At 38.2% G+C, this 115,343-nt stretch carries 106 protein-coding genes, 2 tRNA genes, 1 other RNA gene and 1 riboswitch (1 of these 110 running past the window's edge); of the genes, 56 read left to right on the top strand and 53 right to left on the bottom strand.

Annotated features, from left to right (window positions below; translation table 11 throughout):
- Positions 1-51: the 3' end of a histidine--tRNA ligase gene (hisS, locus tag FHS59_RS21805; protein WP_184498223.1), read on the top strand. 1,317 nt of this gene lie to the left of the window's left edge; only the last 51 of its 1,368 coding nucleotides appear in the window; its start codon lies off the left edge, out of view; its stop codon occupies positions 49-51.
- On the opposite strand, the gene FHS59_RS21800 is transcribed toward hisS, so the two are convergent.
- Complete coding sequence (locus FHS59_RS21800) at positions 48-329, bottom strand: hypothetical protein (RefSeq protein WP_184498221.1); 282 nt, start codon at positions 327-329, stop codon at positions 48-50. The genes hisS and FHS59_RS21800 overlap by 4 nt on opposite strands.
- A gap of 180 nt (positions 330-509) precedes the next feature.
- On the opposite strand from FHS59_RS21800, the gene FHS59_RS21795 reads away from it, so the two are divergent.
- Positions 510-845, top strand: a complete 336-nt coding sequence (locus FHS59_RS21795; protein WP_184498219.1) for a YbaB/EbfC family nucleoid-associated protein — start codon at positions 510-512, stop codon at positions 843-845.
- Positions 846-933: 88 nt separating this feature from the next.
- A complete protein-coding gene (locus FHS59_RS21790; protein WP_184498217.1) occupies positions 934-1,929 on the top strand; it encodes a glycosyltransferase family 2 protein in 996 nt (331 codons plus the stop codon).
- Here the strand turns inward: FHS59_RS21790 and FHS59_RS21785 are convergent.
- Entirely contained in the window at positions 1,926-2,144 is a 219-nt protein-coding gene (locus FHS59_RS21785) for a PspC domain-containing protein (RefSeq protein ID WP_184498215.1), read from the bottom strand. The two genes, FHS59_RS21790 and FHS59_RS21785, sit on opposite strands and share 4 nt — an antisense overlap.
- A gap of 158 nt (positions 2,145-2,302) precedes the next feature.
- Here FHS59_RS21785 and FHS59_RS21780 point away from each other — a divergent pair, with 158 nt between their 5' ends.
- From FHS59_RS21780 to FHS59_RS21765, 4 genes are all read left to right on the top strand, one after another.
- A complete protein-coding gene (locus tag FHS59_RS21780) occupies positions 2,303-3,982 on the top strand; it encodes a tetratricopeptide repeat protein (protein ID WP_184498213.1) in 1,680 nt (559 codons plus the stop codon).
- 483 nt (positions 3,983-4,465) lie between these two features.
- Complete coding sequence (locus tag FHS59_RS21775) at positions 4,466-7,720, top strand: SusC/RagA family TonB-linked outer membrane protein (RefSeq protein WP_184498211.1); 3,255 nt, start codon at positions 4,466-4,468, stop codon at positions 7,718-7,720.
- A gap of 51 nt (positions 7,721-7,771) precedes the next feature.
- Positions 7,772-9,496 (top strand): RagB/SusD family nutrient uptake outer membrane protein, encoded by a 1,725-nt coding sequence (locus FHS59_RS21770; protein ID WP_184498209.1) that lies wholly within the window; start codon positions 7,772-7,774, stop codon positions 9,494-9,496.
- Between the two features lie 139 nt (positions 9,497-9,635).
- Positions 9,636-13,157 carry an FG-GAP-like repeat-containing protein gene (locus FHS59_RS21765; protein ID WP_184498207.1) on the top strand — a complete coding sequence of 1,174 codons (3,522 nt, stop codon included), beginning with the start codon at positions 9,636-9,638 and terminating at the stop codon, positions 13,155-13,157.
- Position 13,158: 1 nt separating this feature from the next.
- Here the strand turns inward: FHS59_RS21765 and FHS59_RS21760 are convergent, their stop codons facing one another.
- Positions 13,159-13,920, bottom strand: coding sequence for a creatininase family protein (locus tag FHS59_RS21760; RefSeq protein ID WP_184498205.1), 762 nt, complete (start codon positions 13,918-13,920; stop codon positions 13,159-13,161).
- Positions 13,921-14,009: 89 nt separating this feature from the next.
- Between FHS59_RS21760 and FHS59_RS21755 the strand changes: the two genes are divergently transcribed.
- The 4 genes from FHS59_RS21755 to FHS59_RS21740 all read left to right on the top strand — a co-directional run bounded on the left by FHS59_RS21755 (position 14,010) and on the right by FHS59_RS21740 (position 17,859).
- Complete coding sequence (locus FHS59_RS21755) at positions 14,010-14,987, top strand: isoaspartyl peptidase/L-asparaginase family protein (RefSeq protein ID WP_184498203.1); 978 nt, start codon at positions 14,010-14,012, stop codon at positions 14,985-14,987.
- A 1-nt stretch (position 14,988) separates the two neighbouring features.
- Positions 14,989-15,735: a copper homeostasis protein CutC gene (locus tag FHS59_RS21750; protein ID WP_184498201.1), complete on the top strand. Its 747-nt coding sequence runs from the start codon at positions 14,989-14,991 to the stop codon at positions 15,733-15,735.
- Positions 15,732-17,276 (top strand): FG-GAP repeat domain-containing protein, encoded by a 1,545-nt coding sequence (locus FHS59_RS21745; protein ID WP_184498199.1) that lies wholly within the window; start codon positions 15,732-15,734, stop codon positions 17,274-17,276. The genes FHS59_RS21750 and FHS59_RS21745 overlap by 4 nt, the downstream gene beginning before the upstream one ends.
- A 121-nt stretch (positions 17,277-17,397) precedes the next feature.
- Positions 17,398-17,859, top strand: coding sequence for a CBS domain-containing protein (locus FHS59_RS21740; RefSeq protein ID WP_184498197.1), 462 nt, complete (start codon positions 17,398-17,400; stop codon positions 17,857-17,859).
- A 28-nt stretch (positions 17,860-17,887) separates the two neighbouring features.
- Here FHS59_RS21740 and FHS59_RS21735 read toward each other — a convergent pair whose 3' ends face one another.
- The 4 genes from FHS59_RS21735 to FHS59_RS21720 form a co-directional block, all read right to left on the bottom strand.
- Positions 17,888-19,060, bottom strand: coding sequence for a trans-sulfuration enzyme family protein (locus FHS59_RS21735; protein WP_184498195.1), 1,173 nt, complete (start codon positions 19,058-19,060; stop codon positions 17,888-17,890).
- Positions 19,061-19,170: 110 nt separating this feature from the next.
- Positions 19,171-19,274: riboswitch (SAM riboswitch) on the bottom strand.
- Positions 19,275-19,332: 58 nt separating this feature from the next.
- The gene (pth, locus tag FHS59_RS21730; protein ID WP_184498193.1) at positions 19,333-19,893 is read right to left on the bottom strand and encodes an aminoacyl-tRNA hydrolase; all 561 of its coding nucleotides are present in this window, start codon (positions 19,891-19,893) and stop codon (positions 19,333-19,335) included.
- A gap of 81 nt (positions 19,894-19,974) precedes the next feature.
- A complete protein-coding gene (locus FHS59_RS21725; protein ID WP_184498190.1) occupies positions 19,975-20,550 on the bottom strand; it encodes a 50S ribosomal protein L25/general stress protein Ctc in 576 nt (191 codons plus the stop codon).
- A 28-nt stretch (positions 20,551-20,578) separates the two neighbouring features.
- Complete coding sequence (locus FHS59_RS21720) at positions 20,579-21,505, bottom strand: ribose-phosphate pyrophosphokinase (RefSeq protein ID WP_184498189.1); 927 nt, start codon at positions 21,503-21,505, stop codon at positions 20,579-20,581.
- Between the two features lie 368 nt (positions 21,506-21,873).
- Between FHS59_RS21720 and FHS59_RS21715 the strand changes: the two genes are divergently transcribed.
- Positions 21,874-24,597, top strand: a complete 2,724-nt coding sequence (locus FHS59_RS21715; protein WP_184498187.1) for a M14 family metallopeptidase — start codon at positions 21,874-21,876, stop codon at positions 24,595-24,597.
- 154 nt (positions 24,598-24,751) lie between these two features.
- Positions 24,752-25,468: an EcsC family protein gene (locus FHS59_RS21710; protein ID WP_184498185.1), complete on the top strand. Its 717-nt coding sequence runs from the start codon at positions 24,752-24,754 to the stop codon at positions 25,466-25,468.
- A gap of 30 nt (positions 25,469-25,498) precedes the next feature.
- Here the strand turns inward: FHS59_RS21710 and FHS59_RS21705 are convergent.
- A tRNA-Gln gene (locus FHS59_RS21705) sits at positions 25,499-25,571 on the bottom strand.
- Positions 25,572-25,893: 322 nt separating this feature from the next.
- Here FHS59_RS21705 and FHS59_RS21700 point away from each other — a divergent pair.
- Positions 25,894-26,139 (top strand): hypothetical protein, encoded by a 246-nt coding sequence (locus tag FHS59_RS21700; RefSeq protein ID WP_184498183.1) that lies wholly within the window; start codon positions 25,894-25,896, stop codon positions 26,137-26,139.
- Positions 26,140-26,198: 59 nt separating this feature from the next.
- Here the strand turns inward: FHS59_RS21700 and rplI are convergent, their stop codons facing one another.
- The 4 genes from rplI to FHS59_RS21680 form a co-directional block, all read right to left on the bottom strand.
- Positions 26,199-26,642, bottom strand: a complete 444-nt coding sequence (gene rplI / locus FHS59_RS21695; protein ID WP_184498181.1) for a 50S ribosomal protein L9 — start codon at positions 26,640-26,642, stop codon at positions 26,199-26,201.
- Between the two features lie 39 nt (positions 26,643-26,681).
- Entirely contained in the window at positions 26,682-26,933 is a 252-nt protein-coding gene (gene rpsR, locus FHS59_RS21690) for a 30S ribosomal protein S18 (RefSeq protein ID WP_074226515.1), read from the bottom strand.
- On the bottom strand, positions 26,930-27,301 hold the full coding sequence (rpsF, locus tag FHS59_RS21685) for a 30S ribosomal protein S6 (protein WP_184498179.1): 372 nt from the start codon (positions 27,299-27,301) through the stop codon (positions 26,930-26,932). Before rpsF ends, rpsR begins: the two co-directional genes overlap by 4 nt.
- Before the next feature lie 129 nt (positions 27,302-27,430).
- A complete protein-coding gene (locus FHS59_RS21680; RefSeq protein WP_184498177.1) occupies positions 27,431-28,360 on the bottom strand; it encodes a hypothetical protein in 930 nt (309 codons plus the stop codon).
- Between the two features lie 23 nt (positions 28,361-28,383).
- On the opposite strand from FHS59_RS21680, the gene FHS59_RS21675 reads away from it, so the two are divergent.
- Entirely contained in the window at positions 28,384-28,974 is a 591-nt protein-coding gene (locus FHS59_RS21675) for a methyltransferase domain-containing protein (protein WP_184498175.1), read from the top strand.
- On the opposite strand, the gene FHS59_RS23410 is transcribed toward FHS59_RS21675, so the two are convergent.
- Together FHS59_RS23410 and apaG are read right to left on the bottom strand one after the other, a co-directional pair.
- On the bottom strand, positions 28,963-29,547 hold the full coding sequence (locus tag FHS59_RS23410) for an O-methyltransferase (protein ID WP_317168227.1): 585 nt from the start codon (positions 29,545-29,547) through the stop codon (positions 28,963-28,965). The genes FHS59_RS21675 and FHS59_RS23410 overlap by 12 nt on opposite strands.
- A gap of 196 nt (positions 29,548-29,743) precedes the next feature.
- Entirely contained in the window at positions 29,744-30,130 is a 387-nt protein-coding gene (gene apaG / locus FHS59_RS21665) for a Co2+/Mg2+ efflux protein ApaG (protein ID WP_184498171.1), read from the bottom strand.
- Positions 30,131-30,194: 64 nt separating this feature from the next.
- On the opposite strand from apaG, the gene ung reads away from it, so the two are divergent.
- Positions 30,195-30,857 (top strand): uracil-DNA glycosylase, encoded by a 663-nt coding sequence (gene ung, locus FHS59_RS21660; RefSeq protein WP_184498169.1) that lies wholly within the window; start codon positions 30,195-30,197, stop codon positions 30,855-30,857.
- Positions 30,858-30,895: 38 nt separating this feature from the next.
- On the opposite strand, the gene lepB is transcribed toward ung, so the two are convergent.
- The 7 genes from lepB to FHS59_RS21625 all read right to left on the bottom strand — a co-directional run bounded on the left by lepB (position 30,896) and on the right by FHS59_RS21625 (position 38,887).
- Positions 30,896-31,972 (bottom strand): signal peptidase I, encoded by a 1,077-nt coding sequence (gene lepB, locus FHS59_RS21655; RefSeq protein ID WP_184498167.1) that lies wholly within the window; start codon positions 31,970-31,972, stop codon positions 30,896-30,898.
- A 15-nt stretch (positions 31,973-31,987) separates the two neighbouring features.
- On the bottom strand, positions 31,988-32,710 hold the full coding sequence (gene dapB, locus FHS59_RS21650; protein WP_184498165.1) for a 4-hydroxy-tetrahydrodipicolinate reductase: 723 nt from the start codon (positions 32,708-32,710) through the stop codon (positions 31,988-31,990).
- A gap of 2 nt (positions 32,711-32,712) precedes the next feature.
- Complete coding sequence (locus FHS59_RS21645) at positions 32,713-33,318, bottom strand: DUF5683 domain-containing protein (protein WP_394353581.1); 606 nt, start codon at positions 33,316-33,318, stop codon at positions 32,713-32,715.
- Between the two features lie 3 nt (positions 33,319-33,321).
- Entirely contained in the window at positions 33,322-34,233 is a 912-nt protein-coding gene (locus FHS59_RS21640; protein ID WP_184498163.1) for a ParB/RepB/Spo0J family partition protein, read from the bottom strand.
- Between the two features lie 2 nt (positions 34,234-34,235).
- Positions 34,236-35,018, bottom strand: coding sequence for a ParA family protein (locus FHS59_RS21635; RefSeq protein ID WP_184498161.1), 783 nt, complete (start codon positions 35,016-35,018; stop codon positions 34,236-34,238).
- Positions 35,019-35,420: 402 nt separating this feature from the next.
- The gene (yidC, locus tag FHS59_RS21630) at positions 35,421-37,223 is read right to left on the bottom strand and encodes a membrane protein insertase YidC (protein WP_184498159.1); all 1,803 of its coding nucleotides are present in this window, start codon (positions 37,221-37,223) and stop codon (positions 35,421-35,423) included.
- A gap of 44 nt (positions 37,224-37,267) precedes the next feature.
- Positions 37,268-38,887: a CTP synthase gene (locus FHS59_RS21625; RefSeq protein WP_184498156.1), complete on the bottom strand. Its 1,620-nt coding sequence runs from the start codon at positions 38,885-38,887 to the stop codon at positions 37,268-37,270.
- 645 nt (positions 38,888-39,532) lie between these two features.
- On the opposite strand from FHS59_RS21625, the gene FHS59_RS21620 reads away from it, so the two are divergent.
- The gene (locus FHS59_RS21620; RefSeq protein ID WP_184498154.1) at positions 39,533-39,940 is read left to right on the top strand and encodes a hypothetical protein; all 408 of its coding nucleotides are present in this window, start codon (positions 39,533-39,535) and stop codon (positions 39,938-39,940) included.
- A 53-nt stretch (positions 39,941-39,993) separates the two neighbouring features.
- On the opposite strand, the gene FHS59_RS21615 is transcribed toward FHS59_RS21620, so the two are convergent.
- Complete coding sequence (locus tag FHS59_RS21615; RefSeq protein WP_184498152.1) at positions 39,994-40,401, bottom strand: hypothetical protein; 408 nt, start codon at positions 40,399-40,401, stop codon at positions 39,994-39,996.
- Positions 40,398-41,057 carry an RNA polymerase sigma factor gene (locus FHS59_RS21610; protein ID WP_184498150.1) on the bottom strand — a complete coding sequence of 220 codons (660 nt, stop codon included), beginning with the start codon at positions 41,055-41,057 and terminating at the stop codon, positions 40,398-40,400. The genes FHS59_RS21615 and FHS59_RS21610 overlap by 4 nt, the downstream gene beginning before the upstream one ends.
- Positions 41,058-41,088: 31 nt before the next feature.
- Between FHS59_RS21610 and FHS59_RS21605 the strand changes: the two genes are divergently transcribed.
- The 4 genes from FHS59_RS21605 (at position 41,089) to FHS59_RS21590 (ending at position 44,178) form a co-directional block, all read left to right on the top strand.
- A complete protein-coding gene (locus tag FHS59_RS21605) occupies positions 41,089-41,424 on the top strand; it encodes a DUF6249 domain-containing protein (protein ID WP_184498148.1) in 336 nt (111 codons plus the stop codon).
- Positions 41,425-41,545: 121 nt separating this feature from the next.
- Complete coding sequence (locus tag FHS59_RS21600; protein ID WP_184498146.1) at positions 41,546-42,016, top strand: hypothetical protein; 471 nt, start codon at positions 41,546-41,548, stop codon at positions 42,014-42,016.
- Positions 42,013-43,461, top strand: coding sequence for a CCA tRNA nucleotidyltransferase (locus tag FHS59_RS21595; RefSeq protein WP_184498144.1), 1,449 nt, complete (start codon positions 42,013-42,015; stop codon positions 43,459-43,461). The genes FHS59_RS21600 and FHS59_RS21595 overlap by 4 nt, the downstream gene beginning before the upstream one ends.
- A 12-nt stretch (positions 43,462-43,473) precedes the next feature.
- Positions 43,474-44,178 carry a tetratricopeptide repeat protein gene (locus tag FHS59_RS21590; protein WP_184498142.1) on the top strand — a complete coding sequence of 235 codons (705 nt, stop codon included), beginning with the start codon at positions 43,474-43,476 and terminating at the stop codon, positions 44,176-44,178.
- Positions 44,179-44,579: 401 nt separating this feature from the next.
- Here the strand turns inward: FHS59_RS21590 and FHS59_RS21585 are convergent, their stop codons facing one another.
- The 8 genes from FHS59_RS21585 to FHS59_RS21550 all read right to left on the bottom strand — a co-directional run bounded on the left by FHS59_RS21585 (position 44,580) and on the right by FHS59_RS21550 (position 50,338).
- Positions 44,580-45,806: a S8 family peptidase gene (locus FHS59_RS21585; protein ID WP_184498140.1), complete on the bottom strand. Its 1,227-nt coding sequence runs from the start codon at positions 45,804-45,806 to the stop codon at positions 44,580-44,582.
- A gap of 159 nt (positions 45,807-45,965) precedes the next feature.
- Entirely contained in the window at positions 45,966-47,360 is a 1,395-nt protein-coding gene (locus FHS59_RS21580) for a S41 family peptidase (RefSeq protein ID WP_184498138.1), read from the bottom strand.
- A 171-nt stretch (positions 47,361-47,531) separates the two neighbouring features.
- Positions 47,532-48,242, bottom strand: a complete 711-nt coding sequence (locus tag FHS59_RS21575; RefSeq protein ID WP_184498136.1) for a cell division ATP-binding protein FtsE — start codon at positions 48,240-48,242, stop codon at positions 47,532-47,534.
- Positions 48,243-48,446 carry a fructose-6-phosphate aldolase gene (locus tag FHS59_RS21570; RefSeq protein ID WP_184498130.1) on the bottom strand — a complete coding sequence of 68 codons (204 nt, stop codon included), beginning with the start codon at positions 48,444-48,446 and terminating at the stop codon, positions 48,243-48,245. It abuts the gene before it with no gap.
- Positions 48,447-48,492: 46 nt separating this feature from the next.
- Positions 48,493-49,152 (bottom strand): fructose-6-phosphate aldolase, encoded by a 660-nt coding sequence (gene fsa / locus FHS59_RS21565; RefSeq protein ID WP_184498127.1) that lies wholly within the window; start codon positions 49,150-49,152, stop codon positions 48,493-48,495.
- A gap of 180 nt (positions 49,153-49,332) precedes the next feature.
- An RNA gene (ffs, locus tag FHS59_RS21560) (signal recognition particle sRNA small type) lies at positions 49,333-49,419 on the bottom strand.
- Between the two features lie 124 nt (positions 49,420-49,543).
- Positions 49,544-49,771 (bottom strand): hypothetical protein, encoded by a 228-nt coding sequence (locus FHS59_RS21555; protein WP_184498125.1) that lies wholly within the window; start codon positions 49,769-49,771, stop codon positions 49,544-49,546.
- Positions 49,772-49,789: 18 nt separating this feature from the next.
- Positions 49,790-50,338: a hypothetical protein gene (locus FHS59_RS21550; RefSeq protein ID WP_184498123.1), complete on the bottom strand. Its 549-nt coding sequence runs from the start codon at positions 50,336-50,338 to the stop codon at positions 49,790-49,792.
- A 320-nt stretch (positions 50,339-50,658) separates the two neighbouring features.
- Here FHS59_RS21550 and FHS59_RS21545 point away from each other — a divergent pair, with 320 nt between their 5' ends.
- The 14 genes from FHS59_RS21545 to hisIE all read left to right on the top strand — a co-directional run bounded on the left by FHS59_RS21545 (position 50,659) and on the right by hisIE (position 63,093).
- Positions 50,659-52,071, top strand: coding sequence for an anthranilate synthase component I family protein (locus FHS59_RS21545; protein ID WP_184498121.1), 1,413 nt, complete (start codon positions 50,659-50,661; stop codon positions 52,069-52,071).
- A 34-nt stretch (positions 52,072-52,105) separates the two neighbouring features.
- A complete protein-coding gene (locus FHS59_RS21540) occupies positions 52,106-52,492 on the top strand; it encodes a four helix bundle protein (protein WP_184498119.1) in 387 nt (128 codons plus the stop codon).
- Between the two features lie 70 nt (positions 52,493-52,562).
- Entirely contained in the window at positions 52,563-53,132 is a 570-nt protein-coding gene (locus FHS59_RS21535; protein ID WP_184498117.1) for an anthranilate synthase component II, read from the top strand.
- Between the two features lie 30 nt (positions 53,133-53,162).
- Positions 53,163-54,173, top strand: a complete 1,011-nt coding sequence (gene trpD / locus FHS59_RS21530) for an anthranilate phosphoribosyltransferase (RefSeq protein WP_184498115.1) — start codon at positions 53,163-53,165, stop codon at positions 54,171-54,173.
- Between the two features lie 6 nt (positions 54,174-54,179).
- Positions 54,180-55,001 carry an indole-3-glycerol phosphate synthase TrpC gene (gene trpC, locus FHS59_RS21525; RefSeq protein ID WP_184498113.1) on the top strand — a complete coding sequence of 274 codons (822 nt, stop codon included), beginning with the start codon at positions 54,180-54,182 and terminating at the stop codon, positions 54,999-55,001.
- Positions 55,001-55,672, top strand: a complete 672-nt coding sequence (locus FHS59_RS21520) for a phosphoribosylanthranilate isomerase (RefSeq protein ID WP_184498111.1) — start codon at positions 55,001-55,003, stop codon at positions 55,670-55,672. Before trpC ends, FHS59_RS21520 begins: the two co-directional genes overlap by 1 nt.
- Entirely contained in the window at positions 55,659-56,837 is a 1,179-nt protein-coding gene (trpB, locus tag FHS59_RS21515) for a tryptophan synthase subunit beta (protein ID WP_184498109.1), read from the top strand. The genes FHS59_RS21520 and trpB overlap by 14 nt, the downstream gene beginning before the upstream one ends.
- 89 nt (positions 56,838-56,926) lie before the next feature.
- Positions 56,927-57,700 (top strand): tryptophan synthase subunit alpha, encoded by a 774-nt coding sequence (gene trpA, locus FHS59_RS21510; protein WP_184498107.1) that lies wholly within the window; start codon positions 56,927-56,929, stop codon positions 57,698-57,700.
- Between the two features lie 86 nt (positions 57,701-57,786).
- Complete coding sequence (locus FHS59_RS21505; protein ID WP_184498105.1) at positions 57,787-58,806, top strand: bifunctional 3-deoxy-7-phosphoheptulonate synthase/chorismate mutase; 1,020 nt, start codon at positions 57,787-57,789, stop codon at positions 58,804-58,806.
- Positions 58,807-59,101: 295 nt separating this feature from the next.
- A complete protein-coding gene (locus FHS59_RS21500) occupies positions 59,102-59,878 on the top strand; it encodes a phenylalanine 4-monooxygenase (protein WP_184498100.1) in 777 nt (258 codons plus the stop codon).
- A gap of 130 nt (positions 59,879-60,008) precedes the next feature.
- Positions 60,009-60,605 carry an imidazole glycerol phosphate synthase subunit HisH gene (hisH, locus tag FHS59_RS21495; protein WP_184498098.1) on the top strand — a complete coding sequence of 199 codons (597 nt, stop codon included), beginning with the start codon at positions 60,009-60,011 and terminating at the stop codon, positions 60,603-60,605.
- Positions 60,606-60,795: 190 nt separating this feature from the next.
- Positions 60,796-61,512 (top strand): 1-(5-phosphoribosyl)-5-[(5-phosphoribosylamino)methylideneamino]imidazole-4-carboxamide isomerase, encoded by a 717-nt coding sequence (gene hisA, locus FHS59_RS21490; RefSeq protein WP_184498096.1) that lies wholly within the window; start codon positions 60,796-60,798, stop codon positions 61,510-61,512.
- Positions 61,513-61,726: 214 nt separating this feature from the next.
- On the top strand, positions 61,727-62,482 hold the full coding sequence (gene hisF / locus FHS59_RS21485) for an imidazole glycerol phosphate synthase subunit HisF (RefSeq protein ID WP_184498094.1): 756 nt from the start codon (positions 61,727-61,729) through the stop codon (positions 62,480-62,482).
- A gap of 2 nt (positions 62,483-62,484) precedes the next feature.
- On the top strand, positions 62,485-63,093 hold the full coding sequence (gene hisIE, locus FHS59_RS21480) for a bifunctional phosphoribosyl-AMP cyclohydrolase/phosphoribosyl-ATP diphosphatase HisIE (protein WP_184498092.1): 609 nt from the start codon (positions 62,485-62,487) through the stop codon (positions 63,091-63,093).
- Between the two features lie 31 nt (positions 63,094-63,124).
- On the opposite strand, the gene FHS59_RS21475 is transcribed toward hisIE, so the two are convergent.
- Together FHS59_RS21475 and FHS59_RS21470 are read right to left on the bottom strand one after the other, a co-directional pair.
- A complete protein-coding gene (locus FHS59_RS21475; protein WP_184498091.1) occupies positions 63,125-64,441 on the bottom strand; it encodes a S41 family peptidase in 1,317 nt (438 codons plus the stop codon).
- 52 nt (positions 64,442-64,493) lie between these two features.
- Positions 64,494-64,886 carry a Dabb family protein gene (locus tag FHS59_RS21470; protein WP_184498089.1) on the bottom strand — a complete coding sequence of 131 codons (393 nt, stop codon included), beginning with the start codon at positions 64,884-64,886 and terminating at the stop codon, positions 64,494-64,496.
- Between the two features lie 155 nt (positions 64,887-65,041).
- Here FHS59_RS21470 and FHS59_RS21465 point away from each other — a divergent pair, with 155 nt between their 5' ends.
- Complete coding sequence (locus FHS59_RS21465) at positions 65,042-66,028, top strand: aldo/keto reductase (protein WP_184498087.1); 987 nt, start codon at positions 65,042-65,044, stop codon at positions 66,026-66,028.
- Between the two features lie 40 nt (positions 66,029-66,068).
- Here the strand turns inward: FHS59_RS21465 and FHS59_RS21460 are convergent, their stop codons facing one another.
- Both FHS59_RS21460 and typA read right to left on the bottom strand, forming a co-directional pair.
- On the bottom strand, positions 66,069-66,986 hold the full coding sequence (locus FHS59_RS21460; protein WP_184498085.1) for a hypothetical protein: 918 nt from the start codon (positions 66,984-66,986) through the stop codon (positions 66,069-66,071).
- 160 nt (positions 66,987-67,146) lie between these two features.
- Complete coding sequence (gene typA / locus FHS59_RS21455; protein ID WP_184498083.1) at positions 67,147-68,952, bottom strand: translational GTPase TypA; 1,806 nt, start codon at positions 68,950-68,952, stop codon at positions 67,147-67,149.
- A gap of 242 nt (positions 68,953-69,194) precedes the next feature.
- Between typA and FHS59_RS21450 the strand changes: the two genes are divergently transcribed.
- Positions 69,195-71,345 carry a GH92 family glycosyl hydrolase gene (locus FHS59_RS21450; protein ID WP_184498081.1) on the top strand — a complete coding sequence of 717 codons (2,151 nt, stop codon included), beginning with the start codon at positions 69,195-69,197 and terminating at the stop codon, positions 71,343-71,345.
- A 147-nt stretch (positions 71,346-71,492) separates the two neighbouring features.
- On the opposite strand, the gene FHS59_RS21445 is transcribed toward FHS59_RS21450, so the two are convergent.
- Genes FHS59_RS21445 through FHS59_RS21430 form a run of 4 tightly spaced genes read right to left on the bottom strand, consistent with a single transcriptional unit; the run spans position 71,493 to position 73,849 of the window.
- Entirely contained in the window at positions 71,493-72,191 is a 699-nt protein-coding gene (locus tag FHS59_RS21445) for a hypothetical protein (protein ID WP_184498079.1), read from the bottom strand.
- The gene (locus tag FHS59_RS21440) at positions 72,188-72,805 is read right to left on the bottom strand and encodes a hypothetical protein (protein WP_184498077.1); all 618 of its coding nucleotides are present in this window, start codon (positions 72,803-72,805) and stop codon (positions 72,188-72,190) included. The genes FHS59_RS21445 and FHS59_RS21440 overlap by 4 nt, the downstream gene beginning before the upstream one ends.
- Positions 72,802-73,482 carry a hypothetical protein gene (locus FHS59_RS21435; protein WP_184498075.1) on the bottom strand — a complete coding sequence of 227 codons (681 nt, stop codon included), beginning with the start codon at positions 73,480-73,482 and terminating at the stop codon, positions 72,802-72,804. The genes FHS59_RS21440 and FHS59_RS21435 overlap by 4 nt, the downstream gene beginning before the upstream one ends.
- A gap of 19 nt (positions 73,483-73,501) precedes the next feature.
- Positions 73,502-73,849 carry a PadR family transcriptional regulator gene (locus FHS59_RS21430; protein WP_146920531.1) on the bottom strand — a complete coding sequence of 116 codons (348 nt, stop codon included), beginning with the start codon at positions 73,847-73,849 and terminating at the stop codon, positions 73,502-73,504.
- Positions 73,850-74,162: 313 nt separating this feature from the next.
- On the opposite strand from FHS59_RS21430, the gene FHS59_RS21425 reads away from it, so the two are divergent.
- Positions 74,163-75,077: a glutaminase gene (locus tag FHS59_RS21425; RefSeq protein ID WP_184498073.1), complete on the top strand. Its 915-nt coding sequence runs from the start codon at positions 74,163-74,165 to the stop codon at positions 75,075-75,077.
- Between the two features lie 60 nt (positions 75,078-75,137).
- Positions 75,138-75,728: an outer membrane beta-barrel protein gene (locus FHS59_RS21420; protein ID WP_184498070.1), complete on the top strand. Its 591-nt coding sequence runs from the start codon at positions 75,138-75,140 to the stop codon at positions 75,726-75,728.
- A gap of 5 nt (positions 75,729-75,733) precedes the next feature.
- Here FHS59_RS21420 and FHS59_RS21415 read toward each other — a convergent pair whose 3' ends face one another.
- Positions 75,734-76,399 carry a GDSL-type esterase/lipase family protein gene (locus FHS59_RS21415; protein ID WP_184498068.1) on the bottom strand — a complete coding sequence of 222 codons (666 nt, stop codon included), beginning with the start codon at positions 76,397-76,399 and terminating at the stop codon, positions 75,734-75,736.
- A 241-nt stretch (positions 76,400-76,640) separates the two neighbouring features.
- On the opposite strand from FHS59_RS21415, the gene FHS59_RS21410 reads away from it, so the two are divergent.
- Entirely contained in the window at positions 76,641-77,762 is a 1,122-nt protein-coding gene (locus FHS59_RS21410) for a DUF4407 domain-containing protein (RefSeq protein ID WP_184498066.1), read from the top strand.
- Positions 77,763-77,978: 216 nt separating this feature from the next.
- Here FHS59_RS21410 and FHS59_RS21405 read toward each other — a convergent pair whose 3' ends face one another.
- The 5 genes from FHS59_RS21405 to FHS59_RS21385 all read right to left on the bottom strand — a co-directional run bounded on the left by FHS59_RS21405 (position 77,979) and on the right by FHS59_RS21385 (position 82,680).
- Positions 77,979-78,734 (bottom strand): DUF5995 family protein, encoded by a 756-nt coding sequence (locus FHS59_RS21405; RefSeq protein WP_184498064.1) that lies wholly within the window; start codon positions 78,732-78,734, stop codon positions 77,979-77,981.
- Between the two features lie 5 nt (positions 78,735-78,739).
- Positions 78,740-79,462, bottom strand: a complete 723-nt coding sequence (locus FHS59_RS21400; RefSeq protein WP_184498062.1) for a VIT1/CCC1 transporter family protein — start codon at positions 79,460-79,462, stop codon at positions 78,740-78,742.
- Positions 79,462-80,622, bottom strand: a complete 1,161-nt coding sequence (locus FHS59_RS21395) for a dipeptidase (RefSeq protein ID WP_184498060.1) — start codon at positions 80,620-80,622, stop codon at positions 79,462-79,464. The genes FHS59_RS21400 and FHS59_RS21395 overlap by 1 nt, the downstream gene beginning before the upstream one ends.
- 58 nt (positions 80,623-80,680) lie before the next feature.
- Positions 80,681-81,079 carry a DUF779 domain-containing protein gene (locus FHS59_RS21390; protein WP_184498058.1) on the bottom strand — a complete coding sequence of 133 codons (399 nt, stop codon included), beginning with the start codon at positions 81,077-81,079 and terminating at the stop codon, positions 80,681-80,683.
- 74 nt (positions 81,080-81,153) lie between these two features.
- Positions 81,154-82,680, bottom strand: a complete 1,527-nt coding sequence (locus FHS59_RS21385) for an aldehyde dehydrogenase family protein (RefSeq protein ID WP_184498056.1) — start codon at positions 82,678-82,680, stop codon at positions 81,154-81,156.
- 177 nt (positions 82,681-82,857) lie between these two features.
- Between FHS59_RS21385 and FHS59_RS21380 the strand changes: the two genes are divergently transcribed.
- Positions 82,858-83,781 carry an AraC family transcriptional regulator gene (locus tag FHS59_RS21380; RefSeq protein ID WP_184498054.1) on the top strand — a complete coding sequence of 308 codons (924 nt, stop codon included), beginning with the start codon at positions 82,858-82,860 and terminating at the stop codon, positions 83,779-83,781.
- A 491-nt stretch (positions 83,782-84,272) separates the two neighbouring features.
- On the opposite strand, the gene FHS59_RS21375 is transcribed toward FHS59_RS21380, so the two are convergent.
- From FHS59_RS21375 to FHS59_RS21360, 4 genes are all read right to left on the bottom strand, one after another.
- Positions 84,273-85,298 carry a glycosyltransferase family 4 protein gene (locus FHS59_RS21375; protein WP_184498052.1) on the bottom strand — a complete coding sequence of 342 codons (1,026 nt, stop codon included), beginning with the start codon at positions 85,296-85,298 and terminating at the stop codon, positions 84,273-84,275.
- Complete coding sequence (locus FHS59_RS21370; RefSeq protein ID WP_184498050.1) at positions 85,295-85,636, bottom strand: HepT-like ribonuclease domain-containing protein; 342 nt, start codon at positions 85,634-85,636, stop codon at positions 85,295-85,297. Before FHS59_RS21370 ends, FHS59_RS21375 begins: the two co-directional genes overlap by 4 nt.
- Complete coding sequence (locus tag FHS59_RS21365) at positions 85,620-85,928, bottom strand: nucleotidyltransferase family protein (RefSeq protein ID WP_184498048.1); 309 nt, start codon at positions 85,926-85,928, stop codon at positions 85,620-85,622. Before FHS59_RS21365 ends, FHS59_RS21370 begins: the two co-directional genes overlap by 17 nt.
- Positions 85,929-86,013: 85 nt before the next feature.
- Entirely contained in the window at positions 86,014-88,938 is a 2,925-nt protein-coding gene (locus FHS59_RS21360; RefSeq protein WP_184498046.1) for a leucine--tRNA ligase, read from the bottom strand.
- 173 nt (positions 88,939-89,111) lie between these two features.
- Between FHS59_RS21360 and FHS59_RS21355 the strand changes: the two genes are divergently transcribed.
- From FHS59_RS21355 to FHS59_RS21315, 9 genes are all read left to right on the top strand, one after another.
- Positions 89,112-90,713 (top strand): amidohydrolase, encoded by a 1,602-nt coding sequence (locus FHS59_RS21355; protein WP_184498044.1) that lies wholly within the window; start codon positions 89,112-89,114, stop codon positions 90,711-90,713.
- Positions 90,714-90,809: 96 nt separating this feature from the next.
- Positions 90,810-91,247 carry a GNAT family N-acetyltransferase gene (locus FHS59_RS21350; protein ID WP_184498042.1) on the top strand — a complete coding sequence of 146 codons (438 nt, stop codon included), beginning with the start codon at positions 90,810-90,812 and terminating at the stop codon, positions 91,245-91,247.
- A gap of 120 nt (positions 91,248-91,367) precedes the next feature.
- A complete protein-coding gene (locus tag FHS59_RS21345; RefSeq protein ID WP_184498040.1) occupies positions 91,368-91,994 on the top strand; it encodes a 7-carboxy-7-deazaguanine synthase QueE in 627 nt (208 codons plus the stop codon).
- Between the two features lie 4 nt (positions 91,995-91,998).
- Positions 91,999-93,921, top strand: coding sequence for an OmpA family protein (locus FHS59_RS21340; protein ID WP_184498038.1), 1,923 nt, complete (start codon positions 91,999-92,001; stop codon positions 93,919-93,921).
- Between the two features lie 1,044 nt (positions 93,922-94,965).
- Positions 94,966-98,154: a SusC/RagA family TonB-linked outer membrane protein gene (locus tag FHS59_RS21335; protein WP_184498036.1), complete on the top strand. Its 3,189-nt coding sequence runs from the start codon at positions 94,966-94,968 to the stop codon at positions 98,152-98,154.
- Positions 98,155-98,167: 13 nt separating this feature from the next.
- Positions 98,168-99,595 (top strand): SusD/RagB family nutrient-binding outer membrane lipoprotein, encoded by a 1,428-nt coding sequence (locus tag FHS59_RS21330; protein WP_184498034.1) that lies wholly within the window; start codon positions 98,168-98,170, stop codon positions 99,593-99,595.
- A 161-nt stretch (positions 99,596-99,756) separates the two neighbouring features.
- Positions 99,757-100,176, top strand: coding sequence for a 6-pyruvoyl trahydropterin synthase family protein (locus tag FHS59_RS21325; RefSeq protein ID WP_184498032.1), 420 nt, complete (start codon positions 99,757-99,759; stop codon positions 100,174-100,176).
- 81 nt (positions 100,177-100,257) lie between these two features.
- A complete protein-coding gene (gene lpxB / locus FHS59_RS21320) occupies positions 100,258-101,379 on the top strand; it encodes a lipid-A-disaccharide synthase (protein WP_184498030.1) in 1,122 nt (373 codons plus the stop codon).
- Between the two features lie 59 nt (positions 101,380-101,438).
- Positions 101,439-102,959 carry a glycoside hydrolase gene (locus FHS59_RS21315; protein ID WP_184498028.1) on the top strand — a complete coding sequence of 507 codons (1,521 nt, stop codon included), beginning with the start codon at positions 101,439-101,441 and terminating at the stop codon, positions 102,957-102,959.
- Positions 102,960-103,008: 49 nt separating this feature from the next.
- Here FHS59_RS21315 and clpX read toward each other — a convergent pair whose 3' ends face one another.
- From clpX to FHS59_RS21295, 4 genes are all read right to left on the bottom strand, one after another.
- On the bottom strand, positions 103,009-104,235 hold the full coding sequence (gene clpX, locus FHS59_RS21310; RefSeq protein ID WP_184498026.1) for an ATP-dependent Clp protease ATP-binding subunit ClpX: 1,227 nt from the start codon (positions 104,233-104,235) through the stop codon (positions 103,009-103,011).
- Between the two features lie 3 nt (positions 104,236-104,238).
- Positions 104,239-104,910 (bottom strand): ClpP family protease, encoded by a 672-nt coding sequence (locus FHS59_RS21305; protein WP_184498024.1) that lies wholly within the window; start codon positions 104,908-104,910, stop codon positions 104,239-104,241.
- 75 nt (positions 104,911-104,985) lie between these two features.
- On the bottom strand, positions 104,986-106,314 hold the full coding sequence (gene tig, locus FHS59_RS21300) for a trigger factor (RefSeq protein WP_184498022.1): 1,329 nt from the start codon (positions 106,312-106,314) through the stop codon (positions 104,986-104,988).
- An 86-nt stretch (positions 106,315-106,400) separates the two neighbouring features.
- Positions 106,401-106,485: transfer RNA gene (locus FHS59_RS21295), tRNA-Leu, on the bottom strand.
- A 163-nt stretch (positions 106,486-106,648) separates the two neighbouring features.
- On the opposite strand from FHS59_RS21295, the gene FHS59_RS21290 reads away from it, so the two are divergent.
- The 6 genes from FHS59_RS21290 to FHS59_RS21265 all read left to right on the top strand — a co-directional run bounded on the left by FHS59_RS21290 (position 106,649) and on the right by FHS59_RS21265 (position 114,719).
- Entirely contained in the window at positions 106,649-108,868 is a 2,220-nt protein-coding gene (locus FHS59_RS21290; RefSeq protein WP_184498020.1) for a RelA/SpoT family protein, read from the top strand.
- 54 nt (positions 108,869-108,922) lie between these two features.
- Entirely contained in the window at positions 108,923-109,390 is a 468-nt protein-coding gene (locus FHS59_RS21285; protein WP_184498018.1) for a Fur family transcriptional regulator, read from the top strand.
- Between the two features lie 88 nt (positions 109,391-109,478).
- Positions 109,479-109,820: an STAS domain-containing protein gene (locus tag FHS59_RS21280; protein WP_184498016.1), complete on the top strand. Its 342-nt coding sequence runs from the start codon at positions 109,479-109,481 to the stop codon at positions 109,818-109,820.
- A 185-nt stretch (positions 109,821-110,005) separates the two neighbouring features.
- On the top strand, positions 110,006-111,277 hold the full coding sequence (locus tag FHS59_RS21275) for an adenylosuccinate synthase (protein WP_184498014.1): 1,272 nt from the start codon (positions 110,006-110,008) through the stop codon (positions 111,275-111,277).
- A gap of 98 nt (positions 111,278-111,375) precedes the next feature.
- Positions 111,376-113,703, top strand: coding sequence for a PKD domain-containing protein (locus FHS59_RS21270; protein ID WP_184498012.1), 2,328 nt, complete (start codon positions 111,376-111,378; stop codon positions 113,701-113,703).
- Positions 113,700-114,719, top strand: a complete 1,020-nt coding sequence (locus FHS59_RS21265; RefSeq protein ID WP_317168226.1) for a PorP/SprF family type IX secretion system membrane protein — start codon at positions 113,700-113,702, stop codon at positions 114,717-114,719. The genes FHS59_RS21270 and FHS59_RS21265 overlap by 4 nt, the downstream gene beginning before the upstream one ends.
- Positions 114,720-115,343: the final 624 nt, after the last annotated feature.

Genomic DNA, 115,343 nt, shown 5'->3' with positions numbered 1-115,343 from the left:
CAGGAGATTTTAAAAATTGAAGAGGTGATTTCTTTTCTTCAAAACAATTAATCGATTTCAATAATCGAACAAATTGGTAAAGTAAGTCCTCCTTTTAAGGAGATGTAATCATTGCCAACAGCCCAGACAGTGGTATAGATTTGATAGATATGTCCGTCAGCTGTTTCAAAGGTCAAATGGACTTTTGTTTGGAGGAGGTTTCCAAGGGTTTGAGATCTGTAAAGTTTTGCCTGACGGATTTTCTGTGAATCAGTGTCAGGAAGCACCTCTTTTTTGCTGAAAAACAGCTGTGCAAGATGCTCTTTTTCAATGGTTTCAATTGGATTCATAGGAGGAAGGTTTGATTAAGTTTAAGACTTAATTTCGGAAGAAAAAGTTTTGGAATTGGGGAAGGATCAAAAAAAATATTGTGGTTCAGAAAAGAAAAAAACTTCTTTCTGTTCCTCCAAGTTTAATTGGGTAGCTAGAAGAGAGCTTTTAGAGAAAATTGAATAATAAATAACATACATATGTTTGATATCATGGGAATGATGGGCAAGGTAAAAGAGGCCCAAGCAAAAATTAAAGAAGCCCAAGCCAAATTGGTTCATTTGACTGCCGAAGGTGAATCTGGTGCAGGATTAGTGAAAGTGACTGTGAATGGAGACCGTAAAGTTCTTAAAGTGGAACTGGATGAATCTTTATTGACTCCAGCAGATAAAGAAATGCTAAGTGATTTAGTAGTGGCAGCAACTAATATTGCTATGGAAGCAATTGATGTAAAAATCAAATCTGCTATGAAATCTGCCACCGAAGGAGTTATGCCAAACATCCCTGGAATGGATCTAGGAAATATGTTTGGATGAGATTTTACGTGAAAGAATTGTCTAACAAAAGAATGGAGCACCATTCAAAGTTGTTTCATGGAAGCTTTGAATATTATAGCTTGATCAAATGAAACTCTGTGCAATTGTCATTCTCAATTATAATGGGGAAGGAATGCTTAAGAAATTCCTTCCTTCTGTTTTGGCTCACAGCCAATCGGATATCTGGGTAATTGACAATGCCAGTACTGACGATTCCCTCTCGTTGCTTTCAGAAAATTTCCCAAGCGTAAAAACGATCCTTTTAAAGGAGAATTTTGGCTATGCCGGTGGGTATAATTGGGGTTTATCCCAACTAGAAGGTCAATACCAATATTATATTTTATTGAATTCTGATGTGGAGGTAACTCCCGGTTGGGATGAAGGCCTTCTTCAAGAGGCTAGGCAAAAACTTGATTATGTCGCTTTTCAACCTAAAATTCTTTCTTATCAAAATCCGGCGCTATTTGATTATGCAGGAGCTGGAGGTGGATTTTTGGATTCACTTGGGTATCCTTATTGCAGAGGTAGGATTTGGGATAATGTGGAAGAGGACAAAGGACAATATGATGATTCTATTGAAGTAGATTGGGCTTCCGGAGCCTGTATGCTGGTGAAGGCGCAAGAATTTCACAGATTATCAGGATTTGACGCCCATTTCTTTGCGCACATGGAGGAAATCGATCTTTGCTGGAGGATGAGGAATGAGGGATTGAAGATAGGATATTGTGGTCGTGTAACTGTTTTTCACGTTGGCGGAGCTACCCTTCAACGCAGTAGCCCTAAAAAGCTGTTTTTGAATATTCGGAATAGTCTTTCTATGATTTATAAAAATGAGGGGAGATTCCTATTTATGTGGATTTTTGTCACAAAATTCTGCTTAGAAATGATGGCTAGTATTTCATTTTATTTAAAAGGCGAAAAAGAAAATGCTAAGGCAATTTGGAAAGGGTATAATGAATTTATTGCCAAAGAGAGTTTAAATAAGGATCAAGCAGGAAAAGGAATTGCGAAAGGAAATGGCCCAATAAATTTCCTGATTTTGCACACGGGAATTTTGAGAAAGAAAACCTTCCAGTCTCTTTAATCAAATAGAACTGGGTTATTACTTTTTCTGAAGTATTTCCTGATTTTCATCATCATGGCCATAGACACATAGATGATTACCGGCGAACCCATGGTGATAAACGAAGTGTAAATAAAAAATAATCTAATGCTATCGATCGGAAAATTTAATTTCTCTCCTAACCTGGAACAAACTCCAAAAGCTCTTTCTTCGAAGAATAATTTTAACCTTTCCATATTCATCTAGTGGTTTAGTGGTTTAAATTTAGAAAAAATGTTGATCCAAACTATAATGCATAATGTTTAATCGATTGTTTCTTAAAACAATATTAATTTTTTCATCAGCTCTAATTTTCTATTCTTGCGGATCAAGAATAGTGCCCGAAAGCAATTTTTTGGAGGAATCATCCATTCAGCCCGCCAAGCTTACCTACGTAAGAGATTCAATTTCATTTGAGGTGGAAGGAGAGGTGCCCATAATCTCTGCTTTGAGTCCTAAAAATCCAAAAATTGAAATTCAATTGAGAGGATCTAACATGGTTTTGGATTTGGGTGAGTTGAATCTCAATAAACTTGTGGGAAAATATGAATATAAGAAATCATTCAAACTAAAATATGAACCATGGATGGAAAGCTCCATGGTTGAGCTCTTGTTTTATCAAGGAAAAAATATTGGCAGTCCAACTGAAAAGAAGATTCTTGCAAAAGGTGTAATAACAACTCCTTTATTAGCTAAAGTTGGGAAAGTGAATCCAGATGAGCCTATTCCTCAAGTTGGACTTTTTATTCCAACGGGAAGTCTGAATAAAGACTTGTCCAGGTATGGGGAATTTTCATTGTTATTCTCTTCTGGTTCATCAAAAATCACTAATTCATCAGCTAACGAAAAAGTACTGGATTCACTTAAAAAATTCATACTAAAATACCCGTTGATTACTTCGATTAAAATAACTGGTACCCAATCACCAGAATCGGCAGAAGGTAAGAATAGTAAACTCGGTATGGATAGGGCAGAGGCAGCGGTGAAATATCTAACAGATTCCAATCTTCTCTTTTCAGATAGTTTATTGGAGGTTTCTTCCAGATGGAATGACTGGTTTGATTTTAGATTGCTACTAAGAGATTTTGAAAGTTTATCCACTCAAAGAAAGGATCAGTTTTATTCTATTTTATTAAATGGGCAAGATTATCAAACCCAGTCCATTGCATTGAGGAAAATAACGGGTTTCAATCAAGTTTCCCGAGACTTATTTCCTAAACTGCGAGCAGCAAAAATCGAAATTCAGGCCAAACCTTTATCTGGTTTAGATCAGCAGCAAACTGCAAAATTAAAGGCGGCATTGGAAGGTTCTGGGGTAAATTCAGGGCTCAGTCAACTGGAGTGGGCGATTGCAGGAGAATCTTCTCCAAGACTGGACGACAAAGAGGTGATCTATAGCAAGATGACAGAACTGTTTCGATCCGCTTTGCCTTACAATAATTTAGCGGTGGTCAAAATGCGACAAGCTCAAAGGACTTTAGATCCCAAAAAGCAGGCTGAATTTTGGGAAGAGGCAAATAGACTTTTAGATCAGGCAGCTAAAATTGAAAACAGTCCTTATGTTTTACATAATCAAGGTCAGATTTTGATTCTTCAGGATAAGACCTGGGATGCATATAAGAAATTATCGGATGCATCAGTCCTGACTAAAAATGAGGACTTCTTGAGGTTGAATGAAAGTTTGAGAGGAGCATTGGATATTATTAGAGGGGATTATAAATTGGCAACTTTGCGTTTTCAATATCAATATTCGACTTCGAAGGATTTTTTTAATAAAGGATTGGCTTATTTCATGAGTGGAGACTTTGCAAATGCCAGTCTTTCTTTTGAAGAGTCGGTCACAGCAGGACGGTCATATGGATATGGTTTTTATGGGCTTGCATTGATTGCAGCGGCCAGCGGACAGGAAGAAGTGGCTCTAATTCATTTAAAGCGCGCTATTGATAGTAGTGAGCTGCTTTATCAAAAGTCATTAATTGATCCAGAATTTGAAGAATTGAGACAAACTCAGGAGTTTTTCGAAATTTTTAAGTGAAAATTTTAAAAAAAAATCAATTTTCATTTTTCTAATAAAACGTATGCTTTTTTATAAACACAGAACGAATTAGGCTTAATAATTTCATCAAATACAATTTTTTGAGATAAAATTAAGTGATGCTTATTTTGAATAGGGTATTTATTTGGGAATTAGGCCAAATGCCAAATTTTATTTTTAGGGTTTGAATTTGAATTTTGTTTTAGAATCTTTAACATTGAAGATCAACTGAAACAATAAAACCCAAAAATATTGCCTATGACCTATCTTTTCTATTATTAGTGCCTACCCAAAGCATCACCCGATGCGCTCAAACCTAAGGGCTTAAACCCAATTGCAGGTATTTTACCACGGTATAACGCAAATTTCTGAATCCAATAATGGTAAATGAATAGGTGCGTTATTTTTGCGAACCTTCGCAATCGATTGCATTAACAATTGAAAAACAAGCATTTACAATTAATCTTGTTACCCAATCTATCTATGTTTATGAAAAATGTTTACAAAAGTCTAAGTGCTTTATTAATGCTCTTAGTTCTTTCCAGTGCGGCTGCTTTTGCACAGAAAACCGTAACTGGAACTGTTTTGGACGAGTATGATGTAGGACTTCCAGGAGTTTCTGTCCTAGTAAAAGGGACTACTACAGGTACTGCCACTGACATTGACGGGAAATTCTCCCTTAATGTACCTAATGACCAAGCTGTATTGGTCTTCTCTTTTATCGGTTACTCTGCTGTAGAGCAAGTAGTTGGTAATAGAAGTATTATTGATGTTAAATTGAGTCCAGATGAAACCACTCTTACTGAGTTGGTCGTAACTGGTTATACAATTGACAGCAGAAGGGAAACCACTGGTGCGATTGCCACTGTGGATCCTAAAGATTTGACCGTAATTCCTACTGGTAACGTGGAGCAGGCCCTGCAAGGACGTGTTTCTGGTGTGACAGTAATTACAAATGGTCAGCCTGGTACAACTTCCATTATTCGTGTTAGAGGTTTCGGTTCCTTCGGTGGAAATGAGCCTTTATATGTAGTTGATGGAGTTCCTGTTCAGTCTACTGACTTCTTGAATCCAGATGATATTGCATCTACAACAGTATTGAAAGATGCTGCTGCTGCTTCCATCTATGGTGCTAGAGCTTCTAACGGTGTAATTATTTATACTACTAAGAGAGGTCGTAAAGGCAACCAGAAATTGAGAGTTGATTACAATGGTATGTTTGGTGTGACTACTCCGGGTGATGGTTTGGATATGATGAATCCACAGGATTTTGCTAATACAACCTGGCTTGCTGAAACTAACCAAGCGATAATTGATGGTAGAGCTCCTAAATATGAGCATCCACAGTTTGGTACTGGTAGCACTCCAGTTCTTCCTTATTATATCAACGTAGGTGGTGCAGCTGGTGTAGCTGGTCCATTCTCCGCTGCTCAATTAGAAGAAGAAAGAGCTAAATACAATGTTGATAGAAATAAAGGTGGTGTTTATCAGGTAGTAAGAGCTGCTACAGGTGAAGGTACTGACTGGTACAGAGAGTTGACAAGAAATGCTCCTTTGACCCGTCATTCTATTGGATTGAACGGTGGATCTGAAACTAGCAGGTTCTTCATCGGTCTTGGATATCAAGATCAGGCAGGTATTATGAAATTCAACGACTTCAAAAGAATTTCTTTGAGAGCTAACTCTGAATTTGATGTTACTAAGAAATTTAGAATTGGTGAAAACTTCCAGGCTACTTACCGTCAAGTTTTAGGACAGACCGGTGGTAACGGAGGTAGAGGTGTATCAGCTGATGAAAATGACATTCTTCAGGCTTTCAGAATGCCTTCTATTATTCCTGTATATGATGAATTTGGTGGATATGCAGGTACTGCAGCAAGAGGTTTTAATAACCCAAGAAACCCAATCGCAAACAGAGATGGTTTAGAGAACAATAGAAACTTTAATGCTAATATCTTCGGTAACGTTTATGCTGAATATGACATTTTAGATGATTTGACTTTCAGAACTTCAATCGGTGGTCAGTATAATAATTATTACTACTGGAACTATTCAAGATTGCAGTACGAAAACTCTGAAAACAACTCTTCATTCGGTTATTCTGAAGGATCAGGATTTAATTTCCAGTGGGTATTTACTAATACTTTGAGCTGGAAAAAGACATTTGATAAGCATGCATTTGATGTGATCATCGGTCAGGAAGCATTGAATAATGGATCTGGAAGAAACATTGATGCTTCTGGTCAGAATCCATTCTCAACTGATATTGACTTTATCACAATTTCAAACCTTCCAGTTTCTTCTCGTCAAGTAAACTCAGGTCTATTTAGAGGTGTAAACTTTGCATCTTACTTCGGTAGATTAAACTATACATTCAACGACAAGTATCTATTCAGTGCTGTTGTGAGACGTGACGGTTCATCTGTATTCGGTGAAAATTCTAGATACGGTGTGTTCCCTGCATTCTCTGCAGCTTGGAGAATTTCTTCTGAATCTTTCTTGCAAAGCGCAACTTGGATTGACGAATTGAAAATCCGTGGTGGTTGGGGTCAAATGGGTAACTCTAACCCAGTTCCAGCTACTAACCAGTACTCTCTATTTGGTGGTGACGTAGGAGCTTCTTCTTATGACATCGGCGGTACAAACTCTTCAGCTCAAATTGGTTTTAGAAGGACTCGTATCGGTAACCCAAATACTCAGTGGGAAACTGCAGTGACTAAAAACATTGGTTTTGATGGTACTTTCTTCAACGGAAGAGTGGACGTCATCTTAGACTTATGGCAGAAAGATACAAAGGACTTGTTGTTCCAACTTCCTATTCCTCAGACAGCTGGTAGTAACGCAACTCCTCCTTTCATCAACATTGGTCAAATGAAAAATGCTGGTGTTGACTTATTGGTAGGTGTGAAAGGAAATCTTTCAAGTGCATTTACTTATGACTTGACAGTTACTGCTTCAACTTTGAAGAATGAGATTGTTGCTCTAGCTCCAGGTTTGGATGTAATTACTTCAATCAACCCAAGCTATAGAGGTATCCAGCCTATCAGAAACCAAGTAGGTCAGTCACTTTCTGCTTTCTTTGGTTATAAAGTAGAAGGATTGTTCAGAAATGCTGAAGATGTGGCTAATCACGCTATTCAGGATGGTGCTGCTCCAGGTCGTTTCAAATTCGAAGATTTGAACAATGACGGAGAAATCACTCCAGATGACAGAACTTTCATCGGTAGCCCAGTTCCTGATTTCACAGGTGGTGTAAACTTCACTTTAGGTTACAAAGGATTGGATTTGTCTGTTTACCTATATACTTCTATCGGAAACGAAATCTGGAATCAGTCTAGATGGTTTACTGACTTCTATCAGACATTTGAAGGCGCTGCAATTTCTGAGCGTTTGAAAGATGCCTGGACTCCTGAAAACTTAGATGCTGAGATCCCTGTTGTAGAGAAAACTGCAAACTTCTCGACTTCAAACGTGGGTAACTCATTCTATGTTGAAGATGGTTCTTACTTGAGATTACAAAACGTAACACTAGGTTACACGCTACCTGCTTCTTTGTTAGAAAGATGGAGATTGGAAAGAGTTAGAATGTTTGCTTCTGCAAACAACCTTTTCACAATAACTGGATATAGCGGTTTGGATCCTGCTGTAGGAGGAAATGCTGATACTACATTCGGTATTGACGTTGGTAACTATCCTGTTACTACAGGTTATACTTTCGGCTTGAATCTAAGCTTCTAAGTATCATATAAAGATAAATCGAGTTATAGAAACTATAATTGATTAAAAAAAATGAAGAATTATAAATTAAAAATCGGAGCACTTTTGTCCTCAGCAATCATGATGGTGGCAGTAAGCTGTAGCGATGATTTTCTAGATGTGCCGGCTACAGGCCAATTGGCGGAAGCTCAATTGACTACGCTTGCAGGTCTAGAGGCATCTTTGATTGCTGCTTATTCTCAGGTGAATGGTAGAGCGAATAGATTGGCATCTCCATCAAACTGGGTTTGGGGTAGTATCAGAGGGGGTGAAGCTAATAAAGGAACTGACCCTGGTGACTTTAGTACTATTAACCCAATCCAACGTTTTGAAGTGAATGCGGCTTCTGGAGATGTTGGTGCTAAGTGGAATGGTGCATATGAAGGTATCGCAAGATGTAACAACGTTTTAAGATTGATGTTGAATAGAGGAGAGGATGTAACAGATGCTGATGCTGCTGGAATCTCTGCTCAAGCTAGATTCTTAAGAGCACATTACTACTTCCAATTAAAAAGAGATTATGGTGATACTCCATACGTGGATGAAACCGTAGATTATGGCTCTGGTTTGGAAGAAGTAAGTAACAATCAGGATCTTTATCCATTTATCGAAGCTGATCTTCAGTATGCTGTTGAAAACTTACCTGCTACTCAATCTCAAGTAGGTAGAGTGAACTCTTGGGCAGCTAAGTCAATGCTTGCAAAAGTATATCTATACCAAGGTAAATTTTCTCAGGCGAAAGGTTTATTTGATGACATCATTGCAAATGGTGTGACAAGTAACGGATTGAAATATGGCTTGGTAGCGTATTATGATGATATGTTTAGAGGTGCTAATGATAACCATCAGGAATCTGTTTGGGCTTATCAAGCTGCTGCTAATACTGGTTCAGTAAACAATGCAAACCCTGAATTTGACTTGAACTTCCCATATAATGGTGGTCCAGGTGGATGTTGCGGTTTCTTCCAGCCAAGTTTCTCTTTTGTGAACGCATTTAGAACAGATGCTAATGGTCTTCCATACATCGATGGTTCATACAATGACGCTGGAAAGGCTGTAAAGTCTGATATGGGAATTCAAAGTGATGCAGCTTTTACTCCTGATGCAGGAAATCTTGATCCAAGATTGGATCACTCTGTAGGTAGAAGAGGTATTCCTTATTTGGATTGGCAAGACCATCCAGGTGCTGCTTGGATTAGAAACCAGCCAAATGGTGGACCATATGCTCCTAAGAAATATGTTTATCAAGTTGCTGAAATCGGATCTTATCAAGATGGATCTTCTTGGACTCCAGGTTACACTGGTATCAACTTCATGATCATCAGATTTGCAGATGTGCTATTGATGGCAGCTGAAGCAGAAATTGAAGCTGGTAGCCTTGAAAAAGCAAGAGAATATGTGAATATGGTAAGAACTAGAGCAATGAATTCTGAGCTTAAAAGAGACGATGGAACTGCTGCTGCTAATTATAAAGTAGGACTATATAACTCTGCTTGGACTGACGCTGCTACTGCTCGTAAAGCTGTTAGACTTGAGAGAATGCTTGAATTAGGTCAAGAAGGACATAGATTCTATGATTTAGTAAGATGGGATACAGTTCAAGAAGAACTTGACAGATATTTAGCTTACGATGGATCTATTCTAGTTGCTGCACTTGGTGGAGCTAAGTTTACCGATAAGCATAGATTTGTTCCGATCCCACAAGATCAAATTGACTTGGTTGGATCTGATGTTTTAATTCAAAATCCTGGTTTCTAATTAGGAATTGATTAAATATTAAAAGAGAAGGCCAAAAGCCTTCTCTTTTTGTTTTTTAGCCTATTTAAATAGTAAAATTCTTTTCTCTAATCTTTCAAAAGTGCTAATTTGAACCCTTCTATACCCAATTTAATTTACTATGAAATCCCAGTACCTTCTCTTTTGTGGAGCTTTGCTTTTTGCATTGACTTCTTGTCAAAAAGAGACAAAATTATTCGAATTAAAATCCCCAGAATCCACAGGAATTGACTTTGCAAATACCATCGTTGAAACCGATTCTTTCAATATTTTGACAGATGAGTATATTTTCAATGGAGGCGGGTTGGCAATAGCGGATTTTGACAATAATGGATTGCCTGACGTTTTCTTTACTGGTAACCAAGTCAGCAATAAACTCTATTTAAATCAAGGTAAATTTAAGTTTAAAGATGTCTCAGCTGAGGCAGGAATTGAGGCAGTAGTTAGATGGTGTACAGGTACTACAGCCGTGGATATCAATCAGGATGGCTTGATGGATATTTATGTGGCTGCAGCCATGATGAAGGGTGAGGGTGAAAGAGATAATTTGCTTTTTGTCAATCAAGGCGTGAATGCAGATGGAGTTGTAACATTTAAAGAAATGGCTGCGCAATACGGTATTGCTGATTCTGGAAATGGAATGGGTGCTGCATTTATTGACTATGACTTAGATGGTGATTTGGATTTATATGTTTTGAATAATGAGCAAAGCAAAGTAACTCCAAGTAATTACCGAGAGAAAATCACAGATGGTTCTGCGATTAATAATGATGCTTTTTATAGAAATAATGGAGATGGTACTTTTACCAATGTAACGGTAGAAACAGGAATAACCATTGAGGGATTTGGGTTGGGTTTGTTGATTGCTGACTTGAACAATGATGGATGGCCAGATATACATGTCAGCAATGATTATGTGACCAATGATATTCTTTATATCAACAATCAGGATGGTACTTTTAGTAATAAAATCGGTGAGAGTCTAAGGCATCAAAGCCAATTCTCAATGGGTTCTGATATTGCTGACTTTAACAATGACCAACTTCCGGATATTTTCACGCTGGATATGCTTGGCGAAGGTAATTATCGTAAAAAGACCACAATTGGGAATAACGCCTACCAAACTTATATCAACAATGAACAATGGGGTTATGAATATCAATATGTTAGAAACATGTTGCATATGAATAATGGCCCGGGTATACCTTTTAGTGAAGTTGGGATGATGGCTGGAGTTTATCAAACAGACTGGAGCTGGGCTCCTTTGTTCGGCGATGTCGACAATGATGGGATGAGAGATCTTTTGGTGACCAATGGTTTTCCAAGAGATATTACAGACAAAGATTTTGCTAATTATCGGGCAGATGTGGGAAGTGTTGCTACGATACGACAATTATTGGATTCAATTCCAATTGTAAAAATCCCGAATTATGCCTTTAGGAATTCTGGAAATCTCAGCTTTGAGGATTTCAGTTCTGATTGGGGATTGGATAAGCCTTCTTTTTCCAATGGAGCTGCTTTAGTCGACTTAGATCAGGATGGGGATTTGGATTACATCGTAAATAACATCAATGATCCAGCTTTTGTCTTTGAAAACACACTTTCTAATGGAAAATCCAAAGGAAGTTATCTAAGGTTAGATCTAAATGGGACCAAAGAAAATCCTAATGGACTTAGCGCAAAAGTAACTCTTCACCTGAGCAACGGCGAAAATTTATATCAAGAACAACAAATCGTGCGAGGGTATATGTCATCCATTGATCCTGTCATGCATTTTGGATTGGGAGAAGGTGTTACGGTAGAAAGTGTTTCGATAATTTGGCCTGATGGCAAAGAAAGTAAAATGGCCAATGTGGCTTCAAATCAGGTTTTGACAGTCAATTACTCAGAAGCAAAATCAGGGGCGAATAATAAAGCAATAATTGATTATCAGTTTGGTCCAAGATTATTTTCTGATGTGACGGAATCAAGTGGGTTGATTTATACTCACCAAGAGGATGATAAAATTGATTTTTATACCCAAAGAACGATTCCTCATAAGCTTTCCCAGTATGGGCCAAGCCTGGCAGTTGGAGATATAAATGGAGATGGGAATGAGGATTTGGTTGTAGGATCAGCAAGTGGGTATTTACCGACAGCTTTTCTTCAAAGCCCGGATGGGACTTTTTCCCAAAAGGATATTTTACAAGGTGAGAATCCAGCATTTGAGGAGATGGGGATATTGTTATTTGACATAGACAATGACAATGATTTAGACTTGTATTTGGTCAGTGGAAGTAATGAGTTTTTACCAGAATCTGCAGAATACACGGATCGGCTTTATTTAAATAATGGAGCAGGGGAATTTACATTGGATAAGAATTTTTCGGGAATAAAAGCAAGTGGATCGACAGTAAGAGGAGCCGATTTTGACGGTGACGGCTTCATGGATTTATTTGTAGGTGGTAGAACTCCAATGGCTAAATTTCCATTTCCTGATCAAAGTTTTATTCTCAAAAATCAGAACGGAATCCTTCAGGATGTGACAGATCAAATAGCACCAGGTTTGAAGGAAGTTGGTATGGTTACCGATGCATTATGGTCAGATGTCGACTTGGATGGTCAAGTTGATTTGGTGGTAGTGGGAGAACTAATGGAAGTAACTATTTTCAAAAATGATGGTGGCAAATTTGCAAAAATTGAACAGTCAGGCCTTGATACTTCTCTAGGTTGGTGGAATTCAATTGCTTCTGGTGATTTTGATCAGGATGGAGATGTGGACTTTATCGTTGGGAATTTGGGAGCAAATAATCCGCATAATCCGAGTGCTGAAAGACCAGTGAAAGTTTATGCCAAAGATTTTGATAAAAACGGAAGTGTAGACCCGGTAACTTTTGCTTATTACAAGGGGAAAGATGGAACCTACAATTCATTCCCAAGTCATTTCTGGGGAGATTTATATGGTCAAAGCACTTTGTTCAGAAGAAAATACGAGCGCTATAAGACCTATGCTCTAAGTACTGAGCAAGATTTGCTTACACAAGAAGAAAAGCAAGATGCTTTGATACTGACTGGAAATTATGATCAATCAGCATACATCGAGAACCTTGGTGGAGGTAAATTCTCAATTAAACCTTTGCCAAGAATAGCTCAGGTGGGACCTGTCAATGGTATTGTAGTTTCTGATTATGATCAGGACGGCTTTTTAGATGTAGCCTTGATCGGCAATGATTACGGAAATGAAATATTTATCGGAAAACTTGATGCCCATATTGGATTGATTTTGAAAGGAAATGGAGAGGGGAGTTTTGAACCGATGTCTGCAACAGAAAGCGGATTTATAGTGGCTGGAGACGGAAAAGCACTTGTTAAAATTGCTTCTTCTGAAGGAAACCCACTCTTAGTTGCTTCTCAAAATAGAGGGGAATTGAAAGCATTTCAAACCAAAAAATCTCCATCAAAAACCTTGAGCCTTGATAAAGATATCATGGCGGTGGTTTTAGATTTGGGAAATGGAAAAACCCAGCGTGTGGAAACAACTTTGGGTTCTGGGTTTTTGTCCCAATCCAGCCGAGAAGTTTTGATTCCTCAAAATGTAAAAGGAATCAAAACTATCAATTATAAGGGACAGGAAAACGAAATTAACCTGTCAGAACTAGACTGATTTATTTATAAAGATGGCCAGGTTTTGCTTGGCAGATTTCAACCATTAGATTAGCCACTTTGCTGGTAACATCTTCAAAATAAAGCCTTCCTTTCTCAGGGGAGGCTTTTTTTGGATTACCGATTCCTGTATCTTCTGTCACCTCTGACCATTTTCTTTCTGCCCAAGCCCATTTTTCCCGTAGGCCGGTTATTACTGATTTTTTTTCATCTCCATCTCCAGCTTCTTCCAGTGGAGTGACCAAATGTGGGTGAAGGTGCATGATTAGAGAAGTTTCCATTTCATCAGCATGATCTCCTTTCTCTTCAAAATATTTGTCTTTGTTCAAGGCCTGAAACCAGTTGCATGTGAAAAGTAACATGTCAGGAAAAGTTAGTCCCAGCTCGCGTAGCATGGTTTTAAAGTCATTGCCTCCATGGCTATTGACGATCAGTAGTTTTTTTAATCCTTGTCTGTCAAGTACAGTGATCAAATCCCTTAAAATTGCCATCTGAGTACTTGGATTTAGATTCATGTCTAAATAAATGTCAGATTGCCCGGTGTTTACTCCAAAAGGAATTGTAGGAAGTACAATTACTTTTGCACCTTTTTTCCAAGCTTTTTTGCCACTCTCTTCTGCCACGGCATCTGCTTCATAGACGTCAGTTCCATAAGGCATATGGTAATTATGAGCTTCAGTGGCACCCCAAGGTAAAACTGCAAGTTCAAATCGATCACTTTTTAGATTTTTCCAGTTTGCTTCTTTTAAAATATAAGGTCTCATTTTTAGGGGTTTTCGGAATCAATTGACAAATGGTTTATTTAATTAAAGGCAATTTTGATAATTTGAAGCCTCATTCGAAATTAATCCTTATGTCTGAAAGAAGAAAGTTTATTAAAAAGTCCCTTTTAGGATCTGCACTATTAGTCCCTGGAGTTTCTACCGCTTTTGCGGGTATTCAAAAAAATCAATTGATCGCTGAAAAGCCTTTGATTTTATCCACTTGGAATCATGGTTTGCCAGCGAATGCAGCAGCCATTGCGAAGCTAAAAGAGACAGGAAGTATTTTGGATGCAGTGGAAACTGGAGTGAAAGATACCGAGCTAGACCTTAGTAATTTATCAGTAGGACTTCAAGGTTTGCCAGATAGAGAAGGTATTACAACATTAGATGCTTCTATTATGACTGGAGATGGATCTTGTGGCTCAGTTGCTTTTGTAAGACAGGTAAAACACCCGATTTCTTTGGCTAGAGCTGTGATGGAAAAAACGCCTCATGTGATGCTTGCTGGTGAAGGTGCAAGACAATTTGCGATAGCGGAAGGATTTCCAATTGAAAAAGAGGAACTGAGCCCGAAAGCAAAAGAGGCTTATGAAAAGTGGAAAATCACTAGTAAATACAAGCCTGTCATCAATATTGAAAACCATGATACTATCGGAATGATAGGGATGGATAAAGACGGGAACCTAGCTGGAAGTTGTACTACCAGTGGGTTGGCTTATAAAATGCACGGAAGAGTAGGGGATAGTCCAATTATTGGGGCAGGTTTATACGTGGACAATGAAGTTGGAGCAGCTACCGCAACAGGACTAGGCGAGTCAATTATCAGGGTTTGTGGAAGCTTTTTGATTGTAGAATTGATGAGACAAGGCAGAAGCCCTCAAGAAGCTTGTGAAGAAGCAGTGAAAAGGTTGATCTCAAAAAATAAAAACATCAAAGATATACAGGCTGGATTTCTAGCAATGAATAAAGAAGGGCAAATTGGTGCTTATGCTGTTCACCCTGGATTTAATTTTGCTCAAGGGACACTGGGTTCTAATGTAATGGTGGATTCAAAAAGCCATTTCTAACATGCAACAAATCACTCTTGAAGCTCCGGTATTTAGTGTAGAAGCTGCATTGGAAGCAGCCGAATTTGGTGTGAACCGACTGGAGCTTTGCTCTAATTTTCCAGAAGGTGGTGAAACACCTTCTGCTGGAATGCTAAAGTTTTTAAAGTCTGAAATCGACATTCCGATTTTCGTTATGATTCGACCAAGGGGAGGTGATTTCGCTTATTCCCAAAAAGAGTTGATGGTGATGAAAAGAGATATCGAACTGCTAGGGGAAATAGGAGCTGATGGGTTTGTTTTTGGTCCTTTGGATTATGAAGGTAGAGTAAATGTAGAAGCTTGTGAGACATTGCTTAGAACAGCTTCAGGCAAGCCTTGCACCTTTCACAGGGCTTTTGATGCAGTTGAGGATTATTTTGATGCACTGGATAAAATCATGAGCCTGGGCTTTAAGCGAGTTTTGACATCTGGAGGAAAAAACACTGTTTCAGAAGGATCAGAGATGATATTAAGATTAATGGAAACAGCAAAAGATAGGATATCCATTATGCCAGGTGGAGGTACGAAACCTGAACATATTCGAATTTTTTCTGAGACTGGTTATTTGCAAGACATTCATGCTTCCTGTAAAATTTGGAAAACCAATCAAAACAAGTTTGTAAATCCAAATGTGTCTTTCTCGGATGATCCGGATGCATTTTTAAAACATCTCCGAGTAGATCAACAAACAGTAAATAATTTCATAGAGGCAATCGGAAACGTATGAGTTATTTTCGATTAATAGCCTTCATTTTCATTATTGGATTGTTTTCTTGTAATCCCATTTCCGAAAGAAAACAGCCTCCTCCGAGTCTTAACCAACTGGCCGCGGCGGATTTAAATCTAAATGGTGAACAACTGGCAAATGCTTACTGTGCGGCATGCCATGTCAAACCAGAGCCAGATTTACTGGACCAAGCAACTTGGGGTGAGAAAGTACTTCCAGAAATGAGAAAGCGAATGGGCTTGTTTCTGGATGAGGATTTCGGTACAACAATGCCTATTGACATGGATGTGCCAAAAGGGATTTATTCTGAATTTCCTTTGATCAAAAGAAAGGATTGGGAAAAATTAGAAGCGTATTATTTAGAAAATGCTCCTTCTAAACCTAACCCACAAGCTTCCAAGGCTAAAATTGAAATTGGGATTTCCGGGTTTGAATTGATTCGCCCAGAATATTCAGAAAATTATGCTGATTTGGTGACCATGTTACGTATTCATCCGCAGACAGGAGAATTATGGTTGGGGCACCGTTTTAAATCCTTATTCATTTTAGATCCAAAAAATGATTTTCAAGTAAAGGATTCCATTAGTACTGATACAGCTCCGATCGATCTTCATTGGAAAGGAAATAATGAATTCGAATTATTAACGATGGGCCTTATGGACCCTTCTAATGACTCTGTTGGGGTTCTTTCCACATTTAAGAAGTCTGATTCAGGTTGGGTCCCAAGTCCGTTGATAGGCGATCTAAAAAGGCCTGTCAATAATGAGTCATATGATTTCAATGGAGATGGAATTCCAGATCAAATCATAAGCGAGTTTGGAAATCATATAGGGGATTTGAGTCTCTTCCTCTCGAAATCCAATGGTTTTGAAAAGAAGGTTTTGAAAAATGCTCCCGGAGCTAGAAGAGTAGAAATAGATGATCTGGATGGCGATGGGGACATGGATATTTTGGCTTTGATGACTCAGGCAAATGAAGGTTTGTTTGCTTTTCTGAATGATGGTGAGGGTAATTTTAGAGAGAAAACCATTTTGAGATTTCAGCCAGCATTTGGCTCCAGTGATTTTAGATTTGAAGACATGAATGCCGATGGCAGAAAGGATTTGATAGTCGTCAATGGTGACAATGCTGATTTGTCACAGATTTTAAAAAATTACCATGGTGTGAGGGTTTTTACCAATCAGGATGATCTTGAATTCGAAGAGGAATGGTTCTATCCGATGTATGGCGCAAGTGGCTTAGAAGTAGGGGATTTTGACCAAGATGGAGATCAGGATTTATTTGTTTTGTCATTCTTTCCTGATGTAAACCAAAAGCCTAAACAGGATTTATTGTTTTTTAGGCAGGATAAAGAATTTCAGTTTTCCCCTTTTGCTCCAGAGCTGGGTTCGGATTCACATTGGTTGATCATGACAAAGGGTGATTTGGAGCTTGACGGAGACGAAGATCTGGTGGTTGGAGTTTTTGAATTTGATGATTTGTACTCAAAACCATCCGCTCCATGGTCACCAATTCTCATTTTGAAAAACACTTTGAAATAAAATTTTATAAATGAATTAATATTTGATATTATCTATGGATATATTTTAATAATTGCCTTAATGCTTTTATAAATGCAATTTTTTCGGTAATTTATTCTTTCACCTTTAAATTATTTCATCTATGGTTAAGAGTTTTCAAGGAGTAAGAGTGGTGGAACCAAAAAAATCTCCTACAACCCAAATTTTAGTAAAAGATCATATGAGCACTAATCTGGTGACTTTCAAACCAGATGATTCGATTGACGTGGTATTAGAAGTGCTTACAAAACGAAAAATTTCAGGTGCTCCCGTGGTAGATGAGTCTGGAAGTTTGGTTGGTATAATCTCTGAAGTCGATTGTTTAAAGGAGATTATCAAAGGTCAATACACCAATACACCAAAATTCCCCGGAAAGGTAAGTGAACATATGAGTATAGATGTGATTACACTAGGTCAGGAATTATCACTTTTTGATGCTGCCCAGAAGTTTTTAGAATATAAGATCAGGAGATTTCCAGTTTTAAAAGATGGTCGCCTCATTGGGCAAATAAGTCTGAGTGATGTCATTCGGGCTTTCCCTAAGCTAAAACAAACAACATGGTAAAAATAAAAGGCCCCAATCGGGGCCTTCTTTATTTTGATTGATGCAATGCTCGTTCTACATCTTCGATGATATCATCTACATGCTCAAGACCTACAGAGAGTCTAACCAAGCCATCCGTAATTCCTACACGAGCTCTTTCATCCACTGATAATTTACTATGAGTAGTAGATGCTGGATGAGTGACGATACTTCTACTATCACCAAGATTAGCTGTTACAGAAATCATTTGTAGCTGGTCAATGAATCTTTTGGCTCTTTCAAGTCCACCTTTTAGCGATAAAGTTATGATGCCGCCGCCAAGTTTCATTTGTTTAATGGCAAGATGGTATTGAGGGTGTGATTTCAGGAAAGGATATTTTACATGGTCCAATTCCGAGTTTCCTTCAAAGTAGGTGGCAACTTTAAGGGCATTCTCACAATGTCTATCCATCCTAACTGCCAAAGTTTCCATACTCTTAGAAAGAATCCATGCATTAAATGGAGAAATTGAAGGTCCGGTATGTCTAGTGAAAAACTGGACTTCTTTCATTAATTCTTCAGTTCCTAAGATCAATCCTCCAAGTACTCTTCCCTGTCCATCAATATATTTGGTAGCACTATGAGTGACGATATGAGCACCCCATTTTGCAGGTTGCTGTAAGTATGGCGTTGCAAAGCAATTATCCACCACCAAGATCAAATTATGAGCTTTTGCAAAATTCCCCGCCCACTCCAAGTCTATGATTTCAAGTCCTGGATTAGAGGGAGTTTCAATGAAAAGCATTTTGGTATTTGGCTGTATAAGCTTTTCCCAGTTTTCGATATCAGAAATATCACCATAAGTAGAGGTGATTCCCCATTTAGGAAATACTCGAGTCAAAAGCTGATGTGTAGAGCCGAATAGTGATCTAGATGCCAAGACGTGATCCCCTTGCTGTAGAAGTGAAGCAATACTTCCAAACATTGCGGCCATTCCCGATGCAGTTACTATTCCCGCATCTGTACCTTCTGCAGCACATATTTTCTCAATGAGATCTGTGGAATTAGGATTAGCATAGCGTGAATAGATATTGCCTTGGATTTCATCCGCAAACATCGCTCTTGCCTCTTCTGCTGAATCAAAGGTGAAACTTGAAGTCAGGTAAAGAGGAGCAGAATGCTCTCTTTGATTGGATTTGGATGAATTGATCCGGATAGAATTGGTTTCGAAATGCTTGCTCATAGCGTATTACCTAGAATAAAATTTTCACACATAAAGGCTCATTCGGTTTGAGAAAGTCAAACCACTAGCGGTGAAATCGAACTAAAAAGGGATTATTTCTATGTAAAGCCAATTTATAGTTCCCGCTAAGGGTAGGACTTGGCACCTTTCCCGTAATTCGGGATGGTTGCCAGAGGGTCAATGAGCCTATTCTCTCGCCTCTTCTTTATAAATCAGTTGCCTGAAGTGCTGCAAAGTAAAGCCCTTGTCAGGGTTTTTCCAAATCTATGGATTCAATTATTATGATGGTTCATCGTTCGCTCGATACCAATCGTACAAAAAGCAAGGATCATTTCTATGGCTCGGTCCATAATTAAAGGTAACTCAGCAAATTCATCTTGGGTAAACTTCCCTAAAACATAATCTACTTGTCGGCCTTTTGGATAATCATCTCCTATGCCCATTCGTAATCTCGGATAATTTTGCCCACCAGTCAGGTCTTCGATATTTTTTAATCCATTGTGACCTGCAGCGCTGCCTTTCGGCTTCATTCGTAATTTTCCAAATGGAATAGCCACGTCATCTACCAAAACCAAGACATTTTCTTTTGGGATTTGCAGCTCTTTCATCCAGTAGTTCATTGCTTTTCCACTTAAATTCATGTAAGTAGTTGGCTTGATCATATGGATGTTTCTTCCTTTAAATTTGAATTCCGTTTTGAAAGCCAGTCGGTCACTTTTCCAGCTGACGGACTCTTTATCCGCCAATCTGTCTACCGTTAAAAAACCAATATTGTGGCGGGTCAATTCGTATTCGGGCCCGATATTTCCCAAGCCTACGATGAGATATTTCATAAAGGGATTGATTTCAATGGGTAAAAATAAAAAATCCTGCCCAGTTTCGTAGGCAGGATTTCTTGGTTGATTATTTGAAGATTATTCTTCAGTTTTCTTACCTCTAAGCGCTCTTGGAATACCGATAGTAACCAAAGAAACGTTAGGGCTTGTAAGGATTTCAAAACCTTCAGCTTCCAATTCAGCAACTTTGAAAGACTTACCTAGATCTAGGTTAGAAATATTTGCTTCGATGAAGTCAGGAAGAGAAGATGCAAGACCTTTCACTTTCAACTTTCTAGTTTTGAATTCAAGCTTACCACCTTTTGCAATACCAGGAGAGCTACCAGTAACTTTCACAGGAATTTCAAATTTGATTGGCTTGTCTTCAGTATAAGCCATGAAGTCAGCATGCAGCAACATTTCGCTTACTGGGTGGAATTGAGCATCTTTCAAAACAGCCTTTACGATTGTTCCTTCAATGTTTAATTCTACCAAATGAACTTCAGGAGTATAAATCAAGTCTCTGAACAAAATGATCGGAGAAGAGAAATGGATTTGTTCTGGGATACCTGGTCCATAAACTACGCAGGGAACATTGCCGCTTTCTCTGATTTCGTTAAGAGAGGCACTGTCGAGATTTGCTCTTTTAAACCCTATAATCTCAAGTGTTTTCATAAGATATATATTTAATAAAATTGGTTCTTTAAATAAACAAAGAACTGATAGAGGTGTGTCCTGTCACTGCGTGAATTGCTTTCGCAAATAGGTCTGCCACTGTCAATACCTTGATTTTTGAAGATTTTTGTTTCAAAGGAATAGTGTCAGTGACAACTAATTCTTTTAAAACAGAATTCTCAATGTTTTCATAAGCTTTTCCGGAAAGTACACCATGTGTGACGATGGCTCTTACCGAAGTGGCTCCTTTTTCTGTGATAATCTGTGCTGCTTTACATAAAGTACCTGCAGTATCTACTAAATCGTCAACCAGAATTACATCTTTTCCTTCTACATCCCCAATGACCTGCATAGATGCAATCTCATTGGCTCTTTTTCTGTGCTTATCACAGACTACCATTTCTACTTCGAAATGCTTCGCATATGCCCTTGCTCTAGCTACTCCTCCCACGTCTGGTGCCGCGAAAATCATGTTGTCTAGATTGAGCGAGCTCAAATAGGGCACAAAGATAGCTGATCCATTTAAGTGATCCAAAGGGATGTCAAAAAAACCTTGAATTTGTCCGGCATGAAGGTCGCAAGTCATGATTCTGTCAGCTCCAGCTGAGGTGATCATGTTTGCAATTGCTTTTGCAGCGATAGAAACTCTTGGTCTGTCCTTTCTGTCTTGTCTTGCATATCCGAAATATGGGATAACCGCGCATACTTTGTAGGCACTGGCTCTTTTTGCCGCATCAATCATGAGGCATAATTCAAGAATATTGTCGCTAGGTGGGTTGGTACTCTGAATTAAAAAAACCGTACATCCACGAATGGATTCATCAAAACTAGGGGACATTTCACCATCGCTGAATTTTGACATGGTGAGTTCGCCTAATCTTTTACCGTAGTTTTTTGCGATTTTTTCTGCTAAAACAGTGCTGTTTCCGCCTGAGAAGATTTTGACTTCGGACATATTTGGTGGTTTATTCGGAGAAGAATTGAAAAGCAATTGAGAAACAAAAATAGTAAAATTTGATGGGAAGGCTAAATCAAATGGAATTCATTCAAAATTTATGTTTTTAGTATTTTTTCGGGTTAAATAATTGAAGCGTTACTGAGTCTTTATTAATTGAGAGTAAGAACTTTTTGAATTCTAATTTCACTAATGAAGCATGGAACTCATAAATCAGAATGAAGAGATTTTATTTGAATGCCATTTTTCATTGATGTAATTCTCCGATCCTGTAAAAAAAAAGTAGAAACTAGGACTGCTAAAATGGATACCTCTTTTTTCATGTTATTTTAGGAAAGGTTAATCAACCATCAACCAAATATTATCACATGAAAAAACGATTTACGCTCTTTATTTTAATGTTGAGTATCTGTTCTTTTGGACTGTTTGCTCAATCTATTCCTACACCGAAATCCCATTTCGGTTTTGATATCGGAGACGATTATAAGTTGGCGACATTTTCCCAGTCAGAAGCTTATTTCAAAAAAGTAGCCGATGCCAGTGATAGGGTAAAACTAGTAGAAATTGGAAAGACTGAATACGGAAGAACTCATCCAATGATGATTGTGACCGCACCAGCCAATTTTGAAAAATTGGATCGCTACAAAGAAATCTCCCAAACTCTTGCCCGTGCAGAGATTTCAAAAGAAGAAGCTGAAAAGCTAGTTATAGAAGGAAAACCAGTGGTTTGGATTGATGGTGGCTTACATGCCAATGAGGTTGTCGGACCACATCAGCTTATCGAAACACTTTACCAATTGGCTTCCAGGACGGATGAGGAAACCATGAAGATTTTGGATAATGTAATCATCCTTTTGGTACATGCAAATCCAGATGGTATGGAAATCATGTCTGATTGGTATATGAGAAAGGACAATCCTGAAGAGAGAGATCAGAATATTCCTATTCTTTATCAGAAGTATGTTGGTCATGATAATAACCGTGACTTTTACATGAATAACATGAGTGAAGCGGCAAACATGTCTCTTCAGCAATATGTGGAATGGATCCCTCAGATCATTTACAACCATCACCAATCAGGTCCAGCAGGAACTGTTGTGGCTGGTCCCCCATACAGAGATCCTTTCAATCATGTTTTTGATCCTTTGATCATTACAAGTCTGGATGCGGTAGGCGCTGCTATGATCAATAAGCTTCATCAGGAAGATAAGCCGGGGTATACCCGATTGGATGGCTCAGTTTTCTCGACTTGGTGGAATGGGGGTTTAAGGACTACTCCTTACTATCATAACATTATCGGTATCCTAACAGAGATCATTGGAAATCCAACTCCATCGACAGTCCCTTTGGTTCCTGATAGGTTGATTCCAAACAATGGGACGCCTTATCCTGTGACTCCTCAGGATTGGCACTTTAGAAGATCTATAGATTATTCAGTTTCATTGAATTACGGGATTTTAAACCATGCTGTGAGACATGGAGATGAGTTGCTTTACAATATCTATTTGATGGGGAGAAATGCGATAGAGAAAGGAAGCAAGGATAACTGGACCATGTATCCTAAGTATGCTCAAGCTGTTCAAGAGGAATTTGAAGCGTCTCAAAAGAAGAAGTCTGAGGATGATGAAGACGCGGTATATTTTGGTTTTAGATCAGGTATTCCAACTCAGTTTTATGATTCTGTCTATAAAGATCCTGCGAGAAGAGATCCAAGAGGATATATTCTTTCCGCGGATCAACCTGATTTCCAGACTGCGATTAAATTTTTGAATGCCCTTATTAAATCAGGAATTCTTGTTCATAAAGCGACTGCGGATTTCACAGTGAATGGTAAATCATACCCAGCTGGATCTTATGTTGTCAAAACAGATCAGGCTTTCAGACCACACGTGATTGATATGTTTGAGCCACAAGATCACCCTAACGACTTTTTGTATCCAGGAGGTCCTCCGATTAGACCATATGATGCAGCAGGATGGACTTTGGCTTTCCAAATGGGATCTGAAATCGATCGGGTTATGGATGATTTTGATGGGCCTTTTGAAAGAATGCCTTATGGAGAGATTTTACAGCCAGAGGCAAAACCTTTGGTAAGTGGATCAGGATACTTACTAGATGCGAGAGGTAACAACAGTTTTATGGCTGTCAATGATCTGTTGCAAGCTAAAGTAAAAGTTTATAGAACAAATACTGCTGTAAATGGCCTGCCTGCCGGATCTTTCTATGTAGGTGGAGCAGGTAAAAAGGTTCTTGAAAAAGCTGCTCAAGAATATGGTGTATATCCAGTTGCGGCGAAAGGTATTCCTTCAGGTGCTAAAGAGATCAAGCCAGCAAGAATAGGATTGTTTGATTATTATGGTGGTTCGATGCCTTCAGGTTGGGTAAGATGGATGATGGAGCAATTCCATTTTCCTTATCAGCTAGTATTTCCAAAGGAAATAGATGGAGGAAATCTTAATGATAAATATGATGTGTTGGTGTTTATTGGTCCTGGCATTCCAAGTGAAAACTCTCGTGGATATAACAGAAGACAACCAAAAGAAGAAGATATTCCTGAAGAATACCGTAAAATGCTAGGAGGGATCTCTGTCGATAAGTCTATACCTCAATTGGAAGAGTTTATTAAGAATGGAGGGAATGTAATCACAGTGGGAGATGCTACAGATTTAGCTTACCATTTAGATCTTCCGGTAGAAAATTCTCTTGTAGAAATGGGTCCGAATGGAGAACCAAGACCACTCAGTGGAGAGAAATATTATGTTCCAGGTTCAGTGTTGGAAATGCATGTTGACAATTCTGTGCCGGCAAATTATGGTATGGGTGAAAAAGCATATATCATGTTTAATAGAAGTCCAGTTTTCAAGCTTTCTCCAAATGCTGGAAATGTAGGAGTTAAGCCTATAGCCTGGTTTGGTGAAGAAGAGCCTCTGAAAAGTGGTTGGGCGTGGGGCCAATCTTATTTAAAGAATGGTGTCACTGCATTTGAAGCGAAGATTGGCGACGGGAAGCTATTTGCCTTTGGTCCTGAAATTACCTTTAGAGCGCAGTCTCATGGTACATTTAAAATGTTGTTTAACGGATTGTATAAATAGAATTAGTTAAATGGATTCAAAGCTGTCTCGAAAGGGACAGCTTTTTTTTATGACTTAATTGGAGGTGTCCATACCTAGGTTAACATTGGGATATCAATTGCGTTGTACTGATTTAATGGGTTGAGTAATAAACCTAAAGAAGATTAGAAGTTTTATGGATGTTTATTTAGAATATGTGAGGGCGGAAATTGGTCTTTGGCTTTTTAAAATGAAAAAGAAGTCAGGATTGATTGGGAGAATTACGCATGGAATACAAGGCAAAATTAATAGTTGGATTCCAGAAAAAGTCCACAAAGCTATTTCTGCTGCAATTGAAAACATGGTAAAAGTGGTGATCTCAGGATCAACATTGATAAGACCTAAGCCTGATAAAAACTTGACTCTTCAGCAAAGAGAAGAAAAGGTCAGGAAGCGAATCAAGTGGTATCGGAATACAGCAACTGCAGAAGGCGCAATCACAGGAGCAGGTGGGATATTAATGGGGTTTGCGGACTTTCCGGCATTTCTGACGATTAAGATGAAAATGCTTTTTGATATAGCATCCCTTTACGGTCATGATACAAAAGACTATCAGGAGAGACTGTTTATCCTATATGTTTTCCAATTGAGTTTTTCATCTCAACAAAGAAGAAATGATTTAATTGGTTTGATTGAGGAATGGGATAGTTATAAACTGACTTTACCTTCTGATTTAAAAGAGTTTGACTGGAAGACTTTTCAGCTGGATTATAGAGATTATATCGATCTGGCAAAATTAGCCCAGTTAATACCGATCATTGGAGCAGGGGTAGGGGCAATAGCAAATTACCGACTTACTGAGCACTTGGGAGAATACGCGATGAATGCCTATAGGATCAGATACATAAAATAAAAAAAACCTCTCGAATTTCGAGAGGTTTTGTTGGTCTACTAGGGCTCGAACCTAGACTCTTCTGAACCAAAATCAGACGTGTTGCCAGTTACACCATAGACCAGTAAAATAAGATTTTCCTTTTGGGTATCTCTTAAAGTGTCACAAAGGTAGAATCTCCTTTCTTTTTTTCCAAACTGCTAAAAAAAGTTTTTTTGTCGAAATGGGTAATTGGCTTGCTTTCAGGAGATAAAATTTGCGTTTGTATCAATTGATCAGTTTCAAAGCAGGATTTAGAAAGTGTTATTTAAGTTTTTCAATTGAGCTAATGAAATCGATTGAAAATTGCCATTGTGTTAATTTTCAATTACATATATTGTTTTATATAAAATTATTATTGAGTTTTGATGAAAATATAAAAATCTATCGAATAAAAATTTACTACCATGCAAGTTGAAAAATTAGAAAAAACACTTCCTTCAGTGATTGAGAAGTTAGAAAAGTTAAAAGTTGGAGATTCATTGGCCGCTGAGCTGTCTTGGTGCTGGGTAAGCTTCAAAAATGACAACAATCCTGTTGGGGTTATTGAGAAGTCTCAGAAAGCTATTTCACTTTTTAAAGAAATCAGAGAAACAAACAGCAGAGCAGTATCTAAGAAATTGATCGAGGACCTAGAGAAATCTCTTAATTAAAAGAAAAAAGAAAAGCTCACCAATATGGTGAGCTTTTCTCTTATAGTAATGGGTTGGGCTTATTCGCCTACTACCACAAATTTCACTTCAGTTTTCACTTCTCTGTGAAGATCTACTTCGGCAGCGAATTCTCCTGCACCGTCAACTGGTACATTGATAGAGATCTTTTTTCTGTCGATATCGATTCCATTAGCTGCCAGAGCGTCTGCAATCTGAAGAGTAGTAACTTTTCCGAAGATTTTACCTGATTCACCGATTTTAGCTTTGATTTCAAGAGTCAATGCTTGAAGTTTCTCAGCGATATTTTCAGCTTCAGTTTTAATTTTCTCTGCTTTGTGAGCAGCTTGCTTGATATTCTCGGCAAGGATTTTCTTGTTTGAGCCAGTAGCTAAAACTGCATATCCCTGAGGGATAAGGTAGTTTCTTCCGTAACCAGGCTTTACTTCAACCAAGTCATTTTTATAGCCAAGACCTTTGATGTCTGTTTTTAGAATGATTTCCATTTGTAATGATCTTTTGTGATTGGACGATACAAGACCGAATTATTTCAACCCATCGGTTACGAATGGCAACAAAGCCAAATGTCTTGCTTTTTTGATGGCATTAGCCACTTTCTTCTGATACTTTGCAGAGTTACCAGTAAGTCTTCTAGGAAGAATTTTACCTTGCTCGTTCACAAATTTCAACAAGAAGTTAGGATCTTTGTAATCGATATACTTGATACCATGCTTCTTAAAACGGCAGTATTTTTTTCTGATTTCGCCTCTATTGATCGGCTCGTTTACTAGTGTCATTTGGCTTGCTCCTCCTTAGCTTCAGATTTTTTGTTAAACTCTCCTTTTCTTCTTCTTTCGGCATAAGCAATACCATGCTTTTCCAAAACAGTAGTCAAGAATCTCATCACTTTTTCATCTCTTCTAAATTCTAATTCGAATTTGCGGATGATAGTTGGATCGGCCTTGAACTCAACCAAAACATAAAAACCTGTAGTCTTCTTGTCGATAGTATAAGCCATCTTCTTAAGACCCCAGTTTTCCACATTAATAACATCTGCCCCCTCTTCTTTTAGCAAGTTCACAAACTTGTCTACGGTATCCTTCATCTGAACATCAGACAAAACGGGAGTTAAAATGAATACCGTCTCGTAATTTCTTTGGAACATTTTTAAATGTGTTTAAGGAATTTGAATAAACAGACCGCAAAAGTAAGGGAAATCCAGCTGATATCCAAGGTATTCAAATTTGAAAAAGTACTAATTCCTAAAAAAAAACCTCCATAAGGAGGCTTGTTATTATTTCACTGTGAAGGTTTTCGATCCGACTTGATAATTGTCTACAAATATTCGGACTTCATGATCGCCAGAAACATAGTCTGAACCTTTCTCATAATAGAATGTCAATTCCTGCTCCGTATTATCAAAAATGATATCTTGTTTTACTGTGTAAAATTCCTCTACACCATCCATCATAAATGTACCGGAACCTTTGGCAACATCAAATATAGGCTGGGAATTTGGAGCTAAAATCTGGACATAAACGTTTCTCGGTCCTTTTTCGGCTACTTTATTGTCTGCTAATTGAAAGCTTACTTTTATTCTCTCTATTTGTCTGTTTTTGAAATCCTTGGTAGTTTCTACCCTCTCTTTTCCACGAGAATTGATTGCAGCAATATTGATATTCTCCGCTTTCAGCATAGCCGCGATATTGACTTTCGCTTGCAAATCCTCTTTTTGGATATTTAACTGCGCAACTTCCTCCTCGATTTCTGCCTGAGTCGTTTTTAAATCTTGATTCTCAGCAAAAAGCTGTTGATTCATTGCTCGTAATTCCAATATTTCCTGATCCTTTTCCTCAATCAAACCACTGTAGCTTCTGATTTTTTCATTTAAAGCAGCGATTTCGTTAGAACTTCTTTGTCTGGAAGAATTTCTTTCTGCAATTAATTGATCTCTAACTTCCTCTAAAGCCTGTACATCTCCGCCTAGTTTTTCAATTTCCTGAATTCTCAAATCCAGTTGATAGGTTACAGAATCTAGACGTTTATTAAGTTCATTGTTTTCGGTAGAAAGCAAAATGATTTCTTCCGTCTTTTTACTTCTGTCTACATAATCGGTGTAAAGTTTGATTCCACTAATTATAACTAGAAGGATGAGAACGATTATGATAATATTTTTACCTTGATCTTTCTTGTTGCTTGATTCTGATTCGAAATTAGTGCTCATAATTATTTGAATATGGCTTTTTTATGGCTGTTCTAGACGAAAACTATTGGTCTTGTCGTTATAAGTTTGGTAAAACTGGCTGGGATATTGGATATCCTTCACCTCCCATTGTGCAATATTTAGACCAAATTGAAAATAAGGAGGTTGAAATTCTAATTCCTGGTGCAGGGAATGCCTATGAAGCCATTTATGCTTTTAATAATGGCTTTAAGAAGGTACATGTATTGGATTTTTCTACTTTGCCTTTGGAGAAGTTTAAAGGAAAAGTACCATCCTTCCCCATAGATCAGATACATCTTGAGGACTTTTTCCTTCATCAAGGGAAGTATGATCTAATTATCGAGCAAACTTTTTTTTGTGCATTAGAAATTTCTTTGAGGAAGAAATACGTCGAAAAAATGTATTCACTTCTAAAACCTCAAGGAGTCTTAATGGGTGTCCTATTTAATAGAGATTTTGATAGAGATGGTCCTCCATTTGGAGGGACTAAAGAGGAATATGAGAGTTTATTTAAGCCAAGATTTGATCATGTTTCATTTTCTCCTTGTGATAATTCTATACCTGAAAGAATGGGTTCGGAATTGTTTTTTACCGCAGTAAAATCAAATGGCTAACAAATAATTTGTCTTCTCAATTGGACATTCAAAAAATACTATTCCACATTCATAAAAATCAAGGCTGAGCTTGACAGCCTGATGAGACTTGATTTCTTGCCATGCCCTATTCATCTCCTTTGACCAATAAATGTCCCCGATAGCAATTATGCTGGTGGAGGTTACTTTTTCTAATAACAGTTCGAAATAATGAATAGTGTCTTCGTAGGTGTGCGTTGCATCTATCAATGCAAAGTCAACCACTTGAATTTTTTCAAGCAATAAAGGGAGCTCTTTGTTGATATCCCCGAGGATGAAATCAATGTTTGTATAGCCATGTTTAGGGATGGCTACATTCTGAATGTTTTCTGAGCCTTCAAATGTATAGACTTTGCCTTTGGTAGCTAATGATAAATACCTACTAGTAATCCCCATGCATGTACCCAATTCTAAGACTGTTTTTGCCGGAGTCTGAAGACAAAAGAACTGATACAACAATGCGAATTTTTTTGAACTGGTGCTGTATTTCGTGATGTCTGCTACTTTTCTGTAAAGTGAATTCACTTTTTTTGAACCAGCGCCGAGGTCGTACACTTCAATTGTTTGATCTGAATCCAATAGTTTTTTTCTGTAGGATTCGATTTCTCGAACTGATTCTCTTTGGGTTGTAAGGTGCTTTTTTAGTCCTTGATAAAAATTAAAAACAAAGGGAGATTGAATAGAATAACCTTCTTCTCTTTTAAGCCAATGAATAAAAAAAGCAAAGACCGGGTAGAGTTTTTTGGTCAAATTAATTGTGGAAAATATTTGCTATCATTTGAAATTCAGGGATCTGAGCTTCAAATTTTTTGCCGTCGTAAAGTTTTTCCATAAAATAAACTCCTTTCATTTTACCCAAACCTGACTTCAAATTGCATCCAGATACATAGGTATGAGATTCTCCTTTTTCAAGGATGGGTTGTTGTCCGACTACACCATCACCTTCTACTATTTTTATCGACTCAGCCGCATCAAAAATTTCCCATTTTCTTTTTAATAACTGAACAGTATATGGGCTTTTATTATGAATAGTTACTTTGTAGGTAAATACATAATGGTGTTGGTGTGGGCTAGAAAACTCTGCTTGATAAGTAACCTCGACACTTACTTGAATACCTTCTGTTAATGCAGTTACCATGATGGAATTGTTTAAAAAGAATGTAAAGATACAATTGAAAATTAGAATATCAACAAAATAAACTATGAATGTAAAAATAGAACCAAGTTGGAAATTAGCCTTAAAGGAGTTTTTTCAACAAGATTCTTTCTTAAATCTAGTTTCACTCGTTAAAGACGAATATTCCAAAGAAAAGATTTACCCTGAGGGAAAAGATATATTCAATGCATTCTGGCATTGCCCTTTAGAAAAAGTAAAAGTAGTGATTCTAGGTCAGGATCCCTACCATGGTCCTGGGCAAGCCCATGGGCTGTCGTTTTCTGTTAAGCCTGGCATTCCCTTTCCACCAAGCTTGCTCAATATTTTTAAAGAGTTGAAATCCGATCTAGATCTCGACTTACCTCCAAATGGTGATTTGACGAGGTGGGCAGATCAGGGTGTGTTTTTATTAAATGCTACTTTGACAGTGAGAGCACATCAGGCTGGCTCGCATCAAAAAAAAGGATGGGAAGAATTTACCGATGGAGTAATTAAGACTATTAATGATAGTCGGTCAAATGTGGTATTTCTCCTTTGGGGTGCTTATGCTCAAAAGAAATCTGAGCTCATAGATTCATCCAAACATTTTATTCTTAAAGCTCCTCATCCAAGCCCACTTTCAGCTCATAGAGGGTTTTTGGGATGTAAGCACTTTTCCAAAGCCAATGAGTTTTTAATTTCAACAGGGCAGAAGCCCATTGATTGGTAAAAAAAATAAGCCGGAATTAACTAATTCCGGCCTTTGCTTTAATCTATTCCTTTAAAGAATCGACTCCATCGTATTTTATTGAACATCGATTCATATTTATCTAAGGATAACCATAAGAACCATGCTTTCCCAACTATATGGTCTTCAGGGACAAATCCCCAAAACCTTGAGTCAAGGGAATCATGACGGTTATCTCCCATCATGAAGTAATAGTCCTGCTTGAAAGTATAGCTGTCTACTTTTTGACCATCAATAACTAGTGCTCCATCTTGAAGAACAACTGAATCATGACCCTCATATTTTTCGATTACGAAAGAGTATTTGTCAAGATTTTCCTGAGTTAGTTGAATTGTTTCTCCTTTGGCAGGAACTTTTAATGGTCCGTAAAAGTCTCTGTTCCATTTGTAACTAGGGATATTTGGATAAATACTATCTTCTCTAGTTCCTTCTTTTGCAATTCTCTTTGTTGCTGAAGTCACAACAGGGGAGGATTCAAGTCTGGAAATAACCTCATCAGTTGCGAAAACCATATAACCAGATCCGTCAGAAAATGGATAGAAACTTTCAGGGTTGACACCATATTCCATGAAGAATTCAGCGTTTAGAGGTCTGGAAGTTAATACATCGTAAGAGTATTGCATTTCTTTTGGCTTCATCGCCAATTCTCCGTTGACATATAAATCCGCATTTTTAATCTCAATAACATCTCCCGGGATTCCTACCGCCCTTTTAATGTAATTAGTCTTCAGGTCCGGCGGGTACTGAAATTCTACAGGGTAGTTAAATACGACAACATCATACCTTTCGACATCAGAGAAACCTGGTAGTCTGTAATATGGTAATTGGATGGCATCACTAAAAGATGGGATTTCTGTTCCCCATATTTTTTGGTGAGTCAAAGGTACCTGAAGGGGTGTTTTTGGGATTCTTGTCCCGTAATGCATTTTGCTTACAAATAAGAAATCACCTACTAAAAGTGATTTTTCCATAGAAGCTGTAGGAATCGTAAATGGTTCTAGAAGCAACCATCTAATTAAACTGGCAGCAACCACTGCAAACACCAATGCATCTACCCATTCACGAGTTGGGGATTTTTTCTTTTTTGGCTGGCTCATTTTGTATAAATAATATCAGAAAGATAGAAAATCATCCATCGAAAGCACTCCTTTTTTAGAAGGAATCCATTCGGCAACCAAAACGGCCCCTAATGCAAAGCCTTGTCGGCTATGAGCGGTATGGGTGATTTCTATGTCATCAATTGGAGATTCGTATTTGATAATGTGTGTGCCCGGGGCAGGATCGATTCTTTTGGAAGTGATCTCCACGGATTGATCGGATGATTCCTGTTCACCCTTTAAGTTCCAGGAACTCTTAGACTTTAGGTTTTTGATAATTCCTTCAGCAAGGGTAATTGCTGTTCCAGAAGGTGCATCTTTCTTTGCAGTATGATGAATTTCTTCTACCGAAACTTGATAGCCATCGGTCTCATTCATCAGCTTTGAAAGGAATTCATTCACCTTGAAAAAGATGTTAACTCCTATGCTAAAATTCGATGCATAAAAGAAACTTCCGTTATTGGTAAGAGTCATTTCTTCCACTTCAGCCTTCTTTTCTAGCCATCCGGTAGTACCGACTACGATTGGGATTTGTCTTTGTATAGACCAAGAAATATTTTCAAATGCTGCTTCAGGTTGGCTAAATTCTATAGCCACATCGATAGATTTTGGATCTAACTTATCCAGATCTTCTCTGTTATCAATATTGATTTTTCCGGCAATGGAATGTCCTCGGGATTCGGCAATTTCACCGATGATTTTCCCCATCTTTCCATAACCAAGTAATAAAATATTCATTCTTAAAATTTGAGTTTTAAAGATACTCCCATGGAATTGTTATTTGCAGAAAAACGCTCGAAATGTGGCTCAATTCCCAAAGCCAAATCGTCACTTACATCAAAGCCTGAAAGATGTGCGTCTACATTGGCATCAATAAGATTCAGCGCATAAATACCTGCAATAAGTAGATAGCATAAATCCCGATTTCTTCTCCAATAATCAACATTTCTTACAAGTGCCTCTCTATTTAGATTTGGAAAATCATTTGAAATCCCATCATCAAAATCAAATAATGCTTGTCTGAATACCTGATATCGTCGATTATTGAACTTGATGAAATAGACATCTGTCATAATCCCGGCATAAATTAAAGGTACTTTCCAAGCTTTGTTGTTGTAAACCTGACCGGCTCCAGGCAAAATTGCAGAGAGCAAAGTGGCCTTTCTCGGGTCTTTCGGCAAATTAGAATAATCCGGCTTTACTTTTTTTTCAGACGCAGGCCTTTTCTCTACTTCAGCTTGTTGCGCAAAGGTGGAATAATTTAGAAATAAGCACAAAACCAAAAGTCCCATGAAGTTCCACGGGGCTTTAAAAGTTAGAGATTTATGAAAATTTAAGGTTTTCAAAGGTTAAATGATTTCCAGAATTTCCAGAATTCTATTTAAATCTGAGGTGGAGGTAAAAGGGATTTTTATCTCACCTTTATTCTTATTGTTTGATTTCAGCGAAACTTTTGTACCAAAATGAGAAGCAAGTCTCTGTTGGATTTTGCTGATTTCATATTTCTTGACAGGGTCTAATTCTGGCTTGGAGGGTTTTTCCGGTGTTCCTTCATTTAAGGCCTTCACAAGAGCCTCTACTTTCCTGACACTCAATTCTTCCTCTACGGCTTTCTTGAAAATCGCAAGTTGCTTGTCTACATCTTCAATGTTGATCAAAGCTCTGGCATGACCCATTGATATTTGCTGATCACGGATTGCTGCCTGAATCGTAGGAGGGAGTTTTAATAAGCGTAAATAGTTATTGACAGTGGTTCTGTTTTTGCCGACTCGATCACCTAACTGCTCTTGTTTTAAGTCACATTCCGCCAACAATCTTTGGTAAGAATGGGCAATCTCCAGAGCATTTAAGTTTTCTCTTTGGATATTTTCTATCAAAGCCATTTCCAACATCTGCTGGTCATTGGCAGTTCTGACATAGGCTGGGATTTGAGTAAGTCCGGCAAGTTTAGATGCCTGAAATCTTCTTTCCCCAGAGATCAGTTGGTATTCGTTTGCGTCAAGTTTTCTGACAGTGATCGGCTGAATGATACCTTGCACTTTGATGGATTCTGCCAATTCACCAAGAGCATCTTTGTCAAAATGTACCCTTGGCTGAAATGGATTAACCTGAATTTCTTCCAAAGGAATTTCAAAAATCCCAGTCTTTACCACTTCAGGTAAAATGTCTTCGTTTTTATGTTTTGCAGGACTATCTTCCAACAAAGCTCCTAGACCTCTTCCAAGTGCACTTTTTTTTCTATTAGGCTTATTGTCTGACATAATTAACTGTTCACTTTTTGAAGACCATTCTTCTGAGCGATCTCACTGGCTAAATTCAAATAGGCAACTGCACCTTTGCCATCGGCATCAAAAGCAATGGCCGGCAATCCAAACGAAGGGGCCTCACTTAAACGTACATTTCGAGGGATAATTGTTTCGAAAACCATGTTCTTAAAATGGATTCTGACTTCTTCCACCACTTGATTGGAAAGACGAAGACGTACATCGTACATGGTCAATAAAATTCCCTCAATTTCAAGGTCAGGATTTAATCTTGTTTGAATAATCTTGATGGTATTCAGCAATTTCCCTAATCCTTCCAATGCAAAATATTCGCATTGAACAGGAATGATGACGGAATTTGCTGCTGTCAAAGCATTGATCGTTATCAGTCCCAAGGAAGGAGAACAATCAATGATAATGAAATCGTATTGATTCTTGAGGTTTGAAATCACACCTCTCATTTTTTCTTCCCTATTGTCAAGGTTGATCATTTCAACCTCAGCACCGACTAAGTCGATATGAGAAGGTACTAAATCCAAATATTCTAATTCAGTTTTAAGAATGATTTCGTTGATGTCGATTTCATCCACCATGCATTCATAAATACTCGTATTGATAGACTTTGGATCATGCCCTAATCCTGAAGTGGTATTGGCCTGAGGATCAGCGTCGATCACCAAAGTTTTGAATTCCAGAACAGCAAGGCTGGCAGCGAGATTCATCGCTGTTGTGGTTTTTCCCACTCCGCCTTTTTGATTGGCAATGGCAATGATTTTTCCCATGTTATTTATTTCTCGGGTATTTGAATACCAATATTAAGCAAATTCAATTCTTTTCTGGCTTGTGTGAATGGTTTTTTTGAAAGCTGAAATGAATTGATTTTTCTATTCAGTAATTTCATTCCTTACACACGATACTAGGAAAGTTGTCATAATTCTTTCACAAATGCATCATTAAGATACGTTATTTCGCTTAAGTGTTGTTTAAACTCTATACAAGAAAAAGCAGAAGCCGAAATGCAAATTTAATTCCCAATTTATGCATTGAATTCCTGACAGCTTAAGTCAGAAATTGTTTTTGAGTCTTTCGCTCATTTTTAATTCATTCTTCTTTTTTCAAGAGATTAATCTAGCCGTCTTTAATGGTCATAGAAAAATTAAGGGAGCAAATGAGCTCCCTTAATTTTATTTCTTTTTATTTGATTCAGCTGCTTTCATTGCATCTTCCAACTTTTGCTGAAATTTCGATTTCTTTTTATTGACATTTTTAGCTTTGCTTTCCTCCACTTTTGCTCTGATTTTAGAATCATCTACAAAAAGCTTGATCAAGGCTTGCTGGCCAAAAGTGACCATGTTAGAAACGAAGTAATAGAAACTCAATCCAGCAGGGTAGGAGTTCAATACAAACATGAACATCACTGGCATAATGTATCCCAGGTTTTTCATTGGTCCCTGAGCAGTCGTCAGCTGATTGTTAAAATGAGTATAAATCAATTGAGATACTGTCATCAACAGGGTGAACAAACTGACATGTGATCCATAGAACGGAATGGTAAATGGCAGGTTGATGAACGTGTCATAGGTGGATAAATCCGTAGCCCAAAGAAATGATTCTTGTCTAAGCTGAATAGCATTCGGGAAGAAGAAGAACATGGCAAACAAGAATGGCATTTGTAATACCATCGGCAAACAACCGGAAATAGGACTAACCCCTAACTGGCCGAAAAGCTTCATCTGCTCTTGCTGCATTTTGGTAGGATCATCTCCGTATTTCTCCTTCAATTCATCAATTTCTGGTTTGATCACTCTCATTTTGGCCATGCCTATATAGGACTTATAAGTCAAAGGAGACAGCGCCAATTTGATGATCAATACAATCAAAATGATGATTACACCATAATTGCTGAAGTACTTCTCTAGGAAAGCAAAAAGGTTGACAATAATGTATTTGTTGACCCAGCTTACGAAAACGTAACCCATGTCTACATTTTTCTCAAAACCTTCTGTTACTTTTTTCAGAGTTTTGTAATTGTCAGGGCCGAAATAGTAAGTGTAGTTTGCACCTCCATCATTTAAAGGAATGTTTAAAGATGCCTCCATCATTTTTACGATGGTGCTATCTTCAGGAGTGCTTTGAGCCAAGCTCACATTTTGGAAAGAATCTTCCGCAATGATACCTGCTGTAAAGAATCTCTGGCTGAATCCGATCCATTTTACAGGTTCGGCTACTTGCTCTTGTTCCAAATCATCTCCTACACCTAAGTTCTCATAAGAACCTGAACTCAGGTAATAATTGATTTCCGTTTTTCTTCTAGATTCTGGAAGGTCTTTTTCTTGAGCTTTTACATTGTCAGCCCAAGTTAAATGGATAGTATTTCCGGTAAAAAAACCAGGAAACCTATCGATTTTCAAAGACTTTTGTACTTGATAGGTACCGTCTTTCAAGGTATAAGTCTGGGTGATTTGACCTTGATCCGTAGCTGCAACGAAAGTAAGAATATGGGAGGTTATGCCCTCTTCATCTTGCTCAGTGGTTAATTTCGGAGTAAAATATAGATCGTTTAAAGAGATCAGACCCATTCTACTTTCAATGCTATAATCCATTTTTGAATTTTCAGCATCGATTAGCAAGAGAGGCTCTTTTTGCCAAGTTTTAAACTCTTTTAAATTAACCTCTTCTACACTTGCGCCTTTTGAAGAAATTTTAACTTGAATCAGATCGTTTTCCAAAATGACTGCTTCTTCATCTCCAGATACTAAACTCGCTAATTCACCATATTTAGAAGCATTAGCGGCTGAAACCAAAGAGTCACTCACTTCGGCAACCTCATTTTGTAAAACGGGTTGTTGTTCCTGAACACTAGATTCAGTTTGAGCTGGAGCTTGTGTTTCCTCTGCCGGAATTTCTGGGCTACTCGCAAAGAAAAAAGAGTAGACCAAAATAACTGCGGCAAAAAGGATTAAGCCTGTCGCTTGATTTTTGTCCATAATTAAAGGATAGAAGTGGGATTACATCCCAGAAATAAATGATGTTATTTTATTTTCTTATTGTCGATTGCCGCCTGGATGAATTTCACAAATAGCGGCTGAGGATTCAGTACAGTACTTTTGTATTCTGGATGGAATTGTACGCCAACAAACCATGGATGGTTTTTGATTTCTACAATTTCCACTAAGCCAGTGTCTGGATTTTTTCCAGTGGCAATCATACCGTTTGCTTCGATTTCAGAAAGGTATTCATTGTTGAATTCATAGCGATGACGATGTCTTTCCTGAATTTTGACTTTGCCATAAGCACCAAAGGATTTACTTCCTTTTTTCAGGTCACAAGCATAAGAGCCTAATCGCATAGTACCTCCCATCTGATCAATTTGTTTTTGCTCTTCCATCAAAGCGATAACAGGATTTGGAGTATTAGGATCCATTTCCGTACTGTTTGCTTTTGGATGATTTAAAACATTTCGAGCAAATTCAATGACTGCTACCTGCATACCTAGACAGATACCGAAGAAAGGTATCTTGTTTTCTCGAGCATATCTTACGGTTTCGATTTTGCCTTCAAAACCTCTTTCTCCAAAGCCCGGCGCAACCAAAATACCATCTAATTCCTCCAGCTTTTCTTCATAATTTCCTGAATTGATTTCTTCAGAAGACATCAACTTCAAGTTTACTTTACACTCTATTGAAGCACCCGCATGAGTAAATGATTCAATAATGGATTTATAGGAATCCGGAAGGGAAACATATTTTCCAATCAATCCGATGGTCACTTCCTGGGTTGGGTTCTTTAGCTTTCCTAAGAAGTCTTTCCAGTTTTCAAGATCAGTATTTTCTTTGGAAGTAAGTTTCAACTTAGTCATCACGCGCTCATCCAACTTCTCTTTCTTCATCAAAAGAGGTACGTCGTAAATGGAGTCCGCATCCATTGCTTCGATGACAGAATTAAGCTGAACGTTACAGAATAAAGCCAACTTCTTCTTTACGTCATTAGGAAGGTGATGCTCTGTTCTACAAACAAGGATATCTGGTTGGATACCGGCTTCAAGTAATTGCTTAACAGAGTGTTGCGTTGGTTTTGTTTTTAATTCTTTAGCAGCTTTTAGATAAGGTATCAGCGTTAAATGGATTACCAGAAAGTTATTCTGGCCAAGATCCCATTTTGCTTGTCTTACTGCTTCAATAAAAGGAAGTGATTCGATGTCGCCTACACAGCCGCCTATTTCAGTGATGACTACATCATATTTTCCATCTTCACCCAGTTTGTAGAAATTGGATTTGATTTCGTCAGTAATGTGTGGAATGACCTGAACAGTCTTTCCTAAGAATTCACCTTTTCTCTCTTTAGTGATGACATTATTGTAAATCCTTCCTGTCGTCACATTATTGTTTTGGGAAGTGGTGATGTTTAGAAATCTCTCGTAATGACCTAAGTCCAAATCGGTTTCTGCACCATCATCAGTCACATAACATTCCCCGTGCTCGTAAGGATTAAGTGTCCCTGGGTCGATGTTAAGGTAGGGGTCGAATTTCTGGATGGTTACTTTAAATCCTCTGGACTGAAGCAATTTGCCCAATGAGGCAGCAATGATGCCTTTTCCGAGAGAGGAGGTAACCCCTCCTGTGATAAATATGTATTTTGTTGTTGATCCCATAAGAATGGAGGCAGGATGATTTTTGGATGAATTCTTATGGGGCTCAAAATTACGGAAATTTCCCGATTAAGGGGCTTTTATCCGTTTGATTTTTCTCATTTTTGCTAATTATCCATTTTTTGGCCTCCAGTATTCCTTGGACTCAGTTAATTAAATAATAAGAAAATGCGCAGTGATTTTTAGTCAACAGTTCAATTTAAAAGTCAATAATTCTCTGGTTAACCCGTTTAAAAATTGTTTTGATCAATCCAAAATTGTACTTGAAAAGTTGTTCTCAATTTGATTAAGAAAATTGATGCAGGGAGTTCAAAGCAAAACATAAATTTGTATTTCTCTTTCTATTAAATTCCAATTTGCATTTTTGTCTTTTATAGATTGACCTCTCTAAATGATTGCTTCGAAATTATTAATTATTTAAAGTTAACCTTAATACATTTTTCACGTATGCTTGTTGATGCACATACTACAGAGAGATTAAAGAATCTACTTCAATTGGATTATAATTAACTAATCTGTGATTTAACCTAGTTATAGTATTTATCAATAAATAATAAATGTCTAAAATATTAACATACAGTTTTTAGTATTTATTGAATTATATATATTGCAAGTGCTTTTTATAAAAACAAATAAACTATTCTAATTATGAAAGAATTAATTAAAGAATCCATCAATGACTTAAAGAAAAGTGATGGGTTTGTATATGTGACAGCAGATGGAAGCAAAATTGATTTACATGAAGCTGCTGCAAAAGGTATTCCTGTGACTCCGGTTAATCCGAAAGATGAGGTTATTAAAAAACTGGAAGCTGCAGGTCTTCACCTAACGGATAGTAAATTTGTTAATGATCTTAATGAATTGATTTCAATGATCAGTGGCTCTGGATCAAGCAAGGGAAAGTCTGGAAAAAGAAGAAGCTTTTCTGATTCAGAAAAAAGTAAAATTGTAGAAGAATGGGCTAAAGTTGAAGCCACTGGTAAAAAGACCAAAGCTGCTTTTGCAAGAGAGATTGGCGTAGGTTACCAGACTTTCATCAATTGGCTTCGAGGTTAAACCTTAATAATTCAATCATAAAAAAAAGGCAGCTTATCGGCTGCCTTTTCTTTTTATGAAACTTTCAATCTTTTTGACTGATAGATTATCCATGGGATCATCAATAAACTAAATGCCAATAAGGCCAAATTAAAAATTGGGCCTAAGTGGATGACAGGTAATTTTATTTTAGGTAGTTGGAAATCTAATTTAGTTAATGTGCTGTTGCCGATTTGATCGAAAAGCGATAAGGAATTTTCGTTTTCTGGAATTAATATTAATGTTAGGACAGCTATTGTTAGTATGCCTGCCAAGATTGCTTTTATTACTAAAGGTGATAAGATCGGTTGATAAGCGATTCTCTTATTTGCTTCGATCTTTGAAAGTATCTTTAAATGAAAGTCATTTGCAGGACTTTCACTTCCTACTTCTGAGAATAATTTTCTCATAAGCAAATCTTCATGCTCAAGTTGATTTTTCATATCAAGTTTGTTAATTCTTTCTTTGAAATCTTTTGTAAGCTAGAAAGCATATTTTTTCTTCCTCTATGCAAAAGTATTTTAATATGAGACTCAGTAAGCTCTGTAATTTGTTCTATTTCCTTGATGCTTTGTTCTTCAAGATAGAATAAAGTTAAAACTGCTGATTCTGTTGGCTTTAACTGATCCATTGCTTTCTTTATCAACAATTTTCTTTCTTCAAGATGGATCATTTCAAGACCATTTACAAAGTCTGAGGCCATCACATGGGATTCATTCATGTCAAGGATATCTATAAGCTCTGCTTTGCTTTTCCTAAGCCTACCCAGTGATTCATTATAAATTATCTTAAACAGCCATGTTGTAAACTTTGATTTTCCTTCAAAAGTTGCCAAAGCTGCATAAACTTTCATAAAAGCATCTTGCGTTGCCTCTTCAGCTTCTTCCTGATTTTTCAGAATGCGGTAACTTAGGGTAAATGCATATTTTTCATGCTTTTGGATCAATTGTCCAAACGCATGCATATCACCCGCTAAGGTTTTTTCAATATAGTGGTGGTCTTCTTTAAACTGCATTCTACCCTTTGATGCATTTCCTTTGAAAGAAGTTACAAAATATTTTTCTACAATTTTTGTAACCTTTTGTATTGGCTTTTGCATCAAAGAAGAAAAACCTCAAACAATAGAAATTATGGACTCTACTACAGTACTCGTAAACCTGATTATTTTCTCTACGCTTTTCGGGATTATCTATATGTACCTTACCAGTCGGAATAAAGAAAGACTTGCATTGATCGAAAAAGGAGCGGATGCAACGGTATTTAACACGGGTAAGAAATTCAGTTTTGGAGAAGTGATATTAAACATCGCATTGTTGGCGATTGGGATAGGCTGTGGTGTTTTGGTAGGAGCGATGCTTGAACAAGCAGGTTTGGCCAGTGAAGTAGCATTTACTTCCTCCATATTTATCTTCGGTGGCCTAGGATTATTGGTGAGTATTTTTGTCAATAGAAAGCTTGCCAATTAAGATCTTTCAATCAATTTGTTGCCTTTCGAAAACCTCCTCTAGCCAGGAGGTTTTTTTGTTTGTGACCTATCGAAAGGGATGCTCTCAATAATCTGATTATTTTTGTGTCAAAAAAAAGACCTTGAATCATCCTCAGTTTCTAAAATCGTTTAAAAAAGACGGAATTCTCACTTTACAGGAAGGCAACGGAAATGTCTTAACATTGATGTCTCCTTCTTCGTGGAAACCTGAAGACGGAAATGATTGGATATACTTATTATTCGATCTATTTCAGATCAGAACTTTGTGTGTCCCTTTTTCGGAAGTTTCTTTGGATATAGTCGAGTTTGCCTCTAAGCCTACCATTTACAGTAGTGAGCCAAATCAGATTTTGCAGGCAGGACCTCAGGAGAATGGCCTGATCCGGTTTTCGTTAATTAGGGAGCCTAACTGGAATAAATTACTTTTTCAAATTTCGCAGCCGACCTTGGTGAAGCTTGATTCCAAATCAAAGCCTGAGGATAAAACAGAAGTCTATTTTCCGCTGCTCAGCCCAAGCACAAAAGAGCTTTACCTGGGTGCTGAAGGTGAAGTAAAAATCTTGAAAGGATGAATTTTAAATCACATCTAGACGAAAATGAAGTTTTTGGAAGAGTCGCCAAAGCAGCTGAAAAGCTGAATTTGGAGGCTTACGTGGTAGGAGGGTATGTCAGAGATTTGATATTGAAAAGAGATGTCAAATCCAAAGACATTGATTTTACTTGCGTTGGAAGTGGGATAGAACTGGCCAAGGAAGTTGCAGCTGGATTTGATTTTCATGTACCATTGTCTGTGTTTAAGAATTTTGGCACGGCAATGTTGAAATTAGATGATTGGGAATTGGAATTTGTCGGAGCAAGAAAGGAATCTTACCGATCAGAATCCCGAAAACCAATTGTTGAGGATGGTTCATTGCAAGAGGATTTGGAAAGAAGAGATTTTACCATCAATGCGATGGCAATTTCTTTAAATAAGGAAAATTATGGAGATCTTCTTGATCCTTTTGATGGGATGAAAGACATCAAACGTAAGATCATTAGAACTCCGCTAGAACCAAACGTTACTTTTTCGGATGATCCACTTCGGATGATGCGTGCGGTTCGTTTTGCTTCCCAATTGGATTTCGATATTGATGCAGATACATTTTATGCGCTTTCTGAAAATGCGAAACGGTTAAAGATTATTTCCGGCGAAAGGATCATTGATGAGTTGAATAAAATTCTATCCGTACCAAAACCCTCTTATGGGTTTAAGCTCTTGTTTGCTTCTAAGTTGCTACATGAGTTTTTTCCTGAGATGGTAGATCTTCAAGGAGTTGATTCTGTAGATGACAAATCTCATAAAGATAATTTCTATCATACGCTCCAAGTAGTCGATAATGTATCTCAAATGAGCGATGATCTTTGGTTGAGATGGGCTGCAGTATTGCATGATATCGCAAAGCCTGCTACCAAGAGGTTTAATTCGAAAGTGGGATGGACTTTCCATGGGCATGAAGACAAAGGTGCAAAAATGACCCCTGGGATTTTCAGAAGGCTAAAGCTACCTATGGATGAGCGGATGAAGTTTGTTCAGAAACTGGTAAGACTGCATCTGAGACCCATTGCACTGGTAAAAGACGAAGTAACTGATTCTGCTTTGAGAAGATTGCTTTTTGATGCAGGAGATGATATTGATTCGTTAATGAAGCTTTGCCGTGCAGATGTCACTTCAAAAAACAATAAACGTGTCAAGAGGTATCTGGAAAACTTTGATAAAGTAGAACAGAAACTATTAGAAGTAGAAGAAAAAGACCAGGTTAGAAATTTCCAACCACCTGTATCAGGAGAGGAAATCATGGAAACATTCGGTCTTTCACCATCAAAAATCGTAGGAGAGATAAAAGAAGAAATTAAAGAAGCTATATTGGAGGGCAAAATTCAAAATAAGCCCGAAAAGGCCAGAGAGTTGATGTTTGAAATAGCCCGAACTAAAGGGTTGTCTCCTGTCAATGATCTACCAAAATCATCATCAAAATAAATTAATCGAAAAATGAAGCGCGTATTATTCATGCTGCTCCTGGTCATTTGTGCCAGCCCTATTATTGCCCAAACCACAGATTCGATCCCAAGGTTGGATCCAAAAACAAGAAAGGTTTTAAATTCTCAAGATCAGGCAGCCTACCAATTAGGTCTGAGGTATGCTGATCCAATCGTAGCAAAAACAAAGCTCTATGAGCTAATGGTGAGAAATCCTGAGGATTTGAGGTACCCTGAATTGCTTGCAGGTTTATATTTTGAAAACAATCAATACACTTCTGCAGCTTTAGTGGCTATGGATATTTTATCTGTCAACGATAAAAGTGTTGGGGCTTTGGAAATTGCTGCTTATTCATTGGAACAAGTGGGAGCATTAGATCGAGCTTTACCACACTTTGAGAGTCTATATCTATTGACAGGAGACAATTTCAGTCTTTATAAGTCAGGCTTTATTCAGTATTCTTTAAAGAGATACGATGAGGCGATGAATTCAGCGAATATGCTGATTAAAAATGCGAAAGCTGAAGAGAAGATTGGGTTTAATACTACAGAAGGAGTAACCCAAGAGATCAGCATGAAAGCAGCAGCTTTGAACTTGAAAGGAATGATTTATTTGGATCAAGGATCAAAACCTGAGGCAAAGACAGCCTTCGAAGAAGCGATTCAATTGGATTCCAATTATGAGTTAGCAAAGGAAAACTTGAAAAAAGCTCAATAAGGAATTCTACAAAAAAATAAGAAACCGGTGAAAGCCGGTTTTTTTTATGCCTTAGAATCAAACAAAGAAAAGATAGTAAGCTAAGGAAGTCGTAACCAGCGAGATTGTAAGACTTATAAGAAGGATTTTTGAGTAATTAGTACTGATGCTTTTCGATTGATGGCCTTGACTAAGGACGGTTTTATAGGGTTTTATCACTTCTTGAATCAGTGCCAAGCACCCCAGAAAATACACTGTCAAAATGAGAAGTAAACTTGCGGCTAGTTCCATGAGATCTTCTTTTTTCACAAATTTATTGACCTCTTGTACTTAATTGTTATTGAAATAAAAACTTAACAATTTGATAATGAGTAAAAAAATAGCGGTTCATATAGAACCGCTTAGTTAAAGCTTTAAAATATTTATCTAATTGCAACTTGATCGATGTTTCCGTCAGGATCACCAACGACAGCTCCTCCATTTCTAGGATTTCCCCATATTAAGAGTCCACAAACATGAGGCGATGCCATTGACGTACCACTATAAGAGGCGTACCCTCCTGGAACAGTAGAAAGAACCCCTACGCCTGGTGCAGCAAAGTCAATTGGTGGGTTTCCATAATTGGAGAAGGATGCATAAACATCATTGCTATTAACAGCTGATACTGTATAAATATTTGTTCCATCAGCTCTAGCTGGAGAATGGTTGTCAGCGTCATCTGATTCGTTTCCTGCTGCAAGGGCAACCTTCACTCCGCTAGCACCTAAAGCTATGACTGCATCATCTAAAGCCTGAGAAACAGGTCCGCCTAAACTCATATTTGCGACATCACCATTTCCTGCATTTCCTGCTACAAAATTCACTCCTGCAATTACTCCTGAATAGGATCCTGAACCTCTTGAGTTTAAAACTTTAACAGGTACAACTGTAGCCCCAGCAGCAACTCCTATAACTCCAAAACCATTGTCAATAGCTCCTATAGTTCCTGCCACATGCGTGCCATGGCCGTTTCCATCTTTGGATAAGTCAGAATCTTTTCCTGAATTAAAAGCATTGAAGCCGGCTGAAACACTTACGTTTAAATCCGGATGGCTTGCATCAATTCCAGAATCTATGATGTAGGCTTTTTTAGATCCTGTATAAGTATCACCACCGCCAACTCTGAGGATTCCATATGGTATTTGTTGTGAAGCTGAACCACCACCACCTCCTCCTCCTGGACCTTTTCCTGGAGGAGGGGCCAATGCGATCACTCGATCTGACTCAACTGATTTGATAGATGGGTCTTTGGCAAGTATTTCTGCTTGATCTTCTGTCAGATTCACAGAGAAACCTTCAATTGTGCTTCCATATACATAGCCTAGATTTTCTTCAGCGATTCTGTATTTAGCAAGCAATTCATTTCCTGTTTTTCTCATTGCAGCCTGAACCGCAACATAAGACATGTCTTTCCGGAAATTTAAACCAGTTGAATGCAATGTAACAATGTATTGTCCTGGGATGATATCACCATTTTGATATCCGATGAATTCCACTGCATCAGGAGACAGCGGGCTCTCTTCTTGAGGCTGACAAGCAAATGTCATAACCCCTAAAGCTAAACCAGCAAAAAGAGCTGGTTTTCTCCAAAGTTTGTTTTGTTTACTCATAAAGTTGATTGGTTAATGATTGGTTGAAATACTACCTGATCGGTAAATATTTTGTATAAAGGTTTTAAAATGTCAAAATATTTTAAAACAAAACCAATTTATTTGGGAGGAAAAAAGTAGAAAAAAAAATGGCCTCAATTTCTTGAGGCCAAAATGCATTTATTTAATTATCTGTTGTTCAATCATTACTCCAGATCGAATTTTTCTATCCAAAGTACTTCCTATATCCTTTCTGTCCAATGTTTTAAATCTTCCGGAAGAAGGAGTTCCTGTAATCTGTTCGAGTGCTGTTCTTAATAAAAGTTCTGTCACATCTCCTAATGGTCTCAACCTTTCAGAAGATTCCTTTTTGGAAATATTTGGAACAAATCCAGTAGTGTAGTCTGATTGATCCAAACTATTGAAACTTTGGCTGACTATAGGTAAAATTCCATATGGGTTTTCTTCGTTTTCTGTATCTTCAAATGGAATGGACCCTACATTTTTACCATAGGTTACATCCCCGATCAACACTACATCCATATAGGGCTTTAAACCATTGATAATGAGTTCTGAGGCTGAAGCAGTCCTACTTGAAGTTAAAATATAAACCTTGTTTCCTTCCAATATAGGACCAAGATTTTGAGTTTTTGCCTTGAATCCTGTCTTCACATCTCTCAATTCAGGGATTTCCTGCATTAAGAAGCTATTGTACTTTGTTTTGGAGAAAATGTCTGCTGTAGTTACTGAAGGCGCAATCAAGCTTGCCAGGTTTATCGCTGATGAAACGTAACCTCCACCATTGTATCTGAAATCAAGAATCAAATGATTGATATTTTCTGATTTGAATTTGGCGAAAATCTCATCTGTCTGATCGTCGTATGTTGTAGTAGATCCACCCGGTCCTGGCGCAAAAAAGTTGTACATAAAATACCCTATTTTTTGACCATCAATTGTATAGACAGTATCAATGAAATTAGGATTTTCTGAAAGCTGAACAGTTTCTAAAGTAATTGGAGGTTGCTGCTCATAGACCTGACTTGTTGGATTTAAGCTTAGATACGTTACAGAATGCTGTGATTCTATCTCACTTAAAAGATCTCTATAATTTTCTGTTGTAATTCTTGTACTATTGATATGAGTGATTATATCTCCTCTTACCAGTCCAGCACTTTCAGCGGGACTTCCTTTTTTCACATAAGAAATCTCAGCAATCACATTCGTACTGCCTTGGCTTTCCAGGTAAAGTTGGAATTCATACCCGGCTTCCAGCGTAATCCCATTCAGATTGTTGATTAACTCTTGGTAATCCGGATAAATTACCGAAAATCTATCCGTTGGCCTGTTTAACAAGGCTTCAAAATAATCTTCAGGATCAGAATCATCTGCAATAGGTGTCCCTAGATCATCTAACCAATAATAGACTTCATCCATTACGTCCAAAATCCAATTGTTAATAGCAATTTCTGAACTTGGCTCAACAATTGGATCCGTGTCATCTTTGTCCTTACAACTCCAACCAAATACAATCAATGACAGGAGTAGGGTTGTTTTTAGTAGTTTGGTTGATTTCATGTGTATTTATTGATTTAAATTGATCTTCCTGAATGCTATTCTTAGGAACCTTCCAAAGTAATTAATATTTCAATTTTGAAAGTTTTTTAGCGGGTAAGATTTTGTTTAAATTTTTAAAGGGCTCTATATGAACGAAATATGTTCTAAGTTGTTTGAACCGATTAAAGATTTTCAATAGCTCGATCCAAAGGAAACGTCATGGGTTTTGCTATCGAGTAATTTCCCGTTTTCACATTTTAACACTCTATAAGGGTACTTACGAAGTAACTCATGGTTATGGGTTGCCATCAATATGGAAGTTCCTTTTTTATTGATTTCCTGAAATAATTTGAAAATCCCATCAGCCACATCTGGATCCAAATTTCCTGTCGGTTCATCCGCTAATAAAATCGAAGGTTCATTTAAGAGCGCCCTTGCGATTACCACACGCTGCTGCTCTCCACCGGAAAGTTGATGAGGCATTTTACTTGCTGCATTATTTAATCCTACAAGTAAAAGAACTTCCGCCATTCTTGCTTTTATTTTGGTAGAATCTTTCCAACCTGTCGCTTTCATGACAAAAATGAGATTTTCTGCCACTGTACGATCGTTAAAAAGTTGGAAGTCCTGGAAGATGATTCCAATCTTTCTCCTCAAAAATGGAATTTCTTTGGTTTTGATTTTAGTGAGGTCGAAACCAGCGATCTCAACCATTCCACTTTTTAATTCCAGATCTGCATAGAGCGTTTTGAGAAGCGAACTTTTGCCACTTCCTGTTCTACCGATGAGAAAAACGAATTCATGTTGCTCCACAGAGAAATCAACATCAGTAAGAATAGGGTCTATTCCTTGGAAAATGGTGGCTTGGCTTACCTGTAAAACAGGTTCGGTACTAAAATCCATTTAAAGATCTAATTTTTGTAATTTACCAAAAGGCAGACCTAGAATCAATGATTCTAATTCTTCTTCTTTTCCTTCCAGACCAAATTTTTCGATGTTTTTCAGAGGTCTATCTGCACGGAAATATGCGACCAAAACGAAATTTTCATCTCGGATCTGGATGTAATCTGGAATTTTAGCTTTGCCTTTTACTTTTATGATATACATAGGGGGAAATTAAAAAAAAGACCGACAAAAGTCGGCCTTCTTCAGTTTATTTTCCTGCCGCTTTCGCATGATCAGCCAGAAATTGTGCCAATCCTGAATCGGTCAGTGGGTGTTTCAATAATCCGGTAATAACTTTCAATGGGCAAGTGACTACGTCAGCGCCAATCTCAGCACATTTAATCAAATGCATAGTATGTCTCACGGATGCAGCCAATACTTCTGTATCATATCCGTAAGTTTGATAGATGTGTACAATCTGCTCGATAAGCTGAAGGCCATCGTAAGAGATGTCGTCTAGTCTACCGATGAATGGCGACAAGTAAGAAGCGCCAGCTTTTGCTGCCAAAATTGCTTGACCAGCAGAGAATACCAATGTACAATTGGTTCTGATGCCTTCGCTATGGAAATATTTGATCGCTTTGACACCATCTTTGATCATTGGGATTTTCACAACGATTTTGTCGTCGATTTTTGCAAGCTCTTTTCCTTCTTTGATCATTCCATCAAAGTCAGTAGAAATCACTTCTGCACTTACCTTGTCGTCTACGATATCGCAAATGGCTTTATAATGTGCTCTTACGTTACTGTCTCCGCTGATACCTTCTTTTGCCATCAATGATGGATTTGTGGTAACTCCGTCCAATACGCCCAAATCATACGCTTCTCTGATTTCATCCAGATTAGCGGTGTCGATAAAGAATTTCATGTTTGATTTATTAAAATAGGTGTGAATTTGATTTTCTGCTCCATAAACTCCCATTCTGAAGAGAAAGGTATACAAAGGCAGAAATCCAAGGTTAAATAGATTTAAATGCCTAGCAAAGTTAGAAGATAAATCAAGATTAAGAACTGGAATTAAGATGCCTTCACAAAAAATTGGGCAAAAAAAGAAGCGGCATCGCACCGCTACAACCGCCTACCCTTGCTTCCTTCCGGACCTGGGGGATTCAGCAGGAGCTGGTCGTGCCGCTAGGCCACAAAGGTAAGGAGAAAATGATCCTTTACAATATTACAAAGCTATTTTCCTTTAGAAATAGGTTTTGATGCTGACTGTGAGGTAGATTAATTTGAGATTTATGATTTGAAATTTCAAATTATTAGGTTTTCGCTAGGTGAAGTTGGAATTCTAAAGGACTGCAGGTTTTAAATTCATCCACTTCCAGATCTTCGAAAATCTCTTCATCAAACTCCATCTCTGTTCTTTCTACTTTTCCATCAGGATGAAGAATCAATTCGATTCCAGTATAATCATCTGGATTAACTTGAACCAATACTTGGTAATCATCAAAGACTCTTTTGAAATACTGTGATATTGCTTTTGCCATGCTTAGTTTTTTCCAAAGTTACTTATTTGTGCTGACAGGGTAATAGGTTGAATACAATACTACAACATCAGAAGGAGGGCTTTGGGTGACTTTTATCCGTTCAAAAACATAGAAAGCTTGTGCTAAAAAATCATTTTCATTAAACGGAGTCACAGCAGAGATCGCGTGGTTTTCAACTTTAAAGATGGTTCCATAGGGGCCAATAATTTCATATCCATTGGCAATCTTATTTCTCTTTATTTTAAAAACTTCTCCGTCCACAAATTCAAAACGGGCATTTCCCCAGAAATAACTTCCTCTTCCCCTGGCTACTTCAAGCTTGGTTTTGTTATCTACAATCCGTGCTTTTTTGAGGTTTTCGGTATCTCTATCAAAAAAAAGATGGAATTCTCTGCCTTCATAATCCAAGTCAGCATAGCGATACCCCTGATCAATTTCCATGGTTGCATTGGTGCCTTGATCAGATTCGAAACTTACGTGATATGTTGGAGTATTCCATTCTGCTTTTTTCTGTGCAAAAGTGCCTGTAGCAATTAGGAATGCAATGATCGTAAATAGTTTTTTCATCGGGTTTGTTGCTTTTCAGGTATTACACGATAAGTAGATCTTTTTAGTTTGGTGGATTTCAGCGGGATAGAAAGGTTAAGGGTGAAAATGAAAATTGATTTTTTTTGAAAAAAAAATGATTCGATGCTTTGACCTTAATTATCCCTTTCTAAATTTGTCCGAAACTTATGAAAACAATAGCAGCAAAATACTGGTGGTGGCATCTGAATTCTTTCCAAGGGAAAGCTCAGAAAGCCCGTGCCTAAATATTGTTGCACGAAATAGATAGGCTTGCTGGATTTCCCAGTAAGCCTTTTTTTATGATCAAAATTTAATAACTAATGTCCAAGTCAAATTTTCAAATTGTCACCTCATACCGAAAAAGGTTGGCGGATACGATTACTCCAGTAAGTATTTACCTGCAGGTCAGAGACAGATTTGTCAACCCGATTTTATTGGAAAGTTCCGATTACCATGGACAGGAAAACAGCTATTCCTATATCTGCTTTAACCCATTAGCGACATTTAGTTTCAACGCCGGAAAAGTAGTTGAGCAGTTGCCTAATGGTGATTCGGTGACATATAATGTTTCCAGTGATCAGAAATTGATGGATAGTTTAAGGGCATTTGGAAATAAATTTTCCCATGAACCCAATCAATTTAAATTCAGTACAAATGGACTTTTTGGCTATATCCAATATGATTCTGTAGCCTATTTTGAAGATATCAATCTGAATAATACCAAAAGCAGTGAAGTTCCGATGCTTCAATATTCAGTTTATCAAAACATCATTGTGGTGGATCATTATAAAAATGAACTACACATGTTTGAGCATCAGGTAGAAGGTGTAGAGTCGGAAAATCAAATGGATGAAATTGAGATTCTTCTTAATAATAAAAATATCCCGAGTTATTCTTTTAAAAGAATTGGGGAGGAGACTTCCAATTATTCAGATGAGGAATTTCTGAAGATTCTTAACCAAGGAAGAGAACACTGTTTTAAAGGGGATGTATTCCAAATAGTCCTTTCCAGAAGGTTTAAAACTGAGTTTAAAGGCGATGAGTTTAATGTGTATCGCGCATTGCGATCAGTGAATCCATCTCCGTATTTATTCTACTTTGATTATGGCTCATTCAAAGTTTTTGGAAGTTCGCCTGAGGCACAAATTGTTGTGAAAAATAAAAAGGCCACTATTTATCCTATTGCAGGTACTTTTAGAAGAACGGGAAATGATCAGGAAGATGCGGTTTTGGCCCGTAAACTTTACGATGATCCCAAAGAAAATTCAGAGCATGTGATGTTGGTGGATTTGGCAAGAAATGACCTTTCCAGATCTTCTGTCCATGTAAACGTGGAGGTATTTAAAGAAATCCAATATTACTCTCATGTGATCCACCTTGTGTCAAAAGTTACTGGTGAATTACAACCTGGAGCTAACCCCCTTCAACTGGTTGCAGATACATTCCCGGCAGGAACTCTTTCTGGTGCGCCGAAATATAGAGCGATGGAATTGATTGATGAGCTCGAAAATACCTCAAGAGAATTTTATGGTGGAGCTATCGGGTATTTAGGGTTTAATGGAGATTTCAACCATGCCATTTTGATTCGATCCTTTGTATCAGAAAATAATCAACTGAGGTTCCAAGCTGGAGCAGGAGTTGTCGCCAAATCTTCTATTCCATCTGAGTTGCAGGAAGTTTCCAATAAACTGGAAGCACTGAGAGTAGCCTTAAGAGCTGCGGAAGCTATATAATTTAAAAATTGAAAAGTTTAAAAATTGGAAAATTATGGCAAAAGTTGAGCGGTTTGAAGATCTAAAAGTTTGGAAGGATGCTATCGAAATTGGCTTGAAAATTTATGAATTAGTTGAAACTAATCTCTTGGCAAAAGATTACCGAGCTAAAGATCAATTGATAGGTGCAGCAATTTCAATATCTAACAATATAGCTGAGGGGTTTGAATACAATAGCAATAGACAGTTTATTAAGTACTTAGCGATAGCAAAAGGTTCTGCAGGTGAATTGAGAAGCCAATTGTTTTTAACATATGGTTCAAATAAAATCTCCAAGCAAGATTACGAGTCTTTGTATATCGAACTGATTCAGATATCCAGTGAACTAAAAGGGTTTATTACCTATTTAAAGGAATTTGAAAAAAAGAAAAAGAAAGAATGAAGCAAATTTTGAAATTTTTCAATTTTCCAACCTTTCAATTACACAACCTTTTAAAAGTAAAATAAAAAAGATGAAAATCTTAGTCCTAGATAATTACGATTCCTTTACCTACAACCTTGTCTATATCGTGAGACAATTGGGATACGGAGATCAGATGGATATTTTCCGGAATGATAAAATAAGTTTAGAGGAAGTAGCAAATTATGATAAAATCCTGCTTTCTCCGGGACCAGGTGTTCCTGAGGATGCTGGTATCATGCCGGAATTGATTAAAAAATATGCCGCTGACAAGTCCATTTTAGGAGTTTGCCTAGGTCATCAAGCAATTGGAGAAGCCTTCGGGGGAAGTCTGATCAATCTTTCAGAGGTTTTACATGGTGTGGCATCCGTTGTCAGAGTAGATCGAGACTTGCTTTTTAAAGAGGTTCCAGATACATTTAATATCGGTAGATACCATTCTTGGGTTATTGACGAATCCACCCTTTCGTCTGACCTAGAGGTAATTGCTAGAACTCCCGACAACCAAATCATGGGAGTTAAACATAAATCATTCGATGTAAGAGGGCTTCAGTTTCACCCGGAAAGTATTCTTACAGAAAATGGAGTTCAAATCATTCGCAACTGGCTGGAGAATGTGTAGCCATTCGTAAACCCTTAATCCAACCCAATCATGAAAGAAATAATAAATCACCTGATTGCTCATAAAACTCTAAGCAAAGAAGAAGCAAAGGAAGTGTTGAAAAATCTTGCCTCTGGCAATTACAATACAAGTCAGATCGCTGCATTTATGACAGTTTATCTGATGAGAAGTATTACTGTAGAAGAGTTGTCTGGATTTAGAGAGGCAATGTTGGAGCTTTGTGTGCCTGTAGAAATAGAGGAATACGATGCCATGGATCTTTGTGGAACAGGCGGAGATGGGAAAGATACTTTCAATATTTCCACTTTATCCTCATTTATTGTGGCAGGAGCTGGGCAGAATGTAGCCAAGCATGGCAATAGTGGGGTTTCATCCATTTGCGGTTCCTCTAATCTTCTTGCCTATTTCGGGTATGAATTCACAAGCGATATCGATAAAATAAGAAGAAGTCTGGATGATGTCGGGATTTGTTTCCTTCACGCTCCATTGTTTCACCCAGCCATGAAAAATGTAGCACCGATCAGAAAAGAACTAGGGGTGAAAACCTTTTTTAATATGCTCGGTCCGATGGTAAACCCAAGTTTTCCAAACAAACAATTGGTAGGGGTGTTCAGCCTCGAGCTTGCTAGACTTTATGGATATCTCTATCAAAATATGGAGGGAAGATTTTCCATCCTTCATGCTTTGGACGGGTATGATGAAATCTCCTTGACAGGGCCATTTAAGATGATTTCCAACCATGGAGAGCGAGTGTTGACTCCTGAGAATATTGGATTATCAACTTTAAAAGCAGAGTCAATCTTAGGTGGTGAAACGATTGAAGAGTCAGCAAAGATTTTCGAGAATATTCTGAAAGGAAAAGGTACCAAAAGCCAAAATCAAGTGGTGTTAGCCAATTCTGCAGCAGCTTTGGTTACTGCTCAGGAAGGAATGACTTTCCCTGATGCTATTGCAAAAGCTGAAGAGGTTTTACTTTCCGGCAAAGCATTGGACGTGTTCGAAGGTCTGGTTAATCCTAAAACAACTGTTTCTTTAGCTTAAAATCACATGAATATATTAGATAAAATTATCGCTCAAAAGCATATTGAAGTTGCTGAAAAGAGCAGTTTGGTACCTGTGAAGCTTTTGGAAAAGAGCATCTTTTTTGAAGGAAAAGTAGTGTCCATGAAAAGATATGTGACTGATCCAGAAAAATCAGGTATCATTTCAGAATTCAAGAGAAAGTCTCCTTCCAAAGGAATGATCAATGGTGCTGCATCGGTAGAAAGCGTAAGTATTGGTTACATGCAAGCTGGAGCCTCGGCTTTATCCATTTTGACGGACAAGGATTTCTTTGGAGGTTCCAACGAGGACTTGAAAACTGCTCGAAAATTCAATTATTGCCCAATTCTCCGTAAGGATTTTATCGTGGATGAATACCAAATTTTGGAGGCTAAATCCATCGGTGCTGATTGTATTCTATTGATTGCAGCCGCTTTGGAACCTGCTAGATTGAAAGAGCTTGCTGCATTTGCCAAAAGTATTGGATTGGAGGTTTTGATGGAAGTTCATGACGGTGAAGAACTGGATCGTAGCCTTTGTGATGATTTGGATTTGGTAGGAGTAAACAACCGAAATCTGAAAACCTTTGATGTTTCTCTGGATACCTCTATGGAACTCGTAGACAGAATTCCTTCTTCTTTTTTGAAAATCTCCGAGAGTGGGATTTCAAAGCCAGAGACATTGGTTTCACTAAAAAAAGCTGGATTTGATGGATTCTTAATAGGAGAGAATTTCATGAAGTCCTCCCGCCCAGAGCAGGCAGCTTATACATTTATTAAAGAGTATCGAAAACTTCTTGCCAAGGAAACTGCTTTAGATAAAGCCTGATGAAAATTAAAGTTTGTGGAATGCGAGAGCCGGAAAATATTCGGGCTTTGGAAGTAGAAATCAAACCAGATTGGATGGGTTTGATCTTTTATGAGAAATCCCCACGCTTTGTTTCTAAGGATAGAGTAAGTGAATTGAAGAATGTGGCATTGCCAAAAGTCGGCGTATTTGTCAATGAATCATTGGAGTTTATACTTTCGAAAATCGATGAGTTTAATCTTGCAGCGGTACAACTTCATGGAAGTGAAAGTCCTACTTTCGTCAGAGAACTTAAACTGAAAAGCAATAAAAAACTTTGGAAAGTTGTCTCTGTGGGAGATAGCATTGATTGGGAAAGTTTGAGAGATTATGTGGGCTTGGTAGAGTGTTTTTTATTTGATACGGCCACAAAAAATCACGGGGGTTCAGGGAAGAAATTCAACTGGGAAATTTTAAAAAGTTACCCCTTTGAAGTTCCATTTATTCTAAGTGGAGGATTGGATGAGGATTCTGTAGAAGAACTGATTCGACTTGAAAAAGAGATGCCTCAATTGAAGGGAATAGATTTGAATTCAAAGTTTGAAGATGCTCCCGGATTAAAAAATATTGAAAAACTGAAGAGTTTTAAAAACAGGTTGCTCGAGAAGGAATTACCGGCAACAGAAAAAACAACAAGAGATGATCAAAGTTGATGAAAAGGGTTTTTATGGCAAGTTTGGAGGGGCTTATATCCCCGAAATGTTGCACCCAAATGTCGAGGAACTGAGAGAAAACTACGAAGCAATCATGGCTTCGAAGGAATTTCAGGATGAGTTCAGAGGATTGTTGAAAGACTATGTAGGCAGACCAACTCCTTTGTATTTTGCTTCTAGACTTTCCGAAAAGTATGGAGCTAAAGTTTACTTGAAACGCGAGGATCTTTGCCATACTGGAGCACATAAAGTAAACAACACCATTGGACAGATTATTTTGGCAAAGAAGCTGGGTAAAAAGCGGATTATTGCTGAAACTGGTGCTGGGCAACATGGTGTAGCAACTGCTACAGTTTGTGCATTGATGGGAATGGAATGTACGGTGTACATGGGGGAAATTGATATTGCTCGTCAGCATCCTAATGTAGAGCGGATGAAGATTCTGGGAGCAACAGTTGTTCCGGCAACTTCGGGTTCCAAAACGCTAAAAGATGCAACTAACGAGGCCATGCGTGCATGGATCAATAATCCAGTGGATACTCATTATATCATTGGTTCTGTGGTTGGTCCACATCCTTACCCGGAAATGGTGGCTAGATTTCAGTCCGTGATATCGGAGGAGATCAAATGGCAGCTAAAAGAAAAAGAAGGGAGAGAAAATCCAGATATCGTGATTGCCTGTGTGGGCGGAGGTTCGAATGCTGCTGGAGCATTTTATCATTATTATAATACTCCTGAAGTGCGATTAGTGGCTGCTGAAGCTGGAGGATTAGGAGTGAATTCAGGGAAAACTGCCGCGACCACAGCAAAAGGAACTCCCGGGATTTTGCATGGTTCAAAAACGATTTTGATGCAAACAGAAGATGGGCAAGTAGTAGAGCCGCATTCTATTTCTGCAGGTTTGGATTATCCTGGAATCGGACCGGTTCATGCTCATTTGTTTGATGTGGGAAGAGGAGAATTTGTCGCAGTAGAGGATAAAGATGCAATGGCTGCAGGAGTGGAGTTAAGTAAGTTGGAAGGGATTATCCCAGCCATCGAATCTGCACATGCTTTGTACGCATTGAACTTGATCGAATATTCCAAAGATGATATCATAGTGGTGAATCTTTCCGGTCGAGGAGACAAAGATCTGGAGACTTATATTAAATGGGGTAAATATTAAAGTCAGATGTGAGATGTTTGATGTCAGATGTGTGTATTTAACACCGGTCATCGTTCACCTAACATCGGTCCGTTAAAAAAAGAACATAAATGAACCGAATACATACATTATTTAATACCAAAAAGGAGCGTGTTCTCTCTATCTATTTCACAGCTGGTTTTCCAGAGCTGGAAAGTACGATGGAAATCATGGAAGCGATCCAAGCAGGTGGTGCTGATATCATTGAGATTGGAGTTCCTTATTCTGATCCTGTAGCAGATGGTCCGACCATTCAGGATAGCAACATGATTGCATTGGAAAATGGTATTTCGCTGAAAAAGATCTTCGAACAACTCAAAGGTTTCCGAGCCAAAATCCGTATTCCTGTAGTTATGATGGGCTATTTAAATCCAATTATGCAATATGGAATGGAGGAGTTTTGCAAGAAATGCAAAGAAGTGGGTGTGGATGGACTAATTCTTCCTGATTTACCAATGCAGCAATTTATAGATGATTATAAAGCGCTGTTTGAGGAATATGGTTTGGTGAATACCTTCTTGATTTCTCCCCAAACTTCAGAGAAAAGGATTCGTGAAATTGACCAAAACACCAACGGCTTTATCTACATGGTTTCCTCCCATAGTATTACTGGCGCTAAAGCAGGTATTTCGGAGGAGCAAATAGCCTATTTCGAAAGAGTAAAAGCCATGAATTTGAAAAACCCAAGATTGATAGGTTTTGGGATTTCAGATGCTGAGACCTTCTCCAAAGCTTCAGAATATAGCAATGGGGCAATTATCGGTTCTGCTTTTATCAAGACAGTAAAAGGCTCCAAGAATTTAAATGAGGATATTCAGAAATATTTAAAAAGTGTTGTTGAATAAAAAATAAGCCACTTTATCTCATTTTCTAATAAATAATTTATCAATCCGAAGTTTCGTACTTCGTATTTCATAATTCGTAAATCACCATGATTATTCAGCTTCAGCCCGATATTTCCGAAAGCCAAAAAGATAAATTGATCCGTGAGGTCAACGGAATCGGCTATAAAACTACCGAAGTAAAAACCCAGCTGGGCGACTATCTAATCGGTATCGGTAAAAAGGATTTTGATATCCGAAAGATCGGTCAAATGGATGGCATCGTCGATATCCATATTGTTTCTGATGAGTACAAGTTGGTCTCTAAAAAATGGAAGGCAAAACCAACGTCCATCGATTTGGGAGACAACATCTTTATCAAAGATGGTGAGATGGCGGTTATCACTGGGCCTTGCTCTATAGAATCAGAGGAGCAAATTCGCGCAGTGGTGGCGCACTGTGTAGAAAATGACATCAAGATGATGCGTGGGGGTGTGTTTAAACCAAGAAGTAGTCCTTATGCTTTCAGAGGATTAGGACTGGAAGGTTTGAAGCTTTGGTATCAAATTGCCAGTGAAGCAGGCATTAAGATTGTGACTGAAGTGATGCAAACTTCTCAGATCGAGGAGATGTATCCATATGTGGACGTATATCAAGTAGGTGCTAGAAATTCTCAAAATTTCAACTTGCTTGATGAATTGGGTAAAGTGGACAAAGCCGTGATGATAAAGCGAGGAATATCGGGAACGATAGAAGAGCTTTTACAATCTGCAGAGTACGTTTTTTCTGGAGGAAATGAGAAATTGATTCTTTGCGAAAGAGGAATCAGAACTTACGAAAGAGCTTCCAGAAATACTTTGGATTTGAATGCAATCCCGATTTTGAAAGCAAAATCTCATTTGCCGGTGATTGTGGATCCTTCTCATGGGATAGGTATTCGTGCTTATGTGCCACAGATGGCTTTGGCTGGTGTGATGTCTGGAGCAGATGGGATAATCTATGAATCACATGAAACACCAGAGAAAGCTTATTCCGATGGTCAACAAACCTTGGATTTTGCCCAAAGTGCAAGGTTAGCTGCATGGATCAGAGAGAGTTTCGCGATGCGAAAAGGATTTGATTTGTTGTAAAAAATTGATTTCTAGATTAACCTGATTAAATTAGTAGCATGAATCCGACACCAAGAACTTTCGTACATCATTCTTACCACCATTCTCAATGAAGGGGTAGGATGACTATGGTTTTTTTGGTAAAAAATATAGAGGCCTATTCCTTCCAGGAGTAGGCCTTTTTTTATTTCCAGCGTCATTGCGAGTGACGAAGGAGCGAAGCAATCACCGTTATGATGCTTCTCCAGAAGCTGGACAACTGTGACGGAAAAAGAAGAATATTAAAAAGAACAGAATATACCCAAATAGCAAGAACATGAATTCAAAACCAAAAGACTGGGTCTTTAGCGATCCACGACTACAGAAACTCAGGCAGGAATACGATGCCTATACTCCAGAAGATTTTAAAGTCTGGAAGATTCTCTTTGAACGACAGATGCCCAATCTCCCGAAAGCTGCTTCCAAAGCCTATTTAGAGGGAGTTGAAATCGTGAAATTTACCGCCGATAAGATTGCGAATTTTGATGAGCTGAATCAGATTTTATCGAAAACCACTGGATGGGAAGTGCAAGTAGTTCCTGGCTTGATTGACGATGATTTGTTTTTTGGATTGCTAAACAAAAGACGATTTCCTTCTTCGACCTGGCTGCGTAAAATGGAGCAATTGGATTACCTGGAGGAGCCAGATATGTTTCATGATGCTTTTGCACATATGCCGATGTTGACCAATCAGCCCTATGTGGATTTCTTGGAAAAACTTTCCGGCATCGCTTTAAAACATATCAAAAATCCTTGGGCGATCCAGTTGTTGAGTAGGATTTATTGGTTTACGATTGAGTTTGGCTTAATAAAAGAGGATGGAGAGCTAAAAATTTATGGGGCAGGTATCCTAAGTTCGGCAGGAGAGACTAAATTCAGCCTTTCAAATGAACCGAAGCATTATGATTATGATGTTCGGAAAATTATGAATCAGGAATACTGGAAAGATCACTTCCAGGATAAATACTTTGTGATCGAGAATTACGAGCAACTTTACGAGTCGCTACCTGAGATTGAGGCAGTGCTCGAGGAGATGTTGGGAAGTGAGAAGTAGGAGGTTTTGAAGTTTGGGCGTTAGGGAGATATAACTATTTATCGAAAATAACTATTGACCGAAGTCGGAAGACAGAAGACAGAAGCAATTAACTTCAGTCTCCGGTCTTCAGTCTTCAGTCTTCTAAAAAATGAATATAGCAGTCATTAAATATAATTCCGGCAATGTGCAGTCGGTGCTTTACGCTTTGGAGCGGTTAGGTGTTCATGCTGAATTAACAGATGATCCAGAAGTAATCCGGGCTGCCGATAAAGTTGTTTTTCCTGGGCAGGGAGAGGCGAGTACTGCGATGAGATATCTCAAAGAGCGAAAACTTGACACCTTGATCAAGGAGTTAAAACAGCCGTTTTTGGGTGTTTGCCTTGGATTGCAATTGCTTTGTGAACATTCAGAGGAAAATGATACCGAGTGTTTGGGGGTTTTTCCAGTAAAAGTAAAACGCTTTGTGCCGGAGAATTCTCAGGAGTTCAAAGTTCCGCATGTGGGTTGGAATGAACTAGAAAATCTAGCTGATAACCCGCTTTTGAAAGACTTGCCAGCCAATCCTTTTGTGTATTACGTGCATAGCTTTTATGCCGAGTTGAGTGAGTTTACAATTGCCCAGACGCATTATATCCATGATTTCTCGGGCATACTTCATCGGGATAATTACTACGCAATTCAAGCGCACCCTGAGAAAAGTGGCTTGGTGGGAGAGAAGTTATTAAACAATTTCCTTAGTGTCTAATACCAATTATTTTCGATTTACGAATTACGATATACGAGATTGGCTTGAACCTCAATCAACATTCCCAATTCTTAACATCTGGAAGGGCTAATATAGGTAGGATGTGGAAAACTGCAATTGAGCTCGCAAATCCTATATTGTAAATCGTAATTTTCCAATCTTTCAACATTAAAATTTTCGAATTCTAAAAATGCAAATAATCCCAGCAATCGACCTCATCGGAGGCAAGTGTGTCCGTCTTAGTCAAGGCGATTACAGCAGCAAAAAAGAATACCACGATGATCCATTGGAAATGGCCAAGCGCTTTGAAGGAGCTGGAATCCAGCGCCTGCACTTGGTTGACTTAGATGGAGCTAAAGCAAAGAAAATTGTGAATGGGGAAGTGTTGGAGCGGATTAGCGTAGGAACAAGCCTCCAAGTTGATTTTGGAGGAGGAATTCAGGCGGATGAAGAGATAGAAAAAGCTTTTGAATTGGGAGCAAAGCAAGTGACTGGTGGAAGCATTGCTGTGAAAAATGCCAGTTTGTTTAAAACTTGGATTAAAACCTACGGCTCAGAAAAAATCATTTTAGGAGCGGATGCAAAGGATAGAAAAATAGCTGTTGGAGGTTGGGAAGAGACGACAAAGGTAGATTTGATCCCTTTCATTAAAGATTATGTGGCATTGGGCATTAGTTATGTCATTTGCACTGACGTCGCGAAAGACGGTTTGCTTCAGGGACCTTCAGTGGATTTATATAAAGAGATTTTGGAAGAAATCCCTGGTGTGAAACTGATCGCAAGTGGAGGGGTTTCCTCGGTCAAAGACTTGGAAGAACTGGAGAAAATCGGCGTATATGGGACGATAGTTGGAAAGGCGTACTATGAAGGGAGAGTAAGTTTGGAGGAATTGGCATCGTTTGGTTGATTTTACTAGAGTATTTACGAATGACGATTTTTGATTTACGAGATTGAACTGATCATCAAACCTCATTTCCACTTCTGACCATCCTGAAGGATTAACTAATTGAACAATGCTTAATACTTAAATTGAGCTCGTAAATCGTAACTCGTAAATCAAAAAAATTAAGTTCGAATGAAGAATTCCGAATTATGAATAATGAAGTTTTGAATACTATATAATGTTAACAAAGAGAATAATCCCTTGCCTCGATATCAAAGAAGGCCGAACTGTCAAAGGAGTGAACTTTGTGGAACTTCGTGACGCAGGAGATCCAGTGGAATTGGCAAAAATTTACTCTGATGAAGGAGCTGATGAGTTGGTGTTTTTGGATATCACAGCGACTGTTGACAAAAGGAAAACTTTGGCTGAATTGGTGACCAAAGTGGCAAAGGCGATCAATATTCCATTTACAGTGGGAGGTGGGATTTCTACAGTGGAAGATGTGAAAGTGCTTCTAAATGCAGGGGCAGATAAGATTTCCATAAATTCATCTGCAGTAAAAAATCCTCAGATCATCAATGAAATGGCTGCCGAATTTGGCTCCCAATGCATCGTGGTGGCAATAGATACGCGGAATGTCGATGGAATTGACTTTGTGCATACGCATGGAGGAAGGAAAGCTACTTTGTTGAAAACTCAGGAATGGGCACAAGAGGTTTGCGATCGAGGTGCTGGAGAAATTTTGTTGACATCTATGGATCATGATGGTACCAAGGCGGGATTTTCGAATGAATTATTGGCAGAGATTTCATATGCACTTTCCATTCCTGTAATCGCATCCGGTGGAGCTGGAACCATGGCACATTTCAAAGATGTGTTTACCTTTGGCAAAGCAGACGCGGCTTTGGCAGCAAGTATTTTTCACTTTAAAGAAATTGGTATTCCTGAATTGAAGAGTTATCTCTCAGATTCAGAAATCAGTATAAGAATATAGTAATGAGCGAAAGAATTATAGATTTCAAGAAAATGGACGGTTTGGTTCCGGCAATTGCACAGGATTCTCTAAGTGGGAAAGTATTGATGCAGGGCTATATGAACGAGGAAGCTTTAGCAAAAACAAAAGAAAGTGGAATGGTTACTTTTTTTAGCCGTAGCAAAAACCGACTCTGGACCAAAGGGGAAACTTCCGGTAATTTCATGGAATTGGTTTCTATCGCTGTGGATTGTGATGGAGATTCGATTTTAGTGAAAGCTAATCCAAGAGGTCCGGTTTGCCATACTGGGGCTGACACTTGTTTTGATGAAGTGAATGATTCAAAAACCGGTTTTATCGATCAGCTCAGAGCAATTATTAAGGATCGGAAAAACAATCCAACTGATAAGTCATATACCGCTTCCCTTTTTGCCAAAGGCATCAATAAAGTTGCTCAGAAGGTAGGCGAAGAGGCTGTGGAAATCGTGATTGAAGCGAAGGATGATAATAAAGAGCTTTTCATGGGAGAGGCAGCCGATTTGCTTTACCACTACCTGGTTTTATTAGAAGCCAAAGGATATGAATTGGATGAAGTGATGGAAGTGCTGATCGATAGGCATCAGAAGAAATAAAAAAAAGCCCGGTTGATGCCGGGCTTTTTTGCTAATAAACAGGGAATTCCTGTTGCAATCCTTTAAATGCATCTATCATCTCCCATCGAGGGCGATAGTAAGAATTTAGCATTCTGCTATTTACTCCTCCATTTTCCAAAACCTGAATAGCGGCCGATAGTCTCAAATCCTGAGAATCTCCCCAATCGAATTGCGGGGTGTCTCCCACAAGAAAATCCGGTTCAAATCCATCAAAATATTCAGCGTTGCCTTCTGCGTTTGCAGTAGCAAAAGTGATAGGGACCAATTCCACATTATTCTTTTTGAGAACTGGTTCATAAGGTGAAAGAGGGAAAGAACCCACTGGTTTTCCAAAGGTATTATCCCCAATCAAAGTAATGTCAAAATAAGGGGTAAGGCTATTTATGACTAATTCGGAGGCAGAAGCAGTTCCCCTTGAAGTGATGAAAACTAACCTGTCTAGGCTTAGAGAACCGATTTTTTTAAAATTGGTGCTATTCTCTAGATTGGTTTTTAGGTAGTTCAGCTTATTGGTGTACATCAACTTGCCATTGTTTGCAGATTGAATCAGGTAATTTGAAATTTGCTCTGCTACAGCTACAGACCCTCCTCCATTGTATCTCAAATCAATGATCAGTTCGCTTACGCCTTGATTCTGGAAATAGGTAAATGAATCTTCGACTTCTTGGCTTCTTGTCGGACTTAGACCCGCTGTTGCTTTGAAACTGTTATAAACCCAATAGCCAACTTTTTTTCCTGTCAGTTCGATGACTGTTTGGTATAAAACAGAATTAGACTGGTATTCAGCTTTTGTGTTAGAGCGAGTCGTAGTCGATCCATCAGGAAGTTTGAAGGTAAAGGAGTTGGTTATTCCAGCTTCTGCTCCACCCAATTTAAAATCATAGCCGCCTGATGTGGTTTTATAATCAGCAATTGGCTTTCCATTCACTTCGATAATTTCCCAACCTCTTTGCCAACCATCTTTTCCAGCTGGAGCTTCATCAAAGACAAAGGTTAAATAAAGTCGCTCATTAGCATCGAAAGCAAATCCAAAACCATGGCCTGCATTTCTGCCAACAAAAGCATTGTTGAAGTCTTCCTGGGTGGTCAGGTATGAAAACCTATCCAAAGGCTTGAATTTTATCGCTTCAAGAAACTCTTCATTCGAAGCAAAATCAGATAGATTTGGTTTGGGAGGAAGTTCTTGATTCCAATAATACCATTCTTCCATCGTATCATAGATTGCATCCTTTACAACGTCAGATTGTGGATTTGGCGTAGGATCATCTTTTTTGTTGCAGGATCCAAGTCCCACTAACAGCAAACTCAGGTAAATAAATTTTCTCATTTTATGAGTTGATATGAATCCTAGTTACGATAATTATTGGAATCAAGATGTGTTATATCGCTATATCGTAGACTTTTACAGTCTTCCACATATGTGAATATTTTTCAATGAACTCCAAATGTAGTGGATCAGACTGATAAACATTTTGATCTTCTAAGCTATCAAAGAAAATCGTACAAGAAACCTGAAAAGAGTGGTCTACCACGTCACGATCGGCAGTATCAGCCGGAACTCCAGCTATGAATTTTCCTACTGTTTTACATCTTCCCAACATAGGAACTGCTTCTGTTAAAAACTCTTCAGTGTTAGCTACATCATGCAGGTAAAAATAGACCTGATGAATCATTTTTTGTTTTGCCATTTCTTTAGCGATTGATTGAATAGGTAATACGGCTGCAGCACTTGCTACGCCAACAGATTTTAAGAATTGTCTTCTAGATTTCATTTCTGTATAGGTTGAATCGAAAAATGATCTCCGAAAAACTGGATCAATTTTCATCAAAGATTCTAAAGATAAAAATTTATATTGCTTTTCGATAGCCATTTTAAATACCCGATGCTTATAACTTTTTGTAGGCCATTCTTTAATAAAAAATACCCATGAATTATCGTAAACTAGGTAAAACAGGATTTGAAATCTCAGAAATTGGACTTGGAACATGGCAAGTTGGTGGAGGCTGGGGAAAGCCTTTTGATCCAAAGATTGCAGAAGAATTATTGCATACAGCGTTTGATAATGGAGTTAATTTTGTTGATACCGCAGACGTTTACGATGCCGGGCTCAGCGAAGCGGCTGTAGGGAAAGCGGTAAGAGAGCGCTCTGAAAAAATCTATGTTGCTACCAAGTGTGGAAGGCGAATACAGCCTCATGTGAATGAATCCTATACTGTTGATAAACTCAGAAGGCATGTGGAGGATAGTTTAAGGAATACAGGGTTGGATAGACTGGATTTGATTCAGTTGCATTGTCCTCCGGAGGCAGTTTATCAGAGAGATGAGATTTTTGAATTATTTGAAAATCTAAAAGCTGAAGGGAAAATCGCAGCGATGGGTGTAAGTGTGGAGCAGGTGAAAGAAGGATTGAGTGCTATCAAATATGATATTGTGTCAACCATTCAGGTGATATTTAATGTTTTCAGGCAAAAGCCGAATGAAGTTTTATTCCGAAATGCCCAAAAAAACGAAATTGGAATTATTGTACGTGTGCCTTTGGCGAGTGGTCTTTTGAGCGGGAAAATCACCCCTGAAACAACTTTTTCCAAAGACGACCATCGCTATTTCAATAGAGAGGGAAAAGCCTTTGACAAAGGAGAAACTTTTTCAGGAGTGCCACTGGAAATAGCTTTTGAGGCTATAGAAGAATTAAAAAGAGAGTTGGGAGCAGATCAGTCTTTGGCGGAGTTTGCCTTGAAATGGATATTGATGTTTCCTGAGGTGAGTACGGTGATTCCGGGAGCATCGAAGCTTTCTCAGTTGGAGTCCAATATTCAAGCTTCGGATGGCGTGCCACTTACTTCTGCGCAAATGGCAATAGCAAAGGAGGTTTATGAAAAATATATCAAAAAGGAAGTCCACCTTCAATGGTAAAAATGAAGCCTGATTTATTTCTAGAATCAGGCTTTATTGATTATTGCCCATTTTCGTTTTCTTTCCGCAATTGTGCCATTTTTATTCTGTTCTGAACCTGCTTGTGTTGGTCAGTTAAAAAGTCGTAATTAATAATCTTTTTATCTGTTCGATCCATCAAAGTAAGTTGATCTTCACCTATTCTGACTACCTGTAACTTTTTGTCTCCTAACTTCTTACTATTTAGCTTGACAAAAAGGACACCATCTTTTTCTGATACCTCACCTAATTCATCTAAAATAGGGAAATAGTCTTTATCCCAAGATTCCTGAAAAACTAGATTTGGACTCCAATCGTTGCGGGATAATTCTAATCTTTGGTAATAATTGAATTTGTGGTTTTCGATCATCTCTTTAGCTGCAACTATATCCAGTTTTTTAGAAGAATAGGCTTTCGCAGAATAGGTAGTCATGGTGCTATTACCCGGTGTATTTTCATTGCCGTATTGATTTCCACGCTGGAACTGATTCCCGATAAAAAGTGCGTTGGCACCCATCATAAAAGCTTCAGTTTTTAGTTTAGTCAGGGCTCTGTTGTTCACGTTGTTTACGCTGGACAATGTGGTCACGCCAACAGCCTTGGAAAATAAATCTCCTTTCATATCTAAGCCTTGCACATCATCAGGATTAAAAGTGATGAAAACCTTTTCAATATCCAGTATGGAGTTGATTTCTTTGAATGGTGTAGTGAATTCCTCAATTCTCCCACTGGAAAACTCAATCTTGTTTACTACATTTTTACTGATTGTATATAGCACTTCCTCGCCTGGAAAAGTGTACTTGATGAAATCCGGTCCAACTTCTTTTATCTTGACTTCTTTAGTTTCATCGGTCAGAAATAACTTATCATTTTTTGTTTGGGAAAAGCTAATGCTTGAAATAAGCAAGCAGACTAGAAGGGGGAAAAGTGATTTGTTCATCAGGAGATAGGGTTTAGTTATGGCAAAGATTGCAAATAAATACGTGTTAGGTAAACGAATGTTTTACATAAAAACACTTTTAAATAAAAAAATCCCTCAAACTTTCGTTTTGAGGGATTCGCATTTAGCTTGATTCTAGGATCTTGGTTCTAAAATCTAATTAAGCCTCCTTCTTTGCCATTCTTGTTCTTTCTCCTTCGTCCAAATAGATTTTTCTCATTCGGATAGTTTTAGGAGTGATCTCCAAGTATTCGTCTTTTTGGATGTATTCCATAGACTCTTCCAAAGAGAATTTCACAGCAGGAGCAATCTTCGTGTTATCATCAGAACCTGAAGCTCTCATGTTGGTCAATTTCTTGCCTTTCTGTACGTTTACCACGATATCATTGTCTCTGTTATGAGCTCCGATTACCTGGCCTCCGTATAATTCCTCTCCTGGATTAACGAAGAAAGTACCTCTGTCCTGAAGTTTGTCGATCGCATAAGCTGTACAAGCTCCACCTTCCATAGAAATGATAGAACCGGTATTTCTTTCAGGAATTGCTCCTTTGAAAGGCTCATATGCAGTGAATCTGTGATTCATGATCGCTTCACCTTGAGTAGCAGTCAATACGTTGTTTCTCAATCCTATCAAACCTCTAGAAGGGATTTTGAATTCCAAATGCTGAAGATCACCTTTAGGCTCCATGATCAACAATTCACCTTTACGCTGAGTAGCTAATTCAATTACTTTACCAGAAGATTCAGCAGGTACGTCTACCACCAATGTTTCAATTGGCTCGCAGTTTACACCGTCGATTTCTCTGTAGATAACCTGAGGCTGACCTACCTGAAGTTCGTAACCTTCTCTTCTCATAGTTTCGATCAAAACCGACAAGTGAAGAATACCACGTCCATAAACCAAGAACTTATCTTCAGAATCAGTTGATTCAACTCTCAAGGCAAGATTCTTTTCAGTTTCCTTCATCAAACGATCTCTCAAGTGACGGGAAGTCACAAATTTCCCTTCTTTACCGAAGAAAGGAGAGTTGTTGATAGTGAAAAGCATGTTCATAGTAGGCTCATCGATAGCGATTCGCTTCAATGGCTCTGGATTTTCTGCGGAAGCAATGGTATCACCGATTTCAAAATCTTCGATTCCGGTTACAGCACAAATATCACCTGCTACTACTTCTGAAACTTTGGCCTTACCCAAACCTTCGAAAGTATGAAGTTCTTTAACTTTTACTTTTTTGAAAACATCACCCACTTTACAAAGAGTCACTTGCGCTCCTTCTTTGATAGTTCCTCTTTTTACTCTTCCGATGGCAATACGTCCTACGAAGTTAGAGTAATCCAAAGAAGTGATCTGCATCTGAAGAGATCCCTCTTCGATTTTTGGAGCAGGAATATGATCCACAATTGCATCAAGCAAAGGGATGATAGAGTCTGTTGGAGTTTTCCAGTCAGGACCCATCCAGTTTTGCTTTGCAGAACCATAAAGAGTTTGGAAATCCAATTGCTCTTCTGTTGCATCCAAGTTAAACATCAAGTCAAAAACTGCTTCATGAACTTCATCAGGACGACAGTTTTCTTTGTCTACTTTGTTTACAACAACGATTGGAGTCAATCCAAGATCCAATGCTTTTCCAAGAACGAATCTTGTCTGAGGCATTGGGCCTTCGAAAGCATCCACCAAAAGGATAACGCCATCAGCCATCTTCAATACACGTTCTACTTCACCACCGAAATCGGCGTGACCAGGAGTGTCAATGATGTTGATTTTGGTGTCTCTGTATCGAACCGAAACGTTTTTAGAAAGAATGGTAATTCCTCTTTCACGTTCCAAGTCGTTGTTGTCCAAGATCAGGTCATCAAACTGTTGGTTCTCTCTGAATATTTTAGAAGCATGAATGATTTTATCAACCAAGGTAGTTTTGCCGTGGTCAACGTGTGCGATGATCGCGATATTCCGAATATTTTGCATGGTTTGCCTAATTGAGCCGCAAAAGTACGAATAATATTTTGCAGTAAGGTTATGACTTAATGAAGTTTACGCTTTTTATAGAGTATAACCGGGTAAAAAGTTTCATTTTAACTCAATATGGGCTTTCCGTCAATCAAATTCTTGTTTGAATATGGGTGTAGTATGATTAGAATTGTTAGTTCATTTTGCTGATTTTTAAAAGGCTGGATGATAAACACTTAACTATTGATAATTCAGGATTTATGAGATTGAATTTGAGGATGCCATTTTGGGTATTAGGATTTTTTGTATTACAAAACGCTTTTGGTCAAGAAAAACCAACTGACCTAGTCAATCCTTTTATAGGTACGGCTCCGCTGACAGACCCTTCTGTGATTGGATATACACCACCTAGGGACTGGAGGGTCTGGGCAGGGTTGACTTTTCCCGGAAGTGCACTTCCAAATGCCATGGTTCAGCTTAGCCCAATTACAAAATGGGGATCCGGAGCAGGATATGAGTATGAGGATTCAGAGATTTTAGGTTTTGCTCATACTAATAAAGGACATTGGAATCTTTGTAATCTTCCTGTTCTTCCTATTTCACAAGAAGCAACTGCTCCCTTTAAATCTACTTTTTCGCATGAAAATGAATATGCCAGCCCAGGATATTATGAGGTGTTCTTGGATGATTATAAGGTTGGGGTGAAATTGACTTCGACGCTAAGAACAGGGATTCATGAGTATCTTTTTGAAAAACCAGAAGGCCGAAGGATTCTTTTTGGCTTGGGAAAAGCCAATAACGGAGTTTCGGATTGGGATATTAATCTCGTTGGAACAAACGTCTTAGAGGGTTTTCAGCGAGTAGGAAGAGATAAAGTTCATTTCTATGCAGTTCTAAACCATGAAGTCTTTAATCTGAAATTGGAGTCAAAAGGAGAAAAAGATGGATACGCCATAGTTTCAATTTCTGATAAAGAAGCTGGAAAAGTGGTCATGAAAATTGGTATTTCTTATGTGAGCATTGCTAATGCAAAAGAAAACCTGGAAAGTGAATCAATAGACACCTCCTTTGAAGAAGTTCAAAAGGCAGCCGTTAAGGAATGGGATGGTTTGCTTTCGAAAATTTCTGTGAAAAGTGACAGCCATCGAAATAAGGAAATGTTCTATACTTCCCTTTATCGGACTTTCCTTTGGCCGGCTTTACGCAGTGATGTGAATGGAGAATTTTCAGATGAGGCTGGGAAAATCCAAAAACAGGATTTTAAGTATTATACCATCCCATCTCTATGGGATACTTATAGAAATAAGTTGGTGCTTTTGAGTATTCTGTCTCCAGAAGTAACCGGTGATGTGATTTCATCTTTGATCAGTCGAGCTGAGATTACAGGTTTTGTACCGACTTTCTTCCATGGAGATCATGGAGCTCCATTTATAGCAGGCTCTTACAAAAGAGGTATTGATAATTTTGAAGTAGAAAAAGCCTATCAATATCTTCTTCGCAATGCTTATGAATCAGGTAGTCCACGGGCATTTGTGGAGGAATATATTGCCAAAGGCTATATCTCAGATCCAGATGTTGAGAAGCCTCATGTAGAAACCAAAGCCAGAGCGGGAGTTTCCAAGACTTTGGAATATGCCTATGATGATTATTCATTGGCGATTTTGGCTGATACGCTCGGGGATAAAGAACATTTCCAAGACCTAATGAAGCGCTCCAAAAACTATCAAAACGTTTTTGATCCATCGATAAATTTCATGAGAGGAAGGCTTGAAAATGGAGATTGGATTTCACCATTTGATTCAGAGTATCCCTATTATGAGTATATGTTTAGAGAAGCAAATGCCTGGCAGGTTTCTTTTTACGCTCCTCACGATATGCCAGGACTAGTGAGTCTATACGGAGGGCCTGATAAGTTTGAGGCAAAGCTGGATGAGTTTTTTACCAAACCTTGGAATCCAAATCACATTGCCAGAAACATATCTACTTTCATCGGGCAATATTGTCAGGGGAATCAACCTGATCATGAGGCTCCATTTGCTTATTACTATGTGAACAAGCCGGAAAAATCACAGGCTATTCTGGATAAGATCATGAATGAACTTTACGGTATTGGCCCAGAAGGTTTGGCTTTGTCAGGAATGGATGATGCTGGGGAAATGTCGTCTTGGTTCGTTTGTGCTGCAGTGGGCCTTTATCCTATGTCACCTGCCGATGCGGATTATTTAGTGACTGTGCCACTGTTTGATGAGGTTACCTGGAAAGTTGATATCGGTAGTGATTTGGTGATCCTGAAACCGAATGGAGGTAGAAAACTGAAGGAAATCAAAGTCAACGGCAAGCCTTTAGATGGATATTATGTAGGGCACGAGCTGTTTAGAAAAGGTGGAAAGATTGAGCTTGTGACGAATTGAATGGTCAATATTTAATGATCAATTAGCAAGGGTTAATAATCAAGGCTAAAAGTTGAAGAAGGTATAAAGTTAAATAGCAAAGAGGCTTTTATGTAAAATTATAAACTACATCAGTTTCATAATCAGGTAGTTGTTTAGAATATGATTTTACCCCTCATAAATGGCCTGTAGCTTTCTGATTTCTTCAATAGACCTGTCCAAAACTCTAGGCAGAAGGAAAATCGATAAGAAAGAAATGGCTATTAGCAACAGTCCTAATGCCATGATAACCCCTTTACCAGTAAAATCTATTACGTAATTTGGGTTGTCAAAAAATCTTAAACCGTTTACATTGAGTTGCAAAAAGAAATTAAGGATTAGCATAAAATTGTTGGTGCTTTTATATGCCACATAGTTCTTAAGACTTTTATTCACCCTATAGTAGCTTGCAACAATAAAAATTAGTCCTGCGAAAAAGAAAAGAACAGCCCAATTGGGTAAAGTCAATTCATACCCAAACGGTCTTGTGTTTACACTCAGCCAATACAGAATAAATCCAATCCCTGCAGGGTAAATGATTCTATAGCTCGTGAAAAACTCCACAAATTCTTCCCAGAAGAATCTTCGATAGCGTTTTTCTATGCTTTTGGTATAGGACTCAGCCAAATCAGAAAAACCAAAGATCCCGAATTCACTATGGACTTTCCTAAAAGCGTCGTCAAGCGACATATCTGGCTTTTCCTCCAATAATACTTCTACCTTGCAGGCTACATGATCCAAGATCTCATATTGCAAGTCGATCTCGGGATAACCTTTGTAGGAAATCAGTTTTTTGAGGGTGTCGATTTGGGAAGGAGATAGTTTCATGCTGTTTTAAGTCTTTTTGTTTGAAAAACTACCTCCGAAAGTCCAGCAATAAACAGATGTGAAAGCAAAAATGTAATTAAGCAAATGGCTAAAATAGGAGATAGTCCAAGCCATACCATTAAGTCAAGGTTAAGCACAAACTGAGAAATGCAGATCATAAGCCAAAGTGTATTGCCCGCAGCTACAACTTTTGAATTTTTCAATAATCCTCCCCAAAGCCCTATCAATGCTAAGCCTACTGTAGTACCGATGAATATGGTTTTTACATGCCTTTCTGCTACATCAGGGCTGTATTCAAAGAAATTAATGATGATTACCCAAACGGCAAACAGTAAAATGCTTTTCAATAGAATTGATCCTTTCAACATATTTGAAGCTATGTTTTTAAGAAAGCCTATGTGAGTGGCTAGCAAAAGCTTCCTCTGAAATTGGGATGGATTTATTTCTTTACTTATTTCTGAGAAGGCCTTATCAAAAGAACTACCTTTCTCCATTGCGTCTTCTACTTTTGAAGCAAAATGATCTACTAATTCTGCTTTGATATCATCATAATAGATTCTTCTGCCAGACAGTGAGGATTGTATTTTGTGGATTTGGTTTTTGGTAAGTTTCATATCAGCGCAGTTCTAGATTTGATCTTCCAGGCCTCGAAAAGTGTCAGTGAATAACTGGCATAAAATAAAAACAAAGCCAAAGTCGCCGCTAAGAAATAAGGGCTTTCCATAAATTCTGGGATATCAAATATTTTTGGAGTTAAAATCAATAAATTAAAGGAAGATGTGATTAAGGATAGCTGGATCATGATGACTTTCAAGAGTGATGACTCTATGGTTCTTGGGCTATCAATCATTTTTTTGATTTTTCTTACTTTTTTAAATGATCGATAGTAAATCCAAGCTGATAAAATCACAATCGAAATCATAGGAATAATAAGAAGCTGAGCTTTTGTTTTATGTTCGACCTCCATCCAAATGATAATATAAATCGCCAAGAAAAAAGTAGTTGCCAAGAATTTAGGCCAAGTGAAATAGGTTTTGAAAATCGACCATTGAAAGCTCAAGATATCATTTTTTGAGGCTTTAAAGAGCTTTGCCTGAAGGGAATGACAATACCCAAATGTGAATTTTTGCTCCAATTCAAACAGCTCAGATTCGAATTTCGAACTTTCAAAACTTTCCAAATGACTTACATAATGGTCATAGATTTCAATCACGATTTCCGCTGAAGTCAACTCTTTGGCCGCAATCACCTTTTTTACCTGATCAAGTTCCTTTTCTGTTAATTTTCTCATAATTGTCACGTAAAAAAAATCAGATATTAAAACCCGGTTTTAGGTCCGGAGTCAGAATTCGCTGAAGGTTCTCTACGAAGCCTTGCAACTCAGACATTTTACTGGTGACTTCCTTTTGACCATCTTTAGTTAGGCTGTAGTATTTCCGCACCCGGTTATCCACCTGCTGGATTTCCGTGCTGAGCAACCCTTCAGCTTCCAGCTTGTGCAGCGCAGGGTAGAGCGCACCTTCGGTGATTTTGATTTCCCCCGCAGTCAGTTCCTTCACCCGTTGGGTGATTTCATAGCCATACATTTTTTCATTCTCCTCCAGAAGTTTGAGAATGATGGTTTGGAGCGAGCCTTTGATCAGATTGTTGTTCGACATGTTTTGCTGTATTACCTAGCTTTCCCAAATATATAAAAATATTATATACATAAGATTCTGAGGTATGATTTTTTATTATCAATCGAACGTCTAGTTGTTATCGGGATACATGTCAGTCCGAGCGGAGTCGAGGACAAAGTTTTACTAAAGTTGAAAGGCCTTCGACTTCGCTCAGGCTGACATCTTCATCTTTGTTTTATTTTCTTCTCAAACATGAAATAACTGTCAGCCATTTTCTGAATGTTAAATTATCTCATAGTTGATATCTCAAAAAAATCTTTTTTTCCTTCCCAATTTTCCACACTTTTCCAACATGGACTACCAGCAGCTAATAGAAGAAGTGTACCATGAGGTGCAGGAGGAGAATCTCCGAGGCAAAGTCGCCGACTATATTCCTGAGATTGGAAACGTCAATCCGAATCAGTTTGGGATAGCTCTCGTGGATCTCAAAGGCAATGTGTATGGCGTAGGAGACCGTCAGAAGGCGTTTTCAATTCAGAGTATCAGCAAGGTATTTACACTGACTATGGTGTTTAATTTTTTCAACTCAAAGCTTTGGACTCGGGTGAATGTGGAGCCAAGCGGTGATCCTTTCAATTCTATTGCTCAACTGGAATATGAAAAGGGAATACCAAGAAATCCTTTTATCAATGCCGGAGCTCTGGTGATTACCGATGCCTTGTGCAGTAAGTTCGAAAATCCTATTGATCAGATTACCGACTTTATCAATGAATTGGCAGGTGCTACATGTGTGAAAATCAATCCTGAAGTACAGATTTCAGAAAAGAACCATGGAGAGCGAAATACAGCATTGGCTTATTTTCTTAAATCTTTCAAGAATTTCAATAATCCAATAGATCAGGTGCTAGATGTGTATTTTTCACATTGCTCCATGGAGATGAGTTGCGTAGATCTCGCCAAATCCTTTTCCTTTTTGGCCAATGATGGGTTTTCAATTTTTGCCAATAGACAGATTTTAACCGAAAGCCAATCCCGAAGAGTGAATGCATTGATGCTGACTTGCGGGTTTTATGATGAAGCGGGGGAGTTTGCGTTTAAAGTGGGATTGCCCGGGAAAAGCGGAGTCGGGGGAGGAGTCGCTGCAGTGATGCCTCATAAGTTTAGCATTGCAGTTTGGAGTCCTGAACTCAATGAGAAAGGAAATTCTGTCAAATCAATCCGAGCTTTGGAGCTTTTGACTGATAAATTGGCCTTCTCATTATTTTAAATTTCGGCAAAAGCTTCGTTTGGTTCTTTTTTTGATATAAATCCTAAAATGGCACTTGGAATGAAAAATTTACGATCTTACTTTCTGTTTTTGACTTTATTTCTGAGTGGGGTTTTGGCATTTGCTCAAAATAAAGGGCCGGGTTTTGGAGTAAAAGGTGGGCTGAATTATTCCACCTCGGGAAAAAATTTTAAAGACGCTGAGTCGATCTGGAAAAATCCAAGAGCTTCTTCAGGATATCATTTTGGTGCTTTTTATAAACTCGGGCATTATGATTTGTTTCTAAGACCTGAGTTATTGTATTCCAATACAAAATTTGACACAGGTTTAGGAACAGTGAAATTGCAACGTCTTGATGCTCCTGTTTTAGTGGGTATGAATTTTTTCAAATTCATCAGCCTGGTGGGAGGCCCTTCATTTCACTATAGTTTAAAGGATAATTATTCTGATTTTTTCGAAAATTCCCCGGATAAGAATTTGTTTCTCGGGTATCAATTTGGTCTTGGGGTTAATGTTGGTCCAGTAGGATTGGATCTTCGATATGAACGAGTTTTCAATGACCAAAAATTAACTTTGGATCAATTTTTAAAGAGAAAAGACAATTTCCGCACGGAACAGATTATCCTTGGCCTTTCTTTTCAGATTAAATAAGGTGGTTAATCTTCCGTCAGGAAAGGAGTGAAAATTTCTTTCCAAAGTGCATATCCTTTTTCATTCATATGAAGATTGTCTCCAATAAAAATATCTGATCTTGGTACGCCTGTTTTGTCCAGCATGATGTCCCATACATTGACAAAGTTCACATTTTTATGTGCGGTGCAATATTGACGCATCAGGTCATTGAGCACCAAATAGGAAGTTTTTAATTCCCATCTTGATGGACTTGGTTTTGCAGAAATCAAGTTGACAGTGGCGTTTGGTAATTGTTTCTGGATTCTTGTCACTATCTCATCTAGAGTAGTCATGATTTCGGCTGCAGTTTTCCCGCCGTTTATATCATTATCTCCTTCGTAAATAAAAACCTTAGAGGGTTCTAATCTCAGAACCAGTGGGAAGAGTTGTGCTTCTAAATCCTCGGCCGTCGATCCTCCAAACCCTGTATTGATGATTGGGACTTCTGGGAATTGATTCTGAAGACTTTTCCACATCCTAACACTAGAGCTTCCTGTGAATACGACACTCCCTTTTGACCAGCCGATGCTATCCAAGTGATGGCTTATGTCTGCAACTTCTTTATCGAATTTGTTGCTTTGTGCAAATGTGGAATTCAATCCTAAAATAAGGACTAAAATGAGGGCTGAGAAAAGAGATTTTGGATTCATGTCTTAAAGATATTTTCTTTTCTGCAATGGTCAAAACCGTCCATAACATGCTCATACTCGTACACTTCGGACAGTTGGCGATTTTGTCCCTCTAGTTTTTCGTCACAAAATTTTTATCAAAAAGCTTGTTTTTGGCCTGTTTTAGATGATTTCGTCACATTTATGTCTTTACGCGGTAGTTAAGAGGTTTTTTGGTGAAGTTTTAGCGTTATAAAGACAAATCATTCCAAATACCCTTTTCATGGAGCAACTCACTCGTTTTTTCTGGTTTTGCAGCGGAGCTAATTTTTCTTTGCTAAAAAGATCTCCTACAGAGTCAAACAAATACATAGGAATCGGTGCCACAGTGTTTTTCACAGGAGTATTGGCAGCCTTGGCAGCCGGATATGCATTGTACACAGTTTTTCAGTCAGTTTTACCAGCTGTATTATTCGGACTTCTCTGGGGATTTATGATCTTCAATCTGGATCGGTTTATTGTTTCCAGTATGAGGAAACGTGAAAATGCCTGGTCTGAATGGAAACTTGCAATTCCTAGATTGGTACTGGCAGTTTTACTGGCATTGGTGATTTCAAAGCCTCTTGAGCTCAAAATGTTTGAGCGTGAAATCAATCGAAAAATTGATGAAAAAAGAACTGAATTTATTACTCAATCCAAAGAGAATCTTGCGAAAGGCTTCCCTGAAATTCAGGAGTTGGAATTGAAAATTGAAAGCCTGAAATCGGAAGTGAAAGAAGCTGAGGATTTCCGTGATCAATTGCAAAGAGAATACGATGCTGAGCGTTTTGGAGAAAAGACGGCAGGGACGAGTGGAATAGTAGGAATAGGAACGAATGCTAAGAAAAAAGAAGAACAACTGGATGCAGCCCAAGTCGCTTTGGATGAATTGAAAGTCAGGAATCAAGTTAGGATTGATACTGTGGAGGCTCAGATCAGGGAGTTTATGGCCTTGAGACAAGCCGAATTTGAAAAACAGCAGCCTGGGATCGAAGGCTTTGATGGACTTGCAGCAAGGATGGATGCTTTGGCGGCATTGACTGAGGAAAGCGCAGCAATGGCCTTGGCAAATGTCTTTATCATGTTGCTTTTTATTGCCATTGAAACAGCACCGATTTTTGTGAAACTGATTTCACCAAGAGGTCCATATGATGAATATTTAGAATTGCATGAAGATCGAGTGAGGCTATTTAAAAGCGAGAAATGGACCAAGGCAAAAGGAGAATCGAAAGCCAGAGTGGATTATTTCCAGGAAACGCATTTTTATGCGACGGATCTAAACAAGGAAAAAACCAACCGTAAAAATAAAGCTCAAACTGAAGCCGAAATTGAAGCTATTGAGTCGAAATGGAGGAAAAAAGTTTAACCATGATGAAAAAAAAGGAGGCTGTCCTAAAAGCTTGTAATTTGTCAGCCTGAGCGTAGTCGAAGGGTCCTCGACTCCGCTCGGACTGACACGCATATCGTGCCATTAGATCGATCTGACATTGTTAGCGTAGTCGAATTCAAAATACGCCAATCGAACTGAATTTCGAATTCATTCAATGAGATAAACAGTATTTATCAGACAGCCTCTTTTTTATTACACTACTTTCTGAGCTACGACATCTAACTGATCCATGGTTTTACTGACAGATTTCCACTCTGCAAAACCAACGATTTTGATGATAAATGCAAGAAATTTGCCTGGGTTGATCAGTTTTTTTGCAAGCTTTGAAATATTCTTATCGCGGTCTTGAATCAAGAAATTACGGTCATTGGCTACATAGTATTCTCCTGCATATTTCCAGGCTCCATCTCTCGCCAACTGGATGCTAAAGTCCAGCAACATTTCATCTCTTCCTTTTGCCAGTGGAATTAACATCCCAAATACTGGAGAGACTTTGCTGATATTGGATTTAACCCCATCTACCAATTCTGCCAAAATGGAATTGATCTGATTGAAATCTTTCTGAATTCCTTCCAAAGGTTCTTTTTCAACAGTCTCAGCAGCAGAAATTCCAAGATCCAAATTGATGTGGGCATTGATCCCCAAAAATAAATGCTGCAAAACCAGATGCTTGCTTGATTTGCTGGCCTCAAAGGCTTCCATCCAGCTCTGTGTCGGTTTTTGACCTTTTTTCCATAAGTCATAGGCATCAATGAACCTGCCAGCAAAAAGTACATCCAATTTTTCCATGCGAGGATTATCCTCAAACTCCATTTTTAAAATACCCTCTTTGATTCGCCTTGTGACATGTCTGTATAGAATCGCGAAATATCCAACGCGTGAATTTCCAGCCTTGCATTCCGAAACGATTTGATCCATTCGGATTAAAACTTCATCAATGGTTTTCATAGTTTTTATGTAAAAAATTTCTCTAAAATATCACCCACATAATAAGCAACAACAGCAGCCAAAACGCCTAAAGCAAGGGTTTCTAAAATACTTTTAATGCTGGAGGTTTGGTTTACTATCGATTTTAACCAGCCCACGATGATAAAAGCAATCCCCGTAAGTATACTGGTCCAAAAGAAGGTGTTGATCGAAGAAGGGTTAAAAAAAGTCCACAAATAAACCAGCAATGGAATAAAACCAACTAAAATGAAAGAGATGAAAGTGGCCAGTCCGATTTTAAAAGGGCTTTTGGATTCTTCCATGAGATTTAACTCGTCCTTCATCATTTCTGCTACCCAAAGGTCTTTGTTTGAGGTGATTTGGTCTACCACTTTTTCGAGCAATTCTCCTTCAAAACCTTTGGCCTCATAGATTTCTTTGATTTCCTGTCTTTCTACATCTGGTAGGTTTTCGATTTCCCAGTATTCAATTGCTTCGTGCTTTTTATAGTTTTCCTGATTGCTTTTAGATGATAAATAAGCACCTACGGACATAGAGAATCCATCTGCTAATAAATTTGCGAAGCCAAGAATGATGATAATCCCGGAGTCCAGATCGGCACCAAATCCACCTGCTACCACCGCAAATGTAGTGACTGCACCATCTATTCCTCCATACACAAACTCACCTAAGTATTCCTGTAGCTTTTTGAAATACTTACTCTCTTGGTGGATTACTGATTCGTTCATTAGTTCAGGTTTTTAAGGAAAAATCTCTTAACATTTTCACCCATGATGGCCCGAATTTCAACTTCGGTAAAACCTTCATTTAAGAGTCCTTCCACGATCAAAGGTAGTCCGGTAATATCAAATGGAACTTCAACAGCTCCATCGTAATCTGATCCTAAAGCAATGAAATCGACTCCAACTAGGTTTTTAATGTGTTTCATAGAGGCAATGATTCCTTCGAGTTCAGGTTCGCCTACAGCCATGTCAAAAAATGCCACGCCAATAATCCCTCCGTTTTCAGCAATTCTTTTGATTTGATCGTCAGACAAATTCCGTTGGGAATCTAATACTCCGCGAACACCTGTATGAGAGACAATGACAGGTTTAGTGGTCATGTTTAGCACATCATCTACGATAGCAGGGGAGCTATGGGCTAAATCCACGAAAATATTCAACTCATTCATTCGCTTGATGACTGACTTACCAAAGTCAGTTAATCCAGCACCATTTTCTCCATGAGCAGATCCCCCAAGGGCATTGTCAAAAAAGTGTGTAGGGCCAATCATTCTGATTCCTGCTTCGTAGACCTTGTCCAGGTTTTCAAGAGAACCCTCTAAAGCATGTGCTCCTTCAATTCCCAACATTCCACCTACGACAGTTTTATCTGATTTTCGTGCTTCAATCAAATTTTCAAAACTCGCTCGATCCTTTACAAAAAGAACATTTCCATCTTCTTCAATAAATTCATGGAGGCTTTCTGCCTGTCCAAGTGTTCGGTTGATCAGACTAAACCATTGGTTTGGAGCATTTCCTTTGGCAATAGTAAGAGGTGTAATATTGTCAAAAGCATCCTCACTGTTGCTTTGCATGTTTTGCCCAGCTGGTGACTTGGACACAATCGTAAACATTTCCAAAGCCACGTTGGCTTCCCTCATTCTTGGGAAGTCTACATGTCCTGCATCACCCTTTTTTGTCAAGTCTCTTCCCCAGAGCAAAGCATCACAGTGAAGGTCAGAGATAAAATCCAATTGATCATAAATTGCCTGGGCTTCTGGAGAAACAGAATATGGTGGAGAAGCTTTGACTGGGTTTCTTTGTTCTTCTATATATGGAGGTACTAGAAGGGTCGCGATAAAATAGATGAAAGTGAGGACACCTAACGCAATAATTAATTTCTTCATAGGTAGTGGTTGTACTTTTGAAGATAATGAAAAATGAGAGAAGGGGAATGAATTGAATTTAGCTTTCTGCTAAATATTCCTCGCCTGTTTTGATGGGATTAAGATTTTGGAGTTCCTCATCTGTGAAAAGCTTTGATCGGATGATAAACCTGATTCCCATAGGTATTTCTATCGAAAAACTGCTTCCTCTTCCAGATGTGATATCTAAGGTGAGTTGTGTGTGTTCCCAATATTCAAATTGGTCGGCACTCATGAAAAAATCGCAGCCATAAACTTCTCCCATCCAAATATCTTGGCTACCTACTTTGAAATCACCCTTTTCGAAGCACATCGGAGAGCTTCCATCGCAACAGCCGCCACTTTGATGAAACATCAACTCTGATCCAAAACGTTTTCTTAAAATATCAACGGTCTCCTTTGCTTCTTCACTGATCAGTACTCGCTTAATAGTTTCCATTATTTTGGGTTTTTAAATGAAAAGAAAGGCAGAAGAAAGTTCCTCTGCCTTTGCTGGTTTTAGATATTGACAATTTAAAAGAATCCAAGTTTCTCTTTACTATAAGAGATTAACATGTTTTTTGTTTGACGGTAATGGTCTAGCATCATCAAATGATTTTCTCTTCCAAAACCTGATTTTTTATATCCACCAAATGGCGCGTGGGCAGGGTAGGCATGGTAGCAATTTACCCAGACTCTTCCTGCCTGTATGGCTCGAGGCACCTGGTAAAGTTCGTGAGCATCTCGTGACCAAAGTCCAGCTCCTAATCCGTACATGGTGTCATTTGCGATTTCTATGGCTTCTTCAGTGGTCTTAAACGTAGTGACGCAAGTAACAGGACCGAAGATTTCTTCCTGAAAAACGCGCATTTTATTATTCCCTTTGAAAATCGTGGGTTTTACATAATAACCTGTTTCAAGTCCAGAGTTTAATCCGGCACTTTCTCCTCCGCAAAGAATTGTAGCTCCTTCTTGCTTTCCGATGTCCAAATAAGAAAGAATTTTCTCGTATTGGTCATTCGAAGCCTGGGCGCCCATCATCGTATCTTCTGCCAAGGGATGTCCCATTTTGATAGCTTTGGTTCGCTCAATCACCCGCTCCATGAATTTGTCGTAAATGTCCTCGTGAACGAGAATCCTGGATGGGCAAGTACATACTTCACCTTGATTTAGGGCAAACATTACAGCGCCTTCTACTGCTTTGTCAAAGAATTCATCATCGGCATCGGCTACTGATTTCATGAAAATATTTGGTGATTTCCCTCCCAGTTCCATCGTCACAGGAATCAGGTTTTCAGAAGCGTATTGCATGATCAAGCGACCAGTCGTTGTTTCGCCAGTGAAAGCAACTTTTGCCACTCTTTTTGAAGTTGCCAAAGGTTTTCCGGCTTCAACACCAAACCCGGTAACTACATTAATTACTCCTGGTGGCACCACGTCTGCAATTAGCTCCATCAAAACCATAAGACTGGTTGGAGTTTGTTCGGCAGGTTTTACCACCGTGCAACAGCCAGCCGCCAGTGCTGGAGCTATTTTCCAAGTTGCCATCAATAGAGGGAAATTCCATGGAATAATCTGTGCGACCACCCCTAAAGGCTCATGAAGGGCGATACTAACAGTATGTTCATCATGTTCAGAAATACTGCTCTCATCGGCTCTAATCACCCCAGCGAAATATCTAAAATGGTCAATGCAAAGTGGTAGATCTGCAGCTCTAGTTTCCCTCAGCGCTTTGCCATTATCGACTGTTTCTAATCTTGCGAGCATTTCAAGATTTTCTTCAATGATGTCGGCAATTTTATTCAGCACTCGGCTTCTTTCTGCTGCAGAAGTTTTTGACCAAGTCTTGAAGGCAACATGAGCAGCATCAATGGCTTTTTCTACATCCTCCTTATTTCCTCGGGCTGCTTTTGTAAATGCTTTGCCATCTATGGGTGAGATGTTGTCAAAATATTCTCCAGAACTTGGAGCTACCCATTTTCCTCCAATAAAGTGATCATATTTCTCCTTGACGGAGGGCCTGTCGACAGGCTTTGTTTGAGATAATGTTAATGTTGTCATTTTTGACGGTTATTTTGGTTCTATTCAAATCTCCGTTTATCCTATTTAAAAAAATGACACTGAAACATCATCCCATCCACCTGAGTTGATATAATAGTAGGATTTATTCGTTTTAAGTATGAATCGTGATAAATTCCTGAATTTTCTAAAAGCTTATAATTCTTAGTAAATTGAAGCATGACCCAAAATAATTTTATAGCAGGAGTGCCTTGGAGAAACGCCAGGGACTTAAAAACTTTGGTGGAGAACCGTACTACGTACACACTGGAGAACTGCGAACTGAATATTTTTGAAACCCATCAGCAAGCAGATGATGTGAATCTGGTATTCGGAGATTTGGTCCTTACGACCATGCTAAAAGGCAAAAAAGTGATGCATTTATTCGATAAGCCTGGATTTGATTATCTCCCGGGTGAGTCGGTTATCGTTCCGCCAAATGAGGTCATGAAAATAGATTTTCCGGAAGCGCATCTGGATAATCCCACTCAATGCATTGCGCTTTCCATTTCAAAGGAAATGATTGAGGCGACTTTTAATCTGCTTAATGAGAAGTTTCCTGATAAAATGATCTCTAAAGATTGGGGGCTTGATTTAAGTTATTTTCATCTGATCAATACACAAGATCTTTCTGAAATCATCAATCGCTTTATTCGAATCGGCGTCAAAGACGGATCGAAGGAGAAAGATCTGATTGCGACTCTGGCTTTAAAAGAACTTCTGATTCGATTAAGCCAAACTCAAGCGAGGGAAATGCTTGAAAAAACATACAAGGAACTGGCTGCCGGTAATCGGATGGCTCATGTGGTGGACTACATCAAGAAAAATATCCGGGAAACAATTTCGTTGGATGAATTGGCAAGTGAAGCATGCATGAGTAAAGCGCATTTTTTGAGGTCTTTCAAACAAGATCTGGGATTAACCCCAATGGAGTTTGTGCTTCATGAGCGATTGAAGCTTGCAAAGCAATACCTTCAAATAGGTCATTTTCAGATTCAGGAAGTATGCTACATGGCAGGTTTCAGAAACATTACATATTTCATTCGGGCTTTTAAGCAAGAATTCGGCTTGACCCCAAAAGTCTTCCAATCTCAAAGCAATTGATAGATAAAAATTTTTTTAAAAAATTTTTATCTGTTTTTGTTGCATTTAATTCAATTTTATTAAGTTTAAGGAATTAAACAAGTCATAAAAACAGATTCACTGGCAGTTTCGCCAAACTTTATTTGGTTTTAGACGATTGACAATAGACCCACTGATGGGGGCTTTTTTAAAAAGCTCCCTTTTTTTATGCCTGTTTATGAAAGGTGTTTTGCGAGAATTGAAAAAATCGGTTTAAAAATTCAACTGATTTCAGGAAAAAAATGTAAGAATTGGAAAAACCGGTTTATTTTTCTTTTAAATGTTTGATTTTTTCAAAAAGTTGAAAAATGAAGTGAAACAGGAAATTGATTCTCAAATCTTTCGATTTCTCAAAATTAACTTCATTAATAAACAATCATGTTATTATTAAGAGAAAGCACTTATGATCCATAAATGTCTTTTTGCTACAATAAAGACTTTAGTTTCAGAAAAATGTGATTTATAGAAGGAAGTTATTTTGAAAGAATTTCGATCAGTTTCATTTTCCTTTTAGAATAGCTGAACATTTCCTTGATTCTTTTTTGACTGGAAATCCGGATTTCTTCCATTTCAGGATCTTCGATGGAATCAATCAGATGCTGCAATAGCCCCAACTCTTTTTTTGCCAAAACCAACTTATTGTTTCCAATGATCTCTGGGATTGCTCCGACTGCTGAACCAATTGGCACACAGCCACAAGCCATAGCTTCACCCAATGCATTAGGAAAACCTTCCGAAGTAGAGAGTTGCAAGTAAAAAACATGTGAGTTGAAAAGTTCTCGAAGCTGTTCTTTGCTCTGCTTTCCCAGCACCTTGATATTTTTATTGGAAGAAGTATAGCCAGCGTCTCCCACCAATGTAAATGTATATTCAGAATTGGTGGAGGCAAGTTGTTCTATCAAATCATATCCTTTGATAATGGCTCGGGAATGTCTGGAGGTACCTGTTGCAACTGTAATAAATGACTTCTCTTTCCTTGGTGTATTTAGGTCTTTCCAAAAATCTGTGTCAAAACCATTTGGAATCACCTGAAATGGGGTTTTTAAATCTGGAATTAGGTTTAGAAGTCCTTGTTTCGTATTGATTTGATCATCAAAATGATATTCCTGTTTCATCAATGCCTCGGCAACAGGTACAATCAGGGAGCAATTTTTAAAGCTGTAAACAGTGGCTTTGCGAAGCCATTTCTTACGGAAGTTTCCATATCCTATTTCTGGCATGTTCATACAGTCGGTTCCGCCTGCCTGAATGATGCATTTCTTGTTAAAAGTCTTCCCAAACCAAGTAGGAAGTACAGAATGATAGCCTCCAAAGAAACAGAGATACTGAGTGGTCTTAGGTAAATACCAAAGCAATTGAAAAAACTGAAGTAGGTAGTAAAATGGAAGTTTGCTAGGGCTCTGGGTAAATTCCAAAGCTTTGATGTTCATTTCTGGCCGAATCATCTCCAAGTCACGATCAGTGAATGCTGTGCGAACGGGATAGGTGTAGATGATCATTTACCCTTCAATAATTCATGGACTTCTCTTTTAAGAATAGGTAAGTGAGTGTTCAATACTTCTATAATGATTTCATAAGAAATAACTCCGTACTCATGTGCGATGAAATTTCGAGTTGCAATTATCTGTCGAGCATTCGAAATAGGAAATGAAGGGTCAATTGCTAATATTTTCTTCACGCACTCTCCAATTATCTCTAAATTCCGTTCGGTCGCTCTTGTGATGATTGTCTTGGATAAAAGGATGTGTAATGTGATTTCATTTTCCTTAAAAAAGCCTTCGAGCTCCTCGATGGTTCTTAAAATATCGAAAAGGTAAGCGTTAATCTTCGAATTCATAAATCAATAATTTTGACTCTTCTACATGTTCTTTGAAATAAGGATTTTGAATTGCAGCCCTTTCTATCAGATCAATTTTTCGTCCTAATAGATCCTCTAAGGCAAAAATGAAATTAAAGTAATTAGCTCCAAAATTGGGAATTTCATTTTTCCTAAAATCAACTAAAAAATCTACATCGCTTTCCTCATTAAAACAAGTGGTCAAAACCGAACCAAAAGCATACAACCTTTTTACTTTGTGTTTTTCACAAAGTGCTTTGATGCCTGATGCTTTTTCTTGAATTAAGTGCATATTTCAAAGATAAATTAAAACAAGTTAACATGAAAAGAGCTCAACCATAGCACTGGTTGAGCTCTTTTTATTGAATTAATTATCTTTAAATAACCACGTTGACAATTTTACCTGGGACAACGATCATTTTTTTAGGTGCTTTGCCGTCCAGCCATTTCTGTACGGTTTCGTCAGCCAAAGCAGCCTTTTCGATTTCCTCTTTAGAAAGAGAAAGGTCCAAATTAAGTTTAGCCCTCATTTTACCATTGATCATCACAGGATATTCAAAAGCACTTTCCTTCAGATAGCTTTCGTCAAATGCCGGGAATGTTGCTTCAGTGATGGAAGTCTCATGTCCAAGAAGTGACCAAAGTTCTTCGGAGATATGCGGCGCATATGGAGAAACCAAAATTGCCAAAGGTTCCAGGATTTTTCGCTTGTTGGATTTTACTGAACTTAGTTCGTTCACGCAAATCATAAAGCTGGAAACAGAAGTGTTGAAAGAGAAGTTGGCCATGTCTTCTTCCATCTTTTTGATGGCTTTGTGAAGGGCTTTGTATTCATCTTTGCTTGGTTCTGCATCAGAAACCTGGAATTCTCCTGCTTGTGTATGGTAAAGGTTCCAAAGTTTTCGAAGGAATTTGAATACTCCATCGATGCCGTTGGTGTTCCAAGGCTTGAATTGCTCCAAAGGGCCCAAGAACATCTCGTACAATCTCAAGGTGTCTGCGCCGTATCGCTCGATGATGTCATCCGGATTTACGACGTTGTACTTAGACTTGGACATTTTCTCCACTTCCGAGCCGCAGATGTATTTACCGTCTTCCAGGATGAATTCAGCATCTGCCAAATCTGGTCTCCAAGCTTTGAATTTCTCCAAGTTAAGCTGGTCGTTGTAAACTATATTCACGTCCACGTGCATTTCAGATAGTTTTACTGGTCCTACCATCGGATTAAATTCCATTCCAGGATTTAATTTTTTAAACTTATCATTAACAACACTAGTAATTTCTTTGACTTCTTCCTCTGAAATTACTCCTTCAATGATTTTATCCCTAGTGCTTTTTGTGACAAAAACTTGAGGTAATTTTGGTTGAGAATCACCTGAAGAAGCACTGATTCTTGGAAATACTCGGTATACAAAATTTGATCTACCCTGGATCATTCCTTGGTTGATCATCTTTTGGAATGGCTCGTCAATACTTACAACGCCGATGTCATATAGGAACTTGGTCCAGAATCTGGAATACAATAAGTGTCCTGTTGCATGCTCAGAACCCCCGATGTATAAATCTACTGCTCCCCAATAATCTGTAGTGCCCTTATCAGCCAATTCAGATTCGTTTTTAGGGTCTGTATATCTGAAGAAATACCAGCTGGATCCAGCCCAACCTGGCATCGTGCTTCTTTCCAAAGGAAATTCGCCATCTGCAGTTTTGTAATTCCAATCTTTTGCGCGAGCCAAAGGTGGTTCTCCATCTTCTGTTGGCAAGTATTTATCTACCTCCGGTAAAACCAAAGGCAAGTCTTTTTCTTCTATCAAATAAGGAAGCCCTTCTTTGAAATAAACTGGAAGTGGCTCACCCCAATAGCGCTGGCGTGTGAAAATCGCATCACGCATTCTGTATTGGATCTTGCCTTTTCCGATGCCTTTTTCTTCCAAAAACTCAATGGCTTTGGTCATGGCATCTTTCATATAAAGATTCGAAATGAAACCGGAATTGATGATCAATCCTCCTTTTCCAGGGAAAGAACCTTCTTCCATGGAACCTTCGATCACTTGTCTGATTTCTAATCCAAAGTGCTTCGCAAAGTTGTAATCACGCTCATCATGCGCAGGAACGGCCATTACAGCGCCAGTTCCATAGCCTGCCAAAACATAATCAGCAACCCAAATCTGGATTTCTTCTCCATTGAATGGGTTGATCGCATAAGAGCCAGTAAACGCTCCCGAGATGGTTTTTACATCGCTCATTCGCTCACGCTCTGATCGGTTTTTTGCCACTTCAATATAGGCTTCTGCAGTTTCTCTTTGATCTTCAGTGATCAAAGAAGCCGCCAGATCAGATTCAGGAGCCAAAGCCAAATAGGTTACACCATATATAGTATCCACTCTAGTGGTAAATACTTTGATGGTTTCATTGGAATCTTTCACTTGGAAGATTACCTCAGCTCCAATGGATTTTCCGATCCAGTTTCGCTGCATTTCTTTGATCGGCTCTGACCAATCGACTTTCTCCAGACCTTTTAATAAGCGATCCGCATAAGCAGTGATTCTCATGGACCACTGCATCATTTTCTTGCGCTCCACTGGATGGCCACCTCGCTCAGAGAAACCGTCTTTTACCTCGTCATTGGAAAGTACAGTTCCGAGAGCAGCACACCAGTTGACAGTAGTTTCTGCTAAAAAAGTCAATCGGTATTTCAAAAGCATTTCCTGCTTCTCCTTTTCGGAGTAAGCATTCCATTGTTCAGCTGTGAAAGTTGGAGTTTCATCATCACAAACAGCTTTCACATTTTTATTCCCTTCTTTTTCAAATCTTGAAATCAAAGAGTCAATAGAAAGAGCTTTGTCAGCGTCCTGATCATAATAGCTATTGAAGAGCTGCATGAAAATCCACTGAGTCCATTTATAGTAGTCAGGATTGGATGTTCTTACTTCTTTGCTCCAGTCAAATGCAAAACCGATATTTTTTAATTGCTCAGTGTAGCGCTTGATATTTTGTTCGGTGGTGATAGCTGGATGCTGTCCAGTCTGAATTGCATATTGCTCCGCAGGCAAGCCAAAACTATCGTAACCCATTGGGTGAAGTACATTGAAACCTTTTAGAGTTTTGAATCTTGCTACGATATCTGAAGCGATATATCCAAGTGGATGACCGACATGAAGTCCCGCTCCAGAAGGATATGGAAACATATCAAGTGTATAGAACTTTGGTTTGTCAGGATTGACTTTGGCTAGGAAAGTTTGGTTCTTTTCCCAGTAAGCCTGCCATTTCTTTTCAATTTCCCTAAAAGTGTACTCCGCCATGATTGAAATATTCGTGATTTTTTAGCTAAACGCCTGCAAAAATAGAAAAATTGACTGGGTTTGGAATGAAAATCTCTAATTCCTCCTGTCTATAAATTATTTCCATTGATCATTTTTTTGATTGCAACTCACTTCTTTTTAGTATTTTCCGATATAACCATACCACCAATCCTATGAAAATTTCTACCCTTTGGCAACACAGCTTTTTAGTTGGTATTGCCTTATTAATTGCACCTGTTTCCTTTGCACAGAAAAAATATTCGGAAAAGCAAAAGGAGGCATTAAAGCAAGAAGCGCTTGATATTGTGCAGCAAGAGGCTAAAATGAGCCAAGTAATGGTCGATAAGATTTTTAGTTTCGCCGAGCTTGGATTTCAGGAAATCGAATCGTCTAAGTATCTCACAGGAATCTTAGCTGACAATGGTTTTGAGATAAAAATGGGAGTTTCCGGAATTCCGACAGCTTGGTTTGCTACTTGGAGCAATGGAGATGGACCTGTCATCGCTCTGGGTTCAGATGTGGATGATATCCCAAAGGCATCTCAATATCCAGGAGTTGCCTACCATAAACCGATTATTGAAGGTGCGCCAGGGCATGGAGAGGGACATAATGCCGGGATTCCTTTGAATATCACAGCGGCTTTGGCCGTGAAGAAAATCATGGAAAGAGAAAATATCGGTGGTACACTGATTCTTTGGCCAGGTATCGCGGAGGAATTGGTAGCATCTAAAGCTTGGTTTGTCCGAGATGGCTTATTCGATGATATTGACATCTGTATTTTTACCCATGTTGGAAGTAATTTGGGAGTAAGTTATGGCCAAGCTTCAGGAACAGGTTTGATTTCTGTGGAATATACTTTCAGTGGAGAAGCAGCGCATGCTGCTGGAGCACCTTGGAGAGGTAAAAGTGCATTGGATGCGGCTGAACTTATGAATGTGGGCTGGAATTACAGAAGAGAACATTTAGATCCTTTGAAAAGATCTCATTCCATTTTTACCGATGGTGGTGACCAGCCAAATGTAGTTCCTTCAAAAGCTTCTATTTGGTATTATTTCAGAGATGTGAAGTACGATGGCATCATGGAAATGTATGATGTGGCAAATAAAATGGCACAAGGAGCAGCATTGATGACCGATACAGAGATGACTTCTAAGATTCTCGGAACTGCATGGCCAAGGCACTTTAATAAGGTAATAGCTGAAAAAATGTATGCAAATATCTTAAAGGTTGGATTGCCTGAATGGTCTGAGGCAGATCAGGAATTGGCGAAAGCTGTTCAAACCGAAGTGAAAGCTTCTAAGATTGAAGGATTGCCAACCAAATTAGATACTTTGGGATTGCCTGTGACCACACCGCGCTCTGGAGGATCTGATGATATCGGAGATGTTTCCTGGGTTTTGCCAACTGTGACGATGAGATTTCCTTCCAACATTCCTGGACTTCCTGGGCACCACTGGGCAAATGCGATTGCCATGGCAACGCCGATTGCTCATAAAGGAGTGACAGCCGGAGCAAAGGCTGAAGCAATGACTATTTTGGATTTTCTTCTAAATCCTGAGCTGGTAAACGAAGCCTGGGATTATTTTAAAAATGTCCAGACTAAAGAGGAAGAGTATAAGCCAATGATTTCGGCAGATGATGAAGCTCCAATATATTTGAATAAGCAAATTATGGATCTTTATCGTCCTTTGATGGAGAAGTATTATTACGATGAAACAAAGTATGATACCTATCTGGAGCAATTGGGGGTAACCTATCCGACTGTGAAAAAGTAATCTGATACTAAAAGCAATTTGAAAAAGTGGCAGGATCGGAGAATTTCCCGAATCTTGCCACTTTTACTTTATAAATGAATCATTAATCAATCAGAAATGGAGTTTTTGGTAAGAGAGGCTTTTCTTGAAGAGGTTTTTAAAGTTCATAAAAGTATCGCCGAATTTTATGAAGAGGTTCCAATGGACTTTTATACCAGCCGGCTAAAAGACAAAATATATTTGGCTTTAGTGGCTGAGAAAAATGGAGAGCTTTTGGGTTTTAAAGTTGGCTACCAAAGCAAGAAACCTCATGTTTTGTACTCTTGGATGGGAGGGGTAAAACCAGAATTTCGAAAAAGTGGTGTTGCAACAGCCTTGGCGGATTTTCAAGAAAAATGGGCTAGAAAAATAGGGTTTAAGAAAGTGTATTTTAAAACCAGAAATAGATTTCCAGCGATGATCAACTTTGGTCTAAAAAGAGGTTTTAAAATCGTGAAAGTTATTCCTAAAGGAGGGGTGAGTAATTATAGAGTGTTGATGATGAAAAGATTGTAGGTTTAATTAGTCAGGGCTAAAACACTTAGGTCGGAGCATTACTACTTTCCGACATAAAAATATCTTACCTTTGCACCTGATTTTCACCAGCGGTTCAATTGCCCGCTTCAACAAAAATTCATGAAGACAGAAGAATTGATTGCAAAAGGCTTGTCGCTTCCTTTGATGGAAGCGTTTTACACGATACAGGGAGAGGGGAGATTTACCGGGCATCCTGCTTATTTTATCCGGCTTGGAGGCTGTGATGTAGGATGTGTCTGGTGTGATGTCAAAGAATCTTGGGAAGCTGGGAAGTGGCCAATCCAACCTATTGAAGATATTGTGGCAGAAGCGGAGAAGTTCCCGGGAAGATTGGTGGTGATTACTGGTGGGGAGCCCTTGACGTATGAGTTGGGACCTTTGACAGCATTGTTAAAGGAGAAGGGTTTTACTACCAATATCGAAACTTCAGGTGCGCATCCATTTTCAGGAGATTTTGATTGGGTGTGTTTTTCACCGAAAAAATTCAAAAAACCTCATCCTTCCATCTATCAAGAAGCGGACGAATTAAAAGTGGTCGTTTTTCATTCCAGCGATTTTGACTTTGCTGAAGAGCATGCAAAGTTGGTTAATGAGGACTGCGAATTGCGCCTTCAACCAGAGTGGAGTAAGGCAGAGAAATTCACTCCTTCTATTATAAACTACGCGAAAAATCATCCAAATTGGAAAATATCGCTGCAAACTCATAAATTTATGGACATACCCTAGGTCCATGAGCCGAATTTTAGCAGGAATTCTGTTTTTCTTTATTTTTAGTGTGAGCCAAGCTCAGACTTATTCCATCATTGATGGAAGGGCTATAAAATTGTATCAAGAGGCCGAAGAATTAACTCTTTCCCGACAGTACGATCAGGCAATTTCAAAATATCAGGCTGCAATTAATAGAGAGGCGTCATTTTTAGAGGCTTATGTGAAGATGTCTCAGCTTTTGATAACCCAAGGAAAAATCAAGGAAGCGGAAGAAGTTGCCCTGAATGGAAAGAAACGGCTTAGTGGTAAAAATGCAACTACCAAAAATGTCGCTGATTACGGATGGTTGTTTACCAACCTTTATATGAGTCAGGGAAAGTTTCAGGAAGCCTTTGACACATTTAATGAAACGGATCCTTTGTTTGATCAGGACTTCAAGAAGACAATGTATTATGTCCAAATGAAGGATAGAATCGACTTTTTGAAGAATATGCTCGTAAATGTGATGGCTATTGAAAAAGAAAAACTTTCCGAACCGATCAATAAATTCCAGTTGCAATACTTTCCTGTGCTGACAGCGGATGGAGAACAAATCCTTTTTACTAAAAGAGACGGTACCGGTAATTTTGATAAGGAAGATATTTTTACCTCTTATTTAGAGCCAGATGGGTCCTGGACCAATCCTGTCAGTATTGCTGAAACGATCAATTCACAATATAATGAGGGAACATGTTCGGTAACTGCAGATGGGAACATCTTGATTTATACCTCTTGTGATGCTCCTGATTCTGAAGGTAGCTGTGACCTATATATTGCCTACAAGGTGAATGGGAATTGGCAAAGACCGACGAATATGGGCAAGAAGGTGAATTCCAGATCTTGGGATTCCCAGCCTTCTTTATCAGCTGATGGTAGAATATTGTTCTTTTCTTCGAATAGAAGAGGCGGATATGGGGGCAATGATATTTGGTACAGTGTGCGTCAAAATGATGGCTCTTGGTCAGAAGCTAAGAATTTGGGGAATACAGTGAATACTGCCAAAGATGAGATTTCGCCATTTATGTTTTTTAATAATGAGATATTATTCTTTGCCTCTGATGGACATCCGGGGTTCGGTGGGATGGATATATTTCTTTCAAGGGTAGAAAACACTGAGTTTTCAGTTCCTGAAAATCTTGGCCTACCTATTAATGACCAATTAGATCAGGTTGCCTTGTTCATTACTGCCCAAAAGGACTATGCTTATTTTACTGAGTTGACAACTGGGGAAAACGGGAATGATCGTTCACTGCTTTATAGGTTTAAATTTCCAGAGGAGATTTATTTAGGAGAAAATCTGACAGTCACAGGTGGAAAGGTGTTTAATGCCAAAACCGGCGAGCCAATAGACGCGACATTATCATTGGTTTCTTTGACAAATGATAGTACTCTTTATGAGTTTCAGGCTGATGGTAAAACTGGTGAGTTTATGATGCTGTACCCTGATAAAGCTATATCAGGTCTGTATGTGGAAAAGAAAGGATTTTTACCAAAGATTTTCAATGTGGAAAGGGATAAGCTCCAGAATGTAGAGGACCTTAATGTGGAGTTGGTGCCTGTTGCTTCTGGTGAGGAGTTTGTATTCGAGAATATCTTCTTTGACTTTGATAAGTATGAATTGAAGTCAGAGTCGATGTCATCGCTGCGAAGACTGGTTAAATTCCTGAAAGAAAACCCTAATGTAAATATCCTTATAACTGGACATACAGATAATGTAGGGTCACCTGGTTATAATCTCCAGCTCAGTCTTCAGAGGGCTGAAAGTGTCCAAAAATACCTCGTGGATGAGGGAATGCATCCTGCAAGAGTTCTTGTAGAAGGAAAAGGAGATAAAGAGCCCGTAGTGCCAAATACGACTGCTCAAAATCAAGCTCTGAATAGAAGAATTACAATTAAAGTCCTTTGAAAGGCTTTTTGGGGTTTACTCACTTATTATTTAGAAAAACACTTTTTAGATTCCAATTTGTAGAGAATAGATCAATTTTTTTGGGTTTTTATATTTCAATATTCCTTAGACAAATTCTGGATTTTTCAATTTTCCGTATAATTATTCCTTTAAACTAATTGATAATGACTTGTTTAAGTTATATGTGTGAGTTATTTATCATGTATTATAAGAAATAATATATCTGTTATTTTACATATTTTTCTTTTATAGAATGTGTTTAAAAATATTCTTATGTTTCTGTGGTTGTTTAATTTTATTTTTTAAAAAGTCGATTTTTGTTTTTTTTATTTGAATTTAAATAATATTCAGCCAAATAAAATTTGTTTTTAGTTTAAAATTTGAATAAACAGTTTGAAATACATTTTTATGTGTTTATATGACTTTTGTGCTATGGTTTTGATTGTTAGATGTCTGTTCTACAAACTTTGAATAATATGTTTTTGAATTGACGATATCTTCTTTAATAAAATATTTTTGTTTCTCAAAACCCTTTAAATAGAAATAAGGTTGTTAGTAAAATCCAGAGAAGTGATTTGAAAAACACAATAAAACCAAATTATTTATAAAAAATCATCGAATTTGAATATTGAAATTAATTACCGATTGCATTCATTCAATTTGATAGAATTCAGAATAAAAAGTAATAATAGTATAAAAAAAACAAATTTTATTTCGTTTTTTTAAAAAATTAATAATTAGAAATAGCGTAAAATGTTTCTATTATATTATTATATTTTGAATTTGATATATATCAAATAAAGGCAAGTTCTTTTCTTGTGTTAAAAAAAAATTAACTTTTGTTAACATGGGAATAACAGAATGTGAATTCTCAAAATAGCCTGTATTTGGATTTACTGAAAATAATATTTTGTATTTATTCAGAATTCATAAAATATATTCTTTGGTTTTTACAAAGTCATTTGTCATGTTTTTTATCTATTGTTTAGAGACTTCCATTATTTAAAATATAATTGTGGTTCAATAAAAATCAACCAAATTATCATGAAGAAAAATTTACTAGCTCTTCTGCTAATAATTTTCTTTGCTCAAGGTGTTTTTGCCCAGAGTAAGACTATTAGTGGAATTGTGACTTCATCGGAAGATGGCTTAGGCCTACCGGGAGTCAGCGTCTTGGTTAAAGGGACCACAAATGGTACTATCACCGGTATTGATGGGGACTACTCTATTCAATTACCTGCTGATCGTAATATCCTTCAATTTTCATTTGTAGGAATGAAATCTGTTGAAGTTACTGTGGGTAACGAATCAGAAATCAATGTTGTTTTAGACCCAGACGTAAAAGCTCTTAATGAAGTAATCGTTACTGCATTAGGTGTGTCTAGAGATGATAGATCTGTAGGAGCTTCTATCCAGTCTGTGAAAGGTGAAGACCTTACTGCTACTAGAAATTCTAACGTAGTAGGTAACCTAGCTGGTAAAGTAGCAGGTGTTCAGGTGATCGGTTCTTCTGGAGCTGCTATCGGTGGTACTCAAAATATCAGATTAAGAGGTATCAATACGCTAGGTGGAGGTTCTCCATTATTCGTAGTAGATGGTACTCCTATTTCTAACACATCAATCTCACCAAATAACGATGCTGCAGGTCGTGACTACGGTAACTTAGCTGCAGATATCAATCCAGATGATATTGAAAGTGTTTCTGTATTGAAAGGCCCATCAGCTGCGGCACTTTACGGAAACAGAGCTGCAAATGGTGTAATCATCATCACTACAAAGAAAGGTAACAAGAAAAAAGGTCTTGGTATCGAAATCAATCAAAGTACAACTCTTGAAAATGTATATGTACTTCCTGAGTATCAAAATGAATATGCAGGTGGATATACTCAAGATTTATTGACATTCTCTTACGATCCAAACATCCACCCTGAATCTTGGGCTAGCTTTGACGGTCAAAAGATGTTGAACTATGCTGCTGATGAATCTTGGGGTCCTAAAATGGACGGAACCATGATCAGACATTGGGATTCTTGGTTGGACGGACCTCAATTCGGTGAATTGAGAGCTTTGGTTCCTCAGCCAGATAACGTAAGAAACTTCTTCGATACAGGTGTTACTACTAACACAGGGGTATCTTTCTCAGCAGGTGATGCTTTGTCAAACTTCAGAGTTTCTTTGAATAACATCAATCAGAAAGGTGTAATGCCAGGATCTGAATTGTCTAAAAACAATGTCAGCTTTAACGGTTCTCAGCAATTGAACGATAAATTGTCAGTAGGATTGAATTTCAACTTTACAGGAACAAACGCACATGGTCGTCCAGCTTCTGGATATACTGGCCGTAACCCTGTAAACTCATTTAACCAGTGGTTCCAGCGTCAGATCGACATGGACAGATTGGCTCAATACAGAAATCCTGACGGAACTTACAGATCTTGGAACATCAGAAGCCCATTAGAGTCTAGACCACTTTACTGGAACAACCCTTACTATGAAGCATATGAAAACGCACCGGAAGATAGCCGTGATCGTGTTTACGGAAACTTCAACGTTAGCTATAAGTTGACTGATGCATTGAAAGTTTCTGGTTTCTTGAGAACTGATTTCTACAATCAGAAAATTGAAGAAAGAATCGCTTCTGGTGGTTTGGACTTAGATTTCTATTCTGTAAGCCAAAGAATTGGTCGTGAAGACAACTACGAAATCTTGTTGCAATACGACAAAATGTTCGGTGAATTCTCTGTAACTGCAAATGCTGGTGGTAACATCAGAAAAAATCTTTATAGCTCTATGTACGAAGGTACAGTAGGTGGTCTTGCAGTTCCTAATTATTATAACATCGATGCTTCTGTAGATAGACCAAGTACTGATAGCTATAAGAGCACTAAAACAGTAAGATCTGTATACGGAAACGTTTCTGTGGGTTACCAAAACACTATTTTCTTGGATGCAACTTTGAGAAATGACTGGTCATCTTCTCTTCCAAAAGCAAACAATAGCTACTTGTATCCATCTATTACTTCCAGCTTTGTATTCACAGAGCTAATGGGAGGTGGAGGAAGCTTCCTAAGCTTCGGTAAATTAAGAGCAAGTTATGCACAAGTAGGATCTGATATCGGTCCTTATGAAATTGCTCAGATTTATAACGTGTCTACTCCTTATGGTTCATTCCCGAACCTACAAGTACCAAACACTGCTGCAAACCCTAATTTGAAGCCTGCACTTTCTTCATCTTATGAAGCTGGTGTGGATTTGAGATTCTGGAATGGTAAAGTGAACTTTGATTTGACTTTCTACAGAAACGATAACAAAGATCAAATCTTGAATTTGACTGTACCTGGATCTAGTGGATTCTCTGGTGCATTGGTTAACGCAGGTAACATCAGATCAGAAGGTGTTGAACTTTCTATCGGAGGTACTCCTATCCAAAAGCGTGATTTCTCTTGGGATGTTAGCTTGAACTTGGCTCACAACACTTCTAAAGTGATTGAACTTGCTGCAGGTCTTGATAACAGACAGCTTCAGTCAGCTTACTGGGGTATGACTATCAATGCTAAAGTAGGTGAAGAGTGGGGTACATTGATCGGTACAGGATTCAAATATGCTGACAATGGTCTTCCAATCATCAACGAAGATGGATCTTATGCTATTGAAAGAAACAAAGATCTAGGAACAACCCTTCCAACTGCAACTGGTGGTTTTACTAACACTTTCAGATATAAGAATTTTGATTTGACTGCATTTATTGAATTCCAAGCTGGAGGTCAATTCTATTCAGTTACTAAAATGTTTAATGCTTATTCTGGTCTAGGTAAAGAAACTGCTGGCTTGAATGATAAAGGAAGTCCTTTAAGAGATCCTGTTGAAGATGGTGGTGGTGTTCGTGTAGACGGAGCTTTGGAAGATGGAACTCCTACAACAGTTTATGTTGACGCTTATGACTATTTCTCTGGAATGTTCGGATTACATGAGAACTGGATCTATGATGCTTCTTACGTGAAGTTGAGAGAAATCAGATTGGGTTATAGCCTTCCAGCTAAATTAGTTAACAAGACTCCTTTCCATACATTAAACGTAGCATTCATTGCTAAAAACCTTTGGTTGATCCATACTAACGTACCTGGACTTGATCCAAGTGAATTCGGTTCCGGCGCTAACGGATACGCATATTTTGAAAGTGGACAGTTGCCAGGCGTGAGATCCCTTGGTTTCAACGTTAGAATTGGACTTTAATAGATTTTAAAAAATGAGAAATATAAAAAATACAGTTTTAGGTTTGGTAGCTGGGACACTGATGCTCAGTGCCTGCTCAGAATTTGGAGATACCAATGTTGATCCAAACAGACCTTCTTCTCCTTTGACTTCTGGTCTTTTGACTGGAGCTGAGAGAAGCGTATCTGACGTAATCGGTAGTGCAATCGGCGTATTGTATGTACAGCAATTATCTGAAAAGCAATATACTGAGGCTTCAAGATATCAGGATGTTTACTTTGATTTCAATGGTTTCTATACTGGACCTTTGATGAATCTTCAGAGAATCATCAAATTGAACACAGAAGAAGAGACTAAAGGTGATGTCTTGAGTTCTGGTAGCAATGAAAACCAGATTGCAGTTGCTAGAATTTTGAGAGCTTACTTCTTTGGAGTAATGACTGATAGATGGGGTGAACTACCTTATACTGAAGCTTTGCAAGGAGAATTAGATTTCTCTCCTTCCTATGATAGCCAAGAGTTTATCTACACAGATCTTTTGAAAGAATTGAAAGAAGCTGCAGATCAAATCAATTTTGAAACTGCTGGAGTTGAAGGTGATTTGCTTTTCAGTGGAGATATGAACAAGTGGAGACAATTCGCTAATTCATTGAGAATGATTATGGCTCTTCGTGTAAGTGATGTGGCTCCAGAAATGGCAAAAGCAAACTTTACTGAGGCATATTCTAATGGTGTTTTAGGTGCTGATTTCATGTATCCATATTTGGCAGAAGCTAATAATCAGAATCCTTGGTATGGTAGATATTTGACCCGTGTGGATTATGCAATTTCTGATACCATGTATGATTTCATGAACCCACTTGGTGATCCAAGACTGGAAGTTTATGCAGATCCAGCAGCAAACACTGGTGATATCGAACCAATGCCTTATGGTGTATCTAACACTGTAGCTGGTGGTATTACAAATGCTTCTGTTTCTTACTTAGGTACATTCAACAGAAAGCAAAATGCTGAACTTCCAATTGTAACCATGGCTCAGATCCACTTCTCTTTAGCTGAAGCTGCTGTGAAAGGCTGGATTTCTGAAAGTGCTGAAGAGCATTACAACATGGCAATCGAGTCATCTTTCAGACAATTTGGAGTATTCGATCAAGCTGCTTTTGATGCTTATGTTGCTCAACCAGAAGTTGCTTTTTCTTCTAGCATGGCAATGGAGAGAATTGCTTCTCAAAAATGGGTAGCTCTTTTCTTACAGGGTTATGAAGCTTGGGCTGAATGGAGAAGATTTGACTATCCGGAATTGGCTCCAGCTGTGGATGCAATGAACGAAAGTAAAATGATCCCGGTAAGACAGGCTTATCCAACTACTGAAAGAGATATCAACTCTGAAAACTACGACCAAGCAGTAGCTCGTCAAGGTGCTGATGGTTTGGATACTAAATTATGGTGGGATATTAAATAATCTCCCTTCTTAGGAATCAGTTTTAATTGATTCTTGTATTAAAAGACCTTCTTGGTTGAATTCATATGAGTTTGATCAAGAAGGTTTTTTTATGCCTTCCTTGGGCTTAATTCTTATATTTTCTTTCTTTTAGCTACCTTTGCGTCCTATTTAAGAATGCTATGATTTACGTTTGTCGAAAAGAACACTTTAATGCAGCCCACAAATTGTGGAACCCAAAGTGGACTGATGAGAAAAATGTGGAAGTCTTTGGCCCATGCGCAAATGTGAATTGGCATGGCCATAATTTTGAATTGATCGTTATGGTCAAAGGAACTCCGGATCCTGAGACAGGATTTGTAGTTGATTTGAAAAAACTAAGTACGATTATCAGAAATTTAGTGATCGAAAAAGTAGACCATAAAAACCTGAATATCGACGTTGATTTTATGGAAGGCAAATTGGCTAGTTGTGAAAACCTAGTCATGGAATTCTGGAAAATTCTTGAGCCTGCTGTCAAAGAAATCACCAATCAAGGAGGCTTGCATAAATTGACTCTATACGAAACCCCAAGAAATTTTGTGGAATATTACGGAGATTGATTTTATTTTAGATAAGTATAGAAATGGAGAGTAGGTTAAATTAGCCTACTTTTCTTTTTTTAGCATTAGTTTATTGATGAAATGACCCAAGGCAGAAAGAAAATATATATCATCTCAGGCGAGCGTTCAGGAGATCTTCATGCGTCCAATCTGGTCTCTGCTTTATTAGGAATTCAGCCTGACTTGCAATTCAGAGGAATGGGAGGGAGCTACTCCCAAAAAGCAGGAGTGGAGCTTGCTGTAGATTATTCTGAAGTTGCTTTGATGGGCTTTTTAGAAGTTGTCTTGGGCTTTCGGAAAGTATTGAAATACCTGAAGCTGGTTAAGAAGGATCTGCTTTCTTTTAAACCAGATGCGATTATCCTAGTGGATTACGGTGGATTCAATATGAAAATTGCAGCTTTTGCTAAGGAAAATAATATACCCGTCCATTATTATATTCCTCCAAAAGTTTGGGCTTGGAATCAAAAAAGAGCTTTGAAATTAAAAGCTTTTACAGATCATATTTATTCTATCCTACCCTTTGAGGTTGAGTTTTTTGAAAAATATGACCTGAAAGTCAATTATGTGGGAAATCCTCTTTTTGATGAGATAAAGAAGTTTACTCCACACCAGTTTTTCTTTCAAAAGAATGAACTGAATTATCAGCCTATCATTGCTTTACTCCCAGGAAGTAGAAAGCAAGAAATCAATGCAATGTTAGATAGAATGGTGGATTTGGTAAAAGTATTTCCAAATGCCCAATTTGTCATAGCTGGAGTGGGCGATATGGGAGAAGGTATTTACCAAAAAGGGCTGGATTCCGGAATTAAAGTGATATTCGATCAGACCTATGATCTTTTATCTCATGCCGTGGCCGCTGTCATAACTTCTGGTACGGCTACTTTGGAGACTGCAATTTTTCGTGTCCCCCAAGTAGTGGTATATAGGACTAGCTCCGTTTCTTATGCTATTGCAAAGAATTTAATCCGAGTTCCTTTTATCTCCCTTCCGAATCTGATCGCAGAAGAGCTTGTGGTGAAAGAACTGATCCAAGATGATTTTTCTGTCCAGAACTTACAATCTGAACTTCAGCAGATCCTCTCTAATCAAGTATATAAAGGGTACATGCTCCAAGGATATGACAAGATTAAAGAGAAGCTTGGCAATGAAAGTGCTTCTGAAAATACTGCGAAGTTAATTTTCCAGTCTTTACAAGTATAGTCTGTTCATGATTTCTAAATTTGACATCCTACATAACCTAGATGTTCAATTTTTACCTCATGAAGAAACTGATATTCTCCCTTTGTTTTTCCTACTGTTTCATTTTTTATGGATTTGCTCAAGAATCTGAGAAGTTAATCTTATCGATAGATACTGAAACCAAATATCAAATAATTGACCATTTCGGAGCATCTGATGCTTGGTCTATTCAGTTTGTTGGAAATTGGCCGGAAGTGAAGAAAAAGGCGATTGCGAAACTTCTCTTTAGTAAAGAGATGAGCCACGGTAAGCCACTAGGAATTGGGCTTTCGATGTGGAGAATGAATTTGGGAGCAGGGGCTGCAGCTCAAGGTTCAGAAAGTGGAATTAAAGATGAATGGAGAAGGGCAAGCTCATTTTTGAAGGCGGATGGATCTCTAAACCTTCCTGAAATTGATGGACAACTTTGGTTTGCTAATGCAGCAAAGGAGCACGGAGTAGAAAAGCTCCTTTTGTTTTCAAATAGTCCTCCGGTTCATTTGACTAAAAATGAGAAAGGTTATTCTTCGGATGGTAACTCGAATTTGCCCGATGAAAATGTAGATGCTTTTGCTGATTATGTTTCTCAGGTTTTTAAAGAGCTTGGAAAGCACTCCCTCAATCCTGAATATTTTAGCCCTGTCAATGAACCTCAATGGGACTGGAAAGATGGTGGACAGGAAGGAAATCCTTATACCAATCAAGAAGTGGCCATGCTTGTTCGTGCCTTGAATTCTTCCTTCGAAAATGAAAAAATCAAGGTTAAAATAGATGTCGCAGAAGCTGGTAAAATCAACTATTTATTTGAACTATCAGATAAACCAAAAAGGGGAAATCAAATTCAAGAGTTTTTTGCCCCTTCTTCTCCAAATTATCTGGGCGATTTAAACCACGTCTCCAAAGTAATTTCTGCCCATAGCTACTTCACAACTAGTCCATCCAATACTTCTGTTGCCATGAGGCAAAGACTTCATGAAGAAGTCAAGAGGTTTCCAGCGCTTAGCTATTGGATGACGGAATATTGCATATTAGGCGGGAATGAAGGTGAGATTAATGGCGGGAAAAGAGACTTGGGAATGGATGCCGCATTGTATGTGGCGAGAGTGATTCATCAGGATTTATCAGTTGCCAACGCTTCGGCCTGGAATTGGTGGTTGGCTGTTTCTCCATATGATTACAAGGATGGATTGATTTATATCGATAAGAATAAGACGAACGGTGACTTTTATGAAAGCAAAATGTTATGGGCTTTGGGTAATTTTAGCAGATTTATTCGTCCAGGATTTCAAAGAATTGCTCTAAAGTCATCGAGTCCAAATGAAGAAAAAATTAATGCCTCGGCCTATCTATCTTCTGATCAAGAGGAAATGGTGATTGTTTTAATAAACCCTGAAAATCAACCTAAAGAAATTCAATTAAACCAACTTCCTGATCAATTTCAGATTGTGAAAGGCTATTTGACCAATGAGAATTCATCTTTAGAACCTAAGCTAATTGATTTAAAAAACCTGACTTTTCCTGAAAAGTCAATTTTGACTTTAGTGTTTTCATTAAAAAAATAGCTCGACAAAAATGAATTTGCCGAGCTATCTCTAATTTAAGTAGTGTAGTTTAAGCTACTTGTAGTCTCTTGAATTTAGACTTATCAAATTTGGCTTGAGCATACTTCGCGTCAATGATCAATTCTTTGATGGAATCATCAGATGGGATTTCGTACATCGCATCAGTGATGATAGCTTCGCAAATTGATCTCAACCCTCTTGCTCCAAGATTGTATTCCACTGCTTTGTCAACGATGAATTCAATTGCACTTTCCTCAAATACAATATTGACACCTTCCATTGCTAGAAGCTTTGAATACTGTTTCACCAAAGCATTTTTCGGCTCAGTCAGAATTCTCTTCAACGAATCCTTGTGCAAAGGATCTAAGTGCGTCAACACCGGAAGTCTACCAATCAATTCTGGAATTAAACCAAAAGCCTTCAAATCCTGTGCAGTCACATACTGAAGTAGGTTTTCACGATCTGCTGTTGGGCCTGCATTGGTTTTACCAAATCCCATTGGCTGAGTATTCAATCTTTTCCCAATATGTCTTGCGATTCCATCAAAAGCTCCGCCGCAGATAAATAGGATGTTTTCAGTATTGACAGCTATCATTTTCTGGTCAGGATGCTTTCTACCACCTTGCGGAGGGACATTCACAATAGTTCCTTCCAAAAGTTTCAACATTGCTTGCTGTACACCTTCTCCACTGACATCACGCGTGATGGATGGATTATCAGATTTTCTGGAGATTTTATCCAGTTCATCAATGTAAACAATCCCTCTTTCAGCTGCTTCAACATTATAATCGGCAGCTTGTAGTAATCTGGTTAAGATACTTTCTACATCTTCACCTACGTATCCAGCTTCAGTTAGAACTGTTGCATCGGCAATACAAAATGGAACTTCGAGAATTTTGGCAAGAGTTTTTGCCAAGTAAGTTTTACCGGTTCCGGTGTCACCAACCATGATAATGTTAGATTTTTCAATCTTTACATCATCTTTTTCATCTTTCTGAGAAAGTCTTTTGTAATGATTATAAACCGCTACAGTCAGTACTTTTTTTGCTTCATCCTGACCAATTACAAATTGATCAAGAAAAGAAGTCAGCTCTTTTGGTTTCTTTAATTTGAATTTAGGTTTCGCGTCATCTGATTTCTTGGTTTTTTCTTCCTCACCAAGGATCAAATGCGCTTGATCGATGCAGAAATTACAGATATGAGCAGAAATGCCCGATACCATCAGATCGACATCCTTTTTATTTCTACCGCAAAAAGAGCAGGTAACTTGAGCCATTACTTAAGGTTTTTTTACTAATACTTCGTCAATTAGGCCATATTCTTTAGCCTCTGGAGCTTTTAACCAATAATCTCTATCAGAGTCTCTTTCGATTTCTTCAAAAGTTTTACCGGTATGATTAGCCAAAATCTGATATAATTCCTGTCTCATGGATAGGATTAATTTCAAGGAAATCTCCATATCTCTAGACTGTCCTTGCATGCCACCAGATGGTTGGTGAATCATTACTCTAGAGTGCTTCAATGCAGATCTTTTGTCTTTGGCACCACCAGCTAACAATACAGCACCCATAGATGCAGCTATACCTGTACAGATAGTCGCTACGTCAGGACCAATGTACTGCATCGTGTCATAAATACCTAAACCAGCGGTCACTGAGCCTCCTGGACTGTTTACATAAAGCAAAACATCTTTTTTAGAATCTACTGATTCCAAGAATAAAAGCTGTGCAACAATGATGTTTGCAATATGGTCGTCAATCCCTGTACCCAGGAAAATAATTCTGTCCATGATAAGTCTTGAAAAGACATCGATTTCACGGAAATTTTGTGGGCGCTCCTCGATAACTGATCGAGTCATGTTTTCAATATGCTGCGTGTATTGGTCAAATGCAGTACCGCTTACACCTTGATTATGAATGGCGTACTTTCTGAATTCTTCTTTATTGATCATGTTCGAGTTTGTTGTGGTAAACAAAAATAAAAAAAGCCCTTAAATAAGGACTTTTTTATGATAGCAATAAGCGAATTACTTTTCTAAAAGTTCCTTGAACTCGTCGATCGTTATTTCCTTTTCTTTCAAATCAATGTTTTCCTGCACATATGCCAAAACTTTATCGTTTTGAACAGATGTCAACATGTTCATGTAATTTTGTCCTTCTTCACCTTTTAGGTAATTGTCAACAAACATGTCCATGCTCTCTTCCATTTGAGATCCTAATCCAGAAGAAGCAAACTGCTCACGGATCATCTCTTTGGTTTTAGCAATTACATCTTCATGTTCTGCCTGAATTTTATTTTCAGTAGCCAAATGATTAGAAATCAATGACCAGATCAACTGCTTAGCATAGATAGGGTATTCTTTCTCTACATCTTCTTCAGTCACTTTACCTTCATTTGCACGAATCAACCATTCCTTCAAGAAGGCGTCTGGCAAATCAATTTTTGCAGATTCAGTGATCGCTTTCTTCAATTCTTCCTCAGTGAATACTTTTGACTCTTTGTCATAATTTCCCTGAAGGGTTTCTTTTACTTTCGCAACAAACTCCTCTTCTGTACTTACAACTCCTGGTCCGAAGACTTTATCAAAAAACTCCTGATTTAATTCAGCTGCTTCTGTTCTATTGATATTCTTAACTGTGAAAGTAAGTTCGCCTTGTGCAGATTCAACTTCTTCTTCAGTCATTCCAAAAGCTTCTTCCCACTGTGCTTTCTTCACGTCTTTTGATTCGAATTCTACAACAGCATCTTTGCTGATACCTGTGAATTTACCTGCTAGTTTCTTAGTGATTTTAGTCAAGTCCAAAGAAAGTGTCTTTGTGAAACCACTTTCTTTTGCAGTCAAGTCACCATAAATGTGGTCACCAGCTTCGCTTACTTCAGGATTAGTGCTTTTTCCGGATTGTGCCTTCAAGTTTTCGATGGTTTCTTCAACCAATTTATCGTCTACCTTAATCGCATATTTTGTTCCCTTAAACTTCTTGTCAAGAGCAACAGAAATTCCTTCTACAAATCCAATTTTGTATTCAAAATCAAATTCCTTTTGAGTCTTCCAGTCGATGGAGTCATTTTCTTTTTCTACAGGAAGAGGCTCCCCAAGAATTTTAAAAGTCTGTTCTTTAATGTAGTTGTTTAAAGACTCACCTAAAATTGAATTGATTTCTTCTACCAAGACAGAGGTGCCATAAATGTTTTTCACCATGGAAACCGGAGCTTTGCCAGGTCTGAAACCTTTAATGTTGGCTTTTTTGGCGTAGTCCTTCAGTTTCGCGTCTACCTTTGGTTGATAATCTGCTTCGTTTAGTTTAATTTTAATTAAAGCTTGATTTGCTGATTGCTTGTCTAATGAGATTTCCAAGGCGTTTGAATTTATTATGATGATTAACTAAAAACCCTCAATCTCCTTCCTGTCATCTGACAGTAGAGTGATTGAGGGTTCGGTATTGGTGCGGATAGAGGGACTCGAACCCCCATGCCTTACGGCGCTAGATCCTAAGTCTAGTGCGTCTACCAATTTCGCCACATCCGCTAATGGTACAATAGGCTTGGAAATCATTAAATTTTCATTCCGTTTCCTGATTGTGGATGCAAAGGTAAATAGGATTTTAGAAAATGCAATAGGTCTTAAAAAAAAATAAAAGAATTAGGCAAATAATTTCTCAAAGCTCATTTTTGAAGTAAAATAGGCCCTTATGATTCAAGTGGATATTGAAGAAGAAAGAAAAGAAATTCTCAAACGCTATAGACGTTTATTGAGACAGGCGAAACCGATCCTGAAACCTGGAGACACGAAGTTGATAAAAAAGGCTTTTAATGTCTCTCAAGAAGCTCATAAAGAAATGAGGAGGAAGTCGGGGGAGCCCTATATATATCACCCACTGGAAGTAGCTCTGGTTTGTGTTGAGGAAATAGGTTTAGGCACCACTTCCATCGTGGCAGCATTGCTCCATGATGTGGTGGAGGATACAGAGTGGGAGTTAGAAGATATTGAAAGGGAGTTTGGATATAAAGTCATGACCATCATTGATGGTTTGACAAAAATTTCCGGTGTTTTCGATTATGGAAGTTCCCAGCAGGCAGAGAATTTCCGAAAGATGCTGTTGACTTTATCGGATGATGTCCGGGTGATTTTGATCAAGCTTGCTGACCGACTTAACAACATGCGGACTTTGCAAAGCATGCCCCGTCACAAGCAATTGAAAATCGCTTCCGAAACGATGTATTTATACGCACCTCTAGCTCACAGGCTGGGTCTTTATACGATCAAATCTGAGCTGGAAGATTTGTATCTCAAGTACACCGACACAGAAACTTATGTAGAGATTGTACAGAAGATTAATGAATCTAAAAGCATTCGAAACAAGTTTATAAAATCCTTTGTGCAGCCAATTGAAGACGAATTGATTCGCCAGAAATTCAATTTTGTCATCAAAGGAAGGCCTAAGTCAGTCTACTCAATTTACAGTAAAATGAAGAAGCAAGGGATACCCTTTGAGGAGGTGTATGACTTGTTTGCGATTCGGATTATTCTGGATAGTGACTTAGAGAATGAAAAAGCAGATTGCTGGCAGGTTTACTCAATTGTAACTGATTTTTACCATCCAAATCCAGATCGACTCAGAGATTGGATCAGCACATCCAGATCAAATGGCTATGAATCACTTCACACCACAGTAATGAGTAATACTGGTCAATGGGTGGAAGTTCAGATCAGATCCACAAGGATGGATGAAATTGCAGAGAGAGGCTATGCTGCTCACTGGAAGTACAAAGACAGAGACAGTAGTTCCAAAACCCCTTCCGGTTTGGATGACTGGATTTCTCAGGTTCGTGGTCTGTTGGAGTCAAACGATGGTTCTGCCATTGAATTCATGGATGACTTCCGTGGAAATTTATTCCATGATGAAGTCTTTGTATTTACCCCGAAAGGAGATTTAAAAGTTCTTCCATTTGGTTCTACGGCCCTTGATTTCGCATTTGAAATTCATACCGAAATTGGGGCAAAATGTATTGGGGCGAAAGTCAACCAAAAATTGGTGCCAATTTCCCATAAGTTAAAAAATGGGGATCAGGTAGAAATTCTAACTTCCAACAAACAAAAACCTACCGAAGATTGGCTCAACAATGTTGTAACCTCCAGAGCTAAAGCCAAAATCAAAGATGCTCTAAAAGAGGATAAGAAATCTGCGATTTTAGACGGAAAAGAAATAGTGCAGCGAAAGCTGAAGCAGATGAAAATGGAGTTTAACTCTGAAGCGGTAGATAAGCTCCGTGCTTATTTTGAGTTAAAAACAGCCAATGAATTTTACTATCGTCTTGGAAAAGGAATTATTGATCCAACTTCGATCAAGTCCTTTAAAATTTTCAAGGAAAATCAGAAACTGAAGAGTAAGGCGATTCAGGAGAAGGTTAAAGATGAATCTACTTTCACCAAAGAAATCAAAAGTCTGAAGGGACCAGATCATGATCAGCTTCTGATAGGAGAGGATATGGATGTGGTGGATTATATCTTGGCGAAATGTTGTAATCCGATTCCAGGAGATGATGTTTTTGGTTTTGTTACGGTTAATGAAGGAATAAAAATCCATAGAACTTCCTGTCCAAATGCCTTAGAACTTCTTTCAAATCATGGAAATCGAGTGATCAAAGCGAGATGGACCAGTCAAAAGGAAATTGCATTTCTTGCCGGTCTGAGGATCATAGGTACTGATAGAGTAGGCTTAATCAATGATGTGACTAAGGTGATTTCGAATGAGTTGAAAGTAAATATGAGATCTATCACTGTGGATTCAGATGCCGGGATTTTTGAGGGAACAATCAAACTTTATGTACATAGCACTGAGCATCTTGATCAGTTGATGAAAAACCTTGCTTTGGTAGACGGAATCCATAAGGTCACAAGGTTTGATTGATGAATTGAATCTTTTCTGACAGACAAAAGTTATATTTGAAAAAATTAGCTCAAAATGCCTTTGAATACCACGCATTTCGAAGAGGTTAAAAAAATCTTTACAGCCTATCTGGAAAATCAAAAACTCCGAAAGACTCCGGAGAGATATGCGATCCTCGAAGAAATTTACACCCGTACCGGACACTTTGATGTGGAGTCTCTTTACATCAGTATGAAGAATAAAAACTACCGTGTCAGCCGAGCCACAGTTTATAATACCCTGGATTTGTTGGTGGAATGTGATTTGGTAACCAAACATCAGTTTGGTAAAAACCTCGCGCAATTCGAAAAATCATATGGATATAAGCAACACGATCATTTGATTTGTGTCGAGTGCAACAAAGTACTGGAATTTTGTGATCCTCGTATCCAAAACATTCAAAATACCGTTGCGGACATATTGGATTTTCAGGTGTTACATCATTCGCTTATTCTTTATGGCAATTGCAAAAACGTAAACTGCGAGAATAGAAAAGCCGATTAAACAAATCTCACTTGACATCAAATTCTTCAAACTGAAACTGATGTCTGGCAAAAAGAATCCTTCAGCTCACAATATTTATTTTAACTAGATGAAATTAACATTCAATACCAGCAAAGACGACCTTGCCAATTATTTATACATTCAAGGTGATTTGATAGGAGATGAGACAGGACCAAAACTTGTGGAGGTGGTTTCTGATGCAATTAATGATGGTGCCAAAACTTTTGTAGTCGATCTTAGTCAAGTCAGATATATCTCATCTAGTGGCATCGGCTTATTAATTACCATGCTGACCAAAATGAGAAATGTCGGAGGAGAGGTCTATTTGACTGCACCTTCAGAGCATGTGAAGAAGCTTTTAATCATCACCAAACTCAATAATATTTTTACGGTTTTTGATTCTGTAGATGAGTTTAAAAAGAAGGTGTGATTTATTCAAAATCATAATTTTTATTATTCAATCCTAAAGGGAAAAAGAGAAGGATTATCCAAGCTACTGCCGAAGTGTTTCTTTGTAAGAAGAAATAATTACGTCCTTTCTCTTGGTTTTCTTTGGGCTTCTTGCAAATTTCACGCTTCAAAAAGTGTTAGCATAAACGATAGACCGCACATCAAATGAAGATGGATGTACTTCTGGGACTCCAGTGGGGAGACGAAGGTAAAGGAAAAGTAGTAGACGTTCTCGCGCCTCAATATGAAATAGTAGCTCGATTCCAGGGAGGACCTAATGCAGGTCATACTCTTGAATTTGATGGAATCAAGCACGTATTACATCAAATACCTTCAGGGATTTTCCGCTCTCAGATTTTAAATATTATTGGCAATGGAGTTGTTTTAGACCCGATTGTCCTAAAAAGAGAAATTGACGGCCTTGCCAAATTCAATATCGATTACAAGAAGAATCTGGTAATTTCCAAGAAAGCTACCATCATTATTCCAACCCATAAACTTTTGGACGCAGCATATGAGCAGTCAAAAGGTGATAAGAAGATTGGTTCAACCTTAAAGGGTATTGGCCCAACTTATCAGGATAAAATTGGAAGATCTGCACTTCGTGTAGGAGATATTTTGAGTGATGACTTTCAAGAAAAATACGACGTTCTAGTAGGAAAGCATAAAACTACGCTTTCTTATTACAACTATCCTTTGGATGCTTTGGCAGAAATGGAAGAGCAGTTTTTTGCTGCGATTGAATTTTTCAAGACACTAAATCTGATCGATAGTGAATATGTCGTAAATGACGCTTTTGCTGACAATAAAAAGATCTTGGCAGAAGGAGCTCAAGGTTCATTGTTGGATATTGATTTTGGTTCTTACCCATTTGTGACAAGCAGTAGCACTATGACTGCAGGAGCTTGTACTGGTTTGGGAGTTTCACCATCTAAAATCGGTGAGGTGTTCGGGATCTTCAAAGCCTATTGCACCAGAGTTGGAAGTGGACCTTTCCCGACAGAGCTTTTCGATCAGACAGGTGAGGATATGAGAAAAGAGGGGAATGAATTTGGAAGCACCACTGGTAGACCTAGACGTTGTGGCTGGTTGGATCTTCCAGCATTGAAATACTCTATTATGATTAATGGAGTCACTCAATTATTCATGATGAAAGCAGATGTGTTGAATATCTTTGAGGAAATCAAAGTCTGCACTCATTACGAATTGCCTTCCGGTGAAAAAATTGATCGTTTGAGTTTTGAGATTTCTGAAGTGGATGCCAAGCCAGTTTATAAAACATTAAAAGGCTGGAATTGCTCTTTGGCAAATATCGATTCTTACGAAAAATTCCCAGTTGAACTGAAAGAATATGTGAGCTATCTAGAAGATGAATTGAATGTGCCTATTAAATTGGTGTCTGTTGGACCGGATAGAAGTCAGACGATTTTGAGATAATTTCCAAATATTTAAGTGAAAGCCTTCGGAGGAAAACCGAAGGCTTTTTTATTTCTATTCATTTTTAGCGCTATTTTAGGTCTCCAAATTCTTCAGCATTGAAACTCAAAATATTAGCATTTACCTCTTTTTTAATTTTTGTGATAACTGAGCTTTCTGCTCAAACAGGCTTTCCTTATTGCGAAACTTTTGATTCTAAATCGACAAAGTCTACCACAGTTTTTGGAGCAGATGCCCAGCTGGTGGACGGTGCTTTAAGATTGACAAATAATCAACTCGAGCAAAGAGGTTATGTATACATAGATATTCCTTTTTCTTCGGCCTATGGTATCAAGACTTCCTTTGAGTTTTTCAGTTATGGAGGAGATGGAGCTGATGGCATTGCATTTTTTCTTTTTGATGCAGCAGTTCCCAATTTTGCGATTGGAGGATTTGGAGGTTCTTTGGGGTATTCCAAAAGAACCAATGAACCAGGTTTGGCAGGTGCTTATTTAGGTGTTGGTTTTGATGAATTTGGGAATTTTGGTAATACAGCCGAAAGCAAATCTGGTGGTTTTCCTGGTGCAGCTGAAAATTTGGTGCCTGATGCAATTGTAATTAGAGGTCCGGGAAATGGGTTTGTTGGATATGAGTTTATTAAAGGTAAGAAAACCATGGATTCGGGAGTGGACGGTTTGGCTTCCGATCAGTTTTTCCCAATCAGCTCTGGAGGGAGAGGAACTCAACGGGTAACCGATTTAAATCAACCTGGTTATCGAAAAGCGAATATCAGTTTAATTCCAAACCCATCGGGAGTCGGTTACCTGATAACATTAGTGATGGATTATACCGTGGAGGTAAACACACCTAGAACAATAACGATTTTTCAGGATGTGCCTTTCCCTTATGCAGCACCGGCAAATTTGAAACTAGGATTTTCAGCTTCAACTGGAGGACTCACAAATTTCCATGAAATCAGGAATTTGGTAGTGGAAGTGGCAAATGATGACGATCTGCAAAATCCAATTGGAAGTGATATTAATGAGTTGGAAGCCTGTTCTGGAAATGAGAATGAATTTTTTATTACCTCAGAAAACGTTGAGTTGCTAAATGAAAACGCATCAATTTCCTGCCTTCAGCTTTATAAATCAATTGAAGAAATAGCAGACATATCAGATGATGTATGTGAACAAGCCAAGTGTAATGAGGACAATAAGACTTTGGCAATTCCGGAGGGGACTTTTCAAGTGACAGATGAACCTGGAGGATTTTTATTTCTTCCGAATCCAGAATTCACCGGCAGCAAGGTCACTATTTATTATACTGTGACGGATAATTATGGAAAAAGGTCTCAAGGTAATTCCATGACTTTGGAGATATTGGAATCTCCGGCTCCGTTAAATTTAGTAGTTGCCACAAGTGGGGAACAAGAAGATGAAATTTTTCTTTGTGGTGGGGAGACAATCTTATTAAAAGGTATTGCGACGATAGAATATGATAAAGTAGAGTGGAAACGGGATGGTGAAATAATCACTGGTGCAACTGGGTTTGAGTATGAAGTAAACCAATCCGGTGTTTATTCAGTGTTTGGATTTAATGAAAAAGGTTGTTCTGTTTCTTCCAATGAAATTACTGTCAGTTTTCCGGAAGCTCCAGATTATGATTTTGATGAACCTATTGTAGGTTGCGTGCCTGGGGAAAGTGTGAATGTGATTAGTGAAATTCAGAATTATGATCCTGAGAATTTTGATTACAAATTGGAAGGGAATGGAAAAACCTATTTGAATGATGAGATGTCAATGATTTTTGAATCAGGTAACTATTTGTTAACTGTAAAGCCAAAGACATTGGATTGTTTCTCCAATCCTCAGGAAGTTGAGGTGATAATACTTGAAGAAGAGTTTACAGCTGAATTTGAATTTAGTGTTTCAGGCTCAGGAGTCACAGGAGTTCCGGAAGGAGATATTTTTCCCACTGATGTAATTGAATTTACAAATCTGTCAGATGAGTCAGCGGTAAAGTGGAAATGGGACTTTGGAGATGGGGAGACTAGCGAAAACAAAGAACCGACTCACATATTTGGGAAAAAAGGAGAATTTGATGTGGTTTTGACCATAGAAAATGAGATAGGATGTTTTGCTACAGTGACAAAACATATTTCCATTACTAAAAGCTACCGATTAATGGTTCCCACAGGTTTCACACCATTAGATTCAGAAAACGAAACCTTTTTTCCAAAACAAAAAGGAATGGAAAGCTTGGAGCTGTCAGTGTTTAATCTCTGGGGAGAATTTATCTTCTATACAGATGATATTAATTCTGATGGCTGGGATGGAACCTTAAAAGGAAAGCTTCTTGATGCTGGAGTCTATATATATAGAATCAATGGAGTGGCAGTGGATGGAGAAAAGGTGACGGATGCTGGGAAATTTAGATTGATCAGATGATGAAAAGATTTTTGGTCTTCATCTTTTTTATGCAATTGGGAGTCTTGCAAGCGCAAGATGTTCAATACAGTCAATTTTATGCAAACCCTCTATATCTAAATCCTGCTTTGACAGGAAGCACAGGATTTACCAGGCTTGGAATTAATTTCAGAAATCAATGGCCAGCATTAGATCAGAGTTTTATTGCATACTCTGCCTATGCTGATCACTTTGTAGAAAAATATAATTCCGGAATAGGGATGATGATCTCAGGAGCAAAAGAATCATTTACCCAAAGCCAGGTTCATGAGATTGGACTCTTATATAGTTATAGATTACGGTTAGGGGAAAGGAATTTTATTAATGCTGGCTTTCAAGGATCTTTCGTTGCCAGAGACGCTTTGTTTGATCAGGTTATTTTGGGAACCCAATTAGATATTGACCGAGGAACTATAATCGGATCACCTGGAGATGGATTTGAGGGGGATAGTAAATTGAGAGATTTGGATTTACATGCCGGATTGATTTATTATGATGATAGATTTTGGTTTGGAGCTTCTGCCTTTCACTTGCTTGGTCCGGAAATAAGCTATCTAGAAATGGATGGAAATAAGCTTTCGCTAAAATATTCTCTTCAGGGAGGAGCGAAATTTGATATGGCTCCGGGAGATATCAATGACTTTTTTAACAATACCGATCAGGAAAGATCACTTTCCTTTGCATTTAACTATAAAAAACAAGGTCAATTTTCTCAATTGGATATAGGATCTGAATTTTATTTTGAGCCATTGGTCTTAGGAGTTTGGTATAGAGGATTGCCGACAAAGTTCAGTTTACCTAATAATGAGTCTATAATTTCATTGCTAGGAATTAGGTTGGAGAGTGGATTAGAGCTTGGATATAGCTTTGATTTTTCTATTTCTAAATTAGGTCAACAAGTTTCTGGTGGAGCGCATGAGATTTCGATCAGATATGTTTTTTCATCTAAAGATCCATCAAAAAAGTACTATCCGGAGCTCCCTACCTTCAGATACTAGCTTAAAAAGCTATGTTTTCAAAATAAATACCGGGTTGAATTCAATTATTCAGAATTTAAAATAATTTTTGGTATAAAATTTTAATTAAATCCGTATAAAATTTTTCATCTTCAGTTTCAGTGGTTTAGGTAAAAGTGGAAGATTTTTATGGTTTGAGTATTGTTGTTAAGAAAAATAGGGAGATATTTGCACTCCCAAATGACACGAACGGTGTGTTGGGGTTCGGGGTTTAGGCTCTGAGAAAGGGTTGAAAAAAGATTTTGCAAAAGGGTTAGGAAGTCAGGAATGATCGCTTACCTTTGCAGCCCGCTTGGAAAGCAAGGGGGGATCGGAAGTGGAAAGGGGATTGTCTCTGAAACTTCTGAAAAAATAAAAATCGCAAAGACTATTGGAAGTAAAAAATTACTTCTTACCTTTGCACTCCCATCAGCGATGAAGGGAAAAAAACGGGACGGAAACGAAAGGTTTACCGGATCTGACAAGGGCCACAAATGAGTGGTGTTAAGTTCTTTGAAGTGATGTAAGGCGAAAAAAAATAATAACCTGAGAAAGACGAGGGAAGGTTGATGTGGATTGCTTCGTGCGTCTGCATTGACAGTGTATAAAATAGATAACTTACAATGG

This window comes from Algoriphagus iocasae, assembly GCF_014206875.1.
Taxonomy (GTDB): Bacteria; Bacteroidota; Bacteroidia; order Cytophagales; family Cyclobacteriaceae; genus Algoriphagus; species Algoriphagus iocasae.
Note: the sequence above shows the minus strand (reverse complement) of the source record. Positions and strands in the feature narration are given on the sequence as shown.

What these genes read in the sequence shown, in the direction of transcription:
- FHS59_RS21710 (WP_184498185.1), top strand. Translation starts at nt 24,752, where the DNA reads ATGGATGTTTATTTAGAATATGTGAGGGCGGAAATTGGTCTTTGGCTT.
- FHS59_RS21675 (WP_184498175.1), top strand. Translation starts at nt 28,384, where the DNA reads ATGGCTGTTCTAGACGAAAACTATTGGTCTTGTCGTTATAAGTTTGGT.
- FHS59_RS21325 (WP_184498032.1), top strand. Translation starts at nt 99,757, where the DNA reads ATGATTTACGTTTGTCGAAAAGAACACTTTAATGCAGCCCACAAATTG.
- lpxB (WP_184498030.1), top strand. Translation starts at nt 100,258, where the DNA reads ATGACCCAAGGCAGAAAGAAAATATATATCATCTCAGGCGAGCGTTCA.
- apaG (WP_184498171.1), bottom strand. Translation starts at nt 30,130, where the DNA reads ATGGTAACTGCATTAACAGAAGGTATTCAAGTAAGTGTCGAGGTTACT.
- FHS59_RS21680 (WP_184498177.1), bottom strand. Translation starts at nt 28,360, where the DNA reads ATGAGCACTAATTTCGAATCAGAATCAAGCAACAAGAAAGATCAAGGT.
- FHS59_RS21290 (WP_184498020.1), top strand. Translation starts at nt 106,649, where the DNA reads ATGATTCAAGTGGATATTGAAGAAGAAAGAAAAGAAATTCTCAAACGC.
- FHS59_RS21445 (WP_184498079.1), bottom strand. Translation starts at nt 72,191, where the DNA reads ATGAAACTATCTCCTTCCCAAATCGACACCCTCAAAAAACTGATTTCC.
- rplI (WP_184498181.1), bottom strand. Translation starts at nt 26,642, where the DNA reads ATGGAAATCATTCTAAAAACAGACATCAAAGGTCTTGGCTATAAAAAT.
- FHS59_RS21335 (WP_184498036.1), top strand. Translation starts at nt 94,966, where the DNA reads ATGAAGAAAAATTTACTAGCTCTTCTGCTAATAATTTTCTTTGCTCAA.
- pth (WP_184498193.1), bottom strand. Translation starts at nt 19,893, where the DNA reads ATGAAATATCTCATCGTAGGCTTGGGAAATATCGGGCCCGAATACGAA.
- FHS59_RS21765 (WP_184498207.1), top strand. Translation starts at nt 9,636, where the DNA reads ATGAAATCCCAGTACCTTCTCTTTTGTGGAGCTTTGCTTTTTGCATTG.
- clpX (WP_184498026.1), bottom strand. Translation starts at nt 104,235, where the DNA reads ATGGCTCAAGTTACCTGCTCTTTTTGCGGTAGAAATAAAAAGGATGTC.
- hisA (WP_184498096.1), top strand. Translation starts at nt 60,796, where the DNA reads ATGCAAATAATCCCAGCAATCGACCTCATCGGAGGCAAGTGTGTCCGT.
- FHS59_RS21715 (WP_184498187.1), top strand. Translation starts at nt 21,874, where the DNA reads ATGAAAAAACGATTTACGCTCTTTATTTTAATGTTGAGTATCTGTTCT.
- FHS59_RS21785 (WP_184498215.1), bottom strand. Translation starts at nt 2,144, where the DNA reads ATGGAAAGGTTAAAATTATTCTTCGAAGAAAGAGCTTTTGGAGTTTGT.
- FHS59_RS21475 (WP_184498091.1), bottom strand. Translation starts at nt 64,441, where the DNA reads ATGAGAAAATTTATTTACCTGAGTTTGCTGTTAGTGGGACTTGGATCC.
- FHS59_RS21285 (WP_184498018.1), top strand. Translation starts at nt 108,923, where the DNA reads ATGCCTTTGAATACCACGCATTTCGAAGAGGTTAAAAAAATCTTTACA.
- FHS59_RS21400 (WP_184498062.1), bottom strand. Translation starts at nt 79,462, where the DNA reads ATGAACGAATCAGTAATCCACCAAGAGAGTAAGTATTTCAAAAAGCTA.
- ung (WP_184498169.1), top strand. Translation starts at nt 30,195, where the DNA reads ATGAATGTAAAAATAGAACCAAGTTGGAAATTAGCCTTAAAGGAGTTT.
- FHS59_RS21315 (WP_184498028.1), top strand. Translation starts at nt 101,439, where the DNA reads ATGAAGAAACTGATATTCTCCCTTTGTTTTTCCTACTGTTTCATTTTT.
- fsa (WP_184498127.1), bottom strand. Translation starts at nt 49,152, where the DNA reads ATGAAATTCTTTATCGACACCGCTAATCTGGATGAAATCAGAGAAGCG.
- FHS59_RS21470 (WP_184498089.1), bottom strand. Translation starts at nt 64,886, where the DNA reads ATGAAATCTAGAAGACAATTCTTAAAATCTGTTGGCGTAGCAAGTGCT.
- trpC (WP_184498113.1), top strand. Translation starts at nt 54,180, where the DNA reads ATGAATATATTAGATAAAATTATCGCTCAAAAGCATATTGAAGTTGCT.
- FHS59_RS21750 (WP_184498201.1), top strand. Translation starts at nt 14,989, where the DNA reads ATGCAACAAATCACTCTTGAAGCTCCGGTATTTAGTGTAGAAGCTGCA.
- FHS59_RS21610 (WP_184498150.1), bottom strand. Translation starts at nt 41,057, where the DNA reads ATGCAAAAGCCAATACAAAAGGTTACAAAAATTGTAGAAAAATATTTT.
- typA (WP_184498083.1), bottom strand. Translation starts at nt 68,952, where the DNA reads ATGCAAAATATTCGGAATATCGCGATCATCGCACACGTTGACCACGGC.
- trpA (WP_184498107.1), top strand. Translation starts at nt 56,927, where the DNA reads ATGAACCGAATACATACATTATTTAATACCAAAAAGGAGCGTGTTCTC.
- FHS59_RS21590 (WP_184498142.1), top strand. Translation starts at nt 43,474, where the DNA reads ATGAAGCGCGTATTATTCATGCTGCTCCTGGTCATTTGTGCCAGCCCT.
- FHS59_RS21425 (WP_184498073.1), top strand. Translation starts at nt 74,163, where the DNA reads ATGGACTACCAGCAGCTAATAGAAGAAGTGTACCATGAGGTGCAGGAG.
- FHS59_RS21450 (WP_184498081.1), top strand. Translation starts at nt 69,195, where the DNA reads ATGAGATTGAATTTGAGGATGCCATTTTGGGTATTAGGATTTTTTGTA.
- FHS59_RS21265 (WP_317168226.1), top strand. Translation starts at nt 113,700, where the DNA reads ATGATGAAAAGATTTTTGGTCTTCATCTTTTTTATGCAATTGGGAGTC.
- FHS59_RS21760 (WP_184498205.1), bottom strand. Translation starts at nt 13,920, where the DNA reads ATGAGACCTTATATTTTAAAAGAAGCAAACTGGAAAAATCTAAAAAGT.
- FHS59_RS21370 (WP_184498050.1), bottom strand. Translation starts at nt 85,636, where the DNA reads ATGAATTCGAAGATTAACGCTTACCTTTTCGATATTTTAAGAACCATC.
- trpD (WP_184498115.1), top strand. Translation starts at nt 53,163, where the DNA reads ATGAAAGAAATAATAAATCACCTGATTGCTCATAAAACTCTAAGCAAA.
- FHS59_RS21540 (WP_184498119.1), top strand. Translation starts at nt 52,106, where the DNA reads ATGGCAAAAGTTGAGCGGTTTGAAGATCTAAAAGTTTGGAAGGATGCT.
- FHS59_RS21415 (WP_184498068.1), bottom strand. Translation starts at nt 76,399, where the DNA reads ATGAATCCAAAATCTCTTTTCTCAGCCCTCATTTTAGTCCTTATTTTA.
- FHS59_RS21580 (WP_184498138.1), bottom strand. Translation starts at nt 47,360, where the DNA reads ATGAAATCAACCAAACTACTAAAAACAACCCTACTCCTGTCATTGATT.
- FHS59_RS21640 (WP_184498163.1), bottom strand. Translation starts at nt 34,233, where the DNA reads ATGTCAGACAATAAGCCTAATAGAAAAAAAAGTGCACTTGGAAGAGGT.
- FHS59_RS21755 (WP_184498203.1), top strand. Translation starts at nt 14,010, where the DNA reads ATGTCTGAAAGAAGAAAGTTTATTAAAAAGTCCCTTTTAGGATCTGCA.
- FHS59_RS21720 (WP_184498189.1), bottom strand. Translation starts at nt 21,505, where the DNA reads ATGTCCGAAGTCAAAATCTTCTCAGGCGGAAACAGCACTGTTTTAGCA.
- FHS59_RS21545 (WP_184498121.1), top strand. Translation starts at nt 50,659, where the DNA reads ATGTCCAAGTCAAATTTTCAAATTGTCACCTCATACCGAAAAAGGTTG.
- trpB (WP_184498109.1), top strand. Translation starts at nt 55,659, where the DNA reads ATGATCAAAGTTGATGAAAAGGGTTTTTATGGCAAGTTTGGAGGGGCT.
- FHS59_RS21280 (WP_184498016.1), top strand. Translation starts at nt 109,479, where the DNA reads ATGAAATTAACATTCAATACCAGCAAAGACGACCTTGCCAATTATTTA.
- FHS59_RS21350 (WP_184498042.1), top strand. Translation starts at nt 90,810, where the DNA reads ATGGAGTTTTTGGTAAGAGAGGCTTTTCTTGAAGAGGTTTTTAAAGTT.
- FHS59_RS21410 (WP_184498066.1), top strand. Translation starts at nt 76,641, where the DNA reads ATGGAGCAACTCACTCGTTTTTTCTGGTTTTGCAGCGGAGCTAATTTT.
- FHS59_RS21790 (WP_184498217.1), top strand. Translation starts at nt 934, where the DNA reads ATGAAACTCTGTGCAATTGTCATTCTCAATTATAATGGGGAAGGAATG.
- FHS59_RS21390 (WP_184498058.1), bottom strand. Translation starts at nt 81,079, where the DNA reads ATGGAAACTATTAAGCGAGTACTGATCAGTGAAGAAGCAAAGGAGACC.
- FHS59_RS21585 (WP_184498140.1), bottom strand. Translation starts at nt 45,806, where the DNA reads ATGAGTAAACAAAACAAACTTTGGAGAAAACCAGCTCTTTTTGCTGGT.
- FHS59_RS21500 (WP_184498100.1), top strand. Translation starts at nt 59,102, where the DNA reads ATGAATTCAAAACCAAAAGACTGGGTCTTTAGCGATCCACGACTACAG.
- FHS59_RS21385 (WP_184498056.1), bottom strand. Translation starts at nt 82,680, where the DNA reads ATGACAACATTAACATTATCTCAAACAAAGCCTGTCGACAGGCCCTCC.
- rpsF (WP_184498179.1), bottom strand. Translation starts at nt 27,301, where the DNA reads ATGTTCCAAAGAAATTACGAGACGGTATTCATTTTAACTCCCGTTTTG.
- FHS59_RS21305 (WP_184498024.1), bottom strand. Translation starts at nt 104,910, where the DNA reads ATGATCAATAAAGAAGAATTCAGAAAGTACGCCATTCATAATCAAGGT.
- FHS59_RS21465 (WP_184498087.1), top strand. Translation starts at nt 65,042, where the DNA reads ATGAATTATCGTAAACTAGGTAAAACAGGATTTGAAATCTCAGAAATT.
- FHS59_RS21570 (WP_184498130.1), bottom strand. Translation starts at nt 48,446, where the DNA reads ATGTATATCATAAAAGTAAAAGGCAAAGCTAAAATTCCAGATTACATC.
- FHS59_RS21535 (WP_184498117.1), top strand. Translation starts at nt 52,563, where the DNA reads ATGAAAATCTTAGTCCTAGATAATTACGATTCCTTTACCTACAACCTT.
- FHS59_RS21430 (WP_146920531.1), bottom strand. Translation starts at nt 73,849, where the DNA reads ATGTCGAACAACAATCTGATCAAAGGCTCGCTCCAAACCATCATTCTC.
- FHS59_RS21800 (WP_184498221.1), bottom strand. Translation starts at nt 329, where the DNA reads ATGAATCCAATTGAAACCATTGAAAAAGAGCATCTTGCACAGCTGTTT.
- FHS59_RS21745 (WP_184498199.1), top strand. Translation starts at nt 15,732, where the DNA reads ATGAGTTATTTTCGATTAATAGCCTTCATTTTCATTATTGGATTGTTT.
- FHS59_RS21395 (WP_184498060.1), bottom strand. Translation starts at nt 80,622, where the DNA reads ATGAAGAAATTAATTATTGCGTTAGGTGTCCTCACTTTCATCTATTTT.
- lepB (WP_184498167.1), bottom strand. Translation starts at nt 31,972, where the DNA reads ATGAGCCAGCCAAAAAAGAAAAAATCCCCAACTCGTGAATGGGTAGAT.
- FHS59_RS21700 (WP_184498183.1), top strand. Translation starts at nt 25,894, where the DNA reads ATGCAAGTTGAAAAATTAGAAAAAACACTTCCTTCAGTGATTGAGAAG.
- FHS59_RS21735 (WP_184498195.1), bottom strand. Translation starts at nt 19,060, where the DNA reads ATGAGCAAGCATTTCGAAACCAATTCTATCCGGATCAATTCATCCAAA.
- FHS59_RS21770 (WP_184498209.1), top strand. Translation starts at nt 7,772, where the DNA reads ATGAAGAATTATAAATTAAAAATCGGAGCACTTTTGTCCTCAGCAATC.
- FHS59_RS21625 (WP_184498156.1), bottom strand. Translation starts at nt 38,887, where the DNA reads ATGGGATCAACAACAAAATACATATTTATCACAGGAGGGGTTACCTCC.
- FHS59_RS21375 (WP_184498052.1), bottom strand. Translation starts at nt 85,298, where the DNA reads ATGATCATCTACACCTATCCCGTTCGCACAGCATTCACTGATCGTGAC.
- FHS59_RS21775 (WP_184498211.1), top strand. Translation starts at nt 4,466, where the DNA reads ATGTTTATGAAAAATGTTTACAAAAGTCTAAGTGCTTTATTAATGCTC.
- FHS59_RS21380 (WP_184498054.1), top strand. Translation starts at nt 82,858, where the DNA reads ATGACCCAAAATAATTTTATAGCAGGAGTGCCTTGGAGAAACGCCAGG.
- FHS59_RS21405 (WP_184498064.1), bottom strand. Translation starts at nt 78,734, where the DNA reads ATGAAAACCATTGATGAAGTTTTAATCCGAATGGATCAAATCGTTTCG.
- hisH (WP_184498098.1), top strand. Translation starts at nt 60,009, where the DNA reads ATGAATATAGCAGTCATTAAATATAATTCCGGCAATGTGCAGTCGGTG.
- FHS59_RS21340 (WP_184498038.1), top strand. Translation starts at nt 91,999, where the DNA reads ATGAGCCGAATTTTAGCAGGAATTCTGTTTTTCTTTATTTTTAGTGTG.
- hisIE (WP_184498092.1), top strand. Translation starts at nt 62,485, where the DNA reads ATGAGCGAAAGAATTATAGATTTCAAGAAAATGGACGGTTTGGTTCCG.
- FHS59_RS21520 (WP_184498111.1), top strand. Translation starts at nt 55,001, where the DNA reads ATGAAAATTAAAGTTTGTGGAATGCGAGAGCCGGAAAATATTCGGGCT.
- dapB (WP_184498165.1), bottom strand. Translation starts at nt 32,710, where the DNA reads ATGAATATTTTATTACTTGGTTATGGAAAGATGGGGAAAATCATCGGT.
- FHS59_RS21505 (WP_184498105.1), top strand. Translation starts at nt 57,787, where the DNA reads ATGATTATTCAGCTTCAGCCCGATATTTCCGAAAGCCAAAAAGATAAA.
- FHS59_RS21460 (WP_184498085.1), bottom strand. Translation starts at nt 66,986, where the DNA reads ATGAACAAATCACTTTTCCCCCTTCTAGTCTGCTTGCTTATTTCAAGC.
- FHS59_RS21620 (WP_184498154.1), top strand. Translation starts at nt 39,533, where the DNA reads ATGAAAGAATTAATTAAAGAATCCATCAATGACTTAAAGAAAAGTGAT.
- FHS59_RS21635 (WP_184498161.1), bottom strand. Translation starts at nt 35,018, where the DNA reads ATGGGAAAAATCATTGCCATTGCCAATCAAAAAGGCGGAGTGGGAAAA.
- FHS59_RS21435 (WP_184498075.1), bottom strand. Translation starts at nt 73,482, where the DNA reads ATGAGAAAATTAACAGAAAAGGAACTTGATCAGGTAAAAAAGGTGATT.
- hisF (WP_184498094.1), top strand. Translation starts at nt 61,727, where the DNA reads ATGTTAACAAAGAGAATAATCCCTTGCCTCGATATCAAAGAAGGCCGA.
- FHS59_RS21275 (WP_184498014.1), top strand. Translation starts at nt 110,006, where the DNA reads ATGAAGATGGATGTACTTCTGGGACTCCAGTGGGGAGACGAAGGTAAA.
- FHS59_RS21595 (WP_184498144.1), top strand. Translation starts at nt 42,013, where the DNA reads ATGAATTTTAAATCACATCTAGACGAAAATGAAGTTTTTGGAAGAGTC.
- FHS59_RS21360 (WP_184498046.1), bottom strand. Translation starts at nt 88,938, where the DNA reads ATGGCGGAGTACACTTTTAGGGAAATTGAAAAGAAATGGCAGGCTTAC.
- FHS59_RS21355 (WP_184498044.1), top strand. Translation starts at nt 89,112, where the DNA reads ATGAAAATTTCTACCCTTTGGCAACACAGCTTTTTAGTTGGTATTGCC.
- FHS59_RS21795 (WP_184498219.1), top strand. Translation starts at nt 510, where the DNA reads ATGTTTGATATCATGGGAATGATGGGCAAGGTAAAAGAGGCCCAAGCA.
- yidC (WP_184498159.1), bottom strand. Translation starts at nt 37,223, where the DNA reads ATGGACAAAAATCAAGCGACAGGCTTAATCCTTTTTGCCGCAGTTATT.
- FHS59_RS21345 (WP_184498040.1), top strand. Translation starts at nt 91,368, where the DNA reads ATGAAGACAGAAGAATTGATTGCAAAAGGCTTGTCGCTTCCTTTGATG.
- rpsR (WP_074226515.1), bottom strand. Translation starts at nt 26,933, where the DNA reads ATGACACTAGTAAACGAGCCGATCAATAGAGGCGAAATCAGAAAAAAA.
- FHS59_RS21330 (WP_184498034.1), top strand. Translation starts at nt 98,168, where the DNA reads ATGAGAAATATAAAAAATACAGTTTTAGGTTTGGTAGCTGGGACACTG.
- FHS59_RS21555 (WP_184498125.1), bottom strand. Translation starts at nt 49,771, where the DNA reads ATGGCAAAAGCAATATCACAGTATTTCAAAAGAGTCTTTGATGATTAC.
- FHS59_RS21365 (WP_184498048.1), bottom strand. Translation starts at nt 85,928, where the DNA reads ATGCACTTAATTCAAGAAAAAGCATCAGGCATCAAAGCACTTTGTGAA.
- FHS59_RS21575 (WP_184498136.1), bottom strand. Translation starts at nt 48,242, where the DNA reads ATGGATTTTAGTACCGAACCTGTTTTACAGGTAAGCCAAGCCACCATT.
- FHS59_RS21725 (WP_184498190.1), bottom strand. Translation starts at nt 20,550, where the DNA reads ATGAAAACACTTGAGATTATAGGGTTTAAAAGAGCAAATCTCGACAGT.
- FHS59_RS21615 (WP_184498152.1), bottom strand. Translation starts at nt 40,401, where the DNA reads ATGAAAAATCAACTTGAGCATGAAGATTTGCTTATGAGAAAATTATTC.
- FHS59_RS21440 (WP_184498077.1), bottom strand. Translation starts at nt 72,805, where the DNA reads ATGAAACTTACCAAAAACCAAATCCACAAAATACAATCCTCACTGTCT.
- FHS59_RS21550 (WP_184498123.1), bottom strand. Translation starts at nt 50,338, where the DNA reads ATGAAAAAACTATTTACGATCATTGCATTCCTAATTGCTACAGGCACT.
- FHS59_RS21420 (WP_184498070.1), top strand. Translation starts at nt 75,138, where the DNA reads ATGAAAAATTTACGATCTTACTTTCTGTTTTTGACTTTATTTCTGAGT.
- FHS59_RS21740 (WP_184498197.1), top strand. Translation starts at nt 17,398, where the DNA reads ATGGTTAAGAGTTTTCAAGGAGTAAGAGTGGTGGAACCAAAAAAATCT.
- FHS59_RS21605 (WP_184498148.1), top strand. Translation starts at nt 41,089, where the DNA reads ATGGACTCTACTACAGTACTCGTAAACCTGATTATTTTCTCTACGCTT.